Genomic DNA, 85,354 nt, shown 5'->3' with positions numbered 1-85,354 from the left:
GCACAAAATTAGCTTGTGATCGCATAAACCGTCAGTTGCAGCTTGATGTAGCTTAATTTTTGAACTGTAAATTTGTAGTCGGGTTAGTCTACAGTTTTTTAGAACGATGCATTATGAAATTGATTCGTATGTTTAATAAATTTCTGGTAATATATTCAGGAATCATTGTCGTCTTTTGTTGCTGCAGCAGCGACTTGTAGGAATTTGTAGTTTTTACATAAGAAAAAGGGGGATCATTCTTTGCAGCGTTCAGTACAAGTTAACGAAAGGCTCCCTTGGAGCCAAAGCATTCCACTCAGCTTCCAGCATCTGTTTGCTATGTTTGGAGCTAACGTGCTGGTCCCGATTATCTTCGGGGTAGATCCATCGGTCATCCTGCTGATGAACGGGATTGGAACCTTAATCTACATTTTGATCTGTAAGGGGCAAATTCCGGCGTACCTCGGCTCAAGCTTCGCTTTCATATCTCCTGTGACCGCCGTTATTAATCAATATGCAGGCGGCGAAGGTTATGCCTATGCATTAGGGGGCTTTGTCATTGTCGGTCTCGTCTTTATCGCCGTAGCGCTGCTGATCAAATGGCTCGGCACCTCCTGGATCGATGTCGTATTCCCGCCTGCGGCAATGGGCGCGATCGTTGCCATTATCGGTTTGGAGCTCGTTCCTGTTGCAGCGGGTCAAGCGGGTTTGCTTGGAACGACCGATATGAATGGGAATGTCAATTATGATGGCGAGGCAATTTTCGTTTCGCTCTTTACTTTAGGGGTCATTGTACTAGGAAATGTGCTTTTCCGCGGTTTCATGAAAATTATCCCGATTTTGTGCGGCTTTGTGCTGGGCTATATTTTAGCGGCCATTCTTGGAATTCCAAATTTCGATGTAGTCAAAGACGCCAGCTTCCTAGCCATGCCGGACTTCACCGCGCCTAAATTCGATTGGTCTGCGATCATTATCATTTTGCCAGCCGCGCTGGTGGTTGTTGCGGAACACGTGGGACACCTGATCGTCACCAGCAACATCGTCGGCAAGGATCTATCCAAAGATCCTGGACTGCATCGTTCGATGCTTGGTAACGGGATTTCGACGTTTATCTCCGGTTGGGCAGGGTCAACTCCAAATACGACCTACGGCGAGAACATCGGCGTACTGGCGTTAACGAGGGTATTTTCTACGTTCGTCCTGGGCGGTGCAGCGGTGCTGTCCATCATTCTAGCCTTCTTCGGACAATTCTCGGCGCTGATCGAAGCCGTACCGGATCCAGTCATTGGCGGAGTTTCCTTATTGCTGTACGGCGTTATTGCCGCGTCTGGTCTGCGGATGCTGGTAGAGTCGAAAATCGACTACAGCAAGCCGACCAATCTCATATTAACGACGATCGTTCTCGTGATCGGTATCAGCGGCGCCAAGCTAACCTACGGCAATTTTGAAATGAAAGGGATGGCGTTGGCAACCGTCGTTGCCATTGTGCTCAGTCTGCTGTTCAAGATTTTCGAGAAGCTGAACATCCTGAACGAAAAAGAATAGAAAGCACTGTAATTGCTTAATTAAAAGGCCGCGCTGTTCATCCATGATGAACCAAGCGCGGCCTTTTAGATTAATATTGGACTAAAGAAACAATATCCATATCGCCCAGCTTCTCTCTGCCGTTCAAATAATTTAATTCGATGAGAAAAGCCGCTCCTGCCACGACGCCTCCCAGCTGCTCAATGAGGTTCAGAGAAGTCTGGATCGTTCCTCCTGTCGCAAGCAAATCATCCGCAATGAGCACCCGTTGGCCCGGTTTGATTGCGTCACGATGCATTGCAAGCTTATCTTTGCCGTATTCCAAGGAATAGCTTGCCTCGATAGCATCAGCCGGCAGCTTTCCGCTTTTACGAATGGGCACAAAACCGACTCCTAACGCATAGGAAAGCGGTGCACCAATGACGAAGCCTCTTGCTTCCGGACCGGCAATGACATCAATATTCATCGCTTCGACCAGCTTCTTCAGCTCATCGATGGCGCCTCTATACACTTCGCCGTTCTGAAGCAGCGTTGTAATGTCTTTGAAGCGAATTCCCGGCTGCGGGAAATCGTGAATCACACGAATATAATCTTTGAAATTCATATTACGTCCTCCAATATTAAATGTTGATGGTTAGCATCCTGTGGACGATCCGGCAGTCTTGAAACCAACCAGTCGTTCAGCTGCTTCGTTGTCATATAGAGCAGAAATTGTTTCGTCTCCTCCATGCGATGTGCCTTCGCGAACAGCCTCGAGGTGCTTAAATCTTTCTTGCCTGGCGAAGCCGCGCACCTGTAACCATCGTCCGAACGCTCAATAAAGCCCAGTTCCTCAAAAACATCGATGATAAATTGAACATCTCCCGGCTTCATACCGGCACGTTTCGCCAATCCCTGCAGCACTTGTCTGCTGTTTTCCCACGACTGCAGCTGCAGCAGAAATTTATAAACCTTCGCGCAGCTTTCACGATTCGGGGGTGTGATACAATCTGGATCAAGCAGTGCCGCTGCCAATTTCTCGACTCGGGTCAATTGAGCCAGCACGGCAATCAGGGAATCCATATCTTCCGGTATCCCATACAGGACCGCCTCTGTTAACCGTTCCGGGTGCAGCTTTTCGGCCATGCTGTTCAAAGGATCAAGGATGCCGTTTGCCTCCGCCTTCCATACCGCTACGCTCGAGCCATGCATCGGCTCGCTTATAGGAGGTCTGCCAGAGAAGACAATCAATCCCTTGTTTTGCTCGCCAGAAGCATCCAAGGTCTCTGCTTTCAACCATTCAGGTAAATGCTGCCTGACTGCCTGCTCTGAGCGCCAATCCTCCAGCTGCGCAGCAGGAATGCACAAATCTTTTACAAGCAGCTGCGGCTTTCGAAATCCATTCCATTCATTGATCTGCATCTCGCAGAGTAAATCGATTTTCGCGTACTTCGTAATTCTTGCAGCATGCTCTCCCATGCCGAATGCCACGGCATCCACCGGCTTTGTCATTTGGTCTGTGTTCACCGCCAGCTTTAAATGCTGTTCCTTCTTTCCAATGAGACGGATCCCATCGACATTTAAGCTTCTCAGCACAACAAGCGGATACGGATTCCCTTCTCCGAACGGAGCCAGTTTTTCCAGTTCTTCAATTTGCTCTAATGTAACATCCTCTAGGGCGCACTCCATTTCAGCATGACTGACAGGAATGAGGTCTTCTTCCTTCAACCATACCCTTGCCAGCTGCTGCAGCTGCTCACGGAACGCATCGACATGCTGAATCGGCAGCGTCATTCCTCCGGCCGCTTGGTGGCCTCCAAAATGATCAAGCAACTCCGCACAGTGTGTCAACGCCTCATGGATATCATAGCCCTCGATGGACCGAGCCGAGCCTTTCGCTTTCCCTGTCTCTTGATCTATCGTTAAGACGATGACAGGACGATAATAGCGTTCAAGAATCTTGGAAGCGACAATCCCTACGACCCCCGCATTCCAACCTTCCTTCGCCAGGACAATCACCGGAACGTTCTCCATCTGCATGACCTCAATCATGTCCAGCGCTTCCTTCATCATCGTTTCAACAATCTTCTGTCTTTCCTTATTCATTTCATCCAGATGCTTTGCCAATCGCTCTGCCTCAGGCAGCTCTTCTGCCACCATCAGCTCAACAGCCGGTCCGGCATGTCCCAGTCGCCCGGCCGCATTAATACGGGGCCCCAGTGAAAAACCCACATCCATCGCGGATACCTGTTCTCTATCCACTCCTGAAACATCCATTAAAGCTCGGATACCCGGAAAACGGCTGTTCTGCATTTGGGATAAGCCGTGCTTGACGATCATCCGGTTCTCATCGAGCAGCGGCATAATATCTGCAACCGTTCCAATCGCAGCCAGCTCCAGCCATTCCATAGGCACTCTTCCCAGCAGTGCATGGGCGAGCTTAAACGCGACGCCAGCACCCGCTAAATTTTTGAATGGATAAGGGCATCCCGGCTTTTTCGGGTTAACAATGCAATAAGCATCCGGCAATATTTGCGGCGGCTCATGGTGATCGGTCACGACAACATCCAGCTCAAGCTCGTTCGCGCGAGCGATCGCTTCTGTCGCACTAATTCCATTGTCTACCGTAATGATTAAACCGACCCCATCCGCCTTTGCCTTTTCTACGGCTGCCTGATTCAAGCCGTAGCCTTCTTTAAATCGATCGGGAATATAATAATCAAATTTCGCATTCATGGATCGCATGAGGCAGACCATAATCGAAGTGCTGCTAACGCCATCCGCATCGTAATCGCCGCAAATGCGTATATGCTCTCCCTTGATCAGCGCACGATGAATTCGCTCCACCGCGGACTTCATCCCGTCCAGCATGAACGGATCGTGAAACTCGTTTTCGTCAGCGTGCAAGAAACGTTTCGCCGCTTCAGGAGTATCTATGCCTCTGAGTACAAGCAGCCCCGCAATTAATGGTTGAAGCTGCAGCTCTTGAACCAGTCTTTGCACGCGGTCCGTCTGGGCTTGTCGTATTTTCCACCTTGTTTTGGCCTGAAGCACGTTTCTTTTCCCTCTTTCTTTCCAGTTTCCCCTAACACAGCAGTGAATCAGCTGAAATATACAGTTAATGTATAAGCGCCGTAAAGCTCTTGCTCGAATCCCCATCATCATTATATGGATAGCCAGGTATGAAAGGATTGATATGTACAAAAACATCAGCAACGTGATCATACTGTTCCATCAAACGATGTTTCACCGCTTTTCCGATTTCGTGGCCTTCCAAGACCGAGATATGCGGGTTGACGCTCAGCTTAATATCCACAATGACATAATGTCCGTGTTCTCTTGCTCTTAAATCATCCACCGCAACCACTCCCTTGACCATAGAAGCGGTTTTCAGAAGCTCAGCAGTCTCCTCCTCATGAAGTACATGATCGAGCACTGTATGAAGAGACTCTTTGAACAGCTTGTAGCCCATCCGAAAAATAAGCAGTGAGACCGCAATACCGGCGACCGGATCTAAGTAATACAAAGCAGGCAGGTCTATATAGCCGCCCAATACTGCACCACCTGCTCCAATGAGAGCAGCGATAGATGAGTACACGTCAGAGCGATGCTCCCAAGCATTGGCAATGAGTGCTTGACTGGAAAGCTTCTTTCCGAGCCTGTATTTATACTGGAACATAGCTTCCTTCACGAGGATAGAGATCACAATCGCGATGAGTGCATACCATTCTGGTGCAGCCACATCGCCTCTCAGCATAGCCATAACAGCACCCGATGCAATTTCATAGCCAACCAGCAGGAGCAAAATTGCAACGATCATCGCAGCAATCGTTTCTGCCTTGCCATGTCCATAAGGATGGTCTTTATCCGGCGGCTTTTTCGCCGCTTTCAAACCGATGAGTACAGCAAACGAACCTAGAATGTCCGATGCGGAATGCGCTGCATCTGCGATCAAAGCTTTACTGCCCGAAAAAAATCCGACAGTCCCTTTCATTGCCGCTAAAGCCAAATTCCCGATAATTCCGACCCATGCGGCAAATTCTGCTTTGGAAGCTCTTTGATCCGACATGTATACACTCCTTATTGATTGGTGAATGAATGCAAAAGCCGCGGATGCGGCTTGTGCACCCAACGGCATTATTCAGAAGTCACAGTCTTTTTCTTTAAAGTCCCCTTCTTCATATCAAACCACAATTGACTTGCAACGAAGATCGAGGAATACCCGCCGCTGATCAATCCAATCAAGATGGCTAGAGAAAACAGCCTGATCGACTCACTGCCGAAGATGAGCAATGCAAGTGCAGCGATCACAACGGTAAGTGCGGTATTCACTGAACGGGACAGCGTCTGCCAAATGCTTGTATTGACAACTTTAGACAGGTCCTCAGTCGTCTTCACCTTCATCTTCTTCAAATTCTCGCGAATCCGGTCAAAAATAACGATCGTGTCGTTGATCGAATAACCGATGATCGTGAGAACAGCGGCAATGAACGTGAGACTCACTTCAAGCCTAAAGATGGAGAATATCGCAATGACGACAAAAGCATCATGAATCAGCGCAATGACAGCCGATAAGGCAAACCTCCATTCGAACCTGATCGTGACGTATATAATAATCCCAAGACTTGCCAGTAGCACGACAATAATGGCCTTCTTCCCCAATTCCTTGGCAACACCAGCATCGACTGTATTTTCTTCGTGTGAGATATTTCCTTCTCCATATACCTTTTCAAAACCATCGATGATGGTGTTTAATTCATCTTCGTTCATTGCGTCTTCGAAGCGAATGCTAACCCGTTCTTCACCGATGGACGGGGTCAAGTCGCCATATCCTGCTTCTTCAAGGATCGCATTCACTTGATCATTCGTAACATTCCCTTTCGAAACAGAGATATCCAGATTCGTTCCTGACTTGAAATCAACTCCGTAGTTCAAGCCGAACAGCAGTATACAAACAAGACCCACTACGGCGATGGTGCTCGAAATAATAAAGTAGATTTTACGGCTTTTCACAAAATCGAATTTATATTCATTCATAGGTTTAAAGCTCACGAATTTCCGCCTCCTTCACGCCGAAAGATGACGGTTTTTTCAGCCAGCCGGACTTAATCAGCAAGTACAGCAGCCAGCGTGAGAAGAAGACGTTCGTCAAGATACTGACCAAAATACTGAAGATCAGCGTAATTGCGAAGCCTTGAATGGCCCCCGTCCCCATGAAATACAGTACAATCCCCGCCAAAATCGTCGTGACATTGGCATCGAAAATCGTACTCCATGAATTCTTCGATCCCGCCCTTAGTGAGGACAACATCGATTTGCCGCTCCGCATTTCTTCTCGAATCCGTTCATACGTAATAATGTTAGCGTCGACCGCCATCCCGATCCCCAGCACAAGTGCTGCAATGCCTGGAAGCGTAAGCGTCGCGTTCATCCAATAGAATACAAGCAGCAGCATCCAAATGTACGTGATCAACGTAATGCTCGCAATGATCCCTGGTACCCGATAGATGGCAAGCATGAACAGCAAAATGACCGCTGTACCCATAATTCCCGCTCGAATCGTCTGTTCCAAGGACAATTGTCCTAATGTCGCTCCAACGCTTTGGGTGTAGATTTCCTCAAGCTGCACAGGGAGCGATCCGGAATTGATAATCCCAGCCAATTCCTCTGCTTCTGCATTCGTAAAATTACCTGTAATGGTAGCTTGTCCGCCACCGATTGGGTAATTGACAGCCGGTATAGACAATTGCTCCTCATCCAAATAAATCGCAAGAACATTTCCGGTCAACTTCTGGGTAACATCATAAAATTTACTCGCGTCTTTTAATTCAATGGAGACGATAGGCTGGTTCGTCGTCGGATCAAATTCCCGGCTTGCCCCGCCTTCCTTAAAATCGCTTCCCTTCAGCTCAACCGTGCAAAAATCAGTTGGATCCTCACAGCCGACATTGCTTCGGAAAGTCAGCACCGCAGGCTTTTTCATAATGTCCCGAACCTGCTCCTGATCCTCCACTCCTGCCAGCCGCACCCGAATGCGATCAGTTCCTTCCGGCAAAATCTCGGGCTCAGCAACTTTCGTCACATTCGCTCTTCGCTCCAACGAATAGGCCGTTTCACGAAGCGTATCTTTCGTAATCACTTGGCCTTCTTCCAGTGGCTTCACTTCGTATAATATTTCGAATCCGCCCTTTAAATCCAATCCCAAATGAATTCCTTTCAGGATCGTTGGACTAGACACGATGATGATCGCAAACGTAGCTATTATGATGAGAGCTAAAGTTCCGATCCGTTTAAAATCGACCACCCTGTTTGTCTCCCTTCGTCCATAAATTCAACAACCCTTATTATAAAGGTCGCCAAAAATGGAGTCAATTTTACTAAACTGTCCTGACAACACAGCAAACCCGCGGCGAATTGCTGGTCCTATAGACCTTTATCGCCACGGGAATAAATCGCTTTATTCCACCCGTAAAGCTCTCATTTAAAAGAGGATTTGTATATGCTCATCGTCATCCAATTCATAAATTGAGTTACTTTTAAGGATAAAATGTCATTCACCAATCGATGCAGTGCAGGCATACCGTTTTTTTGATGCTTATCGCTGATGCATTCCCAGATTTCCTGGGGCTCGACATGCTCATAGCCCAACATTCGAAATTCCTCAGCCTTGCTGATACACAGCTGCTCAATCCAGCGGCTCAATTCTTCATCGCTCACCCCGGAGCGCTCTTCTTCACCCAGCGGTATTTCCTCTTTGGTAGAACCGACCACCAGTCTTAGCACCTGTTGATTCTCTTCTTGATGTGATTCTTGATGTGGTTCTTGATGTTTCTGTTCATGATCCGGCACAGCTATCCCCTCCTTTGGAGCCCGGTACAAGCCATCAACTTCACTTCATCTCCAATAAGTATACTTCTTCGATAACGGTCGTTCAAATCCTCTATCGTGAAGTATGAAAATGATGGTATGAGTTTGGACATACCCAGCATACATATGTACAAAACAAGACAGCCTGTCTTGCAGGCCGTATGGAAAGAGGAATTAGCTGTGACAAGACAATCGTTTATTAAAGGGGCAATGATCTTACTTGCTGCGGGTATCTTTACCCGTATTCTCGGTTTTATACCACGCATCATGCTCCCCCGCATGATCGGTGCTGAGGGAGTCGGCCTGTATCAGCTCAGCTATCCAATGCTTATGCTCATTCTTACGATTATTACCGGCGGCATCCCACTAGCTGTAGCAAAAATGGTCGCGGAAGCCGATTCCACCGGAAAATCACAACAGATGGGCATGATTTTAAAGGTGGCATTAGCTTTTGTCGTAAGCCTTGGAAGCGTATTTACCATTGCCGCGATATGGGCTGCCCCTTGGGTTTCGGAGCATCTATTAAGCGACAGCCGAGTCTACTACAGCTTCGTTACGATGATTCCGGTCATATTAATGGTCAGTATCTCATCCGTTTTCCGCGGCTATTTCCAGGGAAAACAAAATATGATTCCCACCGCCCTGTCAACGACAGTAGAAACCATTGTACGATGCGCGGGTACTTTAGCGCTTGCATATTTGCTGCTGCCATACGGTCTGGAGAAAGCTGCTGCTGGCGCTATGGCAGGCCTGCTGCTCGGGGAATTGGCAGGCTTATTCATCTTATTAATCCAATATCAAATGAATCGCCAAGACGAGGGACCTCTTCTTAGACCTCCTGCCGTGCTCAAGCATCAGGGACGAACCACGCTGAAGCAGCTTTTGTCCATTTCGATTCCCGTCACAGGCAGCAGGTTAGTCGGTTCCGCCTCTTATTTTCTGGAATCGATTATGATTATTCAAAGTCTTGCGCTGATCGGTATTGCCACATCACAGGCAACGACGCTTTACGGAATGCTGACGGGTATGATCATTCCGGTTGTGCTGCTTCCTACGGCGCTGACTTACTCTTTGTCCGTCTCTTTAATCCCGTCGCTTTCGGAAGCCGCAGCGAGAAACGACATGAAAACGATCCGAAAACGACTGCTGCAATCCCTACGTATGGCTCTTGTGACGGGAGCCCCATTCGCTGTGATCATGATGCTGCTTGCCGAACCTCTTTGCATCGTGCTTTATAACGATCATGCACCTGCTGAGATGCTGAAGTGGGTTGCTCCCGTCGCGATATTCATCTATCTGCAAGGCCCATTGCAAGCCGCGCTGCAGGCATTAGATAAGCCCGGAACCGCTTTATATAATACATTCATCGGGGCAGCGGTCAAATTAATCCTCATCTTCTTGCTGACGGCAAAGGCGGAGTTAGGCATCAAAGGAGCCGTCATCGCCATCTGCACGAACATGATATTAGTAACCGTCCTTCACTGGAGAAGTATAGCGAAGCTGACACAGCTCATGATCAATCCAACCGATTTCATCAAAGTATTGACCGGGTGCATCGTGATGGCCGTTTCCTTGTATGCTATGACCGTTTGGAGTCCCATCGGTTTATTGCAGCTTGATTTTCTGCTTACTTGTACGGCCGGCATTATCATCTATGTCATCGTCATGATTATCATGGGGATGATCGACAAACACGATATGTCAAGAATACCCGGGATTGGCAGATGGCTGAAATGATTCCATGCTACCTTTTCTTTTTATCTATAAAAAGCCGGCCTTTGTGATCCAAAGTACACAAAAAGATTTCTTTAAAATCGTGCAATCCTTTCTTTTGAATCTCATTCTTTAACCAAAAGCGGGTTTTCTGTATTTTTTCCAAATTTTGATCTTGGACCTTGCCATCCATAATGAGCGGAATCGGCAGGCCTTCATAGCGTATTCCATGCGGATTGTTGCTGCTGCTTCCATTCTGCTGGTTCTGGTTCTGGTTCTTCTGAATCACAGTCAGCTTCCCGTTTGTCTCCAAGTAAGCGAACTCTACATCAGCTACATTTCGTAAATTGTTTTGTCTAAGCTGCTGCATTAAATCATCCAAATTGTATTTCTGTTTCGCCATTTCTTCCCGGTTTAAATGTCCATTTTCAATGATCGCGCTTGGCTTTCCATCGAATAGTCTTCTCAGCTTGCGGTTTTTTAATGTGATATATGCAATCATAATCTGGATTGAAACAAGCACCAGCATCGGCAGTATTCCTTCGAGCATCGGCTTATCCGGGTTATCTACAACAATGATGGCCACCTCCGCAATCATAATGGAAATGACCAAATCAAAGACTGACAGCTTTCCTATTTCCCTTTTTCCCATTAGACGGAGCAGCAGAAATACTAAGAAATACACGATGACCGTTCGAAAAAATATCGTTAGCAAATCCACAGCTGAACCCCCTAAATGCGATTAAACCGTTATGACGTATTTTGGCTTCCGCCCCTTGCAATCATGCCAAAAAGACGTGCTCAATTGTTGCCAATTGTACTATTCGCTAATGCTCGGCCATAAAATGATGGTAAAAGGACAACTTTCAAAATGAAAGGATGTGTTTCGCATGAACCCGATCAGCCGATTAGGAAGAAGCAGTACAGCTGGTTCATTGACGATGGCGCTCGTGTACGGTTTTATCGCCATGATCGTTCTTACTTTTCTTCTCTCCATCATTTTAGCCGTCACCGATATGGATGAGAGCAAGCTGAATGTCTATACATTTTCCATTCATGCCGCCTCCATGCTGATTGGCGGTTTTTCGGCAGGAAGAAGAGTTGAAAGTAAAGGGTGGTATTACGGAGGAATAAGCGGTTTATTGTACAGCCTCATCATTGTACTCATTGCCTTTCTAGCTTATGATGCCGGTATAAATTCGTCTTCCTTGCTGCTCATCGCGATTACAGCAGGTATGGGAATGTTAGGGGGCATGTTTGGAGTGAATATCAAAAAATAATCTTGTCAGTTGAATTTTTTGTAACGTTAAAAAAGCTGTCTCATATTTCGCAGCAAATTTGTGCGAATGAGACAGCTCTTTTTTATCTTAAATTCTAATGCATTAACCTTTGGACGAATCTGCCTTTGCCTTGGATGCGTTGTTAATGGCAGAACGGTCAAAGGTCAATCTAGTGGAGTCATTGACTTTCAGTACGACTGTATCGTCTGTCAGTTCAACGATGGTCCCGTGAATACCGCCAATCGTGACGACCTTGTCCCCTTTTTCCAAATTAAGCAGCAGCATATTTCTTTGCTTCTGTCTTTTTTGCTGAGGACGAATAAGCAAGAAATAAAAAATGACAAACATGACAACGAACGGGAGCAAAAGAGTGATCCAGCTTCCTCCCCCTTCTGATCCTGCATCCGATGCAATTTCCAGCACTTGATTCATTGTATACCCTCCTTGTTAAAAACCTTTGGTATTGTCATGAAGACCGTATTGGTCGAAAAATTCATCTCTGAAATCTAACAACCGGTCTTCCATGATCGCCTGTCTGACACGCTTCATCAATTGTACCAAAAAATAAAGATTGTGGTAAGTCGTTAAGCGCACGCCGAAGATCTCATCGGCCTTATGAAGATGCCGAATATACGCTCGGGTGTAATTTTTGCAGGTATAACAGTCGCAGTTCGGATCGAGCGGCGTAAAATCATTCATATATTTCGCATTGCGAATGACAAGCCGGCCTTGGCTGGTCATAACAGTACCGTTGCGTGCGATGCGAGTCGGCAGTACACAATCGAACATGTCGATGCCGCGAATCGCTCCTTCCAGCAGCGCGTCGGGTGAACCAACTCCCATGAGATATCTCGGCTTATGCTGCGGTAAGAACGGTACAGTAAAATCAAGCACTCTAAACATAATGTCCTTCGGCTCGCCTACGCTTAAACCGCCAATCGCATAGCCCGGAAAATCAAGCGAAGTTAAATCCGCCGCACTTTGTCTGCGCAATTCTTCGTGCATCCCGCCCTGCACAATACCGAACAGCGCTTGATCCTCAGGCCGATTGTGGCTTTTCAAGCATCTTTCCGCCCATCTGGATGTCCTTTCCGTAGAGGCTTTAATGTACTCATACTCTGCCGGATAAGGCGGACATTCATCAAACGCCATCATGATGTCTGAGCCAAGCGCATTCTGAATCTCCATCGCTTTCTCCGGGGAGATAAACAGCTTGTCCCCGTTTAGATGGGAACGGAATTGCACACCTTCTTCTGTGATTTTACGATTCTCGCTTAAGCTGAACACTTGGAATCCGCCGCTGTCCGTTAAAATCGCACGATCCCAGTTCATAAATGAATGCAGTCCGCCAGCCTGCTGAACCAGCTCATGGCCAGGTCTCAAAAATAAATGATATGTATTGCTGAGTATAATTTGCGCACCTAACTCCTTTACCTCTTCCGGACTCATCGATTTTACGGTTGCTTGTGTACCGACGGGCATAAAAACCGGTGTATCGATTGTGCCGTGTGGAGTATGAAGCTTGCCTAAGCGGGCACCGCTTTGCTTGCACGTTTTGATTAATTCGTAACGAACTGCCATCTGTAATCTCCTTTATGTGCAACCTTTAGTAAATAAACATCGCATCGCCAAAGCTGAAAAACCGATACCTTTCGCGGACCGCTTCTTCATACGCCTTCAGCACATGTTCACGTCCTGCGAGCGCGCTGACGAGCATGACCAACGTTGATTTGGGCAAATGAAAGTTTGTCAGCAATGCGTCGACCAGCTTAAATTCATAGCCGGGATAAATAAAGATGTCTGTCCAGCCTTGAGTCGGTTCAATCTCTTGGCCTTCCTGTTCATTCGCTACCGTCTCTAACGTACGAGTTACCGTTGTGCCCACTGCAACGACACGTCCGCCACTCTTCTTAGTACGGTTTATAGCTTCAGCGGTTTCAGGAGAAACCATATAAAATTCAGCATGCATTTCATGCTCTTCTACCGTATCGGCAGATACCGGCCGAAACGTGCCTAATCCGACATGCAGTGTAATATAGGCGATCTCAACACCCTTCTGCTGGATTTCATCCAGCACTTCGGGTGTAAAATGCAGTCCTGCCGTCGGGGCCGCAGCGGAGCCTTCATGCTTGGCATAAACGGTTTGATAACGATCCTTATCCGCTAACTGTTCCTTAATGTATGGCGGAAGAGGCATTTCGCCAAGCTGATCAAGCAGTTGCTGAAATATCCCGCTGTATTCGAATCGAATGATTCGCCCGCCCATCTCTTTCTCTTCTTCGACGACGGCTTTCAGCAGAGGCGCCCCATGCTCATCTGAACCGAATTCGATGACGGCTCCCTGCTTGACTCGCTTGGCAGGCTTTGCCAATGCCTCCCAAGTATCCCCCTGCACATTTTTTAACAAAAGAAGCTCGATATGTGCACCGGTGTCCTGCTTTTTGCCATGCAGTCGGGCGGGAATCACCTTCGTATTATTCAGTATAAGTAAATCCCCAGCATGCAGCTGCGAGGTCATATCTTTAAATCCTTTATGCTGGATCTCTCCTGTTCGCTTATCCAATGTGAGAAGCCTTGATGCGCTGCGATCCGGCAATGGTGTCTGAGCAATGAGATGCTCAGGAAGATAAAAATCAAATTGGTCTACCTGCATCTTAAGTCATTCCTTTATTACTTCACTAGTTTTATGCCTTTATAATAGTATTCTAGAATTTCTTTATAGTCATACCCCATAAACTCGGCTAATTCCTTCGCTCCATACTGAGACATGCCTAATCCATGCCCGAAGCCGTAGCCAATGAATCGAAACGCAACCTGCGGCGAATATACACGCGCCTCCAGCTGCTCATTCACGGCGATGACATCCCGACCGGAGATGCTTTCCGTATTCCCGGAAGGGCCAACGGCATAAAGAGATGAATTGCCGTAAAATTCAGTAACGGCGCCATCCCGTCCGACCACGGTGTAACGTCCGGTCTCCTCCACTTCGAATCTTGTACTAAGAAGTCCATTCATCACCGACCTGTACTGATCCGGATAGCTTACGTCGATCTTCTGGCCATTCGCCTTCATTTCGATGACCCGTCCTGAAGTTCCCCGTTCGCTTACGGTTAGTGAGCGAAGCGGACCGGAAATGTCCGAGTTCGCCGTTCGATTGATGACAGACAGCATCTCGTCCGCTGTATAAGGGCCTCGTACCCAGTTGTACACATTGGACTCCTTAACCGTCTCGATCACGGTAAGCTGATCCGATGCGTTCACTAAAGCGACCGGCGTATTGTCATTTTGGATATAAGGCACATACGGAGCCGGACGAACATTCACATTGTTGTCTGTAGGCTGATAGATCGGGAATCCGACCGCATTCTCTTTGCCTGTATCACGCAGCAAATCTGAACGAATAAATCCGGTCGTACCGTCTGAGAGTACGACACGATACCAATCTAGCAGCCCTTCGCCTGGAGCGCTGTCGGGGCTTGGTGTGCTTTCCAGGTAAGGAACATCATTACCCCATACTTCAGTCGGTTCGGCTGTCATACCGCCCGCATTTGAGGAATACAGCGGATTAATTAATTGTCCGCTTCCATCAACAAGCACTACGCCTTTCGTGTCGTCTACCGCTTGAATGGTAGATGTCGTCTCTCTTGTGTTGCCGTAATATGCTTGATCGTAAGTCGTATCGGAAATGTGCGCAATCTGATATTTGGTGCCTAGACTGAGCGCAAAGGTTCTAGCAGCAACGGCTTGGGCCTTCAACGCTTCAAGCGGCCAGCTGCCGCTCATCTCCGTGCCGACAACCGAATATAAATAATGCTCGAATGGAAGCTCATTAATGACAGCCAGCTGCCCCTCGAAAACAGACACTTCCATATTTCCGCGATAAGAACGGTTGTATCGTTCTTTGACCGTCAAAGATGTATCCGTCGGCGCTATCCATACTTTTTGATTCGCTGCATTGAAAAAGTAATGAACCGTCACTGCGGCTTGCGCATCCACTGAAGTTCGAAGCAGCAAATATGGCTGCGCAGCGTTCCATGCTTGTACAGCCTCTCCAGGAAGCTTCTCAGCAAGTGAGGCGTGCAGCTGGCTCAGCTGCGTATCATTGGCCGCTTCTCCGACTAGGACAGAATAGACGATTTTCCCTTCTGCATTCGGATGAAGCGCGATCGCTCCCGAAAGCCCTGCATTCGTTATTGCCGCTAGCCTGCTCTTGGCCTCTTCGATGGACGCGTATGTTCCAGCGAGTAAACGATTGGCCCCCGTGATTTGAAAGTCGTAGCCTTGCAAATCGGCCTTCTGGGCCAAAAGGGATTTCGCATTCTCCGCAGCCTGTTCCGTTGCATACATTCCAGCGTAAAGCGAATAAACCGTAGTTCCCTGTTTTGAACTAGAGAATAGGAACGCTTCCGGCACATAAGCTTTCAGCTTCGTTTGCGCCGCAGCGGCCTGCTGAAGATCGGATGTTTCCCACGCTTTGATCATGAATTGATCCGCGCTTAGGCGAAAGGCTTGCGAAGAAGAAGTCCATTTCGAAGTGGATTCACCCTGCCGCAAACCAATCTCCATCGCTCCCTTGCTTTGAAAAGTAACTGCCGGAACGCTTCCCCTTGTCGATATAAATAAAGTAACCCGAATATTCTCCAATGACGGAACAGCCGCATGGACTTGCACTCGAAAGATCGGCAGTACTGCGCTTAAAATGAGTACGAGGCAGCTAACGACAAGCAAGCCTTTCAATTTTCTGTTAATCAACCGAATGTTCTCCTTCCCAAATCCATAATCAGATATATGCCCGCAGTCTACTGAGGAACAGGCAATCCCAAATGTCTATAAGCGGCAGGAGTCACCGCACGACCTCTCGGTGTTCGCTGAAGAAATCCGATTTGCAGCAAATACGGTTCATACACGTCCTCGATCGTCTGACTTTCTTCCCCAATTGTAGCCGCGATGGTATCTAATCCCACCGGTCCGCCCTTAAAGCTTTGAATAATCGCCGTCAGCATTTTATGATCAATCAGATCAAGGCCTAACGAGTCTACCTGCAGCAGCTCAAGTGCCGACTTGGCAAGCTCTGTTGTAATCATACCGTCACCGCGAACTTGAGCGAAATCACGAACTCTCTTCAGCAGTCGATTCGCAATCCGTGGCGTCCCTCTCGATCTCAAGCCAATTTCGATGGCTGCTTCTTCCTCAATATGCACCTGTAAAATATCTGCGGCCCTTGTCACGATGAACGTCAGCTCGTCTACATTGTAATATTCCAAGCGGCTAACGACACCGAATCGATCCCGCAGCGGAGCGGAGAGCAGTCCCGCTCTTGTCGTCGCTCCGATTAACGTAAAAGGCGGAAGATCGAGCCGCACAGATCTAGCGCTGGGACCTTTGCCAATAATAATGTCAAGGGCGTAATCTTCCATCGCCGGATAAAGCACTTCTTCTACGGATCGATTCAAACGATGAATTTCGTCGATAAACAAAACGTCATTTTCCTGCAAATTGGTTAAAATCGCTGCTAAATCCCCTGGGCGTTCAATCGCGGGGCCGGATGTCGTCCGAATATTGACACCAAGCTCATTGGCAATAATGTTAGATAACGTCGTCTTCCCTAAACCCGGCGGTCCATAAAGCAGTACATGATCAAGCGCCTCGGAACGCTGCTTGGCCGCCTCGATGTACACCTTCAAATTTTCCTTGGCCTGGGACTGCCCGATATATTCAGATAAATACCGAGGGCGCAAGCTGTATTCGACGACATGATCTTCCATCATTAGATTCGCGGAAATGATGCGATCTTCCATGTCATGTGTTCCCTCCTATTTATCCTTTATATAATACTTTCAAAGCGGCCTTCATCACTTGATCGACGGTGTCTGACTCCTGCACTTGATCCTTCATCGTCTGCCAAGCAAGATCAAGCTCCTGCTCCGTCATCCCAAGCGCCATCAGACCTTCCTTTGCTTCCATCCAGTTAGCCATGCCACCTGGTGCAATTCCCAGAGCTTGAGCGTTGGACGCAGCATTGGATAGCGCTGTCACCTCTACGGCACCCAGCTTGTCCTTCAAATCCAGCACCATCCGTTGAGCCGTCTTCTTGCCAATACCCTGCAGTTTCGTCAGAAAGGCAACATTCTCCTGCTGTACCGCCGCGATCAGCGCTTCGGGTCTGCAGCCTGCCAGGATACCGAGCGCGACTCTCGGACCGATTCCACTCACATCAAGCAGCTTTCGAAACAGCGCCTGTTCCTCGCGTGATTCGAAACCATACAGCAGGATCGCATCCTCCCTCACATGATGATGCACAAAGACCGTGATTTCGCGGTCATTCTGAAACTGAAACGGGTTCGGGCAAAACAACCGATATCCGACGCCGTTCACATCCAACACAATATAGTCATGCTCTAAATGAGCCAGTGTACCTCTTAGAAAGTCAATCATCGTTTATTTACCTCATTCATTTTCCAATATACTTCCGCGGAATGAGCATGACAAATGGCAATGGCGAGCGCATCTGCTACATCGTCAGGCTTTGGAACTTCCTTCAGCCTTAAAAACATTTTAACCATTTCCTGTACCTGCCGCTTCTCCGCTTTACCATATCCTACAACCGCCTGTTTTACCTGCAAAGGTGTGTATTCGGCAATTTTCAGTCCCTTTTGCGCAGCAGCCAAAATGATCACACCCCGGGCTTGTCCTACTGCAAAAGCCGTCGTTACGTTGCGGTTAAAAAACAATTTCTCGATCGCGATCTCCTGCGGTTGATACCGATCAATCAGCTGTACCGTTGCATCATATACCTGCATTAGACGCAGTGCGGGATCGGTATGCGCTTCTGTTTGAATGCTGCCGTACTGCACGGGCGACAGCTGGCTTCCCTTTTTATCAATGAATCCAAATCCGACAATAGCAATGCCAGGGTCTATTCCAAGTACACGCAACCTAAGCTCTCCCTTATGCATAAGCGAACATATGTATTCGTATCTACACATTATAGCAAATTTCCATAGTTGTGATAAGAGCCAGTTGTTCCAATATTGGAATGAGAGCGGCCTTATCTTGAAAAGCGTTAGCATTCAATACACAAAAAAGCGATGGATTCCTCCATCGCTAGTCTGGTATGAACGTATTAACTTATCCTTATGGTTCGGTCGCCTTCATTGCTTTCTCCGTTGCTTCAATCGCATAATCGCTATAGGTAGATAAGACGCTGTTGTATTCATCAACATCACGTACTGGAATTCCGTCATACAGCTGTTCCACGGTGTCGGCGGGCAAGCTGCTTTCCAGATAATCGATGTCAATTTGGAAGAAGGTACGAATAACTTGATCCTCTGAAGGAGGTCCGAGGAACAAGGACAAGTGGCCGCTGCTGTCCATACCAAAAAAAGCTTCTTCTTTACATTTCGGAGACAAGTCATCAATATACTGCGTAAACACCAGCATCTCCTGATCGTCCCGTTCCAGCTGCCACTCCGGATGATCTCCTTGCAGCTTCTGTATTTGTTCTCCGTTCAGCATTCCTAGTGACTGCTCTTCCTCACCGCAAATATACATTTTTCTGAGGAGAACCTCCTGCTCTTCAGACTGTACAGGAATTCCTCCAACAGCAATGGACTCCTGCCTTACAAAAGGCGCGGTGCTTCCGTATTGATCCCATATATAACCGATGCCGCACAATACTAAGATCCATACACTGAAGATCCAGCGGCGTCTTTTCCATTTCAACTTCTTCTTCACTTGTTTTAACCAGCTTGAAAAGAGCACCTTGATCCCCTTCCGTTCCTTCCAAGTATGTAAACTGCTGTCTACTTGGTTTTTTACGTATTTTAACCAATACGAGAAGGGGTTATACATTTGATGAAGTCGATTTAGAATTTATCGCCAGTTAACCATGATTAATCCAGGGTACACTTTTCTTGCGCTTCACTGGCTTATCCAATTCATTTCTTTTAATGCGCAGCGTTTTTTTGCGCTTTTTCGTGCGAGCGGCCTTCCCTTTCTTGTTTTTTACTGCAGTCTTCGAATCCGAGGCTGACTTCTCCTCTGCGGCATTCTCTTTGGTCTGCTCTTCATCTTGCTCCTCACCCGATTCTTCCTCTTCATTCATATCATTCTCCGGGACATTGGGCCAATCAGGATTCCAGTTGAACCATCCCAAAGGCTCCGCAGGAGAAGGCGTCGGTGCCGTTGCTGAAGGATCCATCTGAGGGAATGCAGGGACATATCCGTACGGATGTGGCGTCTGATAAAAAAAGGACTGCGGCCCCTGAAATTGAGGCATGCTTGGACTTTGCACAGGATAAGGTGACGGAGCTTGCACTGGATAAGTCATTGGGGCAAATGGACCATAACCTCCCTCCAGCCCTGGATAAGATACAGAATCCGTTTGCGGCGGCCTGTGCTCATTCGAATCAAAATCTTCAAACTTCGGCAGCTCATAAAATGAAGGAGGGAACAAAGAAGTAAAATCGCCTTCACTGGACGAATTATCAGACGCATCCTCCTTATTCGAGTCCTCTTCTAAATTATCTTCCTCATCCTTGCTCTCTTCTGTTTCTTCCTCTTCAGCCTCGATAGAGCTCCAATCGCTGCTTTCGTCGTACTGCTCATCCATGATCTCAAATCTGAGAGACTTCATTGAATTCGTAAGGTCTTCAGCTTCGCTCTCGCTGCCTCGAAACAATTCACTTTCCGATTGTGTACTGGTCGTCGTCACCGAGTACTGTTCAGTTGGGATAAAGATTTTCATACCGGGCTGTAAAAATTCAACCAGCTGCGGATTTTTGGTAAGTAGGCTTTCCTCGCTAACCTGATATTTTCCGCAAATGCTGGAGATGTCTTCTCCTGACTTCACAATATGGATTTTCAACAGCAGGACCTCCTTAAACGGCATAGTTCATTACTACAGTCTATGCGACAAGATGGGCATTTGACCTAAAAACACAAAAAAAGGAACACTGTGCTCCCGTCTTGGACAAAGAATAGGTTCCGATCCTGCCACGGACATTATTTAAACCGCGATACATAGAGCCGCTGAAATTGAATGATATGTGAAAGACAGAGACAGCAAAAAACAGGGTATGATATCAATAAGATACTCATGCCCTGTTTTTCAAATTCATATTACTCGTATGATACTTTCACGCCGTCAATTTCGACAATTTTACGAAATTCCTTCAGCAAATGTGTCGTGATTGGACCTGCTTTGCCGGCTCCGATCGTTCTGCCGTCAACCTGCTGAACGGCAATGACTTCTGCAGCAGTTCCCGTCAGGAACACCTCATCTGCAACATAGACATCATGCAGTGCGAACGGTTCTTCTTTGACCGTGTAGCCTAATTTGCCGCACAGCTCCATAATCGCGGCTCTTGTGATGCCTTCAAGGGCTCCTAAGTAGCTCGGAGGCGTTGTCAATACACCGTTCTTTATTATGAAAATATTGTCCCCTGAGCCTTCCGTAACATAGCCTTGGCTGTTCAGCATTAAAGCTTCACCGACACCAGCTAAATTCGCCTGAATTTTTACAAGAATATTGTTTAAGTAGTTGAGTGACTTGATTTTTGGATTGAGTGCATCCGGAATGTTGCGTCTTGTTGAAACCGAAACGACCTTCAATCCGTTTTCATAATCCTCATCCTTATAAATAGCCAGCTGCTCTACAATAATTATGACGTTCGATTTCGGACATCTATTCGGATCCAGCCCAAGATTTCCTGGACCTCTGGACACAACGAGACGAATATAGCCATCCTTCAATCCATTTCTACGGATGGTTTCGGCCATCGCCGCTTCCATCTCTGCAGGCGTCAAGTCAATGTTCAACATGATCGATTTTGCAGAGTCATACAGCCTGTCCAGATGCTCTTTACACTTGAAAATATTGCCGTTATAAATGCGGATGCCTTCAAATATACCGTCTCCATACAGGAATCCGTGATCATACACAGATACCTTTGCATCCTCTTTACTTACAAATTCCCCATTTAGATAAATCACCTGTGCCACCGCACTACACCTCCGAATTCTCTTTTTTATGTTCATAGGAGTAACTCGAATAGGAGCCTAGAATACGAATCTGACAGCCGATCGCCTGAATTTCCTCTATTGCCGCTTGAAGAAGGACCGTATCCAACCGCTCTTGAATATCAATGAAGAAATAATAACTTCCTAGTTTTTTCTTTGTCGGTCTCGACTCGATACGAGAAAGATTGATTTTGCGCCACGCGAATGCAGACAGCACTTGGTGAAGCGCTCCTGGGTAATCCTCGGGTAGTGTAACCAGTATGCTGGTCTTCTCTCTTGAACTGCCCTCCATTCTGGAAAATCGACTGCCTACCAGAATGAATCGAGTGTAATTATTTTTATGATCCTGCACTGTCGGTTTAAGGACTTGCAGACCGTATTTCGCAGCAGCAAGTAAGGTGCCGATGGCCGCAGTATCCTGTCGCTGCTGTTGTTTCACGAGATAAACACCTTCGGCGGTGCTGCTGACCGGCTCCAGCTCTGCATGAGGCAGGTTCGATCCAATAAACTCTCTGCATTGGCCTATGGCAACCGGATGGGAGAATACTTTTCGGATACTGCTCAGCTCAGCTCCCGGCAGACCGATCAAATTTTGAATGGAGGGGTAAACCCATTCTGCGGTAATCGGCAGATCGTATTCATGAATGAGCAAATCGTGGTGTAAACTGACAGAGCCGTCAATCGTATTTTCGATCGGAATGACACTCGCGTCCGTTTCTCCTTTTGCCGTGGCCGAGAACACATCCGTAATCAGCTTGTAGGGGACGAACTCAACCGGCTGCCCCTCGAAAAAGAACCTCGCCGATTCCTCCGATACTGTGCCTTCTGGTCCTAAAAAAGCAATCTTCTTCATCCGCAAACCTCTCCTTCTCTTATATCGAAGGAACGGTTTGCCGGGTCTCCTTCGGCAATAAGCTGCGCTCCTTGTAAGTCTGGAGCAATACGTTCCACGACGACCGGTACCTTATACCTCTCCATCACGGATCGGAAGAACCGCTCCAGTTCGGCGGCTCTGCTTTGCTTCTTCGAACAAAACGCAATCATTGTCGGTCCCGCTCCGCTCAAAGCTGCCCCCAATGCACCGTGCTGTACTGCGCCTTCCAGCAATTCCTTCATCCCCGGTATAAGTTCTGCGCGGTAAGGCTGATGCAGCACATCTTTCATGGCGAAGGAAAGCAGCTCCATCTGCCCCGATGCAAATGCGGCGGTAATCAATGAGGAACGGCTGATATTGTGTACCGCGTCCTTCATATTCACTTGGCTGGGCAAAACATGGCGAGCTTTCTCCGTAGAAAGCTCGAACATAGGAATAACGAGCAGGCATTCCAGATCCTCCGGTGGAGAAAATCGCATATGGACAGCCTGTTCCCCATCCAATCCGGTCACAACCATACCGCCGAACATCGCTGCACCCACATTGTCAGGATGTCCTTCTATCTCAGCAGCCATTCCATAGATTTGATTGTCGTCAAACGGACGCCCTGCAAGTACATTGCCTGCCACCAAACCAGCGACAATTGCCGCTGCCGAGCTTCCCATGCCTCGAGTCAGCGGGATTTCGCTGCGCATCAACATGCGAAAGGTAGGTACGGGCTTGTTTGCTTTGGCAAAAATCCGCTCCGCCATTTGGTAGATTAAGTTCGACTGGTCTTGCGGCAATCCTTCCAAGTTGTCGCCAAGCAGCTCGACTTCAGGCTGTTCGGATAATTCGAGCCGAATCGTTAAGTATTTGCCGAGCGCCATGCCCAGCGTATCAAAGCCCGGGCCTAGATTCGCCGTACTCGCCGGTACCTTGACTGTGACCGATAATGGTGTCATTGAGTTCCACCCAGCTTCTCAATCGCATTCATGACGGCTGCTTCCGTATCTTCTACCACGAGCGGCTCTGCTTTCACGCTCTGAATGGCATTATTCGGATCCTTCAAACCATTGCCGGTCAATACACATACGGCAGTTTCCCCGCCTTTAAAGCCGCCCTGCTTATGCAGCTTGATCAGCCCTGCGAGCGATGCGGCAGAAGCCGGCTCAGCAAATACCCCTTCTTTGCCTGCCATCAAACGATATGCATCCAAAATTTCCTCGTCTGTCACGTAATTGATTTGTCCGCCGGATTCGTCAGCGGCCTGCACCGCTCCTTTCCAGCTGGCCGGATTGCCGATCCGAATCGCCGTTGCTACGGTTTCCGGATTGAGAATCGGCTCTCCTTTTACAATCGCCATCGCACCTTCCGCTTCAAAACCGATCATGCGCGGCAGCGAATCCGTTTTTCCTGAAGCATGATATTCCTTAAAGCCTTTCCAGTAAGCTGTAATGTTGCCGGCATTTCCAACAGGAATAGCTAAATAGTCCGGAGCCTTGCCCAATTGATCGCATACCTCAAACGCTGCAGTCTTCTGGCCCTCGATGCGGAACGGATTGACTGAATTCACGAGTGTAATCGGATGCTTCGCTGTAATTTCTCTAACAATTTCCAGCGCTCGGTCAAAGTTGCCTTCAATCGCGATGACTTTCGCTCCATAGATGATGGCCTGCGCCAATTTGCCCAAAGCAATATTATTATTTGGAATAATGACAATACAGTTCAGTCCGCCTCTGGCTGCATAAGCAGCCGCTGCTGCGGATGTGTTGCCGGTAGAAGCGCACATGATGGTCCGGCTTCCTTCCTCCATCGCTTTGGCGACAGCCATGACCATGCCTCTATCCTTAAAGGAGCCCGTCGGATTAAGACCCTCATACTTGAAATATACATCCATATCCAGCATGTCTGAAATTTTTTCCGCACGGATCAACGGCGTATTTCCTTCATGAAGTGTAATCATAGGTGTATTTTCTTGAATCGGCAAATACTGCTTATACTGCTCTAGCAAACCCATATATCTCATAACGACAGTCCTCTCTAATATCCTTAGTTTATCGTTGCTTCGGTGTTTGTATGATGAGGATCATATGATTATCCTTCGACACGGTACACACTGCGAATCTCGTGTACGACATCAAGACGCCGCAGGCTGTCCATGACTTGATTCATGCTCGCCTTGTTCGCGTCGTGTGTAATAATGATAATTTCAGCCGACGGATTATCTTCATTCGGATGCTGAAGCACAGACTCTAAGCTTACTTCATGCTGAGCGAATATTTCCGTAATCCGCGCCAAAACCCCTGCCTTATCTGCGACATGCAATAGTAAAAAGTTTTTATAGGAGATTTGGTCGTCGGTTTTCAGCTTCTTCGTCCGATAAGGTGAGAATCCGGCTTTTCCGCTAATACCGAGCTGCAGGTTTTTACTTACTGCAACCAAATCGGCAACAACAGAAGTGGCTGTCGGCATTTCACCGGCCCCCGGACCATAAAACATCGTTTCTCCAACGGCTTCGCCATATACATATACCGCATTGAATACACCATGGACGGAAGCTAGAGGATGACTTTTCTTCACCATGGTCGGCTGTACGCTTAAACTGATGAAATCATCTTGTCTCTCCGCGATGCCGAGAAGCTTGACCTCATAGCCTAATCGCTTGCCGTAATCAATATCCTCTTTGGTGACGCCGGAAATACCACTCACACTGACGTCTTCCATCGAAACGCCCGTTTGAAAACCGAGAGTACCAAGAATTGTCATTTTGTATGCTGCATCCAAGCCCTCCACATCAGATGTCGGATCCTGCTCCGCGTAGCCAAGCTGCTGCGCTTCCTTCAGAACCTCCGAATACGATGCGCCTTCTTGGCTCATTTTGGTCAAAATGAAATTCGTCGTCCCATTCACAATTCCCATCATTTTGGTAATCCGGTCGGAAGAAAAGCCTTCCACAATGGTACGCAGAATGGGAATCCCGCCGGCGACACTCGCTTCGTACAGCACATCGCAGCCTTTTTCCGATGCAAAGCTCATAATTTCCGCTCCATGCAGCGCCATTAAATCTTTGTTTGCCGTGACGACCTGCTTGCCGTGCTCCAATGCTTCCAACAAATATCCTTTCGTTGCATCGATCCCGCCCATAACCTCAATAATAACATCAATTTCCGGATCACGTATCACTTCGTATGGATCTTCTGTCAGCTTCGCATCGTCCAGCGCAATATTTCTACGCTTGGTTTTATCTCTGACGACAATTTTACTGATTTCTACCGGAGCACCGATTTTTCTCTGCAGATCCTCCTGGTGCCCTTCCACGATACGAACCACGCCGGTTCCAACAGTTCCTAAGCCAAGCATTCCTACCTTAATGGATTTCATTGATTCGCCTCCCATTTCCTATCCACGCATTGCTTCTCTCGAATGTACTGCTTCCATATCCACTGTTGATGTAAAGCAAGACAGCTTCGGTCATTCATCCTTGACCTACTACTTGCACCTTGTGTACGCCCTCCTGCTGTTTCAGTGCTTCCAGCAGACTAGGCAATCTTTCATTCATTAACGAGGTATCGACGGTGATGATGACATTCGCAACCCCCTGCAGAGGGATCGTCTGATTAATCGTCAATACATTGCCTTCATGCTGCGCCACCATTGCCAATACTTTGGAAAGTATTCCGGCACGATGAGATAAATCCATAGAGATCGCCACAATGGTTTCCTGCTGCACTTTATTTAAAGGAAAGATACCGTCCTTGTACTTATAAAAAGCACTGCGGCTAAGTCCAACCTTCTCGGCAGCTTCATTCACTGTCTTTGCCGTCCCAAGGGAAAGCATCTGCTTCACTTCGAGCGTCTTCAGCACCGCTTCCGGTAATATATCTTCTCTAACCAGAAAATACCGTTCCGTTCGGTTTTCAGCCACATTAGAGCGTCCTTTCCACGTAGACTTTTGTTCTCCCATAGTGGACATTATACAATGCCAGACGTCTTAGGGCAATAGGCTGTATGGCTGAATGTTTTATTTTTAGAAAACCAACCGCCCTCTGCACTTGAATGACTGCCAAGATCGTGAATGGAGGGAGCATTGTTATTGCATCTATCTCCTACAATTGAAAATTGAAAAATTGGGATTATCGTGAGAAAAGCCCGGTTTTCACCAGGCTTTATCGCTATTCCTTTTCTACAAATTCAAATTCAAAATCTCCAATACGAATCGTTTGACCGTCTTCGGCGCCTTTATTACGGAGTGCTTCATCGACACCCATTCTGCGAAGCATATTCGAGAAGCGAAGCGCAGAATCGTAATAATTGATCGGGGTACGCTTCAGAAGCGTTTCTATTTTCTCGCTCTCTACGATGAACACATCGTTTTCTCGGCGGATCGTAAATTCAGGTCCTTCATTTTTCGTTTCCAAACGATACACTTTCCGTTCCTCGGTCTCTGGCACCTCTTCAACCTTCACTTGTACCGGAATTTGATCCAGCTGGTCAGCGAGATGGAACATCAGCTCCCGCATGCCTTGTTGGGTCGCTGCGGAAATTTTAAATACGGGCGCATCGATGCCATGCTCCTTCAGCTTTTGCTCAAACTGCTGGAGATGCTCCTCCGCATCCGGAATGTCCATTTTATTCGCGGCAATGACCTGCGGCCGATTTTCCAAATTCATATTGTACAGCTTGAGCTCCTCGTTAATTTTCAAATAATCGTCGAACGGATCGCGGCCTTCGGTCGCCGCCATGTCGATCACATGAAGAATAATGCGAGTTCGTTCAATATGACGCAAAAACTCGTGCCCTAATCCAACGCCTTGGTGGGCCCCTTCAATTAACCCCGGAAGGTCGGCCATCACGAAGCTGCGTCCTTCCTCTACCTGAACCACGCCTAAATTCGGTGTCAAGGTCGTGAAGTGGTAAGAAGCGATCTTCGGCTTCGCAGCAGAGACAACGGAAAGGAGCGTCGACTTCCCAACACTCGGAAAGCCCACCAATCCAACATCGGCCATCACCTTCAGCTCTAGTACTACCCAGCGTTCCTCCCCTTCTTCACCGTTCTCAGAAATATAGGGAGCAGGGTTTGCAGGCGTGGCGAACCGAACGTTGCCGCGTCCTCCCTTTCCGCCTCTTGCAGCAACAACCTCTTGGCCATGCTCGGTCAAGTCGGCGAGTACTTCTCCGGTATCGTCATCCATAATTACCGTACCCGGGGGTACACGTACGATCATATCTTCCGCATTCGCGCCGTATTGGTTTTTCGGTTTGCCCTTTTCACCGCGCGGCGCTTTAAAGTGCTTTTGATAACGGAAATCCATGAGTGTCCGTAAACCTTCATCCACACGAAAAATCACATCTCCGCCTTTGCCTCCGTCACCTCCGGCTGGACCGCCCTCGGCTACATACTTTTCTCTTTTAAAGGCGATGAGTCCATCTCCCCCATTACCGCCTTTGATATATATCTTCGCTTTATCTACAAACATAACATCACCTCATCATTGCACGAACTATTGCTGCCTAACACCAGAGAGGTAAAGCATCATGTGATCATGCCGTTTCTATTAAGGAAAAGGAAATCTCCAATTGGATAAATCGTCGCCCTGCCGATTGCTTCAGCATGGAGAAGACTTCTTTATCCAGATGATGATTCCAAAGATCTTCCCACTCCGCCGTATTGTATGCTCCTTCATAGTTCATATCCATTCGCAGTAAGCCATCCGTCATTGAAATATGAAGACTTAAACAGTTTGGCTCACCTTCGGTATGGAGCGAGCATCGTTTCAACATTTGAAGAACCTGCAGAACGGCCTCCTCACTGCATTCCCGTTCCGTACATTTCTCCATAATCCTTTCCGGAAAGTCGCCCTCAATGGTCAGAACGGCGGATTTCCAGCCCAGCTTCAACGCGAAAAGCCTCGAAGTAAACGAAGGGGAACCGATCTTAAACAACAAGCTTTCATCCAAGAGCCTTTGTTTCATATTGTCTACACATTTTTGCAACTTATCAATTTTGTTCATCTTTAGGTAAGCCATCAGCAATTGGACATCGTTCAATAAATCGTGACGATGAATGCTGAATGCGTATGATAGTAATTCATCCTTACTTTTTACTGCCTTTAGTACCTCCATCTCAATCTGTTCCTTCTGCCTGCGCCGGTCCAGCATAAACCAAGCGGCAAGCGATATAAGCGTTAAGGCACCAAATCCTCCTCTAACCCAAGGCAGACCATCGATCAAGAGAATAAAGGAGAAACAGATCGCCGCGAATATGAGCCATAAAGCTTGTCCTTTAGCCTGTTGATTCATGGTCTTCCTCCTTCACTCCTTGCGGGCCGTACACAGGTGGCTCTTTTTTACACCCCAACAGTATACCATGTTTATCCATAAACTTCATCCGCAATCATGAATTGAAAAGGAATCCGCTTCACAAACGACAAGCAACGGTTTTAAAACTAATATTAATTCCAATAACCATTCCCGGTCCCTGCTTCTAATGGGACATCTCTCGTTTTTTCAATACATAAACGGAAAAAGTCACGAATCCCACAATCAGCAGTCCAGCAACCAGAAACACTGCAAAGCCTTCCGGCAACGTTTCGCCGCTAAGCAAATAATGTCCGGCCTGATCCGATAAGCGTGACGGACTCCACTTGGTGAAACGAGGCAGCAGCGATGAAGCGGCGGACAAGCCTAATATACACAGTAAACTGATAAATGCAATCGCCCCACTGCTTTTCAGCCAGCTGCTGAAAAATAAAGTTAGGCTTAAAACAAAGGCAAGCCAAATCCAGTAGGTCATAAAGCTCCACAATATTCTGAGCTCGTCAACTGGCGAAATCAACATTTCCGTATAGTACCAAGTAAATAAATAACCTAGAGCAAAAGAAATAGTGCACAGCGTCATCATCGCGGCCCATTTTGCAGTGATATATGAGCTATAACGAACCGGCTTTACAAAAATCATCGAAGCGGCACCGGAATTACACTCTGCTGAAACGATACCCATGAAAGCAAGCACAAGTATCAGTACACCTACCGTCCCGTATTGCGATAATGCTTGAACCATGACCTCATTACCTGCAGGAATGGGAATCTCAATGATTGCCCCTTCAGGCAATCCACCCGCATTCTTCAATATTTCCGGCATGTAATATGAAGTAATTGGATTCATGACTCCGAGCAAAATAAATACGATCGGGACCCACAGCCATTTGCTGGTGCGCCAATATTCCAGCATTTCCTTTTGATACAGTACGAACCACTGCTTCATTTCCCCACCGCCTTCATAAATAAGTCTTCCAACGATGTCTCAGCGACTTCAAACCTCGTGACAGACACCTCATGCTGAACCAAGTCCTCCATGACAGCCAGCTTCATCCGTTCTAAGTCGTTCACTTGGATACGTATCCCTTGTCCGTACCTCTCCATACTAACCACCTGATGGCCAAACCTTTCGGCCATACCTTCCGCCCAACCAAAGATTGATGCATCGCCTTGGACATAAATGATCGGCTCCTGGTATGCGCTTCGCACTTCATCCAACGTTCCCGATATAGCAATTTGTCCTGCCTGCATGATCATCACATCATCGCTCACTTCCTCAGCGTCGTGCAGCACATGCGTCGAAAAAAGAGTCGTCGTATGCTGCTTAATGTGCTGCAGCAGCTCCAGCACTTCCCTGCGGCCAAGCGGATCCAAAGCCGAAACGGGCTCATCTAAGATAAGCAGACGGGGGCTGTGAATTAATGCTTGGGCGATCCCCAGCCGCTGCTTCATTCCGCCGGAATACCCGCCGATTTTTCGTTTTGCCGCCTGCTCTAAACCGACCAATTGTAGAAGCTCCATCGAACGCTTTTTCACTGCTTGCTTGCTCATGCCAGCCAGCTTGCCGACGTATTCAACATATTCCCTTCCGCTCATCCAGTGATAAAAAACCGGATATTGGGGCAAGTATCCGATATCGGCCCTATGATCCGTATGCTCCGAGCCTTCGAATGAAATACTTCCCTCGGTAGGGGCAAGAAGGCCTGACAGCATTTTCAGCGTTGTTGTTTTCCCCGCTCCATTCGGTCCGAGCAAAGCTGCGCACCTGCCCTCATCAAGCGTGAAGCTTACGCCGTTCACGGCTGTCGTCCTGCCGAAACGCTTGACCAACTCCCTTACTGTTATGAGTCTCATCCTTCATTTCTCCTTCCAAAAATAAAGTAAGCTACTGTACCCAGCAGCGTTCCGATGACAATGACAACTGCCCAAATCCATTTCGGGGCGCTTGCATCCTCTGTTTTCCACAGCGATATGAGCGCGACAATTTGCAAAATAAATTGCAAAGCTAGGACAGGGCCTACGATTTCCCACGGCACAACTTGGATATCCAAATTCATCGATTGTCCCTCCTGTTAAATCGAATTCTGCGTACACACATCATATAAAACAAAATAGGCATCGGACATTGAATAATTCCCCATAAGCCCCAAAGCCATGCATTACGGCCTCTCTTACGCGCATCTAGGAATAAATAAATGCTCTGTGCAATCAACAACGGGACAACCAGCAGCAATATTTTCAGGTCTTCCCCTTGTATCGTCAGATTCATATTCATGCTTCATCCACCCGCTTTTCGTTCGCTTCTGAAGATAACAACAGGGGCAGCGAAAAATACGATCACTTGCAGTACAATAAACATCATTGGCAACTGAATGAAAACCCCGCACAAAGCAAGCAAAATCAAAAGTGCCGCTGTTAAAAACAAGAGGAAATCACGTATGGCACGTTTCTTGATCCGCTCCTGCTGCTCGCTTACCCATTGCTTCATCCAGCCTTCGTCTGGAACCGTGACCTGAACGTTTTCTTCCAGCAGGTCAAGTCCTTTCTTTAGCGCACAGGCGATCTCCTGTTCTTCAATAGACAGCTGTTCCCTCGCCTCCGTAACATTCGCTCCGTCACGACTTAAATGATTGCTTGGCTTCATCTGCCGCCATCTCCTTTCTTAACCACTTCAGCCCGTTATGTATTTTCGATTTCACTGTTCCTGCCGGGAGCTTCAGCATTTCCCCGATTTCTTCGTAGGTGTAGCCATAGTAATGCTTCAATATGACCGACAGTCTTGTATCCTCCTGAAGTAGGGATAAAGCCTCCAATATTTCCGGCCACTCGCTGCCTCGAGTTTCCACTTCCCAGCGCAGCTTGCGTATTGCCTGCTCCTGTTCCTGCCAGCGCAGCTCTCTTTTCTTTCGGCGCAGCGAATCCAAGTATAACCTTGTTCCAATCGTCATCATCCAAGAGGAAAATTTAGAGCGTCTCTCATCGAATTGGTGCAGCTTCTCCATAGCGCGAAGCGCCGTATCTTGGGCTAAGTCTTCCGCCAGCATGCGGTTCATCGTAATTTTCATAAAATAATGGAGCATAAAGCCATAATGCTTGTGAAGCAGCTGGGCCAGCGCGGTTCGATCGCCTTTCCTTGCCTTTGATATTAAATCGGTGTCATCAACCGTCATGAAACGCTCCCCCTTTTTGCCCGCCCAATGATGAACTCTTTCTATTTGTGCACATCGATAGTACGTCTTACTTTCATCTTTCGTTCAGACGACACCGAATATTTTTCAAAAAAAAAAAAAAAAAATCCGTCAAGGCAAATGTGCCCCTGACGGTCTTCTAAAAGCTATCAATCCACAGCTCCCCGCTGCGATTATGCTTTATAACAAGAAAAAACCCGGCTTTCACCGGGTTTTTCGTCACATCCTTTAAGCTTGTGCAGCTTGTTCAGCGGGATATACGCTGACTTTTTTACGATCGCGTCCCCAACGCTCGAACTTCACGACTCCCTCAACCTTTGCGAACAAAGTGTCGTCAGAACCGATACCTACATTCGTTCCAGGGTGGATTTTCGTTCCTCTTTGGCGAACCAAAATGTTGCCGGCTTTCACCAACTGGCCGTCCGCACGCTTCGTACCGAGACGCTTCGCAATGCTGTCACGTCCGTTCTTTGTAGAACCTACCCCTTTTTTGGATGCGAAAAATTGAAGATTCATGTTCATCATGGCGTTTTCCCTCCTTTGGAATTCAAATGCTTTATCGAAACATATTCTCCATACGATTGTTCTATGGACTGTAAGGTAACCCTCATCGCGTGAAGCAGCAGCTGGATGTCTTCCGACTTCCTCTCGTCATCGATCTCCGGAATCGTCACGGATAAATAGCCGTTCTCCTTCGATTCGACGCCGGGCTGAATCCCCAGAAGCTCTTCCAACGCATTCAACGTGCCGATCGTCGTCGCGGACACCCCCGCACATACGATATCTTCACCAGGGTCTGCGTATTCAGCATGGCCGTCTACCGTATAGGAAACGATACGGTCTGCCTTGTCTGTAACGAAGCGGATTTCAATCATAGCCGCCTCTTACGCTTGAATTTTTTCGATAACGACTTTAGAGTAAGGCTGACGATGGCCTTGCTTCTTGTGGTAGTTCTTCTTCGCTTTATACTTGAAAACAACGATCTTTTGACCTTTACCGTGCTTCTCTACTTTAGCAGATACGCTTGCGCCTTCTACTACAGGAGTTCCCGCTACAAGACCGTCACCTTTGGATACTGCGATTACTCGATCAAAAGTGACTGTGTCGCCTTCAGCAGCGCCAACTTTCTCGATGTAAAGTACATCGCCTTCTTGAACTTTGTATTGTTTTCCGCCAGTTTCAATAATTGCGTACATGGCTGCACCTCCTCATGTCTCAGACTCGCCCGTTTCAGGTGGGATATCGATCCGCTTCTCAACCTTGTCGGTGCGGTTACAGCATGTGACTTTGGCACACACTCAGATAGTTATACTATCACATCTATCTCGGTTTGGCAACTATCAATGCATGGGAACTCTCCCGGTTCCTTGGCAAGCGTGACAAACATCCAGTGACATCAGTGCACTGCTCTCCCTTGCCTTTTTCCGGGTAATCTCCAACAGCCCAAGCTTCGTCCAGCCGACAACCGTAGATTTCGTGCGATCTTCCTTCATATGCTCCTCCAGCATTTGTAAAACCTTTTCCTGATGCTCCTCCAGACGCATATCGATGAAATCTACGATGATGATACCGCCGATGTCGCGCACACGAAGCAGCCGGGCAATCATCTCTGCCGCTTGCAGGTTCGTTTGAAATACGGTTTCCTCCAAATCCACTGATCCTGTGAACTTACCCGTATTGACATCAACGACCGTCAGCGCCTCCGTATGATCTATATGCAGGGAAGCTCCGTTATCGAGCCGGACCTTCTGTCTGAACAGCTTGTCCAGTTCATCCTGTACACCGAATTTCACAAATATGTCCTCACCCGAACGATCCACTTTAACTCTATTCTTCCAACGAGGGGCAAAACCGCCGATGTAAGCTGCGATCTCCTTGGCCGTCTTCGCCTCATCGACAACCATTTCCTCAACTTCCTCTGTAAACAAATCCCGCACGATTCGAGGTAGCACGTCCAATTCCCTATATACCTCGGCAGGCGATTTCAGTTCCTGGCTCCGTTTGACAATGCCAGACCAGCGTTCTCGCAGGTAAAACAAGTCCTTCTCCAGAAATTCCTCCGTCTCATGCTCTGCAGCCGTTCGCAAAATAACGCCTTCATCGTTTTGACGCATCCGCTCTCCGAAGCTGCGCAGCCTCTCCCTCTCGGCATCCGATGAGATTTTGCGAGAAACACCTACGTAATCCGCGTTCGGCATATAGACCAGCCATCTGCCTGGCAGCGAAAAGTGGGTCGTCACCTTCGCGCCCTTTCCGCCAATCGCTTCCTTGATGACCTGGACAAGCAAATCTTGCCCCGGTGCAATGAGTTCATCGATTGAAGGCTTCACTTTAGGCTGCTTTTCCAAATGTGCAGGAAGCAGGTCATCGATATAAATGAAGGCATTTTTTCCTAGTCCAATGTCGACGAACGCCGCCTCCATGCCCGGCAGTACATTAACCACTTTTCCTTTATAGATATTCCCTACGGTTGGTTTGCCCTTGCCGCGCTCTGCAGCATATTCTACCAACCTATCCTGTTCCATCAGTGCTACTTTTGTGAAGTCCTGCTCGCAGCGGACCACAATTCTTTTCATGCACACACCTCTAAACGGCCGTTTCCCAGCTCTCATTTAAGCTTATTTTAACATAACCTTATTACTAGTTTATACACTGAGAATATGCAGAAGTTGCTTAAGAAAAAATGGTAATTCTCGGGCCGTTAAAAGCTGAGTTCACAGAAGTGAAAAACGCGCGAACCACTTTTTGCTCCGGTAAAATCGCTTGAATCTTTCCCTGCTCGTTCATCACGTAGATTAAATGGTAGCGGTCTCGCATGAATAATTTGACGACCTCAGATAGCGGAAGCTGGGGAGAAACAAATATAGCCTTTGCATGAACGCCCTTCGACATTCGGCTAGAAGTGCGTGCATCCCGGTCAATTAAAAAGCTGACGAAGCGGAAATGAAAATGTTTGAGTGTATAGGCGTTTGAATAAATAAGAAAGCAAGCAATCACCAGAAGATTCAGTTGAAGCCCGAACGCCGTCAAAGTGAGGATCGAAAACCCAAGCAGCATCACACTCATCGTTAAACTGGCGAGTGTCGTAGAGAACAGCGCTTTATGGTATGGGAGCCATAAGCACAGAAAGACATGCAGCAGCTTTCCGCCATCTAACGGTTGAATCGGAAGCAGATTAAACAGGGCGATCATCAGATTCGCTTGAATGAAATATGAGGTCCACTCTTCACCCCATAATCCGAGTGAATGAAATAATAGGGCGACGACAGCCATCCATAAGTTTTGAAACGGCCCGGCTGCAGCAACAACAGCCTCCTGCCATGCGGGTGGAACGACTTCATCCACAACGGCCACCCCTCCGAAAGGGAGGATTTGAATTTCTCTCAGCCTCCAACCGAACCATTTGATCGCCGCAACATGCCCAAGCTCGTGTACAAGTACAATGATGAACAAAGTCAAAATTTCAGCGAACGCTCCCGTTAGAACCGATCCCAGCATTACCATCGAGAATAAAGGATGGATCGTCAGCTTTACTCCGAGCCATTTAGTCAAGCGGAATCACATCCGTCGGGTTTACATACTCATCATCCTTCATGATGGCAAAATAAAGCTCAGCCTGCTCTCCTTCACGGGCTGCCGCTTTACCGACAGGCTCTCCTCCTTCGATCCAATCGTTTTCGGCGAGAGGGGTTTCACTAAGCTGCGCATAGACCGACTTCATTCCGTTCGCATGTTGGATAATCACGGTAAGACCAAGGGTACGATAATTTCCGGAAAAGATCACTCTCCCCGTATCTAGCGCAGCGATCTGATTCTGCTCGTCTGTCATTTGGATGCGAACGCCTTTATGCTGTTCAGAAAAGGATTGAATCAATTTGCCTTCGGCAGGAACATACAGCTTATTCAGTTCATTCGATTGAACGAGCGTGCTCTCCTTATCCTTGTCCGACCAAATCGGGATAAATGAAGGCGACCCACCGAAGGTGTCCATATACCATACTTCCACCTTCTCAAAATCAATCGACTCGGTAACGGCCGTTTCAATCCATGCCTGTCCCTTCACAGCCCAAGGCTCATCGAGCTGAAACATCCCCCATATCGCTGCAAAAAGCACAATGCAGATCATGAGCTTCAGCTTCAAATACTTTAAAACCGGAGGTTCTACACCGCCATGCTCCTCCTTCTCATTCATGTATTTCTGCCAATTTTGCTTTTGACGCTGCTTCCATACCCATTCGGGATCGTTTTGTTTGGAATTGTCCTCGTTCCGATCATGGAACGAAGCAGTAGATATGGTGGAATGAGGCGCCGCAAAATCCTGAATGTTCGCGTGATGATCGAATGAATCCGGTCTGATGGGCCCATCCTTCTTCTGTTTCATTTTCACAAGCTGCTTCATTCTTTCATGACGTCGGTTCCGAATCGTTTCTTTGATATCCATTGGCACTCCTCCGGCAACTGTAATTTCCTATGAGAATGAATATACGGGCTTGTACTTATTAGTGATTGTATGTGCCGATCTAAAACCATATGACTGCAGTCACTACGTAAATTTGTAACCTCTAAGGTATAATAGACGTATATTCATTTAACTGAACTTAAAGGAGAGGGAATGGCATGATTGTAACAACAACAGAACATATTGTAGGATATGAAGTTTCCGAGGTGCTGGGCACCGCGTTTGGCGTCGTTGTGAGAGCCAGAGGACTGGGCGGAGACATTATGGCTTCATTAAAAGGTCTCGTCGGCGGAGAAGTGAAGCAATACACCCAAATGATTGAAGATGCGCGCAGACAAGCTTTGGATCGAATGGTGCAAAATGCTCACAGCATGGGAGCGGATGCCATCGTCATGATGCGCTTTGACAGCGGAGATGTCGGCTCAAATATGAGTGAAATTGTTGCCTACGGTACCGCGGTGAAGGTAAGGAAGCTGTAATGGATGCTTGGGATTGGTTATTCAGCATTTGGGGCATACAGATCATCATTGCGATCATTCTGATTATCGCCGGTTATATGTATTACGACAAACGATACAAGAATCAAAACAAAGGCACGCTTTATGGCGGTGACTATATTCGGACGAATGAAGTATTTACCGATCCATCCGACGGTAAAGTATACCGCGTATACTACAACCCGAAAACAGGTGAAAGAGAATACATCGAGGAATAATATCCGCATTCATCTTCTAACAAGAACAGCCTGGCGCATCTTATGCACCAGGCTGTTCTTGGATAAACATCGTGATATCACTTCAAGAAGGATGGGGATACACGGAGGTAAAGCCCTGCGCTTCTTTCTTACTATCCAAAAAGGGTTGTCCCATGTTGTTGATGCTGAAGGAACATGTCGCAACAAAGAGCAATGGGTCTCGTATCTGATGGAGGAGCGGCAGCGTTTGCCTATGAATGTGGATGGTAACCTTAATGATTTGTTCTTAGCATCCACATTGAACAGCAACCGGAACCAGATACGAACCCGAACAGCAAGATCATTTCGACTTGAGTTCACGGCATACCTATTGGGGCAGCCCTTTTCTTTGTCATCTTCAATCATCTAAAAACATCGATTTCTTCTCCTGATGCACCTTCACGCTCATCACCAGTCCGATCGACAGCATGTTAATTAACAGTGATGTTCCCCCATAACTGATGAACGGCAGCGTAATCCCAGTGAGCGGCATCAAACCGATGAGCATGCCTACATTCTCAAATACTTGGAACACAAACATCGAGACGATACCTACGATCATATAAGCACCGCTAATATGCGAGGCCTGCAGCGAAATAATGATCATCCTGTAGATGAGAAGAAAATAAAGCAGCAGCAGTATAGAGGAGCCGATAAAACCGAATTCCTCACCGATGACAGCGAAAATCGAGTCGGAGTACATGTACGGTACGAACCCTTTTTCCACCCAATCTCCTTGCAAATAACCTTCCCCGGTCAATCCCCCGGTTCCAATCGCAATTTTCGAATGATACACATGATATATGGCATCGGAGGATACCTCATCAGGATTCAGAAACGTATCGATTCGCGTCATCCAATGGGAATTCCCTTTTTGTTCCAGGTATTTATATATATCATCGTGGTAGGTCTGATACAGGAAAAGGAAGGATGCCATGAAAGCAACAAATACAATGATACCACCCAGCACATATTTCAGCTTCAAATTGCCGATCCAAAGCATACCTACTAGGATTATCATATAGATGATCGCATTGCCCAAATCCGGCTGTGCCATGACGAGCGCGAACGGAATGAACGCTACGAGACTATACGGTGCTGCATCTCGAATAAGTCCCAGCTGTTCCCCGTTCTTTTTGGACAAAAGATAAGCTAACAGCATAATGATGGCCAGTTTCATCAATTCCGCAGGTTGGAAACTGAAGCCTCCGGGAAGCTCGAACCACCCTTGGGCACCGTTTATATCCGTACCTAAAAAGTAAACCGCTACCAAGAGGACCAGACCAATGCCATAAAAAACAGGACTGACCTTCATCAGTAGGCGGTAGTCGAGAAATATTGTCGCGAAGAAAACCACAAATCCGGCTGCATAAACAATCAGATTCCGTTGATCATAATCAGAAAACTTCGGCTGATTCGCGATCGCACTGTGAACTAACAGCGTGCTGATGACCATAAAACATAACAGAATGATGACAATAAGCCAATCGATTCGTTTTAGCTTTTCTAACAAGCCTTATCATCCTAACCCGAAAAACTTTTTAATCTTTTTCATCATTCCCGGCTTATCCTCCAGCGGCATCAGAGGCACCTTATCTCCTAATATCCTTCTGGCGATATTTCGATAGGCAAGCGCCGCCTTCGAATTCGGGTTCATGACTGTCGGTTCGCCGCTGTTGGCCGCCTTGATGACAGTTTCATCATCCGGCACAATGCCCAAAAGGTCAATGGCCAAAACCTGGCAGATCTCATCGATATCCAGCATTTCGCCGGATTTCACCATCTGCGGACGAATCCGATTAATGACCAGTTTAGGAGCTTGAATCTTCTCCGCCTCCAGCAGTCCGATTATTCGATCGGCATCCCGCACCGCTGCATTTTCCGGAGTTGTGACGACGATGGCTTGATCCGCTCCGGCAACGGCATTTTTGAAGCCTTGTTCGATTCCTGCCGGACAATCGATGATTACATAATCAAAATCCGCTTTTAATTGATCGACGATTTCTTTGACCTGCTGCGGTGAAACCGCATGCTTATCCTTCGTCTGCGCGGCCGGCAGTAAGTACAGCTCATCAAACCGCTTATCTTTAATAAGCGCTTGATTTAACCTGCATCTTCCTTCGGCCACATCCACCAAATCATAAATAATTCGGTTCTCGAGTCCCATCACTACGTCCAGGTTTCTTAAACCGATATCGGTATCCACCATCGATACCTTTTTACCTAGCAATGCTAGAGCCGTTCCAATATTAGCAGAGGTGGTCGTTTTGCCAACGCCGCCCTTGCCGGAAGTAATGACTATCGCTTCTCCCACCGTATTCACACTCCTTTAAACTCCATAGCACCGGGTCTGATTTTGTGTAGATGGGTCAGTTTATTGATCTGCATCTTATTACCTTCCAAATAGGCAAATTCCATAAATGCTTCCTCAATCCCCCACTCATCCGGAGGACGGCTGATGACTTCCCCAATACGCAGCTGTGTCGGTCTTAAGTGGGAAGCCGCAATCACGGCCTCTGTATTTCCCTCGGAACCGGCATGAGCCATTCCTCTCAAAGACCCCATAATCCATATATCGCCCGTGCTGATAATCGTTCCACCCGGATTTACATCACCGATATATAATAGATTGCCACGATGAAATACCGTTTGTCCAGAGCGGATCATCCCTTTCATCAGCTTGAGGTCGCTTGATGCTTCTGGCGAAGGATCCATTGCCTCATCCGAATCTATCGACTGTACGATCAGATTTCCTTGACACCGGATCGTTTCCATCAGCAGCTCTTTCTCCTCAGTGGAGATTTGACGTGAGCCCAGCTTTACATTCACGTGGATGATCGGCCCTGTCAAGATTTGTTGATGCGTATGTTCTAATTTATGCCTAAGCTCGGAGACGAGCTCATCAAATTCACATTGATCGTTTAGTAAAAAGACGAGTCCGTCCTTCACTCCCTTGATCGTTACGAAGTTACGTTTCACAGCGGACATGCACCGATTTCCCTCCCACCTAATACAATTCTGCCTTCATCGGTGTTTTCCTTCTTTCGCGAGGCACGGGCTAGTCATTCTCTCTTTTTGCCTTCTTATTCGATTTATCCAGCAGCACCCGAATCGGAATATATATCGCAGCGGCAAAAAATAAATTAAACAGCAAAGACGGCAGAGCGTAATGAAGCATCGTCCACACAAACGACTCTTGATTGATTTGGAACAACCGATACAGCAAATCAACGGCCAGCTCTAAATAAACTAGAGCGCCGATAACAAATAGGAGGGATCCAACAAAGGCTGGCGGCTTTCTTTGATTAAACAATGCCACACTGTATGCTCCAAGACCCATCGTAAACGTGAACAGTCCCAGCATATGTCCGTAATACAGCAAATCCTGCAGGAAGCCGAAGGAAACGCCAAGAGCTAGAGCAAAATGCCTCCTTCCCTGTAAGGCAACGTACAGAATGAGGACATAAACGAAATGAAAGGAAATATGATCCTGCCAGCTTGCAGGGATAAACCAAGGCAGCAATGACCCTTCTAATATAAACACAACAAAAATGATCCACCAAATCAGCTGCTTCTTCATTCTTCACCTTCCAGAGGCGGAACTTCCACCACGAACACTTCTTTCAAATGATTAAAGTCTGCGAAAGGCTCGATTTTCGCGGTACGGGTTAAGCCGAACTCTCCAACATCGCTTGATTTGACCGTGCCGATGCGGAGACCTTCAGGGAAAACCCCGCCTAGACCTGAGGTGACAACAACATCACCATCTTGGATCGGATCACTTTGTTTGATCTTCGTCATATACAAGAGTCCGTCACTCATATCATAGTTCTCGATGGTGCCGAACGAATCAGATTCCTTCCCTTCCACCGTTGCTGCAATCGCCTTATAGCGCGTGGACGTATTGTTCAACTCCGTAATGAGCTGGACATGAGAATAAAACGGCGTTACGCGCTCAATCCGACCGACCAGCCCATCAACGGTAACCACAGCCATATCGACTTCAATCCCGTCTTTTTCGCCCAAATCAATCTTGATGGTCGCATTATATACATCCGGGCTGTCTGCGACGACTCGGGCTATGCGGTATGTATAGTTGTCCCTGCTTTTCTGCCTTTCGGTAAACGCCAAATTCTCTTTTAAGCGCTTATTTTCATCTTCTAATGCGTTCAGTCTTGCCACATCACGGGCATAAAAGGCCAGCGTCTGCTTCAGCACCTTATTTTCCTCATAAAGCTCATCAATTTTTCCTAAATCCTCAAAAAAACTAGAGATCGAAGAAGCCGGTTTATAGAAGAGACCTTGAACCCATGAAACCGAATCATTCAAGAACTTTTCCGGCCAAGTCGGATTTTCGCGTTTGAGGTAAGTAATGCCCATAATTCCAATAAAAATGATTAAACTGAATAAAAGGATAAATAGCCTTTTGTTCCCCAAAAGCTTGAACAATATGAACACCCCAAAGCTTGAATTGTTACCTCAGTGTTGTAATGAACACGATTCACGTTCTTACAACGATTGTTCAATACAATTCAAGCGTACAAAGCTTGAATTGTTACCTCAGTGTTGTAATGAACACGATTCACGTTCTTACAACGATTGTTCAAAACGATGAAAAGCAAGCCCTCATCCCTCCTAAGTTCAAGCAGATGCAGCATAACATGCTCGAACCGGCTGAACAGGGAGAAAGCTTGCATAGAAGCTGTAATTATCGTTTAGATTTGCTGGCAGGACCTGACTTCGATTTCATGAGATGAATGTTCTCGAGCGCTCGTCCAGTACCAATCGCAACGCAATCGAGCGGATTATCTGCAACAATCACCGGCATACCGGTCTCTTTGGCTAGCAGCTTATCCAAATTGCGGAGCAGAGCTCCGCCGCCGGTCAGTACGATTCCCCGGTCCATAATATCTGCTGAAAGCTCCGGAGGACATTTCTCCAGCGTCACCTTCACCGCATCAACGATGCTGTTCACCGTATCCGATAAAGCATCAGCAATCTCCTCAGAACTGATTGTAATGGTCTTTGGAAGGCCGGTTAACAAGTCTCGTCCACGTATTTCCATCTTCTCATCATTATCGAGAAGCATCGCAGATCCAATCTCCATTTTGATCTGTTCAGAGGTGCGTTCACCAATCATCAAATTATAATTGCGTTTAATATATTGAGCAATCGCTTCATCCATTTCATCTCCCGCAACCCGAACCGACCTGCAGGTCACAATGCCGCCCAATGAAATGACAGCGACCTCCGTCGTACCACCGCCAATATCAACAACCATCGATCCGGTTGGTTCCCAAACCGGCAAATCGGCCCCGATTGCGGCAGCAAACGGCTCTTCTATGGTATAGGCTTCCCTCGCTCCCGCCTGACGAGTCGCATCTTCTACCGCCCTTTTTTCCACCGCGGTAATCCCGGAAGGTACACACACCATCACGTTCGGATGTCGAGGAAAAAGCATTCTTTGCTTCTGCGCGCCTCGTATGAAATATTTGATCATCGTCGCCGTCGTTTCAAAATCCGCAATCACCCCATCCTTCATTGGACGAACCGCACGAATATTACCGGGCGTTCTGCCGATCATCCGCTTTGCCGATTCACCTACGGCCTCGATCCCCTTAGAGTCGGTCCGAATCGCTACAACGGACGGCTCCCGTAGAACGATCCCCTTCCCTCTAATGTAAACTACCGTATTCGCCGTACCTAAATCTATTCCCAGGTCTCTAGTAAAACCACCAAACATGGTATGTTCTCCTTCCTTCACTTCTGCTGATCTTCTGCTGTTAGTGTTGTATTTATTGTAAAGGCATTTTCTAAAAACGGACTGATTCCAGCTCGTCCGCACATGACAGGATTATTTGATTATATTACATCTGTCCAAGCTGCTTCAAACTAATAAACTTCTGATCTCCAATGATAATATGATCCAACACCTCGATTCCTATAATCTCACCTGCTTCAACTAACCTCTCGGTAATGCTGAGGTCCTCCGGACTAGGCGTCGGATCTCCGCTCGGATGGTTATGTACACAGATAATCGAAGCGCTGCTCCGTTTTATGGCGGCACGAAATACTTCTCTTGGATGTACGATAGAGGCATTCAAGCTGCCCATCGACAATGTTTCCTGTCCCAGCACCTGATTTTTCGTATTCAAAAACAGGCATACAAAATGTTCTTTCTGCAAATACCGCATATCTTCCATCACCAGTTGAGCCGCATCCTCCGGGGAGCGGATCACTGCCGTTTGATCTAACATGCTTTTCGATATTCTCCGGCCCAATTCAATACCGGCTTTGATTTGCAGCGCTTTAGCCGGTCCAACTCCTTTAATGCGGGTCAGCTGCTGCACCGTGCAGTCAACCAAATATCGCAACCCTCCGCTTTGCTTCAGTATACGCTGCGCTAAATGTACTGACGATTCAGCGACGGTTCCGGTTCTCAAAATAATGGCCAGCAGCTCAGCGTTGCTAAGCGCCTGTTCCCCAAACTGCAGCATTCTCTCACGGGGTCTCTCCTCGCTGGGGACATCTCGCAATACATACGGATGCGAACTCATAATTTCCCCCATTTCTGCTAAGTCCAGTCTATGTCGTCTACGGTACCGCTATTCCGAATTCCTTCAGCATATCCGTCAGCAACGCGACAGACAAGCCCACGACATTAAAATAATCGCCTTCAATCGAATCAACCAATGCAGCTCCGAGTCCCTGTATGGCATATGAACCGGCTTTATCCATTGGTTCACCGCTCTCAATATACCGTTCAATCTGGTCGTCTGACAATGACCGCATATGCACTAGGGTGGAGCGATACTGAACTACACGCTTATCTTCTGCAGCATCTATGCAGGCAATCCCGCTGTAAACCTGGTGACTGCGTCCTTGAAGCCGTTTAAGCATTGCAAAAGCATCCTGCGGATTCACGGGCTTTCCTAATATATCATTACCCAGCACTACAACCGTGTCCGAACCGATGATGACACCTTTCATGCTTCCGTTCAGCTTCTCTTTGACAGCGGATGCTTTTCTTTCCGCCAGTACGGTTACCGCCTCACTAGGTGTGAGACTGGCTTCGATTGTTTCATCCACATGGCTGGGATATACCTCGAATGGCAAACGAAGCGAACGGATAATTTCCTGCCTTCGCGGTGAAGAGGATGCTAGAATAAGCATCTGAGGACGCTCCTTTCTGGATGGTTTCGGCACGCTGAAGCATGCTTTGTCAATCGTGCCTGTATACCGCGGATGGATAATGAGGTAGCGCTACCGAGCAGCTAAAGTTTCCGATGCAGCCAAAATGCGGCGGCAATGGTGATCATTGAAATTAGATTTAGCTTAACCTGAATGAACAAATCATATTTGATCAAATTAAAATCGGCCTTTGGCTGCCAGCTGAGCTCGGCGGTTTTGGTAAGAAAGGATAATGCCGTAACGCTCGACAAAAGTTCGGTAAATATGACACCTGCCAAACAACCTAAAATTAAAAATAAGATCAGCGTCCATGTGCTTTTATGCGTCATAAGATGTCTTCCCACCAAACATTAGGCATATATTTTTCCTTTTTATTATAAGTGAGAACCTCTAGCAATACAATCAAAGGCTCAAGGCACTGTATGAAATTACCAACGTCCTTTTTCGACCTTTTTCAGCAACTTTCCCGATTCCTCTAAGTATATTTTTTTCGGGAGGGAAAGAATCGAATGAAAAAACTGCTTTACCGACTGTTGCTCGCTGCTTTGGCCTGTCTCATGTTTACGAATCATACTTATGCCGCAAAGATTGTCATCGACCCAGGACACGGCGGATCCGATCCCGGAGCGATAGGGGTAAACGGACTGCAAGAAAAACAAGTCAATTTACAAATCTCCAAGCTGCTCGCTGATGAACTCAAAAAACGAGGGTACGACATTGTCATGACCCGAACCAATGATGTCTATCTGAGCTTGCAGCAAAGGGTAGAATTCACGAATCGTCAAAATGCCGATCTTTTTATTTCGGTTCATGCCAATTCCAATCCTTCCAGCTACATATCTGGAACTCAGGTACTGTACTACGATGACAACTATCCGCAAGCCAGCTATCCGGCTTCGCCGGAAATGAGAAAGCTGACCGCAAAAAGCAAACTGTTAGCATCCTATGTACTCAACAGCGCCCTAGAAGCTACGAATATGACCAATAAGGGCCTCGTTCCTAGCGCAGTATATGTTGTGCGCATGGGCAAGATTCCATCGATCTTAATGGAAACCGCCTTTTTATCCAACGCTCAAGATGCAACCAAGTTAAAGGATCCTGCTTTTCAAAAAAATATGGCCGTCGGTATGGCGAACGGGATTGAACGCTTTATGCCGGTTGCGTTTAAAGATCTCGCGGGTCACTGGGCGACCAGTGCGATTTTAACGATGTATGAAAATGGCTACGTGACCGGAGTCGGCAAGGATGTATTTGATCCAAATCGCGCATTAACGCGGGCCGAATTTATCGCCATGATGGATCGTGTATTTCATTTCTCACAAATGGAGGCACTTCCTTCATCAGACAAAACGGTGCAGGATGCTGAATCTGATAGCTTAGAAGAAACGGCACAAAATGATGAAGATCAGCCAGAACTTTCAGCGGAGGAAATGAAGGAACCTCTGCAGCCGGTTGAGCAGCAGGATTCACAGTCTCCAATCGATACTGAAAGAAGCACAGCCGATTCTGAAGCCAGCCTTAGTCAGGGTTCTGACATGAATACGATAACTGATCAGGATCAACAAGGCGACATGGAAGACGGCATTTCTTCAAACGGCACCGGCTCTGATCCTTCACATGAAATCGCTTTGGGAGCAACACAAGCGAATACAGAAAGTAGTCTGGAACATTCAGCTGTCTCGGAAGAAAACGCACCTTCAGATTCGACAGAACGAAAAGTTTTCAGCGATTTGAAAACCTCTCATTGGGCTTACTATGCGATGCGCAAAGCGGCGGACTTGGGTATTCTTGACGGATTTAAGGACGGGACCATTAGGCCCGACCAGACGATCACAAGGGCAGAGGTTGCTGTCATATTCAACCGCATATGGGGACACACCGTCCAAGCTGATCAAGTCGCTCCATTTACGGACGTACCGCAAATGAAATGGTATTCGGAGGCCGTTTATAATTTGCGCGCCGCCTCCATTTTGATGGGACGAACGAATACGGAATTTGCTCCATTCCAGCACATGACTCGCGCAGAGGCGACCGCGATGCTCTATCGTTATCTTTATCAATTACAGCAGACCCCCTAATCTGCTCCTATATGAAAAAATTCAGGCCAATTCCCGAACAAGCGGAATTGGCCTGAATTCCTATTTCACAGCAATTTGATCGAGCAGCTGCTGCTCAAGGAGCACGAATTCCATCGCCGCGCTCTGCGCCTGCCACAAATAAGCTTTGGCTGGATTTTTTTTATACTCGCCTAACGTCGCAACCGCTGTATCCATTAAATTATTCATTTGCTGAATAAGCTTTTGTTGTTCCTCGCCTGCGCCTTTCGCTGCTGCTGAAGCCAATTGGCTCCAGACTTGATGAGAAGCTTGTATGGTATCCATCGTCGTATCCTCAAGAGGGCTCGCCTCTTCCGCCTCCAAATGCACCATACTGATCGTAGAGACCACTTTAATCAAATCTGCACTTTCCAACAAATAATCCGAGAACTCTTTCCCGCTGTTCCCGCTCCAATATACCCGATCCACTGCCGGGAGTTGGAATGTCTTGACATACACTTCTTTATTCTCATCCTGCAGCAAATGGCTGATAAAAAGAGCATCATCTCGATTGAGCGTTAAACCGGCAAAAACAGCCTGCTGATCCCCTTTCTGTACAGCCGCCGCAAAGCCTGCCTCCTTTAAGCCTTGTATGGCTTGCTGAGCTCCTTCATCACCGGAAAAAATGCCGTGCTGCAATAAATAATAGGTTTGCCCCGGGTACGAAATCTGAACGCTCCCGCTATTATGATTCACCGGCTCTGCTTGTGAGCTGTTTCCACTTACATCGCCTTCTCGAATGATCTGCGCGTTTTGTTCTCCACCGTTTGCATTTTCTTGATTAACCACATCACTGCCGGTAAACATTTGTAGCACAAACAATCCGAATACGGCACCTGTAATAACGGCCCCGCCGATGGATGTGACGAGCTTGAACCAGGGAACGGTTGAACGCGAGTATACCTTCGAACGGCTGTATATTTGATCATCTATTATGGGGATATGGTCAGGCTCATCCGGAATCGAATGTTTCGGTAGATCCTGATTGCCTTGCGAGGCTTCAGGAGGCTTATTCTGTACGTGCTGATCACTTTCTCTGATCATTCGCTCCAACCGTTCGACTTCGGTTTCGAACGGACTTGACCACGTTCCGAAATCCTGCGTAAATTCATTTAAAACCGATGATGGACCGTTTGGATTTATTGGCATATGGGTTTGCTCACGCTGCTCTACAATAATCTCCTGCGATTCGTCCTCTCTTACGGTAAACTCTTCCTGCCTCAGCGGTATGATCTTGCCAGGAGACGAATCTTGCTTCTGACGTTTAGGCTCGTATTCGTTGTCATGATTAAAGCGATATGTAATGGTGGATTTGTTGTTCATCTTTATTCTCTCCCTTGTCCATACTTATCACAGCTTATGATGGACAAGTTCAATTTATGACACTGGGTATTAAAAAACTAACGAGCAGCAAAAAGCCTAGGATGTTAAAATGCCGCAGCCTAGGCTTAACTCGTTATTCCAGGGAAGATCCTAATTCTCCAAATGCTTGGCCAGTTTGTGCGATGTCGTCCAAATATCTCCCGCGCCCATCGTAATGACGGCGTCTCCTGGTTTCACACGGCTTAGCAAATACGAAAGTACTTCTTCTTTATCCGGAATATATTTAACGTTCTCGTTGCTGTTCACTTGAATGAGTTCTACCAATTTTTTTGAATTAACGCCTTCGATTTGCTTTTCACCCGCGGGAGAATAGATATCTGTAATAATGACTTCGTCCGCCTCATGAAAAGCTCTGCTGAACTGATCCAACAGGAAGTAGGTCCGGGTATACCGCTGCGGCTGAAATACAGCGATAATATGTTTTCCCGTCGTCTTCGCCGCGCTGATGGTCGCCTGAATTTCCGTTGGATGGTGAGCGTAATCGTCAATGACCAAAATATCATTCACTTCACCAAGCACTTGAAATCTGCGTTTCGCACCGCGAAACTCTTTGAGGGAATCCTCAATTTTCTTAAACTCGATTCCCGCCTCCAAGCATGCAATGCAGGTAGCCAGCGCATTGTAAACCGTATGCTTTCCGGGAACAGGCAGCTCTATCGTACCTAATACCTTGTCCTTATGTTTAACCGTGAACTTAACCTTACGGTCTCCAAGTTCAATGTCCTCAGCGGTATAATCAGCAGGCTGATCAATTCCATATGTGGCAACAGGAGCCTTCACTTGAGGCAGCAGCTCTCGAACGTAAGGGTCGTCCGTACAGACAATGGCGCATCCTTCTGCATTCACCTGACTTAAAAACGTGGCATACGCCTTTTTCAAATTCTCAAAATTTCCGTCGTAATTCTCCAAATGATCCGCTTCAATATTGGTTACAATAGCCATCGACGGATGGTACTGCAGGAACGAACCGTCACTCTCGTCTGCTTCGGCGACAACGTAATCTCCCTTTCCGGCTTTCGCATTGCTGCCGATATTCATAATCTCCCCGCCGATAATATACGTCGGATCGGTTCCGCTCTGCTCCATCACAAGAGCGATCATCGAGGAGGTCGTCGTTTTTCCATGAGCCCCGGCTACTGCGATTCCCTTCTTCGCATTCATAAGTCTCGCCAGCATTTCAGAACGGTGCAGCATCGGAATACTCAACTTCTCCGCAGCTACCATCTCTACATTATCCTTAGACAAGGCCGTAGAAAAGACGACCATGTCCGCACCGCGAACATTTTCCTCCTGGTGGCCAATAAATATTTGTGCACCCTTCTCCGCCAGCTTACGGGTCAACTCTTGCTGTGCTACGTCAGATCCGGTTACCCGATACCCCATTTCCAGCATCACTCTGGCAATAGCGCTCATTCCGTAACCGCCAATACCAATGAAGTGAACGTGCTCTGCAGTATTCAAGTCCGCCTCACCAACCTTTTTCAGAATGTGAATGATGTAGAACCCGGCTGCGAACATCTGAAATGAGATAAAGGGTTCCCGAGACCACAGCCAAGTCCTGCTCCGAAGTCATGCTCTGTAACAGATCTAACGCTTTTTCCCAATCTGGCTCCACCACTATACGGATCTGGCTGCTTGCCGGATGCTGCCTCACCAGTTCCTCCAATGACGCGGCGCTCATCTTTTTGCGAAAATCCGGTTCCGTTAAAATCAGTGTATCCACTATCGGTAGTATATGTTCCAAATATGCTTTGTGATTCTTCGTTTCCAGCATGCCCATCATAAAATGCAGCTTTTCGTATCGATACAGCGTGTGAATCGTATGTGAAAGCGCCTGCGAACCTTCTGGATTATGTGCGCCATCCACAAGCAGCCGCGGATGTTCTTGAATCATTTCCATTCGTCCCGGCCAGGATACATTCCTCATCGCTTGATATAAATCCTCTTCTTCCACGATCAAGGCGTAATACTGTCTAAGCACCTCTAGCGTCATCAGCGCCGCTGCGGCATTTTTCAGTTGATGAACTCCATTCATTGTCAGCTTTACTTGGGGAATTTTGCGAAAAGGACCTTCGAAATCAAAAATTTGCTCGTTCAATTCGCTTTTCACCGGTTGGATGATAAATTCTCGATCCAACAAGTAGCAGGTGCTCTTCAACTGAGCGGCTTTATCGGCAATGACCTTCCGAGCGGCTTCATCTTCAGCCGTGCTTACAACAGGCACCCCTGCTTTAATAATGCCCGCCTTTTCCGACGCAATCTGCTGAATCGTTTCGCCTAGTATATCTGTATGATCATAACCGACGTTCGTAATCACACTAACGACAGGATGAAGAATATTCGTTGAATCCAAGCGGCCGCCAAGACCTGTCTCCATCACGACATAATCGGGGTATGCCACTTTTGAAAAATACAATATCGAAATCATCGTCGTCACTTCGAACATGGTCGGTGAACCTAGCTCAGTCGATGCAATACGCTCCACGTGGGGCTTTACTTCATTCGCGAGACGAATCAGTTCATCATCCGGGATCGGCTCCCCGTTATACCGGATTCGGTCTGTAAACCTTACAATATATGGAGAAGTAAAAATCCCCACATCATAACCGCATTGTTCCAGTACATCGGCAATCATACGACATGTAGAACCTTTTCCGTTCGTACCGGCAACATGAATTACTTTCAGTCTTCTCTCGGGATGTTCGAACGCTTCGGCTAAAGCTTCCATCCGCTTGAGTCCTGGTTTGATTCCAAAAGGAATCAAGTTGTTAATCCAAGAAACTGCTTCTTCATAAGTATGCAGCATGAACTCATCACCTTCCTCGATCTATGCAGACGGACCGGCCGTCCATTGTAAGACGGCCGGCATGTTATGCTCAAGCTTTACCCTTTTAACTCTTTCAGCTCTTGCAAACGGCTTAATACTTTATCTCTTTTTTCGGTGTAGTCGCGCTGCTTTGCTTTCTCCTCTTCAATCACTTGTGCCGGAGCTTTAGCGATAAAGCCTTCATTGGAAAGCTTCTTGTCTACGCGCTCGACTTCTTTATTCAAATTTTGAAGTTCCTTCTCCAGACGGGAAATTTCCTGCTCAATATCGATTAGACCTGCGAGAGGCAAATACAGCTCAGCACCCGTCACGATCGCGGTCATCGCTTTCTCCGGCGCCGTTAAGTTCAGATCGACATGAAGGTCGCTCGTTCCGCAAAATCTTTCGATATATCCGCGATTGCTTTCCAAAATACGGAGCGCCTGATCGTTAGTCGGCTTCATAAACAACTCGACCTTACGGCTCATTGGCGCACCTACTTCACCGCGAATATTGCGAACCGCGCCGATGGCAGCCATCAGCAGCTCCATTTGCTCTTCGGCTTCTTTGCTAACGAACGCTTCTTGATATACTGGCCATGCCGCGAGTACAAGGCTCTCACCCTGATGAGGCAGATGCTGCCAGATCTCTTCACTAATGAACGGCATGAATGGATGGATAATCCGCATCGTTTGATCCAATACATACGCCAGCACCGACTGGGTCGTACGTTTCGCTTCAGCGTCGCTTCCGTACAAGTTGATCTTCGCAAATTCAATATACCAATCGCACAGATCGTCCCAAATAAAGTTGTACAGCAGCCGTCCAACTTCACCAAATTCATATTGATCCATTAGACGAGTGACATCCTTCACCGTTTCGTTCAAACGGTGCAAAATCCAGCGATCCGCTGTGCCTAAATTGCCGTCCAATCTGATATCGCTGACCTCAAAACCATGCAAATTCATCAATGCAAAGCGGGAGGCATTCCATATTTTATTGGCGAAATTGCGTGCCTGTTCTACCTTTTCCCAGCGGAATCGAAGGTCCTGACCCGGCGTGCTTCCGGTAGAAATCATATATCTCATCGCGTCCGCGCCGTACTTCTCGATTACCTCCAACGGATCAACTCCGTTGCCAAGTGACTTGGACATTTTACGGCCTTCCGCATCACGGACAAGTCCATGCATCAGCACATCCTTGAACGGAATTTGCTCCGTAAATTCCAATGCTGTAAAAATCATTCGGGCTACCCAGAAATAAATAATATCGTAGCCTGTCACCAGCACATTGGTCGGATAGTAACGCTTCAAGTCCTCGGTCTGTTCCGGCCATCCTAATGTAGAGAACGGCCAGAGAGCAGAGCTGAACCATGTGTCAAGCACATCCTCATCCTGCCGCAGATTCGTGCCGGAGCAATGCTGACACGCATGCACATCGTCGCGTGAAACGGTAACCTCTCCGCAATCGCTGCAATACCAAGCCGGAATCCGATGTCCCCACCAGAGTTGACGGGATATACACCAATCACGAACATTCTCGATCCAATTTAAATAAGTTCTCTCGAAGCGATCAGGAACAAAATGAACGCCATGGCCTGCCTTTTGTGCTTCGATTGCTTTTTCCGCGAGCGGCTTCATTTTGACAAACCACTGCGTAGACAAGTAAGGCTCAACCACCGCCCCGCTTCTCTCGCTGTGTCCTACCTGATGGACGTGCTCTTCGATTTCAATCAGCACACCGGCATCCTGCAGATCTTTGACGATCTTTTTGCGGCATTCAAATCGGTCCAACCCCTGATAAGGACCCGCATTTTTATTCATCGTTCCGCTTTCGTCCATAACGAGCACCTGTGGAAGGTCGTGACGGAGACCCACTTCGAAGTCGTTCGGATCATGAGCCGGTGTAATCTTCACCGCTCCGCTTCCGAAATCCTTCTCCACATAATCGTCCCCGACGATCGGGATTTCTCGTCCTACAATCGGCAGAACCAATGTTTTGCCGATCAGATGCTGATACCGCTCATCCTCTGGATGGACCGCAACCGCCGTATCTCCCAGCATCGTTTCCGGGCGTGTCGTCGCTACAGTTAAATATCCGTTTCCATCTTTCAGCGGATAACGCAGATGGTACAGCTTACCCTGCACTTCTTTATACTCTACCTCGATATCTGACAACGCGGTACGAGCCGCCGGATCCCAGTTAATAATATATTTGCCGCGGTAAATCAAACCTTTCTCGTACAGACGAACGAAAACTTCCCGTACCGCTTTCGACAACCCTTCATCCAGCGTAAACCGCTCACGGGAATAGTCCAAGGACAATCCCAGCTTATCCCATTGAGAGCGGATCGTATTCGCGTAAAGCTCCTTCCACTCCCACACCTGCTCGAGGAATTTTTCCCGTCCTAAATCGTACCTGCTGATGCCCTTCTCTTCTCTCAGTTTCTGCTCTACCTTGGTCTGAGTAGCAATACCGGCATGATCCGTTCCTGGCAGCCATAACGTATCGTAGCCCTGCATCCGTTTCGTACGAATCAATATATCCTGAAGCGTAAAATCCAGTGCGTGACCGATATGAAGCATGCCTGTAACGTTGGGCGGTGGAATCACGATTGTAAACGGCTGGGCATCCTTTCTTTTTCCTGCTTCAAAGAAATGGTTATCCCTCCAATACTTCCCCCACTTCTGTTCCGCTTCCTTCGGATTATATGTTGTCGGCATTGAAAGTTCATTCGTTTCTGTCATTCATGTACCTCCTACTCTAATCATACCTGCAAGGGTGTTTGCAAAAAAACAAAAAAAGCCCCTCGTCTCAAAGGACGAAAGGCTTGACTTCCGTGGTACCACCTTTGTTCCGATCAAAAACAATGCGTTTTCAAATCGGCACTTCAAGCAAATAACGGATGCATCCGGCTTAAGCTGAACCTTCTCACCTAAGCGACTCCAGGGCGACTTCAGACAGCTGCTTCCTACGGAATCTCCCAGCGTCACAATTCCGCTCTCTGTAAGGCTTGACTGCTTACTACTCCCTATCCAAGTCATTTTCATATTTAGAATGGATTTAACCATTATGATAACTGTGAAAATGCATCCAGTCAACTGCTTAAACCGACTTTCGAAAAATAGCTGCTCCAGCCGCTTTTTCTCGTTCACAGGTTTCATAATATACAGCATATCCTGTCTATCCACCTTCATAAACATATATTAGCGGAATTTATGCGCTTGTTCAAATCACACTGGAAGACGTTTGTTTTAACGAGGTGAACCGTCTCACATAGAGGAGGGAATATCAAAGTGTATAACTGGTGGCTGAAAATACGTTTGTCGGTCAGAGCGATCCTGTTTCCGCTCATCTGCATTCAATTCGTCCGGACGCTTTTTCTACCTACACCTTTGGATGTGTTTATTTTGTTTGCGCTGTTTTTGGCCTATCTCGGTTTTCTGCTGAATGTATATTGAATCGTTGTCGGTTGTAAACAATGGACAACACCGTTTCTGAAGTACCTATTCCGTAATAAACCTCTATCTGCTTACCCTTCATGAAAAGGGGGCGGATAGAGGTTTATTTTAAAACGACGAAGACAGTAAAACACACGAATTTTCACTAGAAAAATCGTGTGTTTGCCACTCTCTTAATTCGGAATATATACGATTTGCCCTTCAGAAACTTCCTCGTTCGAAAGCCGATTGTACATCGATAGCTCTCTCGGGTGAATACCGTATTTTTGAGCAATCGTCCCCAACGTTTCTTCCTTTTGAACGATGCACATTCTCACTTTTTTGAAAGACTGTTCCTCATTTTCACGATTCAAGAACAGGCTTTTCCATTCCAATCCGTTCTTGGCGTCCTCCGGCTGTTGTAAAGCTTCCAATGCTTCCTCGGCCTGTTTGTAGTTCTCCAGCACATTTTTCGTTTGCTCTCTATGTAATAATGATTTTAAGCCCTTGCTGCCTTTTTTCTCTTCAGAGGATACGTCTTCTTCCTGCTTTTTACTTCCAAAAGCAATCTTCATTTCTTTCTTTTTTGGCGGCTCCTGCTCGGCGGCCTCTTCCGCAGCCGGACTTTGATTTGGATTCTCTTCCTCGGCCAATTCCCCTGCAGGATTCGGGTTTTGCTCATTCGATGAAGGCTCGATCGCTTCATTCCCCGCAGCACTGTTATCCATTTCCTGCGCCATGACAGGCTCTGCTTTCGTCTCAGCCATCGGCAAATCAACCTGCAGCGGCGATTCTTCATTCACAATCGGGATGGGCACCGCTTCTTCCTTCGGCGCTTTCTCCTTTGGTGCCGTCTCTTTTGGTGCTTCCTCCTGCACCGCCGGCGCCTCCTCTACTCGGCCGTCAGAATACGCAGGCTCAATGGCTTGCTCCTCTCCCGCCCCCGAGGATTTGGAGAACTGTGATGCAGCGGATGGTTCAAACCGTTCGGCGGAGGCATCTCTCGTTTCAACAGTTTGATCATTGATCTGACTATATTCCTTATCAATCGCTTCAGAGGTTTCCGTCAAGTCATCATTCATTTGGCTTACAAATACTTCCTCCGGCGTCCCCCATGTCTTGGACACCTGGCCCACCATTTCGATCCCTTCCAGGGACAGCACTCCGGTCACACTTAAGCTGCGAGGTGAAATCAAATCGACGTCGAAATGCTCGATTTCCACTTTCAAATCTTCCAAACTTGTAATGCGGCTGAGCGGCAGCGTAATTTCCACCGGAATATAATGCACCAGCTGTCTGCTGCCTCTATCTTCGGAAACGGTATAGGAACCGGTTAAAGTGAGATGTCCTTTGAGAACAGCTTGTTCCTCTTTAGACAACACTTTAATTTGCGGCAAAAGCTCAATCGAATCTAATTGTTCCAGACCCTCTAATGGTTCCTGCAGTTGAACTCGTTCATAAATATCAAAACGTAAACCCTTTTGTTCACCGGTCAACCGTAACTCCTCCCTTCACCATGTCTACTCTGTACATATATATGTCTGCATGGGAGGAGCATGACTATTATTTTCGCAAACGCGCCAGAAGCAGTCTCATATCAGGGTACATCGGGGCTTCTATTTGTAACTTCTCGCCGCTCCATGGATGTGGAAAGGATAGCCGAATACCATGCAGCGCTTGTCGATGCATCCCCTCTATGCCTGTGCCTCCATACAGCGGATCTCCCACAATCGGATGCCCGGCATGCTGCAAATGTACCCGGATTTGGTGCGTTCTGCCGGTCTCGAGCACGAGCTGGACCCATACGGCATCACGAAACGTTTCCAACACCTCATAATGCGTCACTGCAGGCTGTCCTTGACGGGAAACTCTTCGCCGCTGATGATGATGGCGATCCTTCCCGATCGGCCAGCTGAAAGTGCCCCGGCTGGGCTGCAGCCTTCCCTTCGCAACTGCAACATAAGTACGCCCTATATCCTTGCGCCGCATCGCGGCATCCAGCATATATTGCGAATATTCATTTTTCGCATACAATACGGGGCCCGAAGTATCCCGGTCTAGACGATGTATATGACGAACGAAGCACGATTGACCCGTCATCCCGTAATATCCGGCTAATTGATTCGCAAGCGTGTCCGACTGCCCGCGTTCCGACGGATGAACAGGCACTCCTGGCGGCTTATTCACAACGATACAAAAATCGTCCTCATAGAGGACGTCCAATTTGTCGGTATATTCAGGTTCAAAGCCAAACGGGCGCTCCGTAAAAAGGCGGAGCCGGATTGCGGATTTGGTCTGCTGCAGCCCCTGCTCCTTCTCCAATCTAAATACCCATTCCTCCGGAAAAATATCCGGAAGCTTACGGCCCCGGTATTCCAGCCATTCCCCTTTTCGGATATAAGAATAGCTCATGGCCACAATGATTCCACCAGTTCCCGCGCTGTATCTCTGCCTTGACGTATGCAGTCGGGTAAACCAACCCCTTCAAAGGCAGCTCCTGTCATACGGGCGTTCGGAATCGCCTGCAGCAGCTCTTCACGCGCTTCCCGAATTCGAGTCAAATGCCCGACCGGATATTGCGGCATCGCCCGATTCAGTCTCGTCAGTGTAATAAAATCCGGCTCAGCTTCGATGCCCATCAGATCGAACACATCAGCCTTCACCTGTTCCTGGATCTCCTCATCGGTCATCTCCAGATGACGCTGATCTCCCGCCCGGCCGACATAGCATCTAATGAGTGTATCCCCTTCTTCTGCGGTATGGGGCCACTTGACCGAGGTCCACGTGCAGGCGGTAATAAATCGGCCCTCTGTTCGGGGAATCAAAAATCCAGTGCCGTCATTTTTCACATGGAGCTGCTTTTGCTTATAGGCCAGTACAACATTCGCAACCGAAACATACTCCATACTGCCAAGCTTTTCAACTTTGGGATAGCCGCTGAGCAGCTTCGCTAATTGAAAAGCAGGCACGGCGAAAATCACGGCATCAGCTTGAAGCTCGCTCGGTTGTTCTCCGCGCGTCAGGTGAATCGTCACGCCGCCATCTGCCGGCTGAACCGATTGAACCGCCGTTTCCTGCAGGAAGTCTACACCTGCACCGCCCAAGCTTTCTGTTAAAGCTTGAATCAACGTAGACAAGCCGTTCTTATACGTAAGGAACGCGCTTTTCTTCGCATATTCCGGAAGCTCTGCGGAAGCGGCTGTCTGATTTCTGCTCTCGCCAGTTCCCTTTATGATACTGCCGTATTGTTGTTCCAACTGATGGAACTGCGGGTAGGTCGCCTGCAAGCTAAGCTTGGACAGATCGCCAGCGTAAATGCCGGCCAACAGCGGTTCGACGATATTTTCCAGCATTTCTTTTCCTAGTCTTCGTTCAACAAAGCTTCCGAGCGATTCATCCGACATATCCACTCTCTTCGGAATCTGCAATTCTTGTGCGACTCTGGCCTTCCCTTCCTGAGAAAGAAGTTCTGTATCCATGAATGTATGATCATCGTACGGTATGCCCAGCATCAGGCCGGGAGGCATCCCATGCAGTTTGTTATAACGAAGAATGTAGCTTTTTTTCGCATCAGGATTCAGTCCCGCGAATTCTGATTCTAGACCGAGCGATTGACTTAATTCGATAATCGGAAGCTTGCGGGACAAGAAGGAGTCTGGCCCCCGCTCGATAACAAAGCCGTCCTTCCGCAGGGTATGGACCGAGCCGCCCAAGCGGCCCGACTTCTCTACAACGGTAACGTGCAGACGCTGATCAAGCTCTCTGGCCTTCTGGACGGCATAGTATGCAGCGCTTAAACCGGTAATCCCGCCCCCCACAACGACGAGATGCTTCAGATCCTTGCTCATTCGATCAGATCCTTTCTGCTTCCTTTGCCACCACATCTGCAAGACAGCGCATATATTTGGGATCCGAATTCAGTGAATCGGTTCTTTCCAAATGTCCGCCTAAGCTTTCCGCCAGCTGCTTGCATTCAATATCAATGTCATACAGCACTTCCAAGTGATCCGAAACAAATCCGACCGGGCAAATCAGTATACTTTTCACATCCTGCTTGGAGATTAGGTCCTCTATATCCACCGTAATGTCCGGTCCAAGCCATGGCACCGATGTTTGTCCTGCACTTTGCCATGAAAACTGCCAATTCGTCACGCCTGTTCGATCTGCGATCGCTCTCGACGTCTCCAACAGTTGTTCAGGATACGGATCTCCCATCTCCACAATTTTGGCGGGTAGACTGTGGGCACTGAACAGCACCTTGACTTGCTCCACCGGTACAGAAAACTTCTGCAGTGCCTCGTTCACCCTCTCTACCAAGGCATCGATCAATTCCGGGTGAAGGTGATAGCTTTCGACGAAACTCATTCGAATGCCGTGCTTTTCTGCTTCCTCTTTCGCGCGCTTCACATACCCGCCAATACTCATCACAGAATAATGAGGAGCAAGTACAACACCGACCGCTTCCTTTATGCCATCCGCAGCCATCGTCTTCACTCCATCCTCAATAAAAGGAGCGGCATGCTTCAAGCCTTGGTAGCACACAAATTCGGTGTCAGGATACAGCTCCTTTAGCGTTTGCTGCAGTGCTTCTACCTGCCGATCCGTATTTTGGCGAAGCGGAAATACTCCGCCGACGATGGCTTCATATCGGTCCGTCAGCTCCTTAAGCTGTTCTGCTGAAGGCGGATTTCCTCTTCGAATATGGGTATAGTACGGTTCAATTTGTTCCATGTTTTCCGGAGTTCCATAAGACATCACAAGAACACCGATTTTTCTTTTCGTCATATTTTCACGCCTCCTCTATGCTGTGCGATCGCCTCAGCTGAATACGTATGGATAAACTCCGTAAGCTCCTTTAATTTATCGATCGAAGCTTCCGGAAATAATCCGTGACCCAGGTTGAATACGTGCGATCCTTGCTGCAAGCCTTCGTCAATAATTTGTTTCGCATGCTGATGAATAACCGAAACCGGTGCCGTCAGCACGGTTGGATCCAAATTGCCCTGCAGCGTATACTTGCTGCCAACCCTTTGTCTAGCGTCGGATAAAGATACTCTCCAATCTACTCCGATTACATCAGCTTTCAGATCGGAAAGCAGAGGAAGCAGTTCACCGGAGCTGACGCCAGGGAAATAAATTTTAACGGCATCTTCCTCCTGCAGCGCATTAAAAATCCGTTCAATCGTTGGAAGCACATATAATTTGAAGTCGTGCGGCGCCAGTGCGCCGACCCAGCTGTCGAACACCTGCACGGCTTTTGCTCCATTTGCAATATGAGCCTTCAGGTAAGTAATGATCATGTCGCCCAATTTATCCATGAGCTGGAACCATACTTTGGGCTCGCTGTACATCAGCGACTTCGTCAGCAAATAATTTTTCGAAGGTCTGCCCTCGATCAGATAGGATGCAATCGTAAAAGGAGCCCCTGCGAATGTAATGAGCGGGACCTCAAGCTCACGATCGAGAATCCGAATCGTTTTCAATACGTGGGACAAATCCCCCTCCACATCGATCGGCTTCAATCTCTCCACATCGCCAGCCGTGCGGATTGGATTATCAATGACCGGACCGATATTTTTGACAATGTCAAAATCGATTCCGATTGAAGCGACCGGATTCATAATGTCCGAATACAAAATGGCCGCATCGACACCCAGTTTTCTGATGGGCATAAGCGTTACCTCGGCGGCAAGCTCCGGCTGCTGGCATATTTCCAACAAGGAATATTTCTCTTTAATTTTACGGTAATCCGGATCATATCTGCCGGCTTGTCTCATATACCAGACCGGCGTATAATCCACATTTTCTTTTCTGCAAGCTCTGAGAAAGGTATCGTTGTAAACCATGTATTCTCCTCATTTCTTGGTGATTTCCGTACCAAGTGCTTCTATTCTTTAAGACATTATCCCCTTTTTTGCTCCGCTTAGGCAACACGCCGCATCTCCATTAATCTTACAAATTGTTGAACAACCACTCTTTGATGAAACTCACATCACGTGATAAAGATGCGTAAGGTTTCAAAAGTCCAGAACTTGGCCTATATGCACGAAAAAGCCCTAGAAGCGTTCACCTGTTCGGGTGTCTCGCATCTCCCAGGACTTCCGAAGGCTTAACCTAAGCTAAATACTTCGGGGGCCGCACAGGTGAAATTGGACTTCGTCCCGCGCGGCCTTGCCCGCAATATCTATAACCGTTTTTTGAATCCCGATTAAATATCCACGTCAAGCTAAAGCGACTTCAATGCTTCGCGGTGCGCCGCGATCGTCCGATCAATGTCCTCATCGCTATGGGCTAAGGACATAAACATTCCTTCAAATTGAGAAGGCGCCAAGGAAACGCCTTGATTCAGCATCCTTGCAAAATACCGGCTGAAATGCTCCAAATTGGAGGTTTTCGCCGTCTCATAATTGATCACTTGCCGATCTGTAAAGAACGGGCAGATCATCGAGCCGATCCGATTGATTGTACAAGGAACTCCTGTTTCCTCAGCATTGGCCTTAAAGCCTTGTTCCAAGCGAGCGGATTTCCGTTCCAGCTCCTCATAAGCCCCCGGCTCTCCCAACAGCTTCAAGGTAGTGTATCCTGCAGCCATTGCAAGCGGGTTACCGGAAAGTGTGCCTGCCTGATAGATCGGTCCGCTTGGAGCAACCATCTCCATCAGCTCTCTTTTGCCGCCATAGGCGCCTACCGGCAAGCCTCCTCCAATCACTTTACCCATGCAGGTCAGATCCGGCGTAACGCCATACAAGCCCTGCGCGCTGTTCAAGCCGACCCGGAACCCGGTCATGACCTCGTCAAAAATAAGCACGGTGCCGAACTGCTGTGTAATCTGTCTTAGGCCTTCCAGAAATCCAGGCAAAGGAGGGACAACTCCCATGTTGCCGGCGATCGGCTCAACGATGACAGCAGCGATGTCTTCTCCGTACTTTTCAAAGGCCAGCTTGACGGACTCTACATCATTGTAGGGCACCGTCAATGTGTTCGCCGCTGTAGCTTCTGTCACCCCTGGGCTGTCAGGGAGTCCTAACGTTGCTACACCGGATCCCGCTTTAATCAAAAGAGAATCCGCGTGGCCGTGATAGCTTCCTTCAAATTTCATAATTTTGTTTCGCTTCGTGTAGCCTCTGGCAAGACGAAGCGCGCTCATCGTTGCCTCGGTACCGGAATTCACCATCCGAACGACCTCTACGGAAGGCATGCGCTCCACAACTAATTCAGCCATACGCGTCTCAAGCTCCGTAGGAGCTCCGAAGCTCGTGCCCTTTTCCGCTGTTTCCTTGATCGCTTGAATAACTTCGGGATGGGCATGTCCAAGAATGAGCGGACCCCAGGAACCGATATAATCAATATATTCATTTCCATCGATATCGACAATTTTGGAACCGGAGCCTCTCTCAATGTACGGTGGAGTCAGGTTCACCGATTTATAGGCGCGAACCGGACTGTTTACACCGCCAGGAAGGATCTTCTTTGCTTGCTCGAATGCAGCTTTCGATTTTGTATCCACTCTTCCGTTCATATGATCACTCACCCTTTCAGCCAACGGGCGACATCCTTAGCATGATACGTTAGGATCATGTCGGCACCCGCTCTCTTAAACGAAACCATCGTTTCCATCACCACAGCCTGCTCGTCAATCCACCCTTTTTCGGCGGCCGCTTTGACCATCGCATATTCCGCACTCACATTATAGGTAGCCATTGGCAGATTGTATTTCTGCTTAAGCTGGGAAAGTACATCAATGTATGCAAGTCCCGGTTTTACCATCAGGATGTCTGCACCTTCGGCGATATCGGATTCCGCTTCACGCAGTGCTTCACGCACATTCGCCGGATCCATCTGATATGTTTTTCGGTCCCCGAACTGCGGCGTGGAATGAGCCGCATCACGGAACGGTCCATAAAAAGCGGAAGCATATTTAACGGCATAAGACATGATCGGCGTATGCTCAAAGCCAGCCTCATCCAGCCCTTTGCGAATCGCCTGGACGAATCCGTCCATCATATTGGAAGGTGCAATGATATCCGCCCCTGCCTTCGCCTGAGCTACTGCCGTTTTCACCAAATATTCCAATGACGCGTCATTCATGATGACCGCTTCGCCGTGGCCGCACTCCTGAACCACACCGCAATGTCCATGATCTGTAAATTGGCAAAGGCAGGTGTCGGCGATCACCAGAAGCTCTGGTGCCCACTCTTTAATTTTGCGGGTTGCCTGCTGTACAATGCCGTTTTCTTCGAAAGCAGACGTCCCTACACCGTCTTTATGCTCAGGCACGCCAAACAGAAGAACGGAAGGAAGACCCAAAGCTTGAACTTCCTTGATCTCCTCTTCCAACCGGTCCAACGAGAAGTGATATACCCCAGGCATCGATGGAATCTCTTCCTTGACATTGGTACCGAACGTTACAAAAATCGGATAAATCAGATCGTCGGTAGAAACCGTATGCTCTCTCACCATTCTTCTAATCGCTGCAGAGCTGCGAAGCCGGCGATGTCTTTGGATAGGAAAATTCATGATGTATTACTCCTTTCGATAATGGCTGATGATGGCCTGTACCATGGACTCAATCGTTGCTTCCGGGGCCAGTATATTGACTTTCAATCCGCACTCTTCTGCCGTTTTAGCCGTAATCGGACCGATACAAGCAATATCCGCCCCCTTCGTAAGAAGAATCGGATCCTTCTGATGTAGCCTAAGCAGTTCTACAAAATGCTTGACCGTCGATGAGCTGGCAAAGCTGATCGTATCGATCTCCCGGTGCTCCAGCAGCTGAATCATTTCTTCCGCATCGTCTGAACGAAGTACATTACGGTATAAATCAAGTTCCGTTACTTCAAATCCCTTCGCTTTCAGTTGCTCCGGAAGCCACTTCCGAGCGATCTCCGAACGCGGAAGCAGCACTTTCTGGCCGCGGACCGCCTCCTTCATGACCTGCTCAAAGACACCTTCCTGCTGATAACGCTCCGGTATTTGCTGAACGATCAAGCCTTTACGAAACAGATGCTCAGCCGTTTTGGGACCTACTGCTGCAATTTTCGCTTTTCCAAGCTTTCGTATATCGATGTGGTTGTCCTGCAGTGAATTGAAAAAATAATCCACACCATTCACGGAAGTGAAGATGATCCAATCATACTGTTCCAGCTGATTCAGCGTTTCTTGGATTCGCTGTTGATCATCCGGATGCCGCAGAGGCTCCATCCGGATCAGCGGCACCTCCACGGGCTCTCCGCCTAAGTCGTAAATTTGCTGAGATAGCTCGCTTGCCTGCTCTCTGGAGCGAGTCACCAAGATCCTTCTTCCGAACAGAGGCTTTTTCTCAATCCACTTTAGACGCTCTCTTAGCCGTACAACCTCTCCGACAATGATCACCGCCGGCGGTTTGAACTCTGCCTTCGCTACCTTCTCCGCAATATCTTCGAGCGTACCGCTTAACGTTTCTTGTTCCGGACGTGTTCCCCAGCGGATTAAAGCGACCGGAGTGGAAGGGCTGCGCCCATGCTTTATCAGCTGCTCACTAATATATCCGATCTTAGCCACGCCCATAAGGAAAATAAGCGTATCTGAAGCCGTGGACACCTTTTCCCAGTTGATTGTAGAATCCAGCTTTTCCGGTTTTTCATGACCGGTAACGACCGTGAAAGAGGTGTTGAATTCTCGGTGTGTGACCGGTATTCCCGCATACGCCGGCACCGCAATGGCGGACGTAATGCCTGGCACAATCTCATACTCTACTTCATGCTGGACAAGCAAATCGGCTTCCTCTCCCACACGACCGAATACACTAGGATCGCCGCCCTTAAGTCTCGTTACTGTTTTGCCCTGAAGCGCCAAATCAACGAGCAGCTGGTTAATTTCCTCCTGCTTCATCGTGTGCCGATCCGGCAGCTTTCCAACATATATTTTCTCCGTACCCGGCCTTGCGTAGGAAAGCAGCCTTGGGCTAGCAAGCCTGTCGTATACGATGGCGTCTGATTTGAGCAGCGCCTCTAGTCCTTTGACCGTAATGAGCTTCGGGTCTCCGGGTCCCGCTCCGACTAAATATACTTTTCCCCTTTTCAAATTCTCATCCCCTATACTGTTCCAGAATCCGGTCCGCTCCTTGCTTGATCAATCTTTCAGCCACCGCCTTGCCCATTTCATCCGGAACATTGCCCTCGATCGCTTCCTTCCATACCTGATGCTTTTCCGGATCACCGATCAAGCCCGTGACTTTCAGCTTGGGTTCTAGACCCTCGTTCCAATCAATCACTTCTGCGTATGCGCCGATGGGCACTTGGCAGCCGCCATTCAATGCGGATAAAAATGAGCGCTCTGCAGCAACCGCAAGAACGGTTTGATGGTCATTGTATAGAGCAAGCAATTCTCTTACCTGCATATCGTCCGCCCTGCATTCGATTCCTAGTGCGCCTTGTCCAACAGCCGGAAGACTAATATCTACAGGCAAATAATGATGGATTCGATCTTCCCAGCCCATCCTTTTGAGCCCTGCCGCAGCCAGTACGATCGCATCGAAATCCTCATTCTCTAATTTTTTGATCCGCGAATCGATATTGCCACGAATCCATTCCACATTTAAATCTGCGCGGTAAGCTTTCAGCTGCGCCATTCTGCGCAAACTGCTCGTTCCGACCTTCGCCCCTTCCGGAAGATCATCCAATCCTTTGCCGCTTTTCGTAATTAAGCAATCTCTTGGGTCTTCTCGCTTCGGTACCGCTCCAATCATAAGGCCTTCTGGAAGCACCGCGGGTACATCCTTCATGCTATGTACAGCGATATCGATTTCTCCGTTCATCATTGCCTGCTCTATTTCTTTGACAAACAATCCTTTGCCTCCAACCTTCGAAAGGGTCACATTCAAGATTTGATCGCCCTTGGTTACGATTTTTTTCGTCTCAAATTGATAGGACAGGCCGTGCTGCTTACACAGCTCTTTCAATTCGTCGATGACATGCTGAGTTTGTGTGAGTGCAAGCGCACTCTGACGTGTTCCTACGATGATTGTACGCATTTCCAGCCTCCAAGTATATTAATCCTGCAGAAAGGAGAAGCAAAGCTTTCTCGCCTCTTCCCTTCGATCAGCTCGAATCCAGTCCAACAGACGATGATCTTCGGCCGCCTTTTTTAACAATTTTTGCCTACGTTTTGCATCCGTAACCTGTAAAAGCACCGTTTCTCGAAATTCATGAAGCAAATGAGTATATGCCTCATATTCTATTCCGTACCGCTCTTGAATTTCCGCTGCCACTCTTTTCGTCAACGCCGGGCTGGCCCCGGCAGTGCTCACTGCCATGTGCAGCTTCCCCCGCAATACCTGCGCAGGAACGATAAAATCTCCTTGCTCGAACTGATCGGCAGCATTCACCCACAGCCCCTTCTGCTTTGCATCCGCACATATTTGGGAATTCACGGCCTTATCATTCGTGCAAGCAAATACGATCATTCCCGCCTGAAGATCGTCCGCTGAATAGCGCTTGCGCCGAATCGTAATCTGCCTCGATTCCAGCCAATGTTCAAACCGTTCGGTTGTGGTCGGCGATACGACAGTAATCTTCGCCCCGCAGTTCAACAATTGCTGTGTCTTTCTTTCCGAAACTGCCCCTGCGCCCACGATCAAGCAGTGCTTGTCCGTCATATCCAACATCACCGCATAATATGGCATACCACCTTCCACTTGCCCTCACACCCGTTCGTTATTAATGAAACCTCGAAATAACATTGGTCACAAACATGTTGATCATCAACACAGCATAGGCTGCCATATTGTACCACGCCCTTCGATTGGCATAGCTGTCCTTACGGTAGTGAAGCAGCGCGTATAGGCAATAAACCGTCAAAAGCACAACAGTCGACAGTACCTTCACATCGGTAAGCACTTCGAATTGCTGGGCCAAGACGATGCCCGCCAAACCGAATATAAGCGAACACAGCAGCAGCAGCACACCGATCATGACGGAGCGAAACGCATACAGATCAATGCGGTCCAAGCTGGGCAGTCTTTGCATAGAAAGCGACCATTTTCTCTCCTTCAGTTTTCGGTGTAAAAACAAATAGGTTCCGGAAAAAACGGCTGAAATTGAAAATACCGCATAGCCGGAAATGGCAAATAACACATGAATCGTTATAAAATGCCGTTCCTTGTGCCAATCTTGAAGAACATTTTGACTGGACGGATCAAAAAACAGCGATGCCATCAAAAGCAGAAAACCGGATAAGCTGATAAAAAAAGGGTAACCGTAGCTTCGGACAATCCACTGTAATATGAACGCTGCAGTGCACAAAATCCACGAAAAGAAAAACAGTGTTTCAAACATACTGTGAACCGCTAAGTAGCCGCTAACCACGGTTCTTGAAACAATAAAAACCGTCTGCAGCAGCCAGACAAAAGCAAGCAACCCTGTACCGAATTGTTTCGCTCTGCGGTTCTTTTGATACAAGTCCGCAGAAATGAACAACAGGCTCAGGGCATAAATATAAACGATAAAGTTATAGTAGGTCTGATGGAAGATCATCGTTATTCCCCTGCCAGGCGGTCATGTGCGGGCCAGCAAAGGCGCTGCTGACCGCTGCATGCTGTATCCCAGCTCTTCCTTTGAAGAAGCACCTTTCGCCTCCAAAGCGTTGGGCCCTTGAAGCGAAGGTTCGAGCGCGAAAAATTTCGTAAACATCGCGATCGCTTCATCCGCATCTTTTTGAACCGCCATCTCTTTCAAATTCAGGATTGGATCGTGCATCATTTGATTGACGATGCTTTTGGTTAATTTGCGAATAACCTTGATCTCCCGATCCGTTAATTCCGGCAGCTTGTTCAGCATACTGTCCATGGTTTCCCGATGAATCGCAGCCGCCTTTTCCTGCAGCGCACGAATAACCGGACTGACACCGAGTGTCTTATACCACCCGTTAAACGCTTCAATCTCCGAATCAATCATCTGCTCAATTTTGGCCGCTTCCTGCTTGCGAAGCTCCAAATTGCTCTCCACGATGCCTTCCAGATCATCAATATCATAAAGAAATACTTGCTCTAAATTCTGAACATTCGGATCAATATCACGAGGAACCGCAATGTCTATAAAGAACATCGGCTTCGACCCGCGCCGCTTCATTGCGCCGCGTACATGCTCCTCTCGGATCACCACTTCCTTCGAACCGGTAGAGCTGATCACGATATCTGTATCCGCCAAATAACCTTCCATTTCATCCAACGATACTGCAACACCGTTCCACTGCCGGGCAAGATCCTGGGCTCTTTGCAATGTGCGGTTGACGACCACGATTTTCTTCGTCCCGTGATCCAATAAATATTTCACCGTCAGCTCGCTCATCTTACCAGCGCCGACAATCATAACCTGCTTATTCGTAAAATCACCGAATATCCTTCTTGCCAGTTCAACCGCTGCATAACTGACACTTACCGCATTTTCTCCGATAGAAGTTTCAGAATGTGCTTTTTTCGCTAGCGTGATGGCCTGCTTAAACAGCATGTTAAAGAAGGTGCCTGTCGTCTCCGCGGCTTGGGCAGTGAAGAAAGCTTGGCGTATTTGCCCGAGAATTTGTGTTTCACCGATGACCATGGAGTCCAAACCGCACGTCACCCTAAACAAATGCTCGATCGCTTGCTCGTCTTCATAAATGTATAAATACTTCGTGAATTCCTGACTAGGAACTCCGAACCATTCTTCCATAAATGCACGGATATGATATCCGCATACATGCAATCTGTCTACAACCGCATAAATCTCCGTACGATTGCAGGTGGACACCATGACACATTCCATGATGCTCTTTGCTTGTCTTAAGCCGGCGAGGGCTTCTGTCAATTGCTGCTCGGACAATGCGAACTTCTCCCTCACTTCAACAGGGGCTGTTCTATAATTCAATCCTACAGCTAAAATGTGCATGTGATCACCCGCCTTCATCATTCATAGATCGACTTGTTCTATTTCTTAATTATAATTGTTCTAATGTATTATATCATATTCCGACAAGCTCATTGTTGTCAAATTTTGAATAAAACGTGACGCAATGTTAGTATGTCTTTTCCAGCTGTTTCCCATACCCAGCCGTGCTTCCCGGGCTATTCCATCTCCTGAAACATATTCGACAATTCCTGATCAAGCTCTTGCAATCTTTCATTTTGAGAACGATATACTTCCTTACTGGAGGACATCAGCTGGCGATACGTTTCGAACATTCCCTCATATATCTTGCTTGTCTCTATGAACGGCTGCAGTTCACGATCCTCCAGCTTCCGCTCCCCGCCAATCTGGATTCGAAGAATATACTGCTGCATACGTTCTGGAAAGTCCAGCTTTCCCAAATTCCCGCTGCCTACCGCTAATCGAAACCGTTCATGCACATAACCTGCTGAATAAAGCGATTGCTTTAAAGCCTCCAGATCAGAGGTCGTACGAGCGTTCTCGCTGTCAACAAGTGCACCTCGAAGCATTTCCATTTGAAATAAGGAAACCTGATAAAGCATGAGGACGGCATCCTCACGATGCTCCTCTTGATCCATTACCGTTAAAATCTGATATGCAGGATAACCAATTACAAGAGCAGTTACGACCAAAATGAACGTTCTTTTCAACCGTATTGACATAAAATCCTCCCGTCCGATTAAACACTTGTCTATACAACATATGTATGGATCGGCGGAAAAATAAATAACCATGGATGACATGCATCCATGGTTTCGTTATTCGTACGATTCGACTTACTTCACATATTCGACTTGCTTGCAAACCGGAGTTTCTACTGCTAATTCTCCAAGGCCGCGAACGAGTTTTTTAGCATAAATCTTTTCCGGCTTTAACACGGAAACCATAACGTCAATTGCGATTTGAGGATCCACAGTTTCTCCACAGGTGTAACAATCAATGGCTGCAAATCCTTTCTCAGGATACGTATGGATCGAGAGATGGCTCTCAGAAAGCATTACAAGTACTGTTGCGCCTTGTGGCTCAAATTGCTTCGACTGAACAGAGAGTACCGTTGCACCGGAAGCCTCCGCAGCTTCAACCATTTGTGCCTCTAGCCATTCCGCATTGTTTAACAACTCAAATTGAACTCCCCAAGTATCAACAGCAACATGTCTTCCGAAAGTAGAATATTCCACCTTTCGGTTTCCCCCTTCCTAGGAATAAAATGATTGGATTTCATCCGCTAGGACCTACGTCATTCACTTCTCGAGGGAATAATCTCTCGCAACATTCAATGTCCTGAGTGAATCCTGGTTCCTAAATAACAATGTCAACGAATAATAAAGTAACATCTATTGGGGTGAATTGCAATACTTTTTCAAAAATAAAACAATGGATAAAGTTACCTCGGCCTCTAGCCCCGCGTATTAATAAGTAAACAAAGAAAAAAACACGTCTAGGCAGGCCGCCTGCAACGTGTTTTATCTGAATGCAGATATATAATTTTACAATGCCTCAAGAGCAAATAACTGTTTTGAAATCGATAGTAGCTGGTTATCAATCCGCAGTGTACTTCCTTCAGCCTCGTTGCGGTGATCCAGTAAAACATTGACCCGTGCTCTCAACAGCTCGATCTCAGCTTCTACCGCCAACCGCTGATATTGCTGCTGCATTTTGCCTAATGTATTCTTGAATTCATAAACGACCCGCTCAAGTCCTTGTTTTTTCTCCGCAATCTTCGTAACGGCACCATTCGTATATTCATATTCCATGATATAGCCCGGGTACTCTCTGTGAACCAAAGCGTCTCCTTTAAACATAGAAATCGCTTTGCGCATCACGTTCGCCAGTTTTACGTTGTTGAAGCGACAGGAGCCTGTAGAGATAAACATACCTTCTCTGCGTTCAAATGCCAACTTGATTTGTTCACAAGAATCGATATCTTGGATTGCTACCTCCTGGTTTCCGTTTTCATACACTTTGATTTGCAAACTCGCCTGCTGATCGGCAAATAGGTTTACAAATTTCAGCAATTCGGCTTCTTTTAATTTCAAGCAGGTTTTGACATAATGCGTCGCTAACCGCTTAGCCATAAAAATCCCTCGATTCTGTTTTTTGCGAAAAGGTACTTTTGATTAGTTATCTTTTCAATAAACATTATACACCATTTCTTTGAATGTTTCCTGCTCTCCCGGCCACGGAATTTACAGGAAATTGCATAAAAATTCGTTTTTATTTGCAATCAGCTCTAAAGAAAGCATGAAATTCTCGCAATACCTCTGTTCTTTACATATCATTCTCAGCGTTTTAATTTAGGACAACGGATGGAACAAGGTGCAAAAAAGACCGCTGAAGTCATTCAGCAGTCTCTATGCTTGTTTGTTGATCATGACAGAAGGATAAAATGGTCTCCCATAGAGCGTCCCTGCCCATGCCTGTTTCCGAAGAAAACAAAACGATTGGATCCTCCGGCCTTTTATTCAACGTTTGCTGTACCACCTTCAGGTGCTTATCCCATTTGGAACGCGGAATTTTATCCGCTTTAGTCGCGACAACGCAGCATGGAATGTTGTAATAGATCAGCCAATCGTACATCAGCTGGTCATCCTTTGTAGGCGGATGCCTCACATCGATCACCAGCAATATTAGCTTTAGGGGCTCACGGCTCGTTAAATACGTTTCAATCATGGCACCCCATTTTTGTCTTTCGGTTTTGGATACCTTCGCGTATCCATAGCCGGGGAAATCAACGAAATATAACTGCTCATTGATCATGTAATAGTTCAACTGCTGCGTTTTCCCTGGCTGTGAGCTCGTACGAGCTAAGTTTTTCCGATTAATCATCCGATTTATTAGTGAAGACTTTCCTACATTGGAGCGCCCTGCCAGAGCAATCTCCGGCAAGGCGTCCTCTGGATACTGATCCGGTCTAACGGCGGAAATAATAAATTCCGCTTGATGAATTTTCATGGTACACCACTCTTTTCCGCTGACACTTCAATCATTCTTTCTTCTTAAACAAGCAGACGCGCGCTCCTAGCTTACGACAAGGGGTTTTACAAGCGCATGCTCAAGAACCTCATCCATATGGGATACAGGCACGAAGGTCATATGCTCACTTACACTCTCAGGCAGCTCATGCAGGTCCTTTTCATTCTCCTTCGGAAGCAGCACCTTCTTGATTCCAGCACGGTGCGCAGCCAAACTTTTTTCCTTTAGGCCCCCGATAGGCAGCACTCTTCCGCGAAGCGTAATTTCACCGGTCATGGCCACATCTTTGGAAACCGGAATATTCGTCAGCGCTGAAATAATGGCGGTTGCCATCGTGATCCCCGCAGACGGTCCGTCCTTCGGAATGGCCCCCTCAGGAATGTGAATATGGATGTCGTTTTTTTCGAACATCTCCACACTCAGGTTATACTGATTTGCTTTCGAACGAGCGTAGCTGAGTGCCGCTTGAGCGGATTCCTTCATCACGTCACCAAGCTTACCCGTCAGCGTTAGCTTTCCTTTGCCCGGCAGCAGGGCAACTTCAATATTTAATGTATCACCGCCTACCTCTGTCCATGCGAGGCCGGTCACTGAACCGACCTGATCCTCCCGTTCAGCTGAGCCATAGCGAAATTTCTCTGGACCGAGGAAATCAGTCAGATTTTCAGCTGTAATATGAATGGTCTGCTTGTCTGGGTCGGATACGATCATCTTCGCTGCCTTTCGTGCCAAGGAAGCCATCTGCTGCTCCAAATTCCGAACCCCAGCCTCACGTGTATACTGACGAATCACTTTCACTAAAGTTTCTTCTTCCACAATGAGCTGTTCCTCGGAAAGCCCATGCTCTTCACGCTGCTTCGGCAAAAGATACTTCTTCGATATTTGCAGCTTCTCCAGCTCCGTATAGCCGGATATATACAATACCTCCATCCGATCGAGCAGCGGCCGAGGTATGTTGTGCACCACATTGGCCGTCGTAATAAACATGACCTTGGATAAGTCAAAAGGAAGTTCGATGAAATGATCACTGAACGTAGAGTTTTGCTCTGGATCAAGCACCTCGAGCAGCGCCGAAGCCGGATCTCCTCTAAAATCCATCGACATTTTGTCAATTTCGTCAAGCAGGAACACCGGATTGGTCGTACCCGCACTCTTCATCCCTTGAATGATGCGGCCAGGCATCGCTCCTACATACGTTCTGCGGTGTCCTCGAATCTCGGCCTCGTCTCTTACACCGCCAAGAGAAATCCGGACAAATTCACGACCTAGCGATTTCGCAATGGAACGGCCAAGCGATGTTTTCCCTACACCGGGAGGTCCAACAAAACAAAGAATCGGTCCTTTTAATTTTTTGACCAGCTTCTGCACAGCCAAATATTCGAGTACCCTTTCTTTCGGCTTTTCCAGGCCATAATGATCCTCGTCTAATATTTGCTCCGCTTTACGAATATCCAGATCATCATCTGTCTGTTTATTCCATGGAATCGCGAGCAGCCAATCGATATAGTTTCGGATGACGCCCCCTTCCGCAGAAGCGGCAGGCATCTTCTCCAACCGATCAATTTCCTTCTCTATCTTTTCCTTCACTTTATCCGGAACGTCGGTAGATTTCAGCTGCTCACGCAGTTCTTCGGCTTCCGCGGCACGGCCTTCTTTATCGCCGAGCTCCTTTTGGATCGCCTTCATTTGCTCGCGAAGATAATATTCCTTCTGAGTCTTCTCCATCTGCTTCTTGACTCGTTGACTGATCTTCTTCTCAAGCTCCAATACTTCCAGTTCGTTCTGCAGCAGCTCCAGCAGTTTTTCTAATCGTTCTTTGACGTCCATTGTTTCTAAAATATCCTGCTTGTCTTTAATTTTGAGCGATAAGTGACTGCTGATCACATCGGCAAGACGACCGGGCTCTTCAATATCTGATACCGCCGCAAACGTCTCAGGACTGATTTTTTTAGAAAGCTGAATAAATTGTTCAAAATTGCTGAGCACCATGCGCATTAAAGCACTCAGCTCCGGATTGCCTTCACCCGTTTCTTCCAGCTCTTTGAGCATGACTTCATAATATTCTTCGTTATCTGTATACTCGCTAATTTCTGCACGTTGAACTCCTTCAACCAATACTCGAATTGTACCGTTCGGCAGCTTCAGCATTTGACGTACTTTCGCTATCGTCCCGATCCGGTAAATATCATCGGTGGAAGGATCCTCTATTTCGACTTCGGCTTGGCTGCAGAGCAAGATCATATTGTCTTCTACCATCGCCCGTTCCAAAGCTTTAACTGACTTTTCCCTGCCTACATCCAGATGCAGCACCATGCTGGGATATACCAACAATCCACGCAAAGGAAGTAAAGGGAGTTTTCTGAACTGGTCTTTCTGCACCCCCAAAAAAATACACCTCCATACACTTCCACTCGTTCAATCCATTTCATCCGGAATGCCGGCTGATGACAATAGAAATCGCGGGTTTGGATTGATTTCTTCGTCAAATGGATTAGTGTAATTCATTTTATCAAATGATGGGTAAAAAAACCAATCGACGGATAGATCATGCATCTGCAAAGGGTTAAGTGCTGCTGTCCGCGTGAAGAAGCGGAAATCCGGCGACTCTTGTTTCCACTTGATCGATTTGCTCTGTCTCAGATGCTTCCATCTGCGAAGAGATGGCCTCATCGATGACTTCATCTAGCGTTTCTACCGGTATAACCTTGATGCCTTCCATTCCTTCAAATATGGCCTGCCAGTTATCCTTCGGAATAAGTACCCTCTCCGCCCCAGCCTGCAGTGCTGCTTCTACCTTGGCAACAATGCCGCCTACAGGCTTCACCTTGCCGTGTATGCTTACTTCACCCGACATCGCCAGCTTGTTATCCACCGGCACCTGCTTCATAGCAGAGATGATTGACGTTGCAATCGCAATGCCTGCCGATGGGCCGTCTACGGGGATCCCCCCAGGAAAGTTGATGTGAATATCATAGTTTTGCGGCTCATATCCCATCCGCTTGAGCAGGGTGATCACATTTTCCACCGAGCTTTTAGCCATGCTCTTACGTCTTAATGTCTTGCTGCCGCCGCCCATTTCTTCTTCGTCTACAACTCCGGTGAGGTTAAAGGTGCCCGTTCCAGATACAGGAATGGCAATCGCCTCGATCTCCAGCAGCGATCCCATATTGGGCCCATATACCGCAAGACCGTTAACTAAGCCGATTTTGGGCTCAAGCGGTATTTTCAAGTCCGGCCTTGGTGAAATTTGACTGCTGTTCACTACCCATTCTACATCCTCTGCAGTGACATTCGTCTTACCTTCGGTGATTGCAATACCAGATGCCAACTGCACAATATTCACGGCTTCCCGTCCATTTGTTGCATATTTCTTGACTACTTCAATCGCTTGATGATCCGGTTCCATTCCTAGCTTCTTCAACGCCTGTTCCGCAATCGATGCGATTTCATGCGGCAGTAACGGACGGAAGTATACCTCCATACAGCGTGAACGAATGGCAGGCGGAATTTCATGGGGCTGCCTTGTCGTTGCACCGACTAAGCGAAAATCAGCAGGCAAACCGTTTTGGAATATTTCGTGGATATATTTTGGAATGTTCGGGTCTTCCGAATTGTAATAGGAGCTTTCCAAGAATACTTTTCGATCTTCCAGCACCTTTAGCAGTTTATTCATTTGAATCGGATGCAGCTCTCCAATTTCATCAATAAAAAGGATGCCTCCATGCGCTTTTGTCACCGCACCAGGCTTTGGTTGTGGAATCCCCGCTACTCCCATCGCTCCAGCGCCCTGATAAATCGGATCATGCACGGAGCCAATAAGCGGATCGGCAATGCCTCTCTCGTCAAATCGAGCGGTCGTTGCATCAATTTCGGTGAATTTCGCGTCTGTTCTAAACGGAGACAACGGATTTTTCTTCGCTTCTTCCAAAATAACACGAGCGGCAGCTGTTTTCCCCACGCCTGGAGGTCCATAAATCAATACATGCTGAGGATTGCCCCCGCATAATGCCGCCTTCAAGGCTTTTAACCCTTCCTTTTGACCAACGATATCCTCCATTTTGGACGGTCTTGTTTTCTCAGATAAGGGAACCGTGAGCTGGATGGAGCGCATCTTTCTTAGTTTCTCCATCTCTTTACGCGATTCTTTATCTACCGCGGAACGATTCGTCTGCTGATTGCGCAACAAGTTCCAAAAGTAGAGACCGATAATGACAGCAAAAAACACCTGCACCAGCATCAAAATTACAGTTAGACTCATAGTATGTACCTCCCGGACACATCATTACACAAACCATCTAATAATCGTTAGTATTGCCTGATGTTACCGGGTCTAACCCCCACGATTTTGATCCTTGGTTACTAAATATACCCATAACCTAGAAGGCAAAATAAAACTGCGGCATCGCTGCCGCAGTCATCGTTTTATCCATGTTTACGCCCCGGAATCTGTCCGGTTCGTTCATATTCGGTTACAATATGATCAATTTCTTTTTTCAATTCACTGACCAGTTCAGCTTCAGGCACTTTACGGATCATTTCCCCGTAACGGAACAACAATCCTTCACCTCTAGCTCCGGCAATGCCAATGTCCGCTTCTCTTGCCTCTCCCGGACCGTTAACGGCACATCCTAGGACAGAGACTTTAATCGGCACCTTCACGTTCTGGAGGTATTCCTCTACCTCATTCGCCACTGAGAACAAATCAATGTCCAATCGGCCGCAGGTCGGACAGGAGATGAGAGTCGCAGCATTGGAGATCAAGTGAAACGTTTTAAGCAGTTCTCTAGCAACCTTCACTTCTTCCACAGGATCTGCGCTTAACGATACCCGGACCGTAGAGCCGATACCCATCGATAAAAGAGCTCCTAATCCTGCTGCGCTCTTCACCGTTCCGGAGAACAGCGTCCCCGCTTCCGTAATTCCCAAATGCAGCGGATATTTAATGAGCTCCGCCGCCTTCGAATAGGCTTGAATCGCCATTGGAACATCGGAAGCCTTCAATGAAACGATGATATCATGAAAGTCCAGCTCCTCCAAAATACCGATGTGGAACAGTGCGCTTTCCACCATCGCCTCTGGTGTGGGGTAGCCGTATTTATCAAGCAGGTGCTTTTCCAAGGAGCCGGCATTGACACCGATACGAATCGGAATGCCTTTTTCCTTGCACGCCTTCACGACCGCTTCCACTTTTTCTTTACGACCGATATTGCCAGGATTGATTCTGACCTTGTCAATGCCGTTTTCAATAGCTTTCAAGGCCAGCTTATAATCAAAGTGGATATCAGCGACAAGCGGAATGGAGATTTGTTTTTTAATTTCTTTAATCGCTTCAGCCGCTTCCTCATTATTGACGGTTACTCGGACAATTTGGCATCCTGCTTGTTCCAACCTATGAATTTCTGCCACCGTAGCCTGCACATCCGCGGTTTTCGTCGTGCACATGCTTTGTATGATGACTTCATCACTTCCGCCAATCGTTAAGTTCCCTACTTTGACCGGTACGGTATCTTTGCGATGGTACATCATCCGTCTCTCCTATTTCCCATAAAATCAGGCGCTTTCTTCTTTTTTGCTGTTTTTCTTCTCCAGCATTTCCGGAGGCAGCTTTTCTCTCACCGTTTGTTCTGTGATGACACATTTCTCTACATCCGTACGGGAAGGAATATCGAACATGACATCGAGCATAATGCTTTCGATGATGGCTCTCAGCCCCCGTGCACCTGTGTTTCGCTTAATCGCTTCGCTGGCAATCGCACGTAGTGCGCCTTCTTCAAATTCAAGCTGCACGTTATCCATTTCCAGCAGCTTCTGATATTGTTTAACCAAAGCATTCTTCGGTTCACTTAAAATCTTCACAAGCGCTTCCTCGTCCAGCGGCTCCAATGTGGAGATGACCGGCAGACGTCCAACGAATTCAGGAATCAATCCGAATTTCAGCAGGTCTTCCGGAAGCACCATGGAGATATACTCGCCTGGTTTCAGATCCGTTTTTTGTGCATCGGCATTGAAGCCAATGACTTTTTTACCGATTCTGCGCTTAATGATTTGCTCCAAGCCGTCAAACGCACCGCCGCAAATAAACAGGATGTTCGTCGTATCGATCTGAATGAATTCCTGATGCGGGTGCTTGCGTCCGCCCTGCGGAGGAACCGAAGCTACCGTGCCTTCTAATATTTTCAACAGCGCCTGCTGAACGCCCTCACCCGAAACGTCCCGCGTAATCGATGGATTCTCGGACTTGCGCGCAACTTTATCGATTTCATCGATGTAAATAATGCCGCGTTCCGCCTTCTCCACATCATAATCGGCTGCCTGAATGAGTTTCAGCAAAATGTTCTCTACATCCTCACCGACATAGCCTGCTTCCGTTAAAGAAGTCGCATCAGCGATAGCGAAAGGCACATTCAAAATTCTTGCGAGCGTCTGTGCCAGAAGCGTTTTACCGCTGCCTGTCGGCCCAAGGAGGACGATGTTGCTCTTTTGAAGTTCAACATCCTCCATCTTATTCTTGGAATTAATCCGTTTGTAGTGGTTATATACCGCCACGGACAAAGATTTCTTCGCATGTTCCTGACCAATGACATATTGGTCCAATATCTCACGGATCGCTTGAGGCTTCGGAATTTCCTTCAAGTCAAACTCTTCCTCGTGCCCCAATTCCTCCTCGACGATTTCTGTACATAGCTCGATACATTCATCACAAATATATACGCCAGGTCCTGCAACTAATTTGCGCACCTGATCTTGAGATTTCCCACAAAAGGAACACTTCAGCTGACCTTTTTCATCATTAAATTTAAACACGCAATCACCTCTTCTACTTCAGATCAGACGGATTCAACACTTGATCAATCAAACCATACTCTCGGGCTTCTTCAGCTGACATAAAGAAGTCGCGGTCTGTATCTCTTTCGATCTTTTCGAGAGGCTGACCGGTTCTTTCCACATATATTTGATTCAGTTTCTGCTTTGTTTTGATGATCCAATCGGCATGAATTTTAATATCAGCCGCTTGGCCTCTAACGCCTCCAAGAGGCTGATGAATCATCACTTCGCTGTTCGGCAGAGCGAATCTTTTGCCCTTCGCTCCCGCTGTAAGCAGCAAGGATCCCATGCTCGCCGCAAGTCCAACGCAGATCGTAGATACGTCCGGCTTAATGAACTGCATGGTATCAAATATCGCCATACCCGCCGTAACGGAGCCTCCAGGTGAATTAATATACAAGTGAATATCTTTCTCTGGATCTTCTGCTGCTAAAAAAAGCAGTTGAGCCGTTATTACATTTGCGACCTCATCATCAATGGCGCTGCCCAAAAAGATGATTCGGTCTTTCAATAATCTGGAATATATATCGTACGAGCGTTCGCCCCGATTCGTTTGTTCTACTACGATAGGCACCAAATTCATTGACCCAACACTCCTTTTCATCCGTTCCTCTTCAGCCGTTACAGAACACGGCCATACGGAACATCTTTTTAGTATTTTACCACGCACAGACAAGGCAAAGCAAAGATGCGAAGCACGGTTGCCAAGAGGATTGCGAGTGTAAAAATAAGGCACGCAACTTTAGACGTTCGTGCCTTATTTTTATGTGAACCGATTTGGTTTTATAACTATGCTACCGCTGGGACGCTTTTGCTTTCAGCAACAAGCAATTCAACGGTTTTGCGAATGAGCAGATCCTGCTTCAAGCTGTCCAGGTTGCCATTCGCTTGAAGAATGCTGCGGAGCTCATCTACTGGACGTTGATACGCTTCGGCGAGTTTCTCTAATTCAGCGTTCAAATCTTCTTCCGTCGCTTCGATGTTTTCCGCTTTCGCAATCGCTTCAAGAACCAGGTTGTTCAGAACGCGTTTTTGCGCGTCTGGCATCATTTGTTCTCTCAGCTGCTGCTCGTTTTGTCCGGAGAACTGATAGTACAGCTCAACTGTCAAGCCCTGCATTCTCAAACGGTTTTCGAATTCGCTGAGCATCGCGTTCAGCTCATTCTCGATCATCACGTCTGGAATTTCAACCGTCGCGTTCGCAGCTGCTTTTTCAACAACTGTATTTTCACGATATTGCTCTTCCTCACGCTTCTTGCTTTCAGCAAGCTTAGATTCGATATCCTTCTTGTACTCTTCGAGCGTATCGAATTCACTTACGTCCTTGGCGAATTCATCATCTAATACCGGCAGATTTTTGCGCTTAATTTCGTTCAACTTCACTTTGAATACGGCTGCTTTACCTTTGAGGTTCTCAGCATGGTATTCTTCTGGGAAAGTCACGTTGATTTCTTTTTCTTCGTCCTTCGCCATGCCAACGATTTGCTCCTCGAAGCCCGGAATGAAAGAACCTGAACCAAGCTCAAGGGAATAATTTTCCGCTTTTCCGCCCTCGAATGCTTCTCCGTCTACGAATCCTTCGAAGTCGATGACGGTGGTATCTCCGTTTTGCGCAGCACCTTCTTCAACGACGACCAATTCTGCATGACGTTCTTGCATTTTTTTCAGTTCTTCTTCCACTTCTTCCGCTTTGACAGAGAAATCTTTCTCTTCAATTTCAAGTCCTTTGTACTCACCTAAAGTGACTTCAGGCTTCACTTGTACTTTTGCCGTGAAAATGAAAGATTGACCTTTCGCGAATTGCTCTACGTCCACTTCAGGACGATCGATCGGCTCGATACCTGCTTGCTCAACAGCTTCTACGTATGCGTCTGGAAGCAAAATATCAATTGCGTCTTGATACAAGCTTTCTACGCCAAACTTCGCTTCGAACATCTGGCGAGGTACTTTACCTTTTCGGAATCCTGGAACGTTCACTTTCGTAACTACTTTTTTAAATGCCTTGTCCAATGCTTGGGCAACTTTTTCCGCTTCCACTTCAACTTTCAGTACACCCGTGTTCTTCTCTAATTTTTCCCAATTTGCGTTCATTTTATGCTTCCCCTCCAAAGTCATCAGCACTTGCTAAGTTTTATAGTAACCCTTAATTGTTGTTATTCACATCCGAGTAAGGATCTAAACCCCATGGTAAGCAACCACTATATTATAAGAAAAACCTTCATTGCCGTCAATTCTTGGTTGACCAGCCATACTTTTATCTGTAGTTTTTCTTGCCGATGTTCGCCGCATTTTCTCGGATGCAGTTTCTCTGTCCATACTTACGAGCGATAGCTGAAGGCTTGACCGAGTACTTCCTTCAAGATGGAATAACTCTGAAACCACTCATCGCCTTCGCCTTCATACACTTGATACATGGCTGCGATCTCCTCCGCGCTTCCCTGGGTCTCCATCGATTGATCTGCGACATAATGAAGCGCACAAGCCCAAATTTTTTGTCCTCTCTCATCCTGTTCCATCAATTCGTTATAGATGGCCGTTCCATAAATACAGGAAAGAAATTCCTTCCATGTTTGCTCTGCGAAATAAGCAAGCGAAGGATGATACACCTCACATACCTCTTGGACCTTGTGAAAAATGCTCTGAATGGCCTCGGGATAATCCTCCCACTTCAGCGGTGTTTGTGAGATCGTCAGCTCCACAGTTTCTCCAAGCCGTTTCATCGTTACTTTCCCTCTGGCTCCACGCTGCTTTAAGGTCTGCAGTACTTTGAACTGCAGCATAGGATGAAGCCTCGTCTGCTCTACCCAATCCTTGAGCCGGCTGTTCAAATCTTTCTGCTTTATGTGGGCGAGCTGCTCCAGTGCGATCCATTTTTTTTCGAAGGACGATTTTCCCGTCAATGTCTGAAGCAGTCCTGTCACCCACTGCTGATCTGTATGTACCTTGCTGTCGATATGCTTTTTAAGCAGATCTTCCTCGGTCTCGTCTACCTCTTCCTGCTCCGCAATAACGGCATCCGGGAACTGTTGGTCCAACCACCCTAGCAGCATAGACCATTCGCCTGCGGTCGTTTCGTCTTTCCCCTCACATTCCATTAAAAAACGAAGCAGTTCCTTAGCTTCGGCATATTTCTCGGTCTCCAGCATCCGGGTAAGCTCGAACTGATAATACTCCACGGTTTTAGGCAGGAGGATTACGTTTTGCAGCGTTTCCTTTTGAATCTCATCCACCACCTATCGATAGTCTGTGCATGAACCCTTGCATAACCTTGCAGTACCTATTTATCGCCAAAGGATAAGGATAGGTAATTATATCATTCGCCAACCCTTATTTCTTTGTGATTATAATGAAGATTACACCGATATGATTTTAAACTAGACAAAACCTATGCCACCTATTATAATATTGAATTGCTGACAGTCAAGAAACGTGACGTATCTTATATTTTCAGAAATTAACAGTTGATCTTTAATATCGAATGTGTTAAGATACTTCTTGCGTCTGATTGAGACAACTTGTCCCAGTAGCTCAGCTGGATAGAGCAACGGCCTTCTAAGCCGTGTGTCGGGGGTTCGAATCCCTCCTGGGACGCCATTCTACATAATTTATGTCGGACACAATACTTACATACGACTTGGACAGCAGGAAATGAAATCGCCGAGCTGTTAAAAACCTCTAAGGAATTGAATCTTCCCTTGGAGGTTTTTTTGTTTGTTTCCAAAACAGCAGCTTTGATACATGATTTTCAGTATTTGTCAGAAAGTGTGTGATAAATTACACTACATGTTATTATTTATTAATGAAAGCATAATAATAAGCTCCGCTGAATATTTCAAACTCTTATACCATCCTTAGGATTCTAGGAGGAACTCAAATGGAATGGGACTACAGTCTCTTCAAACTGATCAATGATCGTGCAAACGATGTGAGTTGGCTGGGCAGGTTATTCGTGGATGCCGCTAACTATGGAGATATCTACTTCGTATTGAGTCTGGCCGTTATTTGGATTTTCAATCACAAAATTTCTGTGTACGGAGTTGCAGCTGGAGTGGGTGCAGTCCTGATAAGCCGTTTCGTGTCCATTTTCTATTACCGCAACCGTCCATTTATCGATCATGAAGTCAATCAGCTGCTGCCGCATATTGAAAGCAATTCTTTTCCAAGTGATCATGCCGCAGCCGCTTTTGCCATCGCCACAATGCTGTACCTCTTCTCTAAACGGACCGGATTGTTTTTCTTATTATGTGCGAGTATTGTCTCTTTTGCTCGCATTTGGGTCGGAAAGCATTACCCTCTGGACGTGATTTGTGGAACGGTGATCGGCATCACCCTTTCCGTTTTATTATTCCACTTTCTTGAAAAAACGAGATGGTACGAACTCGCAACAGGCAAGTGGAAATCGTTCCGCAGAAACGCAGAAACCGAAGTGAATGGGATGAGATAAACCGGAACAAAACAGAGCATAATTACTTTATTACTTCATGAGAATCCTAATGATAAAGCGACCAGCGAAAGGAGTTTTTATCTTGAAGGTCTTCATCGTCGGGGCAAACGGCCAAATTGGCAAGCTGCTGGTGAACCTATTAAAAGAAGATGCTGAGCATCAAGTTAGAGTAATGGTGCGGACAGAGGAACAGTTGATCAATTTTGAACAGATGGGTGTAGAAGCCGCACTAGGCAACCTCGAAGGCACCGTGGAGCAGCTTGAAGATGCCGTGAAAGGCTGCGATGCTGTCGTTTTTACAGCAGGGTCCGGCGGGCTGACAGGTTACGATAAAACACTGCTGATCGATCTGGATGGAGCTGTGAAAATGATGGAAGCGGCTGAAAGAGCAAATGTAACACGATTTATTATGGTCAGTGCGATTCAGGCCCACAACCGCCATCATTGGAATGAGCATATTAAACCCTATGAAACAACTATAAATTGAGTTTTTGGCGAATAACTATCCCTCAAGGCCTAAATCCCAAGAACACCTTCTATAGCTTATGAAAATGAAAAACATCTGCAAGCGCAAGTTTCCTTATCGTAAGATACGGAAATTGCCCTTTCAGGTGTTTTTTTAAAATGCATATTGTCAAATCATTTACATTTGTATATATTGTATATAAAGTATATATACAATGTAGTTCTATAAGAGAGGTTATTGCATGCGAATCATCATCTCGAATCATTCGAAGGAACCGATTTATGAGCAGATATATGCTCAAATTAAAAAACAAATTTTGACCAATGAACTAAAAGTCGGCGATCCACTGCCTTCGATGCGTGCGTTGGCGAAGGATTTAGACCTAAGCGTCATTACCACCAAGCGCGCTTATGAAGAACTGGAAAAGAACGGATTTATTTATTCGATTGTTGGAAAAGGGTCCTTCGTATCGGAGCAAAATCATGAAATGATGAAAGAGAGAAAAATGAAGGTCATTGAGGAGCAGCTGCTGACTGCCATTCAAAATAGTAGAGAAATTGGATTAAGTCTTACAGAGTTAAAAGAACTGCTAACCATATTGTATAGAGGAGAAGAGTGATGGAAAATGTCATTGAATTTAATCATGTACATAAGTCGTTCCGCAATTTTCAATTAACAGATTTGAGCCTGACTGTCAAAAAAGGATTTATTTCTGGATTTATCGGTGGGAATGGCGCAGGAAAATCAACCATCATCAAATTGATGATGAATTTATTGCAGCCTGACAGCGGATCGATTTCGATGTTTGGATTGAATTATTCTGAACATGAAAAAGAAATCAAACAACGCATCGGTTTCGTCTATGATGAAAATGTCTTTTATGAGCAATTGACATTAGCGGAAATGAAACGAATGATTAAACCTGCCTATCGGAATTGGGATGATGATGTATTCCAACATTATGTTCAAACCTTTGAACTGCCGCTGCATCAGAAGTTTAAAACTTTATCGAAAGGAATGAGCATGAAAGCTTCATTAGCGATCGCTTTATCGCATCACGCTGAATTAATTATTATGGATGAGCCTACGTCTGGATTAGACCCGATGATCCGCAGGGAGTTGTTAGATATTTTACGTCAGCTTATCCAAAACGGAGAGGTCACGATCATCTTTTCAACACACATTACAACGGATTTGGATCATATTGCCGATTATATTACGTTTATCCATCAGGGTGAGCATATGTTTACGAAGACGCTTTATCAAATTGAAGAGGATTACGCCATTGTCAAGGGTGGATTGGAATTGCTGGACCGGGAAACCGAGCAAGAGTTTGTCGCTATTCGGAAATCGAAGCACGGGTTCGAGGCATTAACCGCGAATAAATCTCGCGTAGAGCAGATTTTTGGCGATATGGTGTTACTTGAGAGGGCATCGCTGGAGGACATCATGTTTTATACTAAGAAAGGAGGCGAGCAATATGCTTAATTTATTGCGAAAAGATGTATTTTTACAGAAAAAGACACTTCTCATTTTACCTGCGGCCTTGTTGGTTTATTTATTTTTAGATGTCTCCATGATTTGGGTAGGTCTTGTTTTTTGTCTCGTCATCATTATGAACGCATATATTCAGGATGAAAAATCTTCCACCCATATGCTGCTTAATTCATTGCCTTATTCTCGCCGTGAAATCGTAAGCTCCAAATACATTGCAGCGCTCTTATTTACGTTCATCGTTGTCGCTACCATTTTTCTTGGCAAGTTCGCGATTCACAGGGAAATCATGGATTGGAAACAATTGCTGTTGATCGTGAGCATCGTGATGATATCGATCTCTTTGATATTCCCATTTTCTTATCAGTTCCAAAGCCGATACTTATATACTGCTTCGATCGTTGCATTTGGCATCTATTTGTTCGTTATTAACTTTGTCATCCCCAATTTAAACGATCGCATCCGAGGGTTGACGAAAACGTTATTGGATTTACCACATTTCGATTTTTATTTGATCACTTGCGTATCCGCTATTGTGCTGTACAGCGGTTCGTGGATCTTGTCTATTCGTATTTATAAAAACAAGGTTTTTTAAAAGAAGATACAGGCCTTACGAGGGAGGGGTGTTAAATATGAAGGCTGCACGTAAAATCATTCGGTTCATCCGCTCACGAAGCTGGCTGCCAGCAACTCTAGCTTTTCTGGTCATACAATTGATCTTCATTGTCTTTGAGATGACTTCGTGGATGCCCAATTTCCGAGAGGGGAACGTATTTGAAAGAGTTGCCGAGACTTCATTTTTTACGGAATCTTTTACTCCATACAGCAAACCGGAGCTAAACTTATTAACTGCATTTTTTACCGTTACATTAATCCCATCCGCGATCATAAGCGCACTCTATGCCACCTTTTCCAAAAAGCGCAGCACGAGCTAGCCATTCCCAATTGGCTCATACCGCAGCATTCCTTACGATTGGCTGGATGGCTAATATGCGGTCCAGGTAAAACAGCCGCGGTCCGCGCCCAGCATAGCAATATGCTTTTACGACAACATCGTCTATTCTCAAGACTCGAATTCGGCGCTTCGTAAACTGTCCTTTACGATCCTGATAAATAATCTCTATGATCCGGCCAACGTATTTTTGCATGCTGTTCACCCTCCTGCATAAGAACATATATTCTTATTATATGCAGGAACGTATGTTCTGTATACATACAAAAAATTCCCCCGGATACGTGCCTAGGGGAATTTTTTCTTATATGAGCATTTTGCAGAAACCTGAGCCCTTGTTACAGAAGGATTTTCAGAGATAAAAAAGGGACTTCACCCCAATTTGGAGAAGTTTTCAAGTGACCAAACCCAAAAACTCCGAGAGGAAG

General features: G+C 47.1%; 85 protein-coding genes, 1 tRNA gene, 1 pseudogene and 2 other annotated features. Of the genes and pseudogenes, 14 read left to right on the top strand and 73 right to left on the bottom strand.

Annotation, left to right across the window (positions count from 1 at the left end):
• Positions 1 to 240 precede the first annotated feature (240 nt).
• Positions 241 to 1,524, top strand: a complete 1,284-nt coding sequence (gene uraA, locus ACFPXP_RS19040) for a uracil permease (RefSeq protein ID WP_379895980.1) — start codon at positions 241 to 243, stop codon at positions 1,522 to 1,524.
• Between the two features lie 70 nt (positions 1,525 to 1,594).
• Here the strand turns inward: uraA and ACFPXP_RS19035 are convergent, their stop codons facing one another.
• From ACFPXP_RS19035 to ACFPXP_RS19010, 6 genes are all read right to left on the bottom strand, one after another.
• Positions 1,595 to 2,107, bottom strand: a complete 513-nt coding sequence (locus ACFPXP_RS19035; RefSeq protein ID WP_379895979.1) for an adenine phosphoribosyltransferase — start codon at positions 2,105 to 2,107, stop codon at positions 1,595 to 1,597.
• A complete protein-coding gene (gene recJ / locus ACFPXP_RS19030) occupies positions 2,104 to 4,536 on the bottom strand; it encodes a single-stranded-DNA-specific exonuclease RecJ (RefSeq protein WP_379895978.1) in 2,433 nt (810 codons plus the stop codon). The genes ACFPXP_RS19035 and recJ overlap by 4 nt, the downstream gene beginning before the upstream one ends.
• A gap of 64 nt (positions 4,537 to 4,600) precedes the next feature.
• Entirely contained in the window at positions 4,601 to 5,551 is a 951-nt protein-coding gene (locus ACFPXP_RS19025; protein ID WP_379895977.1) for a cation diffusion facilitator family transporter, read from the bottom strand.
• Between the two features lie 68 nt (positions 5,552 to 5,619).
• Entirely contained in the window at positions 5,620 to 6,534 is a 915-nt protein-coding gene (gene secF, locus ACFPXP_RS19020) for a protein translocase subunit SecF (protein WP_379895975.1), read from the bottom strand.
• Positions 6,524 to 7,786 (bottom strand): protein translocase subunit SecD, encoded by a 1,263-nt coding sequence (gene secD, locus ACFPXP_RS19015; RefSeq protein WP_379895974.1) that lies wholly within the window; start codon positions 7,784 to 7,786, stop codon positions 6,524 to 6,526. The genes secF and secD overlap by 11 nt, the downstream gene beginning before the upstream one ends.
• A 173-nt stretch (positions 7,787 to 7,959) precedes the next feature.
• Positions 7,960 to 8,331: a post-transcriptional regulator gene (locus ACFPXP_RS19010; RefSeq protein WP_379895973.1), complete on the bottom strand. Its 372-nt coding sequence runs from the start codon at positions 8,329 to 8,331 to the stop codon at positions 7,960 to 7,962.
• A gap of 117 nt (positions 8,332 to 8,448) precedes the next feature.
• Here ACFPXP_RS19010 and spoVB point away from each other — a divergent pair, with 117 nt between their 5' ends.
• On the top strand, positions 8,449 to 10,086 hold the full coding sequence (gene spoVB / locus ACFPXP_RS19005; protein WP_379895972.1) for a stage V sporulation protein B: 1,638 nt from the start codon (positions 8,449 to 8,451) through the stop codon (positions 10,084 to 10,086).
• A gap of 7 nt (positions 10,087 to 10,093) precedes the next feature.
• Here the strand turns inward: spoVB and ACFPXP_RS19000 are convergent, their stop codons facing one another.
• Positions 10,094 to 10,783, bottom strand: coding sequence for a DUF421 domain-containing protein (locus tag ACFPXP_RS19000; protein WP_379895971.1), 690 nt, complete (start codon positions 10,781 to 10,783; stop codon positions 10,094 to 10,096).
• 169 nt (positions 10,784 to 10,952) lie between these two features.
• On the opposite strand from ACFPXP_RS19000, the gene ACFPXP_RS18995 reads away from it, so the two are divergent.
• Positions 10,953 to 11,342 carry a TIGR04086 family membrane protein gene (locus ACFPXP_RS18995; RefSeq protein ID WP_379895970.1) on the top strand — a complete coding sequence of 130 codons (390 nt, stop codon included), beginning with the start codon at positions 10,953 to 10,955 and terminating at the stop codon, positions 11,340 to 11,342.
• A 102-nt stretch (positions 11,343 to 11,444) separates the two neighbouring features.
• Here the strand turns inward: ACFPXP_RS18995 and yajC are convergent, their stop codons facing one another.
• From yajC to ACFPXP_RS18850, 29 genes are all read right to left on the bottom strand, one after another.
• Positions 11,445 to 11,774: a preprotein translocase subunit YajC gene (gene yajC, locus ACFPXP_RS18990; RefSeq protein WP_379895969.1), complete on the bottom strand. Its 330-nt coding sequence runs from the start codon at positions 11,772 to 11,774 to the stop codon at positions 11,445 to 11,447.
• A gap of 15 nt (positions 11,775 to 11,789) precedes the next feature.
• Positions 11,790 to 12,923, bottom strand: a complete 1,134-nt coding sequence (gene tgt / locus ACFPXP_RS18985) for a tRNA guanosine(34) transglycosylase Tgt (protein WP_379895968.1) — start codon at positions 12,921 to 12,923, stop codon at positions 11,790 to 11,792.
• A 25-nt stretch (positions 12,924 to 12,948) separates the two neighbouring features.
• Entirely contained in the window at positions 12,949 to 13,995 is a 1,047-nt protein-coding gene (gene queA / locus ACFPXP_RS18980; RefSeq protein ID WP_379895967.1) for a tRNA preQ1(34) S-adenosylmethionine ribosyltransferase-isomerase QueA, read from the bottom strand.
• A gap of 17 nt (positions 13,996 to 14,012) precedes the next feature.
• Positions 14,013 to 16,094: a SpoIID/LytB domain-containing protein gene (locus ACFPXP_RS18975; RefSeq protein ID WP_379895966.1), complete on the bottom strand. Its 2,082-nt coding sequence runs from the start codon at positions 16,092 to 16,094 to the stop codon at positions 14,013 to 14,015.
• Between the two features lie 47 nt (positions 16,095 to 16,141).
• A complete protein-coding gene (gene ruvB, locus ACFPXP_RS18970) occupies positions 16,142 to 17,140 on the bottom strand; it encodes a Holliday junction branch migration DNA helicase RuvB (RefSeq protein ID WP_379895965.1) in 999 nt (332 codons plus the stop codon).
• A gap of 19 nt (positions 17,141 to 17,159) precedes the next feature.
• Entirely contained in the window at positions 17,160 to 17,777 is a 618-nt protein-coding gene (gene ruvA / locus ACFPXP_RS18965; protein ID WP_379895964.1) for a Holliday junction branch migration protein RuvA, read from the bottom strand.
• Positions 17,774 to 18,277 carry a crossover junction endodeoxyribonuclease RuvC gene (gene ruvC / locus ACFPXP_RS18960; protein WP_379895963.1) on the bottom strand — a complete coding sequence of 168 codons (504 nt, stop codon included), beginning with the start codon at positions 18,275 to 18,277 and terminating at the stop codon, positions 17,774 to 17,776. The genes ruvA and ruvC overlap by 4 nt, the downstream gene beginning before the upstream one ends.
• A gap of 199 nt (positions 18,278 to 18,476) precedes the next feature.
• On the bottom strand, positions 18,477 to 19,103 hold the full coding sequence (locus tag ACFPXP_RS18955) for a BofC C-terminal domain-containing protein (protein WP_379895962.1): 627 nt from the start codon (positions 19,101 to 19,103) through the stop codon (positions 18,477 to 18,479).
• Positions 19,104 to 19,224: 121 nt separating this feature from the next.
• Complete coding sequence (locus ACFPXP_RS18950; RefSeq protein WP_379895961.1) at positions 19,225 to 20,208, bottom strand: LysM peptidoglycan-binding domain-containing protein; 984 nt, start codon at positions 20,206 to 20,208, stop codon at positions 19,225 to 19,227.
• Between the two features lie 254 nt (positions 20,209 to 20,462).
• Positions 20,463 to 21,380 carry a branched-chain-amino-acid transaminase gene (gene ilvE, locus ACFPXP_RS18945; protein ID WP_379895959.1) on the bottom strand — a complete coding sequence of 306 codons (918 nt, stop codon included), beginning with the start codon at positions 21,378 to 21,380 and terminating at the stop codon, positions 20,463 to 20,465.
• On the bottom strand, positions 21,349 to 22,215 hold the full coding sequence (gene pheA, locus ACFPXP_RS18940; RefSeq protein ID WP_379895958.1) for a prephenate dehydratase: 867 nt from the start codon (positions 22,213 to 22,215) through the stop codon (positions 21,349 to 21,351). Before pheA ends, ilvE begins: the two co-directional genes overlap by 32 nt.
• On the bottom strand, positions 22,212 to 23,180 hold the full coding sequence (gene thrB, locus ACFPXP_RS18935; protein ID WP_379895957.1) for a homoserine kinase: 969 nt from the start codon (positions 23,178 to 23,180) through the stop codon (positions 22,212 to 22,214). The genes pheA and thrB overlap by 4 nt, the downstream gene beginning before the upstream one ends.
• Complete coding sequence (gene thrC / locus ACFPXP_RS18930; RefSeq protein WP_379895956.1) at positions 23,177 to 24,244, bottom strand: threonine synthase; 1,068 nt, start codon at positions 24,242 to 24,244, stop codon at positions 23,177 to 23,179. The genes thrB and thrC overlap by 4 nt, the downstream gene beginning before the upstream one ends.
• A gap of 68 nt (positions 24,245 to 24,312) precedes the next feature.
• On the bottom strand, positions 24,313 to 25,599 hold the full coding sequence (locus tag ACFPXP_RS18925) for a homoserine dehydrogenase (RefSeq protein WP_379895955.1): 1,287 nt from the start codon (positions 25,597 to 25,599) through the stop codon (positions 24,313 to 24,315).
• Positions 25,600 to 25,693: 94 nt separating this feature from the next.
• Positions 25,694 to 26,143, bottom strand: a complete 450-nt coding sequence (locus tag ACFPXP_RS18920) for an ACT domain-containing protein (protein WP_379895954.1) — start codon at positions 26,141 to 26,143, stop codon at positions 25,694 to 25,696.
• Positions 26,144 to 26,390: 247 nt separating this feature from the next.
• Positions 26,391 to 27,695 (bottom strand): GTPase ObgE, encoded by a 1,305-nt coding sequence (gene obgE, locus ACFPXP_RS18915; protein ID WP_379895953.1) that lies wholly within the window; start codon positions 27,693 to 27,695, stop codon positions 26,391 to 26,393.
• 64 nt (positions 27,696 to 27,759) lie between these two features.
• The gene (locus tag ACFPXP_RS18910; RefSeq protein ID WP_379895952.1) at positions 27,760 to 28,518 is read right to left on the bottom strand and encodes a Spo0B domain-containing protein; all 759 of its coding nucleotides are present in this window, start codon (positions 28,516 to 28,518) and stop codon (positions 27,760 to 27,762) included.
• A gap of 184 nt (positions 28,519 to 28,702) precedes the next feature.
• Complete coding sequence (locus ACFPXP_RS18905) at positions 28,703 to 29,482, bottom strand: ABC transporter permease (RefSeq protein ID WP_379895951.1); 780 nt, start codon at positions 29,480 to 29,482, stop codon at positions 28,703 to 28,705.
• Positions 29,479 to 30,390, bottom strand: a complete 912-nt coding sequence (locus ACFPXP_RS18900) for an ABC transporter ATP-binding protein (protein WP_379895950.1) — start codon at positions 30,388 to 30,390, stop codon at positions 29,479 to 29,481. Before ACFPXP_RS18900 ends, ACFPXP_RS18905 begins: the two co-directional genes overlap by 4 nt.
• On the bottom strand, positions 30,387 to 30,593 hold the full coding sequence (locus ACFPXP_RS18895; RefSeq protein WP_379895949.1) for a PLD nuclease N-terminal domain-containing protein: 207 nt from the start codon (positions 30,591 to 30,593) through the stop codon (positions 30,387 to 30,389). Before ACFPXP_RS18895 ends, ACFPXP_RS18900 begins: the two co-directional genes overlap by 4 nt.
• The gene (locus ACFPXP_RS18890) at positions 30,590 to 30,805 is read right to left on the bottom strand and encodes a hypothetical protein (protein ID WP_379895984.1); all 216 of its coding nucleotides are present in this window, start codon (positions 30,803 to 30,805) and stop codon (positions 30,590 to 30,592) included. The genes ACFPXP_RS18895 and ACFPXP_RS18890 overlap by 4 nt, the downstream gene beginning before the upstream one ends.
• Before the next feature lie 9 nt (positions 30,806 to 30,814).
• The gene (locus tag ACFPXP_RS18885) at positions 30,815 to 31,180 is read right to left on the bottom strand and encodes a DUF5345 family protein (RefSeq protein ID WP_379895948.1); all 366 of its coding nucleotides are present in this window, start codon (positions 31,178 to 31,180) and stop codon (positions 30,815 to 30,817) included.
• On the bottom strand, positions 31,152 to 31,706 hold the full coding sequence (gene sigY, locus ACFPXP_RS18880) for an RNA polymerase sigma factor SigY (protein WP_379895947.1): 555 nt from the start codon (positions 31,704 to 31,706) through the stop codon (positions 31,152 to 31,154). The genes ACFPXP_RS18885 and sigY overlap by 29 nt, the downstream gene beginning before the upstream one ends.
• 246 nt (positions 31,707 to 31,952) lie before the next feature.
• A complete protein-coding gene (gene rpmA, locus ACFPXP_RS18875; protein ID WP_379895946.1) occupies positions 31,953 to 32,249 on the bottom strand; it encodes a 50S ribosomal protein L27 in 297 nt (98 codons plus the stop codon).
• Positions 32,246 to 32,599 (bottom strand): ribosomal-processing cysteine protease Prp, encoded by a 354-nt coding sequence (locus ACFPXP_RS18870; RefSeq protein WP_379895944.1) that lies wholly within the window; start codon positions 32,597 to 32,599, stop codon positions 32,246 to 32,248. The genes rpmA and ACFPXP_RS18870 overlap by 4 nt, the downstream gene beginning before the upstream one ends.
• A gap of 9 nt (positions 32,600 to 32,608) precedes the next feature.
• On the bottom strand, positions 32,609 to 32,920 hold the full coding sequence (gene rplU / locus ACFPXP_RS18865) for a 50S ribosomal protein L21 (protein ID WP_379895943.1): 312 nt from the start codon (positions 32,918 to 32,920) through the stop codon (positions 32,609 to 32,611).
• Between the two features lie 11 nt (positions 32,921 to 32,931).
• Positions 32,932 to 33,008, bottom strand: a sequence feature (ribosomal protein L21 leader region).
• Positions 33,009 to 33,064: 56 nt separating this feature from the next.
• On the bottom strand, positions 33,065 to 34,300 hold the full coding sequence (locus ACFPXP_RS18860) for an Rne/Rng family ribonuclease (protein WP_379895942.1): 1,236 nt from the start codon (positions 34,298 to 34,300) through the stop codon (positions 33,065 to 33,067).
• Positions 34,301 to 34,397: 97 nt separating this feature from the next.
• On the bottom strand, positions 34,398 to 35,276 hold the full coding sequence (locus ACFPXP_RS18855; RefSeq protein WP_379895941.1) for a site-2 protease family protein: 879 nt from the start codon (positions 35,274 to 35,276) through the stop codon (positions 34,398 to 34,400).
• Positions 35,269 to 36,165: a peptidoglycan DD-metalloendopeptidase family protein gene (locus tag ACFPXP_RS18850; RefSeq protein WP_379895940.1), complete on the bottom strand. Its 897-nt coding sequence runs from the start codon at positions 36,163 to 36,165 to the stop codon at positions 35,269 to 35,271. The genes ACFPXP_RS18855 and ACFPXP_RS18850 overlap by 8 nt, the downstream gene beginning before the upstream one ends.
• Positions 36,166 to 36,341: 176 nt before the next feature.
• Here ACFPXP_RS18850 and ACFPXP_RS18845 point away from each other — a divergent pair, with 176 nt between their 5' ends.
• Both ACFPXP_RS18845 and ACFPXP_RS18840 read left to right on the top strand, forming a co-directional pair.
• Positions 36,342 to 36,662, top strand: coding sequence for a YbjQ family protein (locus ACFPXP_RS18845; protein WP_379895939.1), 321 nt, complete (start codon positions 36,342 to 36,344; stop codon positions 36,660 to 36,662).
• Positions 36,662 to 36,898 carry a hypothetical protein gene (locus ACFPXP_RS18840; protein WP_379895938.1) on the top strand — a complete coding sequence of 79 codons (237 nt, stop codon included), beginning with the start codon at positions 36,662 to 36,664 and terminating at the stop codon, positions 36,896 to 36,898. Before ACFPXP_RS18845 ends, ACFPXP_RS18840 begins: the two co-directional genes overlap by 1 nt.
• Before the next feature lie 376 nt (positions 36,899 to 37,274).
• Here ACFPXP_RS18840 and ACFPXP_RS18835 read toward each other — a convergent pair whose 3' ends face one another.
• From ACFPXP_RS18835 to ACFPXP_RS18795, 9 genes are all read right to left on the bottom strand, one after another.
• Positions 37,275 to 38,429 carry an FtsW/RodA/SpoVE family cell cycle protein gene (locus ACFPXP_RS18835; RefSeq protein WP_379895937.1) on the bottom strand — a complete coding sequence of 385 codons (1,155 nt, stop codon included), beginning with the start codon at positions 38,427 to 38,429 and terminating at the stop codon, positions 37,275 to 37,277.
• 6 nt (positions 38,430 to 38,435) lie between these two features.
• Positions 38,436 to 39,230: a septum site-determining protein MinD gene (minD, locus tag ACFPXP_RS18830; RefSeq protein WP_379895936.1), complete on the bottom strand. Its 795-nt coding sequence runs from the start codon at positions 39,228 to 39,230 to the stop codon at positions 38,436 to 38,438.
• A gap of 5 nt (positions 39,231 to 39,235) precedes the next feature.
• Complete coding sequence (minC, locus tag ACFPXP_RS18825) at positions 39,236 to 39,904, bottom strand: septum site-determining protein MinC (protein ID WP_379895935.1); 669 nt, start codon at positions 39,902 to 39,904, stop codon at positions 39,236 to 39,238.
• A gap of 70 nt (positions 39,905 to 39,974) precedes the next feature.
• Complete coding sequence (mreD, locus tag ACFPXP_RS18820; protein ID WP_379895933.1) at positions 39,975 to 40,496, bottom strand: rod shape-determining protein MreD; 522 nt, start codon at positions 40,494 to 40,496, stop codon at positions 39,975 to 39,977.
• Positions 40,493 to 41,374, bottom strand: coding sequence for a rod shape-determining protein MreC (mreC, locus tag ACFPXP_RS18815; protein WP_379895932.1), 882 nt, complete (start codon positions 41,372 to 41,374; stop codon positions 40,493 to 40,495). The genes mreD and mreC overlap by 4 nt, the downstream gene beginning before the upstream one ends.
• 250 nt (positions 41,375 to 41,624) lie before the next feature.
• Positions 41,625 to 42,659 (bottom strand): rod shape-determining protein, encoded by a 1,035-nt coding sequence (locus ACFPXP_RS18810; RefSeq protein WP_379895931.1) that lies wholly within the window; start codon positions 42,657 to 42,659, stop codon positions 41,625 to 41,627.
• 124 nt (positions 42,660 to 42,783) lie between these two features.
• Positions 42,784 to 43,473, bottom strand: coding sequence for a RadC family protein (gene radC, locus ACFPXP_RS18805; protein ID WP_379895930.1), 690 nt, complete (start codon positions 43,471 to 43,473; stop codon positions 42,784 to 42,786).
• A 37-nt stretch (positions 43,474 to 43,510) separates the two neighbouring features.
• On the bottom strand, positions 43,511 to 44,089 hold the full coding sequence (locus ACFPXP_RS18800) for a Maf family protein (RefSeq protein WP_379895929.1): 579 nt from the start codon (positions 44,087 to 44,089) through the stop codon (positions 43,511 to 43,513).
• A gap of 101 nt (positions 44,090 to 44,190) precedes the next feature.
• Positions 44,191 to 44,436 carry a DUF4321 domain-containing protein gene (locus ACFPXP_RS18795; protein WP_379895927.1) on the bottom strand — a complete coding sequence of 82 codons (246 nt, stop codon included), beginning with the start codon at positions 44,434 to 44,436 and terminating at the stop codon, positions 44,191 to 44,193.
• Positions 44,437 to 44,616: 180 nt separating this feature from the next.
• Between ACFPXP_RS18795 and ACFPXP_RS18790 the strand changes: the two genes are divergently transcribed.
• The gene (locus ACFPXP_RS18790; protein ID WP_379895926.1) at positions 44,617 to 46,185 is read left to right on the top strand and encodes an N-acetylmuramoyl-L-alanine amidase; all 1,569 of its coding nucleotides are present in this window, start codon (positions 44,617 to 44,619) and stop codon (positions 46,183 to 46,185) included.
• A 60-nt stretch (positions 46,186 to 46,245) separates the two neighbouring features.
• Here ACFPXP_RS18790 and ACFPXP_RS18785 read toward each other — a convergent pair whose 3' ends face one another.
• The 4 genes from ACFPXP_RS18785 to ACFPXP_RS18770 all read right to left on the bottom strand — a co-directional run bounded on the left by ACFPXP_RS18785 (position 46,246) and on the right by ACFPXP_RS18770 (position 53,139).
• On the bottom strand, positions 46,246 to 47,526 hold the full coding sequence (locus ACFPXP_RS18785; protein WP_379895925.1) for a hypothetical protein: 1,281 nt from the start codon (positions 47,524 to 47,526) through the stop codon (positions 46,246 to 46,248).
• Between the two features lie 150 nt (positions 47,527 to 47,676).
• A complete protein-coding gene (gene murC, locus ACFPXP_RS18780; protein WP_379895924.1) occupies positions 47,677 to 49,047 on the bottom strand; it encodes a UDP-N-acetylmuramate--L-alanine ligase in 1,371 nt (456 codons plus the stop codon).
• A gap of 7 nt (positions 49,048 to 49,054) precedes the next feature.
• Positions 49,055 to 50,392, bottom strand: a complete 1,338-nt coding sequence (locus ACFPXP_RS18775; protein ID WP_379895923.1) for a bifunctional folylpolyglutamate synthase/dihydrofolate synthase — start codon at positions 50,390 to 50,392, stop codon at positions 49,055 to 49,057.
• Positions 50,393 to 50,469: 77 nt separating this feature from the next.
• Positions 50,470 to 53,139, bottom strand: a complete 2,670-nt coding sequence (locus ACFPXP_RS18770; protein WP_379895922.1) for a valine--tRNA ligase — start codon at positions 53,137 to 53,139, stop codon at positions 50,470 to 50,472.
• Between the two features lie 67 nt (positions 53,140 to 53,206).
• Positions 53,207 to 53,439: a binding site (T-box leader), on the bottom strand.
• Positions 53,440 to 53,688: 249 nt separating this feature from the next.
• Here ACFPXP_RS18770 and ACFPXP_RS18765 point away from each other — a divergent pair.
• A complete protein-coding gene (locus ACFPXP_RS18765) occupies positions 53,689 to 53,853 on the top strand; it encodes a hypothetical protein (protein WP_379895921.1) in 165 nt (54 codons plus the stop codon).
• A 173-nt stretch (positions 53,854 to 54,026) separates the two neighbouring features.
• Here the strand turns inward: ACFPXP_RS18765 and ACFPXP_RS18760 are convergent, their stop codons facing one another.
• The 23 genes from ACFPXP_RS18760 to ACFPXP_RS18650 all read right to left on the bottom strand — a co-directional run bounded on the left by ACFPXP_RS18760 (position 54,027) and on the right by ACFPXP_RS18650 (position 80,800).
• Entirely contained in the window at positions 54,027 to 55,328 is a 1,302-nt protein-coding gene (locus ACFPXP_RS18760) for a LysM peptidoglycan-binding domain-containing protein (RefSeq protein ID WP_379895920.1), read from the bottom strand.
• A gap of 67 nt (positions 55,329 to 55,395) precedes the next feature.
• Positions 55,396 to 56,244 (bottom strand): RluA family pseudouridine synthase, encoded by an 849-nt coding sequence (locus ACFPXP_RS18755; RefSeq protein ID WP_379895983.1) that lies wholly within the window; start codon positions 56,242 to 56,244, stop codon positions 55,396 to 55,398.
• Complete coding sequence (hemG, locus tag ACFPXP_RS18750) at positions 56,241 to 57,680, bottom strand: protoporphyrinogen oxidase (RefSeq protein WP_379895919.1); 1,440 nt, start codon at positions 57,678 to 57,680, stop codon at positions 56,241 to 56,243. The genes ACFPXP_RS18755 and hemG overlap by 4 nt, the downstream gene beginning before the upstream one ends.
• A gap of 4 nt (positions 57,681 to 57,684) precedes the next feature.
• Entirely contained in the window at positions 57,685 to 58,617 is a 933-nt protein-coding gene (gene hemH / locus ACFPXP_RS18745) for a ferrochelatase (protein ID WP_379895918.1), read from the bottom strand.
• Positions 58,614 to 59,678: a uroporphyrinogen decarboxylase gene (gene hemE / locus ACFPXP_RS18740; RefSeq protein WP_379895917.1), complete on the bottom strand. Its 1,065-nt coding sequence runs from the start codon at positions 59,676 to 59,678 to the stop codon at positions 58,614 to 58,616. The genes hemH and hemE overlap by 4 nt, the downstream gene beginning before the upstream one ends.
• 380 nt (positions 59,679 to 60,058) lie before the next feature.
• Positions 60,059 to 61,351: a glutamate-1-semialdehyde 2,1-aminomutase gene (gene hemL, locus ACFPXP_RS18735; protein WP_379895982.1), complete on the bottom strand. Its 1,293-nt coding sequence runs from the start codon at positions 61,349 to 61,351 to the stop codon at positions 60,059 to 60,061.
• Between the two features lie 8 nt (positions 61,352 to 61,359).
• Positions 61,360 to 62,349, bottom strand: a complete 990-nt coding sequence (hemB, locus tag ACFPXP_RS18730) for a porphobilinogen synthase (protein ID WP_379895916.1) — start codon at positions 62,347 to 62,349, stop codon at positions 61,360 to 61,362.
• A 6-nt stretch (positions 62,350 to 62,355) separates the two neighbouring features.
• The gene (gene cobA, locus ACFPXP_RS18725) at positions 62,356 to 63,894 is read right to left on the bottom strand and encodes a uroporphyrinogen-III C-methyltransferase (RefSeq protein WP_379895915.1); all 1,539 of its coding nucleotides are present in this window, start codon (positions 63,892 to 63,894) and stop codon (positions 62,356 to 62,358) included.
• 4 nt (positions 63,895 to 63,898) lie between these two features.
• Positions 63,899 to 64,843, bottom strand: a complete 945-nt coding sequence (hemC, locus tag ACFPXP_RS18720; protein WP_379895914.1) for a hydroxymethylbilane synthase — start codon at positions 64,841 to 64,843, stop codon at positions 63,899 to 63,901.
• An 18-nt stretch (positions 64,844 to 64,861) separates the two neighbouring features.
• Entirely contained in the window at positions 64,862 to 65,506 is a 645-nt protein-coding gene (locus ACFPXP_RS18715; RefSeq protein WP_379895913.1) for a precorrin-2 dehydrogenase/sirohydrochlorin ferrochelatase family protein, read from the bottom strand.
• 22 nt (positions 65,507 to 65,528) lie between these two features.
• On the bottom strand, positions 65,529 to 66,344 hold the full coding sequence (gene ccsA, locus ACFPXP_RS18710) for a cytochrome c biogenesis protein CcsA (RefSeq protein WP_379895912.1): 816 nt from the start codon (positions 66,342 to 66,344) through the stop codon (positions 65,529 to 65,531).
• 21 nt (positions 66,345 to 66,365) lie between these two features.
• Positions 66,366 to 67,733 (bottom strand): glutamyl-tRNA reductase, encoded by a 1,368-nt coding sequence (gene hemA, locus ACFPXP_RS18705; RefSeq protein WP_379895911.1) that lies wholly within the window; start codon positions 67,731 to 67,733, stop codon positions 66,366 to 66,368.
• A 176-nt stretch (positions 67,734 to 67,909) separates the two neighbouring features.
• Positions 67,910 to 68,434 (bottom strand): hypothetical protein, encoded by a 525-nt coding sequence (locus ACFPXP_RS18700; protein WP_379895910.1) that lies wholly within the window; start codon positions 68,432 to 68,434, stop codon positions 67,910 to 67,912.
• A 114-nt stretch (positions 68,435 to 68,548) separates the two neighbouring features.
• Positions 68,549 to 68,950, bottom strand: a complete 402-nt coding sequence (speD, locus tag ACFPXP_RS18695; RefSeq protein ID WP_379895909.1) for an adenosylmethionine decarboxylase — start codon at positions 68,948 to 68,950, stop codon at positions 68,549 to 68,551.
• Between the two features lie 309 nt (positions 68,951 to 69,259).
• Positions 69,260 to 69,847 (bottom strand): non-ribosomal peptide synthetase module, encoded by a 588-nt coding sequence (locus ACFPXP_RS18690; protein WP_379895908.1) that lies wholly within the window; start codon positions 69,845 to 69,847, stop codon positions 69,260 to 69,262.
• A gap of 262 nt (positions 69,848 to 70,109) precedes the next feature.
• Positions 70,110 to 70,724 (bottom strand): ribosome biogenesis GTP-binding protein YihA/YsxC, encoded by a 615-nt coding sequence (gene yihA, locus ACFPXP_RS18685; RefSeq protein WP_379895907.1) that lies wholly within the window; start codon positions 70,722 to 70,724, stop codon positions 70,110 to 70,112.
• A 66-nt stretch (positions 70,725 to 70,790) separates the two neighbouring features.
• Positions 70,791 to 73,130 carry an endopeptidase La gene (lon, locus tag ACFPXP_RS18680; RefSeq protein ID WP_379895906.1) on the bottom strand — a complete coding sequence of 780 codons (2,340 nt, stop codon included), beginning with the start codon at positions 73,128 to 73,130 and terminating at the stop codon, positions 70,791 to 70,793.
• Between the two features lie 178 nt (positions 73,131 to 73,308).
• The gene (gene lonB / locus ACFPXP_RS18675; RefSeq protein WP_379895905.1) at positions 73,309 to 75,003 is read right to left on the bottom strand and encodes an ATP-dependent protease LonB; all 1,695 of its coding nucleotides are present in this window, start codon (positions 75,001 to 75,003) and stop codon (positions 73,309 to 73,311) included.
• A 164-nt stretch (positions 75,004 to 75,167) separates the two neighbouring features.
• A complete protein-coding gene (gene ispG / locus ACFPXP_RS18670) occupies positions 75,168 to 76,268 on the bottom strand; it encodes a flavodoxin-dependent (E)-4-hydroxy-3-methylbut-2-enyl-diphosphate synthase (RefSeq protein ID WP_379895981.1) in 1,101 nt (366 codons plus the stop codon).
• Positions 76,269 to 76,295: 27 nt separating this feature from the next.
• A complete protein-coding gene (clpX, locus tag ACFPXP_RS18665) occupies positions 76,296 to 77,549 on the bottom strand; it encodes an ATP-dependent protease ATP-binding subunit ClpX (RefSeq protein ID WP_379895904.1) in 1,254 nt (417 codons plus the stop codon).
• A 13-nt stretch (positions 77,550 to 77,562) separates the two neighbouring features.
• Complete coding sequence (clpP, locus tag ACFPXP_RS18660; protein ID WP_379895903.1) at positions 77,563 to 78,153, bottom strand: ATP-dependent Clp endopeptidase proteolytic subunit ClpP; 591 nt, start codon at positions 78,151 to 78,153, stop codon at positions 77,563 to 77,565.
• Positions 78,154 to 78,359: 206 nt separating this feature from the next.
• Positions 78,360 to 79,661 carry a trigger factor gene (gene tig, locus ACFPXP_RS18655; protein WP_379895902.1) on the bottom strand — a complete coding sequence of 434 codons (1,302 nt, stop codon included), beginning with the start codon at positions 79,659 to 79,661 and terminating at the stop codon, positions 78,360 to 78,362.
• Positions 79,662 to 79,888: 227 nt separating this feature from the next.
• Entirely contained in the window at positions 79,889 to 80,800 is a 912-nt protein-coding gene (locus tag ACFPXP_RS18650; RefSeq protein ID WP_379895901.1) for a hypothetical protein, read from the bottom strand.
• Positions 80,801 to 81,087: 287 nt separating this feature from the next.
• Between ACFPXP_RS18650 and ACFPXP_RS18645 the strand changes: the two genes are divergently transcribed.
• The 7 genes and pseudogenes from ACFPXP_RS18645 to ACFPXP_RS18615 all read left to right on the top strand — a co-directional run bounded on the left by ACFPXP_RS18645 (position 81,088) and on the right by ACFPXP_RS18615 (position 84,909).
• Positions 81,088 to 81,164 (top strand) — tRNA-Arg (locus tag ACFPXP_RS18645).
• Positions 81,165 to 81,444: 280 nt separating this feature from the next.
• The gene (locus tag ACFPXP_RS18640) at positions 81,445 to 82,014 is read left to right on the top strand and encodes a phosphatase PAP2 family protein (RefSeq protein WP_379895900.1); all 570 of its coding nucleotides are present in this window, start codon (positions 81,445 to 81,447) and stop codon (positions 82,012 to 82,014) included.
• Between the two features lie 82 nt (positions 82,015 to 82,096).
• Positions 82,097 to 82,483: pseudogene (locus tag ACFPXP_RS18635) on the top strand (NAD(P)H-binding protein); the annotation flags it as partial.
• A gap of 238 nt (positions 82,484 to 82,721) precedes the next feature.
• Complete coding sequence (locus ACFPXP_RS18630) at positions 82,722 to 83,099, top strand: GntR family transcriptional regulator (protein ID WP_379895899.1); 378 nt, start codon at positions 82,722 to 82,724, stop codon at positions 83,097 to 83,099.
• Complete coding sequence (locus ACFPXP_RS18625; protein ID WP_379895898.1) at positions 83,099 to 83,968, top strand: ABC transporter ATP-binding protein; 870 nt, start codon at positions 83,099 to 83,101, stop codon at positions 83,966 to 83,968. Before ACFPXP_RS18630 ends, ACFPXP_RS18625 begins: the two co-directional genes overlap by 1 nt.
• The gene (locus ACFPXP_RS18620; protein ID WP_379895897.1) at positions 83,961 to 84,569 is read left to right on the top strand and encodes an ABC-2 transporter permease; all 609 of its coding nucleotides are present in this window, start codon (positions 83,961 to 83,963) and stop codon (positions 84,567 to 84,569) included. The genes ACFPXP_RS18625 and ACFPXP_RS18620 overlap by 8 nt, the downstream gene beginning before the upstream one ends.
• Before the next feature lie 37 nt (positions 84,570 to 84,606).
• On the top strand, positions 84,607 to 84,909 hold the full coding sequence (locus ACFPXP_RS18615; protein ID WP_379895896.1) for a YfzA family protein: 303 nt from the start codon (positions 84,607 to 84,609) through the stop codon (positions 84,907 to 84,909).
• A gap of 15 nt (positions 84,910 to 84,924) precedes the next feature.
• Here the strand turns inward: ACFPXP_RS18615 and ACFPXP_RS18610 are convergent, their stop codons facing one another.
• The gene (locus ACFPXP_RS18610; RefSeq protein ID WP_379895895.1) at positions 84,925 to 85,122 is read right to left on the bottom strand and encodes a hypothetical protein; all 198 of its coding nucleotides are present in this window, start codon (positions 85,120 to 85,122) and stop codon (positions 84,925 to 84,927) included.
• Positions 85,123 to 85,354: the final 232 nt, after the last annotated feature.

The sequence above is a fragment of the Marinicrinis lubricantis genome (assembly GCF_042658665.1).
GTDB lineage: Bacteria > Bacillota > Bacilli > Paenibacillales > KCTC-33676 > Marinicrinis > Marinicrinis lubricantis.
The sequence above is the reverse complement of the archived record's forward strand: the minus strand, read 5'-3'. Positions and strand labels throughout refer to the sequence as shown.

Excerpts from the sequence above, each read along its gene's own strand:
- ACFPXP_RS19035 (WP_379895979.1), bottom strand. The coding sequence starts at position 2,107 with ATGAATTTCAAAGATTATATTCGTGTGATTCACGATTTCCCGCAGCCG.
- ACFPXP_RS19025 (WP_379895977.1), bottom strand. The coding sequence starts at position 5,551 with ATGTCGGATCAAAGAGCTTCCAAAGCAGAATTTGCCGCATGGGTCGGA.
- spoVB (WP_379895972.1), top strand. The coding sequence starts at position 8,449 with ATGAGTTTGGACATACCCAGCATACATATGTACAAAACAAGACAGCCT.
- ACFPXP_RS18995 (WP_379895970.1), top strand. The coding sequence starts at position 10,953 with ATGAACCCGATCAGCCGATTAGGAAGAAGCAGTACAGCTGGTTCATTG.
- yajC (WP_379895969.1), bottom strand. The coding sequence starts at position 11,774 with ATGAATCAAGTGCTGGAAATTGCATCGGATGCAGGATCAGAAGGGGGA.
- tgt (WP_379895968.1), bottom strand. The coding sequence starts at position 12,923 with ATGGCAGTTCGTTACGAATTAATCAAAACGTGCAAGCAAAGCGGTGCC.
- queA (WP_379895967.1), bottom strand. The coding sequence starts at position 13,995 with ATGCAGGTAGACCAATTTGATTTTTATCTTCCTGAGCATCTCATTGCT.
- ruvB (WP_379895965.1), bottom strand. The coding sequence starts at position 17,140 with ATGGAAGATCGCATCATTTCCGCGAATCTAATGATGGAAGATCATGTC.
- ruvA (WP_379895964.1), bottom strand. The coding sequence starts at position 17,777 with ATGATTGACTTTCTAAGAGGTACACTGGCTCATTTAGAGCATGACTAT.
- ilvE (WP_379895959.1), bottom strand. The coding sequence starts at position 21,380 with ATGAACATAAAAAAGAGAATTCGGAGGTGTAGTGCGGTGGCACAGGTG.
- pheA (WP_379895958.1), bottom strand. The coding sequence starts at position 22,215 with ATGAAGAAGATTGCTTTTTTAGGACCAGAAGGCACAGTATCGGAGGAA.
- thrB (WP_379895957.1), bottom strand. The coding sequence starts at position 23,180 with ATGACACCATTATCGGTCACAGTCAAGGTACCGGCGAGTACGGCGAAT.
- thrC (WP_379895956.1), bottom strand. The coding sequence starts at position 24,244 with ATGAGATATATGGGTTTGCTAGAGCAGTATAAGCAGTATTTGCCGATT.
- ACFPXP_RS18925 (WP_379895955.1), bottom strand. The coding sequence starts at position 25,599 with ATGAAATCCATTAAGGTAGGAATGCTTGGCTTAGGAACTGTTGGAACC.
- obgE (WP_379895953.1), bottom strand. The coding sequence starts at position 27,695 with ATGTTTGTAGATAAAGCGAAGATATATATCAAAGGCGGTAATGGGGGA.
- ACFPXP_RS18910 (WP_379895952.1), bottom strand. The coding sequence starts at position 28,518 with ATGAATCAACAGGCTAAAGGACAAGCTTTATGGCTCATATTCGCGGCG.
- ACFPXP_RS18905 (WP_379895951.1), bottom strand. The coding sequence starts at position 29,482 with ATGAAGCAGTGGTTCGTACTGTATCAAAAGGAAATGCTGGAATATTGG.
- ACFPXP_RS18900 (WP_379895950.1), bottom strand. The coding sequence starts at position 30,390 with ATGAGACTCATAACAGTAAGGGAGTTGGTCAAGCGTTTCGGCAGGACG.
- ACFPXP_RS18895 (WP_379895949.1), bottom strand. The coding sequence starts at position 30,593 with ATGAATTTGGATATCCAAGTTGTGCCGTGGGAAATCGTAGGCCCTGTC.
- ACFPXP_RS18890 (WP_379895984.1), bottom strand. The coding sequence starts at position 30,805 with ATGAATCTGACGATACAAGGGGAAGACCTGAAAATATTGCTGCTGGTT.
- ACFPXP_RS18885 (WP_379895948.1), bottom strand. The coding sequence starts at position 31,180 with ATGAAGCCAAGCAATCATTTAAGTCGTGACGGAGCGAATGTTACGGAG.
- sigY (WP_379895947.1), bottom strand. The coding sequence starts at position 31,706 with ATGACGGTTGATGACACCGATTTAATATCAAAGGCAAGGAAAGGCGAT.
- rpmA (WP_379895946.1), bottom strand. The coding sequence starts at position 32,249 with ATGATGAACATGAATCTTCAATTTTTCGCATCCAAAAAAGGGGTAGGT.
- ACFPXP_RS18870 (WP_379895944.1), bottom strand. The coding sequence starts at position 32,599 with ATGATTGAAATCCGCTTCGTTACAGACAAGGCAGACCGTATCGTTTCC.
- rplU (WP_379895943.1), bottom strand. The coding sequence starts at position 32,920 with ATGTACGCAATTATTGAAACTGGCGGAAAACAATACAAAGTTCAAGAA.
- ACFPXP_RS18860 (WP_379895942.1), bottom strand. The coding sequence starts at position 34,300 with ATGAAAAGAATTGTGGTCCGCTGCGAGCAGGACTTCACAAAAGTAGCA.
- ACFPXP_RS18850 (WP_379895940.1), bottom strand. The coding sequence starts at position 36,165 with ATGGATATCAAAGAAACGATTCGGAACCGACGTCATGAAAGAATGAAG.
- ACFPXP_RS18845 (WP_379895939.1), top strand. The coding sequence starts at position 36,342 with ATGATTGTAACAACAACAGAACATATTGTAGGATATGAAGTTTCCGAG.
- ACFPXP_RS18840 (WP_379895938.1), top strand. The coding sequence starts at position 36,662 with ATGGATGCTTGGGATTGGTTATTCAGCATTTGGGGCATACAGATCATC.
- minC (WP_379895935.1), bottom strand. The coding sequence starts at position 39,904 with ATGTCCGCTGTGAAACGTAACTTCGTAACGATCAAGGGAGTGAAGGAC.
- mreD (WP_379895933.1), bottom strand. The coding sequence starts at position 40,496 with ATGAAGAAGCAGCTGATTTGGTGGATCATTTTTGTTGTGTTTATATTA.
- ACFPXP_RS18810 (WP_379895931.1), bottom strand. The coding sequence starts at position 42,659 with ATGTTTGGTGGTTTTACTAGAGACCTGGGAATAGATTTAGGTACGGCG.
- radC (WP_379895930.1), bottom strand. The coding sequence starts at position 43,473 with ATGAGTTCGCATCCGTATGTATTGCGAGATGTCCCCAGCGAGGAGAGA.
- ACFPXP_RS18800 (WP_379895929.1), bottom strand. The coding sequence starts at position 44,089 with ATGCTTATTCTAGCATCCTCTTCACCGCGAAGGCAGGAAATTATCCGT.
- ACFPXP_RS18795 (WP_379895927.1), bottom strand. The coding sequence starts at position 44,436 with ATGACGCATAAAAGCACATGGACGCTGATCTTATTTTTAATTTTAGGT.
- ACFPXP_RS18790 (WP_379895926.1), top strand. The coding sequence starts at position 44,617 with ATGAAAAAACTGCTTTACCGACTGTTGCTCGCTGCTTTGGCCTGTCTC.
- ACFPXP_RS18785 (WP_379895925.1), bottom strand. The coding sequence starts at position 47,526 with ATGAACAACAAATCCACCATTACATATCGCTTTAATCATGACAACGAA.
- ACFPXP_RS18775 (WP_379895923.1), bottom strand. The coding sequence starts at position 50,392 with ATGCTGCATACTTATGAAGAAGCAGTTTCTTGGATTAACAACTTGATT.
- ACFPXP_RS18770 (WP_379895922.1), bottom strand. The coding sequence starts at position 53,139 with ATGACAGAAACGAATGAACTTTCAATGCCGACAACATATAATCCGAAG.
- ACFPXP_RS18755 (WP_379895983.1), bottom strand. The coding sequence starts at position 56,244 with ATGAGCTATTCTTATATCCGAAAAGGGGAATGGCTGGAATACCGGGGC.
- hemG (WP_379895919.1), bottom strand. The coding sequence starts at position 57,680 with ATGAGCAAGGATCTGAAGCATCTCGTCGTTGTGGGGGGCGGGATTACC.
- hemH (WP_379895918.1), bottom strand. The coding sequence starts at position 58,617 with ATGACGAAAAGAAAAATCGGTGTTCTTGTGATGTCTTATGGAACTCCG.
- hemE (WP_379895917.1), bottom strand. The coding sequence starts at position 59,678 with ATGGTTTACAACGATACCTTTCTCAGAGCTTGCAGAAAAGAAAATGTG.
- hemL (WP_379895982.1), bottom strand. The coding sequence starts at position 61,351 with ATGAACGGAAGAGTGGATACAAAATCGAAAGCTGCATTCGAGCAAGCA.
- hemB (WP_379895916.1), bottom strand. The coding sequence starts at position 62,349 with ATGAATTTTCCTATCCAAAGACATCGCCGGCTTCGCAGCTCTGCAGCG.
- hemC (WP_379895914.1), bottom strand. The coding sequence starts at position 64,843 with ATGCGTACAATCATCGTAGGAACACGTCAGAGTGCGCTTGCACTCACA.
- ccsA (WP_379895912.1), bottom strand. The coding sequence starts at position 66,344 with ATGATCTTCCATCAGACCTACTATAACTTTATCGTTTATATTTATGCC.
- hemA (WP_379895911.1), bottom strand. The coding sequence starts at position 67,733 with ATGCACATTTTAGCTGTAGGATTGAATTATAGAACAGCCCCTGTTGAA.
- ACFPXP_RS18700 (WP_379895910.1), bottom strand. The coding sequence starts at position 68,434 with ATGTCAATACGGTTGAAAAGAACGTTCATTTTGGTCGTAACTGCTCTT.
- ACFPXP_RS18690 (WP_379895908.1), bottom strand. The coding sequence starts at position 69,847 with ATGGCTAAGCGGTTAGCGACGCATTATGTCAAAACCTGCTTGAAATTA.
- yihA (WP_379895907.1), bottom strand. The coding sequence starts at position 70,724 with ATGAAAATTCATCAAGCGGAATTTATTATTTCCGCCGTTAGACCGGAT.
- lonB (WP_379895905.1), bottom strand. The coding sequence starts at position 75,003 with ATGAGTCTAACTGTAATTTTGATGCTGGTGCAGGTGTTTTTTGCTGTC.
- ispG (WP_379895981.1), bottom strand. The coding sequence starts at position 76,268 with ATGTACCATCGCAAAGATACCGTACCGGTCAAAGTAGGGAACTTAACG.
- clpP (WP_379895903.1), bottom strand. The coding sequence starts at position 78,153 with ATGAATTTGGTGCCTATCGTAGTAGAACAAACGAATCGGGGCGAACGC.
- tig (WP_379895902.1), bottom strand. The coding sequence starts at position 79,661 with ATGAACGCAAATTGGGAAAAATTAGAGAAGAACACGGGTGTACTGAAA.
- ACFPXP_RS18640 (WP_379895900.1), top strand. The coding sequence starts at position 81,445 with ATGGAATGGGACTACAGTCTCTTCAAACTGATCAATGATCGTGCAAAC.
- ACFPXP_RS18630 (WP_379895899.1), top strand. The coding sequence starts at position 82,722 with ATGCGAATCATCATCTCGAATCATTCGAAGGAACCGATTTATGAGCAG.
- ACFPXP_RS18625 (WP_379895898.1), top strand. The coding sequence starts at position 83,099 with ATGGAAAATGTCATTGAATTTAATCATGTACATAAGTCGTTCCGCAAT.
- ACFPXP_RS18620 (WP_379895897.1), top strand. The coding sequence starts at position 83,961 with ATGCTTAATTTATTGCGAAAAGATGTATTTTTACAGAAAAAGACACTT.
- ACFPXP_RS18615 (WP_379895896.1), top strand. The coding sequence starts at position 84,607 with ATGAAGGCTGCACGTAAAATCATTCGGTTCATCCGCTCACGAAGCTGG.
- ACFPXP_RS18610 (WP_379895895.1), bottom strand. The coding sequence starts at position 85,122 with ATGCAAAAATACGTTGGCCGGATCATAGAGATTATTTATCAGGATCGT.